Origin of the sequence: Rahnella sp. R3(2024), from assembly GCF_042920125.1 — a bacterium.
In the GTDB taxonomy this organism is placed as follows: domain Bacteria; phylum Pseudomonadota; class Gammaproteobacteria; order Enterobacterales; family Enterobacteriaceae; genus Rahnella; species Rahnella rivi.
The window spans coordinates 287207-402549 of sequence record NZ_JBHGBU010000002.1 but is presented as its reverse complement, the minus strand read 5'-3'; the positions used below and the strand labels follow the sequence as shown (position 1 = coordinate 402549).

102 protein-coding genes and 3 pseudogenes (2 of these 105 running past the window's edge) are annotated in these 115343 nt (G+C 51.7%); 59 read left to right on the top strand and 46 right to left on the bottom strand.

The features are described from left to right. From tssK to ABSH60_RS22060, 37 genes and pseudogenes are all read left to right on the top strand, one after another. A protein-coding gene (gene tssK / locus ABSH60_RS22240) for a type VI secretion system baseplate subunit TssK (protein WP_390976214.1) crosses the window boundary here: on the top strand, positions 1-1304 show its 3' portion. The gene continues 49 nt to the left of window position 1, outside the view; the window shows 1304 of its 1353 coding nt (coding positions 50-1353); its start codon lies off the left edge, out of view; the stop codon is at positions 1302-1304. Further along, the gene (gene tssL / locus ABSH60_RS22235) at positions 1301-1990 is read left to right on the top strand and encodes a type VI secretion system protein TssL, short form (protein WP_390976213.1); all 690 of its coding nucleotides are present in this window, start codon (positions 1301-1303) and stop codon (positions 1988-1990) included. The genes tssK and tssL overlap by 4 nt, the downstream gene beginning before the upstream one ends. Next, complete coding sequence (locus tag ABSH60_RS22230) at positions 1987-3681, top strand: OmpA family protein (RefSeq protein ID WP_217202669.1); 1695 nt, start codon at positions 1987-1989, stop codon at positions 3679-3681. The genes tssL and ABSH60_RS22230 overlap by 4 nt, the downstream gene beginning before the upstream one ends. 32 nt (positions 3682-3713) lie before the next feature. Next, complete coding sequence (gene hcp, locus ABSH60_RS22225) at positions 3714-4205, top strand: type VI secretion system effector Hcp (protein ID WP_101079103.1); 492 nt, start codon at positions 3714-3716, stop codon at positions 4203-4205. A 163-nt stretch (positions 4206-4368) separates the two neighbouring features. After that, positions 4369-7023 (top strand): type VI secretion system ATPase TssH, encoded by a 2655-nt coding sequence (gene tssH / locus ABSH60_RS22220; RefSeq protein WP_217202668.1) that lies wholly within the window; start codon positions 4369-4371, stop codon positions 7021-7023. Then, positions 7020-9545 (top strand): type VI secretion system tip protein VgrG, encoded by a 2526-nt coding sequence (gene vgrG, locus ABSH60_RS22215; protein WP_390976211.1) that lies wholly within the window; start codon positions 7020-7022, stop codon positions 9543-9545. Before tssH ends, vgrG (ABSH60_RS22215) begins: the two co-directional genes overlap by 4 nt. After that, complete coding sequence (locus ABSH60_RS22210; protein WP_217202666.1) at positions 9538-10119, top strand: peptidase M35; 582 nt, start codon at positions 9538-9540, stop codon at positions 10117-10119. The genes vgrG (ABSH60_RS22215) and ABSH60_RS22210 overlap by 8 nt, the downstream gene beginning before the upstream one ends. After that, a complete protein-coding gene (locus tag ABSH60_RS22205; protein WP_217202665.1) occupies positions 10088-11005 on the top strand; it encodes a hypothetical protein in 918 nt (305 codons plus the stop codon). The genes ABSH60_RS22210 and ABSH60_RS22205 overlap by 32 nt, the downstream gene beginning before the upstream one ends. A 74-nt stretch (positions 11006-11079) precedes the next feature. Further along, positions 11080-12208 (top strand): annotated as a pseudogene (locus tag ABSH60_RS22200) (hydroxyethylthiazole kinase); the annotation flags it as partial. Positions 12209-13045: 837 nt separating this feature from the next. Further along, complete coding sequence (locus ABSH60_RS22195; RefSeq protein WP_390976210.1) at positions 13046-13678, top strand: hypothetical protein; 633 nt, start codon at positions 13046-13048, stop codon at positions 13676-13678. 243 nt (positions 13679-13921) lie between these two features. Further along, positions 13922-14524, top strand: a complete 603-nt coding sequence (locus tag ABSH60_RS22190) for a hypothetical protein (protein ID WP_390976208.1) — start codon at positions 13922-13924, stop codon at positions 14522-14524. 510 nt (positions 14525-15034) lie between these two features. Continuing rightward, a complete protein-coding gene (vgrG, locus tag ABSH60_RS22185; RefSeq protein ID WP_390976206.1) occupies positions 15035-17371 on the top strand; it encodes a type VI secretion system tip protein VgrG in 2337 nt (778 codons plus the stop codon). A 15-nt stretch (positions 17372-17386) separates the two neighbouring features. Further along, complete coding sequence (locus tag ABSH60_RS22180) at positions 17387-19687, top strand: M23 family peptidase (RefSeq protein WP_390976205.1); 2301 nt, start codon at positions 17387-17389, stop codon at positions 19685-19687. Next, on the top strand, positions 19674-20426 hold the full coding sequence (locus tag ABSH60_RS22175; protein WP_217202660.1) for a hypothetical protein: 753 nt from the start codon (positions 19674-19676) through the stop codon (positions 20424-20426). The genes ABSH60_RS22180 and ABSH60_RS22175 overlap by 14 nt, the downstream gene beginning before the upstream one ends. A 366-nt stretch (positions 20427-20792) precedes the next feature. Beyond that, a complete protein-coding gene (locus ABSH60_RS22170; protein WP_390976204.1) occupies positions 20793-21293 on the top strand; it encodes a hypothetical protein in 501 nt (166 codons plus the stop codon). 218 nt (positions 21294-21511) lie between these two features. After that, positions 21512-22623, top strand: a pseudogene (locus tag ABSH60_RS22165) (IS3 family transposase). 65 nt (positions 22624-22688) lie between these two features. Beyond that, the gene (locus tag ABSH60_RS22160; protein ID WP_390976203.1) at positions 22689-23438 is read left to right on the top strand and encodes a hypothetical protein; all 750 of its coding nucleotides are present in this window, start codon (positions 22689-22691) and stop codon (positions 23436-23438) included. Between the two features lie 317 nt (positions 23439-23755). Beyond that, positions 23756-23920, top strand: a complete 165-nt coding sequence (locus ABSH60_RS22155; protein WP_390976201.1) for a hypothetical protein — start codon at positions 23756-23758, stop codon at positions 23918-23920. A gap of 688 nt (positions 23921-24608) precedes the next feature. Then, positions 24609-25841: a hypothetical protein gene (locus tag ABSH60_RS22150; RefSeq protein WP_217203054.1), complete on the top strand. Its 1233-nt coding sequence runs from the start codon at positions 24609-24611 to the stop codon at positions 25839-25841. Further along, positions 25838-29263 (top strand): ImcF-related family protein, encoded by a 3426-nt coding sequence (locus ABSH60_RS22145; RefSeq protein WP_217203055.1) that lies wholly within the window; start codon positions 25838-25840, stop codon positions 29261-29263. The genes ABSH60_RS22150 and ABSH60_RS22145 overlap by 4 nt, the downstream gene beginning before the upstream one ends. Continuing rightward, positions 29263-30855: a type VI secretion system protein TssA gene (gene tssA, locus ABSH60_RS22140; RefSeq protein WP_390976199.1), complete on the top strand. Its 1593-nt coding sequence runs from the start codon at positions 29263-29265 to the stop codon at positions 30853-30855. The genes ABSH60_RS22145 and tssA overlap by 1 nt, the downstream gene beginning before the upstream one ends. 22 nt (positions 30856-30877) lie before the next feature. After that, complete coding sequence (locus ABSH60_RS22135) at positions 30878-32137, top strand: PAAR domain-containing protein (protein WP_390976197.1); 1260 nt, start codon at positions 30878-30880, stop codon at positions 32135-32137. 959 nt (positions 32138-33096) lie between these two features. Continuing rightward, entirely contained in the window at positions 33097-33387 is a 291-nt protein-coding gene (locus ABSH60_RS22130) for a DUF1240 domain-containing protein (protein ID WP_183849610.1), read from the top strand. Between the two features lie 369 nt (positions 33388-33756). Further along, positions 33757-34032, top strand: coding sequence for a hypothetical protein (locus ABSH60_RS22125; protein ID WP_390976196.1), 276 nt, complete (start codon positions 33757-33759; stop codon positions 34030-34032). 352 nt (positions 34033-34384) lie between these two features. Then, positions 34385-35647, top strand: a complete 1263-nt coding sequence (locus ABSH60_RS22120) for a PAAR domain-containing protein (RefSeq protein WP_390976194.1) — start codon at positions 34385-34387, stop codon at positions 35645-35647. Positions 35648-35661: 14 nt separating this feature from the next. After that, a complete protein-coding gene (locus tag ABSH60_RS22115) occupies positions 35662-36078 on the top strand; it encodes a hypothetical protein (protein ID WP_390976192.1) in 417 nt (138 codons plus the stop codon). 121 nt (positions 36079-36199) lie between these two features. Then, on the top strand, positions 36200-36634 hold the full coding sequence (locus tag ABSH60_RS22110; protein ID WP_217203061.1) for a DUF1240 domain-containing protein: 435 nt from the start codon (positions 36200-36202) through the stop codon (positions 36632-36634). Positions 36635-36692: 58 nt separating this feature from the next. Beyond that, positions 36693-36869: a hypothetical protein gene (locus tag ABSH60_RS22105; RefSeq protein ID WP_390976191.1), complete on the top strand. Its 177-nt coding sequence runs from the start codon at positions 36693-36695 to the stop codon at positions 36867-36869. Positions 36870-37781: 912 nt separating this feature from the next. Then, the gene (gene tssF, locus ABSH60_RS22100; protein WP_390976189.1) at positions 37782-39545 is read left to right on the top strand and encodes a type VI secretion system baseplate subunit TssF; all 1764 of its coding nucleotides are present in this window, start codon (positions 37782-37784) and stop codon (positions 39543-39545) included. After that, on the top strand, positions 39509-40594 hold the full coding sequence (tssG, locus tag ABSH60_RS22095) for a type VI secretion system baseplate subunit TssG (RefSeq protein ID WP_390976188.1): 1086 nt from the start codon (positions 39509-39511) through the stop codon (positions 40592-40594). Before tssF ends, tssG begins: the two co-directional genes overlap by 37 nt. Further along, positions 40527-41105 (top strand): type VI secretion system lipoprotein TssJ, encoded by a 579-nt coding sequence (gene tssJ, locus ABSH60_RS22090; RefSeq protein ID WP_217203066.1) that lies wholly within the window; start codon positions 40527-40529, stop codon positions 41103-41105. The genes tssG and tssJ overlap by 68 nt, the downstream gene beginning before the upstream one ends. Further along, positions 41105-41542, top strand: a complete 438-nt coding sequence (gene tssE / locus ABSH60_RS22085) for a type VI secretion system baseplate subunit TssE (protein ID WP_217203067.1) — start codon at positions 41105-41107, stop codon at positions 41540-41542. The genes tssJ and tssE overlap by 1 nt, the downstream gene beginning before the upstream one ends. 11 nt (positions 41543-41553) lie before the next feature. Next, positions 41554-42936, top strand: coding sequence for a VasL domain-containing protein (locus ABSH60_RS22080; RefSeq protein ID WP_390976186.1), 1383 nt, complete (start codon positions 41554-41556; stop codon positions 42934-42936). 67 nt (positions 42937-43003) lie between these two features. Beyond that, positions 43004-43474 (top strand): hypothetical protein, encoded by a 471-nt coding sequence (locus ABSH60_RS22075; RefSeq protein ID WP_390976184.1) that lies wholly within the window; start codon positions 43004-43006, stop codon positions 43472-43474. Between the two features lie 548 nt (positions 43475-44022). Next, positions 44023-45447 carry a cytochrome ubiquinol oxidase subunit I gene (locus ABSH60_RS22070; protein ID WP_056780090.1) on the top strand — a complete coding sequence of 475 codons (1425 nt, stop codon included), beginning with the start codon at positions 44023-44025 and terminating at the stop codon, positions 45445-45447. 2 nt (positions 45448-45449) lie between these two features. Continuing rightward, positions 45450-46457: a cytochrome d ubiquinol oxidase subunit II gene (cydB, locus tag ABSH60_RS22065; protein ID WP_122096739.1), complete on the top strand. Its 1008-nt coding sequence runs from the start codon at positions 45450-45452 to the stop codon at positions 46455-46457. 11 nt (positions 46458-46468) lie between these two features. Next, the gene (locus tag ABSH60_RS22060; RefSeq protein WP_082465766.1) at positions 46469-46633 is read left to right on the top strand and encodes a DUF2474 domain-containing protein; all 165 of its coding nucleotides are present in this window, start codon (positions 46469-46471) and stop codon (positions 46631-46633) included. Positions 46634-46691: 58 nt separating this feature from the next. Here ABSH60_RS22060 and ABSH60_RS22055 read toward each other — a convergent pair whose 3' ends face one another. Next, complete coding sequence (locus tag ABSH60_RS22055; RefSeq protein ID WP_390976182.1) at positions 46692-47168, bottom strand: OsmC family protein; 477 nt, start codon at positions 47166-47168, stop codon at positions 46692-46694. A 112-nt stretch (positions 47169-47280) separates the two neighbouring features. Between ABSH60_RS22055 and ABSH60_RS22050 the strand changes: the two genes are divergently transcribed. Next, complete coding sequence (locus tag ABSH60_RS22050) at positions 47281-47937, top strand: FCD domain-containing protein (RefSeq protein WP_390976180.1); 657 nt, start codon at positions 47281-47283, stop codon at positions 47935-47937. 58 nt (positions 47938-47995) lie between these two features. Here the strand turns inward: ABSH60_RS22050 and ABSH60_RS22045 are convergent, their stop codons facing one another. The 7 genes from ABSH60_RS22045 to ABSH60_RS22015 all read right to left on the bottom strand — a co-directional run bounded on the left by ABSH60_RS22045 (position 47996) and on the right by ABSH60_RS22015 (position 55637). Then, positions 47996-48574, bottom strand: a complete 579-nt coding sequence (locus ABSH60_RS22045; protein WP_390976178.1) for a TetR family transcriptional regulator C-terminal domain-containing protein — start codon at positions 48572-48574, stop codon at positions 47996-47998. Between the two features lie 47 nt (positions 48575-48621). Next, a complete protein-coding gene (locus ABSH60_RS22040; protein WP_390976176.1) occupies positions 48622-50118 on the bottom strand; it encodes an MFS transporter in 1497 nt (498 codons plus the stop codon). 221 nt (positions 50119-50339) lie between these two features. After that, positions 50340-51854, bottom strand: coding sequence for an ABC transporter substrate-binding protein (locus ABSH60_RS22035; protein WP_390976174.1), 1515 nt, complete (start codon positions 51852-51854; stop codon positions 50340-50342). Between the two features lies 1 nt (position 51855). After that, a complete protein-coding gene (locus tag ABSH60_RS22030) occupies positions 51856-52884 on the bottom strand; it encodes an oligopeptide/dipeptide ABC transporter ATP-binding protein (protein ID WP_390976172.1) in 1029 nt (342 codons plus the stop codon). Beyond that, positions 52868-53845, bottom strand: a complete 978-nt coding sequence (locus tag ABSH60_RS22025) for an oligopeptide/dipeptide ABC transporter ATP-binding protein (RefSeq protein WP_390976170.1) — start codon at positions 53843-53845, stop codon at positions 52868-52870. The genes ABSH60_RS22030 and ABSH60_RS22025 overlap by 17 nt, the downstream gene beginning before the upstream one ends. Then, the gene (locus ABSH60_RS22020) at positions 53842-54702 is read right to left on the bottom strand and encodes an ABC transporter permease (protein ID WP_122096747.1); all 861 of its coding nucleotides are present in this window, start codon (positions 54700-54702) and stop codon (positions 53842-53844) included. Before ABSH60_RS22020 ends, ABSH60_RS22025 begins: the two co-directional genes overlap by 4 nt. Next, positions 54699-55637, bottom strand: coding sequence for an ABC transporter permease (locus tag ABSH60_RS22015; RefSeq protein WP_056780070.1), 939 nt, complete (start codon positions 55635-55637; stop codon positions 54699-54701). Before ABSH60_RS22015 ends, ABSH60_RS22020 begins: the two co-directional genes overlap by 4 nt. A 315-nt stretch (positions 55638-55952) precedes the next feature. On the opposite strand from ABSH60_RS22015, the gene ABSH60_RS22010 reads away from it, so the two are divergent. Together ABSH60_RS22010 and ABSH60_RS22005 are read left to right on the top strand one after the other, a co-directional pair. Next, positions 55953-56708 (top strand): autoinducer binding domain-containing protein, encoded by a 756-nt coding sequence (locus ABSH60_RS22010; protein ID WP_390976168.1) that lies wholly within the window; start codon positions 55953-55955, stop codon positions 56706-56708. Positions 56709-56797: 89 nt separating this feature from the next. Next, complete coding sequence (locus ABSH60_RS22005) at positions 56798-57691, top strand: proline iminopeptidase-family hydrolase (protein ID WP_390976167.1); 894 nt, start codon at positions 56798-56800, stop codon at positions 57689-57691. A 234-nt stretch (positions 57692-57925) separates the two neighbouring features. On the opposite strand, the gene msrA is transcribed toward ABSH60_RS22005, so the two are convergent. The 4 genes from msrA to ABSH60_RS21985 form a co-directional block, all read right to left on the bottom strand. After that, positions 57926-58666, bottom strand: coding sequence for a peptide-methionine (S)-S-oxide reductase MsrA (gene msrA / locus ABSH60_RS22000; RefSeq protein WP_390976165.1), 741 nt, complete (start codon positions 58664-58666; stop codon positions 57926-57928). Between the two features lie 18 nt (positions 58667-58684). Next, a complete protein-coding gene (gene msrB, locus ABSH60_RS21995; protein WP_390976164.1) occupies positions 58685-59191 on the bottom strand; it encodes a peptide-methionine (R)-S-oxide reductase MsrB in 507 nt (168 codons plus the stop codon). 231 nt (positions 59192-59422) lie between these two features. Then, positions 59423-61462, bottom strand: a complete 2040-nt coding sequence (locus tag ABSH60_RS21990) for a TIM-barrel domain-containing protein (RefSeq protein WP_390976163.1) — start codon at positions 61460-61462, stop codon at positions 59423-59425. Continuing rightward, complete coding sequence (locus tag ABSH60_RS21985) at positions 61459-62838, bottom strand: glycoside-pentoside-hexuronide (GPH):cation symporter (RefSeq protein ID WP_390976161.1); 1380 nt, start codon at positions 62836-62838, stop codon at positions 61459-61461. The genes ABSH60_RS21990 and ABSH60_RS21985 overlap by 4 nt, the downstream gene beginning before the upstream one ends. Positions 62839-63770: 932 nt before the next feature. Here ABSH60_RS21985 and ABSH60_RS21980 point away from each other — a divergent pair. After that, positions 63771-64028 (top strand): biofilm development regulator YmgB/AriR family protein, encoded by a 258-nt coding sequence (locus ABSH60_RS21980; RefSeq protein ID WP_056780009.1) that lies wholly within the window; start codon positions 63771-63773, stop codon positions 64026-64028. Between the two features lie 69 nt (positions 64029-64097). On the opposite strand, the gene ABSH60_RS21975 is transcribed toward ABSH60_RS21980, so the two are convergent. Next, the gene (locus ABSH60_RS21975; protein WP_136375470.1) at positions 64098-64955 is read right to left on the bottom strand and encodes an SDR family oxidoreductase; all 858 of its coding nucleotides are present in this window, start codon (positions 64953-64955) and stop codon (positions 64098-64100) included. Positions 64956-65074: 119 nt separating this feature from the next. On the opposite strand from ABSH60_RS21975, the gene ABSH60_RS21970 reads away from it, so the two are divergent. The 4 genes from ABSH60_RS21970 (at position 65075) to ABSH60_RS21955 (ending at position 68618) form a co-directional block, all read left to right on the top strand. Next, the gene (locus ABSH60_RS21970; RefSeq protein WP_183849540.1) at positions 65075-65491 is read left to right on the top strand and encodes a helix-turn-helix domain-containing protein; all 417 of its coding nucleotides are present in this window, start codon (positions 65075-65077) and stop codon (positions 65489-65491) included. Positions 65492-65604: 113 nt separating this feature from the next. Continuing rightward, positions 65605-66165, top strand: a complete 561-nt coding sequence (locus tag ABSH60_RS21965; protein ID WP_217203108.1) for an antibiotic biosynthesis monooxygenase — start codon at positions 65605-65607, stop codon at positions 66163-66165. A 14-nt stretch (positions 66166-66179) separates the two neighbouring features. Beyond that, positions 66180-68051, top strand: a complete 1872-nt coding sequence (locus ABSH60_RS21960) for an amidohydrolase family protein (RefSeq protein WP_390976158.1) — start codon at positions 66180-66182, stop codon at positions 68049-68051. A gap of 276 nt (positions 68052-68327) precedes the next feature. Next, on the top strand, positions 68328-68618 hold the full coding sequence (locus ABSH60_RS21955) for a DUF1471 domain-containing protein (protein ID WP_056779995.1): 291 nt from the start codon (positions 68328-68330) through the stop codon (positions 68616-68618). A 64-nt stretch (positions 68619-68682) separates the two neighbouring features. Here the strand turns inward: ABSH60_RS21955 and chbG are convergent, their stop codons facing one another. The 6 genes from chbG to ABSH60_RS21925 form a co-directional block, all read right to left on the bottom strand. Beyond that, a complete protein-coding gene (chbG, locus tag ABSH60_RS21950; RefSeq protein WP_390976156.1) occupies positions 68683-69450 on the bottom strand; it encodes a chitin disaccharide deacetylase in 768 nt (255 codons plus the stop codon). A gap of 44 nt (positions 69451-69494) precedes the next feature. After that, positions 69495-70838, bottom strand: a complete 1344-nt coding sequence (locus ABSH60_RS21945) for a 6-phospho-beta-glucosidase (protein WP_390976155.1) — start codon at positions 70836-70838, stop codon at positions 69495-69497. Between the two features lie 63 nt (positions 70839-70901). After that, the gene (gene chbR, locus ABSH60_RS21940; RefSeq protein ID WP_136376121.1) at positions 70902-71738 is read right to left on the bottom strand and encodes a transcriptional regulator ChbR; all 837 of its coding nucleotides are present in this window, start codon (positions 71736-71738) and stop codon (positions 70902-70904) included. 14 nt (positions 71739-71752) lie between these two features. Beyond that, entirely contained in the window at positions 71753-72100 is a 348-nt protein-coding gene (gene chbA, locus ABSH60_RS21935) for a PTS N,N'-diacetylchitobiose transporter subunit IIA (RefSeq protein WP_056779981.1), read from the bottom strand. A gap of 63 nt (positions 72101-72163) precedes the next feature. After that, positions 72164-73522: a PTS N,N'-diacetylchitobiose transporter subunit IIC gene (chbC, locus tag ABSH60_RS21930; RefSeq protein WP_122096784.1), complete on the bottom strand. Its 1359-nt coding sequence runs from the start codon at positions 73520-73522 to the stop codon at positions 72164-72166. 123 nt (positions 73523-73645) lie between these two features. Continuing rightward, complete coding sequence (locus ABSH60_RS21925; protein ID WP_056779975.1) at positions 73646-73969, bottom strand: PTS sugar transporter subunit IIB; 324 nt, start codon at positions 73967-73969, stop codon at positions 73646-73648. 375 nt (positions 73970-74344) lie between these two features. Here ABSH60_RS21925 and ABSH60_RS21920 point away from each other — a divergent pair, with 375 nt between their 5' ends. The 3 genes from ABSH60_RS21920 (at position 74345) to ABSH60_RS21910 (ending at position 76160) form a co-directional block, all read left to right on the top strand. Beyond that, positions 74345-74872, top strand: a complete 528-nt coding sequence (locus ABSH60_RS21920) for a GNAT family N-acetyltransferase (RefSeq protein WP_217203116.1) — start codon at positions 74345-74347, stop codon at positions 74870-74872. A 77-nt stretch (positions 74873-74949) separates the two neighbouring features. Beyond that, positions 74950-75549: a tellurite resistance methyltransferase TehB gene (gene tehB, locus ABSH60_RS21915; RefSeq protein ID WP_056779970.1), complete on the top strand. Its 600-nt coding sequence runs from the start codon at positions 74950-74952 to the stop codon at positions 75547-75549. 248 nt (positions 75550-75797) lie between these two features. Then, positions 75798-76160, top strand: a complete 363-nt coding sequence (locus ABSH60_RS21910; protein ID WP_056779967.1) for a hypothetical protein — start codon at positions 75798-75800, stop codon at positions 76158-76160. 63 nt (positions 76161-76223) lie between these two features. Here ABSH60_RS21910 and ABSH60_RS21905 read toward each other — a convergent pair whose 3' ends face one another. Further along, a complete protein-coding gene (locus ABSH60_RS21905; protein ID WP_390976151.1) occupies positions 76224-77783 on the bottom strand; it encodes a DUF1176 domain-containing protein in 1560 nt (519 codons plus the stop codon). A gap of 498 nt (positions 77784-78281) precedes the next feature. On the opposite strand from ABSH60_RS21905, the gene ABSH60_RS21900 reads away from it, so the two are divergent. The 3 genes and pseudogenes from ABSH60_RS21900 to ABSH60_RS21890 all read left to right on the top strand — a co-directional run bounded on the left by ABSH60_RS21900 (position 78282) and on the right by ABSH60_RS21890 (position 79228). Continuing rightward, on the top strand, positions 78282-78650 hold the full coding sequence (locus ABSH60_RS21900; RefSeq protein WP_390976149.1) for a hypothetical protein: 369 nt from the start codon (positions 78282-78284) through the stop codon (positions 78648-78650). Between the two features lie 35 nt (positions 78651-78685). After that, a pseudogene (locus tag ABSH60_RS21895) lies at positions 78686-78824 on the top strand (DNA polymerase III subunit theta). Positions 78825-78922: 98 nt separating this feature from the next. Further along, entirely contained in the window at positions 78923-79228 is a 306-nt protein-coding gene (locus ABSH60_RS21890) for a hypothetical protein (RefSeq protein ID WP_390976147.1), read from the top strand. Between the two features lie 47 nt (positions 79229-79275). On the opposite strand, the gene ABSH60_RS21885 is transcribed toward ABSH60_RS21890, so the two are convergent. From ABSH60_RS21885 to ABSH60_RS21805, 17 genes are all read right to left on the bottom strand, one after another. Continuing rightward, positions 79276-80694 (bottom strand): aminobutyraldehyde dehydrogenase, encoded by a 1419-nt coding sequence (locus ABSH60_RS21885; protein WP_390976145.1) that lies wholly within the window; start codon positions 80692-80694, stop codon positions 79276-79278. 13 nt (positions 80695-80707) lie between these two features. After that, a complete protein-coding gene (locus ABSH60_RS21880) occupies positions 80708-81514 on the bottom strand; it encodes an ABC transporter permease (RefSeq protein WP_056779951.1) in 807 nt (268 codons plus the stop codon). Beyond that, positions 81504-82436, bottom strand: a complete 933-nt coding sequence (locus tag ABSH60_RS21875) for an ABC transporter permease subunit (RefSeq protein ID WP_390976467.1) — start codon at positions 82434-82436, stop codon at positions 81504-81506. Before ABSH60_RS21875 ends, ABSH60_RS21880 begins: the two co-directional genes overlap by 11 nt. Positions 82437-82451: 15 nt before the next feature. Beyond that, positions 82452-83474 carry an ATP-binding cassette domain-containing protein gene (locus ABSH60_RS21870; protein WP_390976144.1) on the bottom strand — a complete coding sequence of 341 codons (1023 nt, stop codon included), beginning with the start codon at positions 83472-83474 and terminating at the stop codon, positions 82452-82454. A 58-nt stretch (positions 83475-83532) separates the two neighbouring features. Continuing rightward, positions 83533-84708, bottom strand: coding sequence for a putative ABC transporter substrate-binding protein YdcS (ydcS, locus tag ABSH60_RS21865; RefSeq protein WP_390976142.1), 1176 nt, complete (start codon positions 84706-84708; stop codon positions 83533-83535). Positions 84709-84744: 36 nt separating this feature from the next. Continuing rightward, positions 84745-86208 carry an aminobutyraldehyde dehydrogenase gene (locus ABSH60_RS21860; protein ID WP_390976140.1) on the bottom strand — a complete coding sequence of 488 codons (1464 nt, stop codon included), beginning with the start codon at positions 86206-86208 and terminating at the stop codon, positions 84745-84747. 149 nt (positions 86209-86357) lie between these two features. Continuing rightward, the gene (locus ABSH60_RS21855; protein WP_056779938.1) at positions 86358-87263 is read right to left on the bottom strand and encodes a LysR substrate-binding domain-containing protein; all 906 of its coding nucleotides are present in this window, start codon (positions 87261-87263) and stop codon (positions 86358-86360) included. A 198-nt stretch (positions 87264-87461) separates the two neighbouring features. Continuing rightward, positions 87462-87893 carry an OsmC family protein gene (locus ABSH60_RS21850; RefSeq protein WP_122096795.1) on the bottom strand — a complete coding sequence of 144 codons (432 nt, stop codon included), beginning with the start codon at positions 87891-87893 and terminating at the stop codon, positions 87462-87464. 356 nt (positions 87894-88249) lie between these two features. Beyond that, the gene (locus ABSH60_RS21845; protein WP_056779932.1) at positions 88250-88498 is read right to left on the bottom strand and encodes a hypothetical protein; all 249 of its coding nucleotides are present in this window, start codon (positions 88496-88498) and stop codon (positions 88250-88252) included. Positions 88499-88679: 181 nt separating this feature from the next. Continuing rightward, a complete protein-coding gene (locus ABSH60_RS21840; protein WP_390976138.1) occupies positions 88680-89891 on the bottom strand; it encodes an MFS transporter in 1212 nt (403 codons plus the stop codon). A gap of 277 nt (positions 89892-90168) precedes the next feature. Further along, positions 90169-91971 carry a dipeptide ABC transporter ATP-binding protein gene (locus ABSH60_RS21835; protein ID WP_390976465.1) on the bottom strand — a complete coding sequence of 601 codons (1803 nt, stop codon included), beginning with the start codon at positions 91969-91971 and terminating at the stop codon, positions 90169-90171. Between the two features lie 2 nt (positions 91972-91973). After that, positions 91974-92891 carry an ABC transporter permease subunit gene (locus ABSH60_RS21830; protein ID WP_390976136.1) on the bottom strand — a complete coding sequence of 306 codons (918 nt, stop codon included), beginning with the start codon at positions 92889-92891 and terminating at the stop codon, positions 91974-91976. Then, entirely contained in the window at positions 92891-93865 is a 975-nt protein-coding gene (locus ABSH60_RS21825) for an ABC transporter permease (RefSeq protein ID WP_136375031.1), read from the bottom strand. Before ABSH60_RS21825 ends, ABSH60_RS21830 begins: the two co-directional genes overlap by 1 nt. After that, positions 93862-94824, bottom strand: coding sequence for a nucleoside hydrolase (locus ABSH60_RS21820; protein WP_390976135.1), 963 nt, complete (start codon positions 94822-94824; stop codon positions 93862-93864). The genes ABSH60_RS21825 and ABSH60_RS21820 overlap by 4 nt, the downstream gene beginning before the upstream one ends. A 4-nt stretch (positions 94825-94828) precedes the next feature. Further along, positions 94829-95779, bottom strand: coding sequence for a nucleoside hydrolase (locus ABSH60_RS21815; RefSeq protein WP_390976134.1), 951 nt, complete (start codon positions 95777-95779; stop codon positions 94829-94831). Further along, positions 95776-96660, bottom strand: coding sequence for a dihydrodipicolinate synthase family protein (locus ABSH60_RS21810; RefSeq protein WP_390976132.1), 885 nt, complete (start codon positions 96658-96660; stop codon positions 95776-95778). Before ABSH60_RS21810 ends, ABSH60_RS21815 begins: the two co-directional genes overlap by 4 nt. An 80-nt stretch (positions 96661-96740) precedes the next feature. Then, a complete protein-coding gene (locus ABSH60_RS21805; protein ID WP_390976130.1) occupies positions 96741-98306 on the bottom strand; it encodes an ABC transporter substrate-binding protein in 1566 nt (521 codons plus the stop codon). Positions 98307-98447: 141 nt separating this feature from the next. Between ABSH60_RS21805 and ABSH60_RS21800 the strand changes: the two genes are divergently transcribed. The 4 genes from ABSH60_RS21800 to ABSH60_RS21785 all read left to right on the top strand — a co-directional run bounded on the left by ABSH60_RS21800 (position 98448) and on the right by ABSH60_RS21785 (position 104075). After that, positions 98448-99335, top strand: coding sequence for a LysR family transcriptional regulator (locus ABSH60_RS21800; protein ID WP_056779909.1), 888 nt, complete (start codon positions 98448-98450; stop codon positions 99333-99335). Positions 99336-99714: 379 nt separating this feature from the next. Next, the gene (locus ABSH60_RS21795) at positions 99715-102189 is read left to right on the top strand and encodes a membrane-bound PQQ-dependent dehydrogenase, glucose/quinate/shikimate family (protein WP_390976129.1); all 2475 of its coding nucleotides are present in this window, start codon (positions 99715-99717) and stop codon (positions 102187-102189) included. Positions 102190-102379: 190 nt separating this feature from the next. After that, positions 102380-103051 (top strand): HAD family hydrolase, encoded by a 672-nt coding sequence (locus ABSH60_RS21790; protein ID WP_056779902.1) that lies wholly within the window; start codon positions 102380-102382, stop codon positions 103049-103051. Between the two features lie 352 nt (positions 103052-103403). Then, positions 103404-104075 (top strand): oligogalacturonate-specific porin KdgM family protein, encoded by a 672-nt coding sequence (locus ABSH60_RS21785; protein WP_122096802.1) that lies wholly within the window; start codon positions 103404-103406, stop codon positions 104073-104075. A gap of 205 nt (positions 104076-104280) precedes the next feature. On the opposite strand, the gene ABSH60_RS21780 is transcribed toward ABSH60_RS21785, so the two are convergent. The 9 genes from ABSH60_RS21780 to ABSH60_RS21740 all read right to left on the bottom strand — a co-directional run bounded on the left by ABSH60_RS21780 (position 104281) and on the right by ABSH60_RS21740 (position 111248). After that, positions 104281-104817 (bottom strand): GNAT family N-acetyltransferase, encoded by a 537-nt coding sequence (locus ABSH60_RS21780; protein ID WP_056779897.1) that lies wholly within the window; start codon positions 104815-104817, stop codon positions 104281-104283. After that, positions 104798-105109 (bottom strand): DUF1778 domain-containing protein, encoded by a 312-nt coding sequence (locus tag ABSH60_RS21775; protein WP_390976463.1) that lies wholly within the window; start codon positions 105107-105109, stop codon positions 104798-104800. The genes ABSH60_RS21780 and ABSH60_RS21775 overlap by 20 nt, the downstream gene beginning before the upstream one ends. A gap of 162 nt (positions 105110-105271) precedes the next feature. Then, positions 105272-106525, bottom strand: coding sequence for a VWA domain-containing protein (locus ABSH60_RS21770; RefSeq protein WP_390976127.1), 1254 nt, complete (start codon positions 106523-106525; stop codon positions 105272-105274). A gap of 107 nt (positions 106526-106632) precedes the next feature. Beyond that, complete coding sequence (locus tag ABSH60_RS21765; RefSeq protein WP_056779888.1) at positions 106633-107208, bottom strand: TerD family protein; 576 nt, start codon at positions 107206-107208, stop codon at positions 106633-106635. A gap of 80 nt (positions 107209-107288) precedes the next feature. Further along, positions 107289-107867, bottom strand: a complete 579-nt coding sequence (locus ABSH60_RS21760) for a TerD family protein (protein ID WP_056779886.1) — start codon at positions 107865-107867, stop codon at positions 107289-107291. A 50-nt stretch (positions 107868-107917) separates the two neighbouring features. Continuing rightward, on the bottom strand, positions 107918-108961 hold the full coding sequence (locus ABSH60_RS21755) for a TerC/Alx family metal homeostasis membrane protein (RefSeq protein ID WP_056779884.1): 1044 nt from the start codon (positions 108959-108961) through the stop codon (positions 107918-107920). 28 nt (positions 108962-108989) lie between these two features. Beyond that, positions 108990-109445 carry a tellurite resistance TerB family protein gene (locus ABSH60_RS21750; RefSeq protein WP_056779881.1) on the bottom strand — a complete coding sequence of 152 codons (456 nt, stop codon included), beginning with the start codon at positions 109443-109445 and terminating at the stop codon, positions 108990-108992. A gap of 43 nt (positions 109446-109488) precedes the next feature. Continuing rightward, positions 109489-110661, bottom strand: a complete 1173-nt coding sequence (locus ABSH60_RS21745; RefSeq protein WP_136375038.1) for a TerD family protein — start codon at positions 110659-110661, stop codon at positions 109489-109491. Continuing rightward, positions 110661-111248: a TerD family protein gene (locus ABSH60_RS21740; RefSeq protein ID WP_056779874.1), complete on the bottom strand. Its 588-nt coding sequence runs from the start codon at positions 111246-111248 to the stop codon at positions 110661-110663. Before ABSH60_RS21740 ends, ABSH60_RS21745 begins: the two co-directional genes overlap by 1 nt. A 322-nt stretch (positions 111249-111570) precedes the next feature. On the opposite strand from ABSH60_RS21740, the gene ABSH60_RS21735 reads away from it, so the two are divergent. The 4 genes in view from ABSH60_RS21735 to ABSH60_RS21720 are tightly spaced (at most 1 nt apart) and all read left to right on the top strand, a layout consistent with a single transcriptional unit that may run on beyond the window. Beyond that, complete coding sequence (locus ABSH60_RS21735; protein ID WP_056779871.1) at positions 111571-112659, top strand: ATP-grasp domain-containing protein; 1089 nt, start codon at positions 111571-111573, stop codon at positions 112657-112659. Next, on the top strand, positions 112656-113798 hold the full coding sequence (locus ABSH60_RS21730; RefSeq protein ID WP_390976124.1) for a phosphoribosyltransferase domain-containing protein: 1143 nt from the start codon (positions 112656-112658) through the stop codon (positions 113796-113798). The genes ABSH60_RS21735 and ABSH60_RS21730 overlap by 4 nt, the downstream gene beginning before the upstream one ends. Continuing rightward, a complete protein-coding gene (locus ABSH60_RS21725; RefSeq protein ID WP_136375039.1) occupies positions 113791-114564 on the top strand; it encodes a hypothetical protein in 774 nt (257 codons plus the stop codon). The genes ABSH60_RS21730 and ABSH60_RS21725 overlap by 8 nt, the downstream gene beginning before the upstream one ends. 1 nt (position 114565) lies before the next feature. Further along, positions 114566-115343: the 5' portion of a cysteine protease StiP domain-containing protein gene (locus ABSH60_RS21720; RefSeq protein ID WP_390976121.1), read on the top strand. Its footprint extends 302 nt past the window's final position; 778 of the gene's 1080 nt are visible here — the first part of the coding sequence; its start codon is at positions 114566-114568; its stop codon lies off the right edge, out of view.

Genomic DNA, 115343 nt, shown 5'->3' with positions numbered 1-115343 from the left:
AGCAATTTCAACAACAGGCCTCTTTTGAGGCCTGGACAAATGAGTGCATCGCGCAAATGAGTACCCTGCATCCCTGGGGCGTACTCCATGCCAGCTTCGAGCAAGATGCCCTGGCACAAGGGCGTCTGAAGGCAGAGCGGTTACACGTTCGCTTTCAGGAAGGAATGTTGATCGACACCGACTGCGCCGATCAACTCCCGCCTACCCTGACATTGGCGGCCAGTCTGCCGGCAGAAGCAAACGAAGCTGTCGTCATGTTGGCAATGCCACAGGTGTATGCAAACGGTGGAAATTGTCTGCAACCTGATGAGCGAGCCGAACGACCGGTGCGCTACCGGCAGGCCTGGCGTGACGTACAAAACCAGTTTGGGGATGATAAAAAACAGCTCGCCGTCATGACTTACGAACTGACGCTGCGTCTGGATACTCAGGAAAATAGCGACTATCAGGTTTGCCCTGTTGCGCGCCTTTTGCGCGATCCCCAGGGACGCTGGGTGCAAGATATGTTGTTTATCCCCCCTTTGTTGAGTCTTAAGGCCAGCCACTGGTGCGGTGAACAACTTGAGTTGCTGATGGTGCAATTGCGGGCACGCCTGCAACGCCTAATGGGCATGCGCCGTGAAAGCAACGCACGCATGGCTGATTTCGCTGTGGCCGACGTTTCACTCTTTTGGCTGCTTAATGCCCTTAACGGTGCTGAACCGGTACTGGGGAATTTCCAGCGTTATCCGCAGGTACATCCGGAGCGCGTATATCAGGAGCTGGCTCGTCTTGCCGGTAACTTACTTACGTTTTCTCTTGAACATGATGTCACCGCCATTCCTGTGTATCAGCATGACCAACTGACGAAGGTTTTCCCGCCGATTTTTCGGTTGCTGAATATCCTTCTGGAAGCGAGCCTGCCTTCGCGGGTGGTGTCCATCGAGCTGGTGCATGAGCCGCGGATCAATCAGTGGCGTGCTGCATTGCACGATCCTCGCCTTCGTGAAGAGGTGGATTTTTACCTGTCAGTCCGTTCCACGCTCTCTTCCGCTCAACTGCAAACTCAATTTCCGCAGCTGTGTAAAGTCGGTGCGCCGGATGATGTCGGCAACGTGGTCAACGTGGCACTCAGCGGTATTCCGCTCCGCCCTTTAAGTCATGTTCCGGCAGCTATTCCGTTGCGGCTTGAGAATCAATATTTCTCCCTGGACCTTAACCACCCGGCGGCGAAGCAGATGATAGAAGCCGGAACCTGCGTCTTCTATGTGCCGGGCACGTTGGGCGACATTCAGCTTGAACTGTTTGCGGTGTTACGTGCATGAGCGAATCGATGAAAGCACAGACTGAATCTGTTGATACTGATGCCCTGCTTGCCGATACCTGGCTGCAGATCATCAGCCTGCGCCAGGGCATGAGCTGTTCTGAAGGCGAAGGTGAGATCTTCTGGAAGCGCTGCGTGGCCGATATTGAGCACGTGCAACGGGCGCTGAAAGAGGCAGACATCAGTGAGCAAAACTGCCAGCACATCATGTATGCGCAGTGCGCAATATTGGATGAAACGGTCAAAGGGCGCGGTGTGCAGGATGATGCTTATTTTGTCTGGTGTAACTCACCCCTGCAGGCACATTTTTTCAACACCTTAGATGCCGGCAATCAGCTGTATGAACGGATGCGCAACGTGCTGCATGAGCCTGCGCCGGACATCAGCGTGCTGACTTGTTTTCATCGCGTACTGATGCTGGGTTTTCTGGGTGGCTATGCGTCACGGGCAGTTTCAGAACGTGAACAACTCCTCGACCAGTTATCGGCGCGTGTTCCGGCGTTCAACTTTGCTCCCTCCCGTCCGGTATTGGCCGTCGGCTCATCCAGCAACCGTCTTGCGGTGTGGCTGCGCTATTGGCCGGTACGTCTCGGGCTGGCCGCACTAATTGTGGCGTTGCTGTGGTGGGGGCTGGACCACTGGCTGTCTCAGTTACTCCCGATGCTGTTACCGGGGTCAGTGAAATGAGTCCGATGTGGCGACGTGGTTTATGGTTATGGGCAGGAATTCTGGCCGGTATTCTGTGTCTGGTCTTTCTGCCTTTCACACCAGCATCGCGCTGGATTGTCTTTGGACTTGTTTCGTTCATCTGTCTGGCAGGCATGTGGCGGGCGGGCCGGCAACCGGTGTCTGAATTCGTGGCAAATAGTATTTTCGACGGGCTTCCGGCCGAAAATTACCGTCTGCCCGTCGTGCTGGTTTGCGGAGACGGTCTGACATCATTGTTCGGTCAGGATACTGTTTATCAGTCGGCACAAGGCTGCTGGTTAAGGGTGGATGACGCCAGCACTTTACGCCAGTTCGCCCGGCAGGTTCTCTGGCAGCGTCCTGAATGGGCAAAGCAGATGGCCGTTATGCTGTCCGTTAATCCGCAGCAGCACGGTGACGATAAAATGCTGACGACGCAGCTCTATGAGTTGCGCTGGCAACTGGTGCAGCTTCGTCGCGATATCCGTCGCCCGCTTCCTTTGCTCCTGTGCAGTACAATTGCCACCAGCATTGCTGAAGGGCCGGTTTGGTTATCACAACAAAAGGCCGCGCCGGTCACGCTGTGGCCCACCGTCACAATGCCGGAAACCCTGACCAACTGGCTGCACATGGAGGGTAACGTCCGCCATGCTGAGAGGATCAAACAAACCGTTATTTTCAATCAGCAAAATGACTGGCTGAATGCGCATGTATTGCCTGCTTTGCAGGCACGTAACGATGATATTGCCTGTGTCTCTGCGCAGCAGGTGATCCTGCATCAGGTTGACGGACTGAACGCTGTTGTACCCGCATCACTCTGGCAACAGTGGCTGGCCGCCCGTACCTCTTTGACTAACGTGTCGGGCTGGCACCCAGTACCCCATGCAAATAAAGATACCCTCCTCTTTCCGGAATTTATCTTCACAGATCTGCCTTCCGGCAGCGGTGTGTCTTCACGCCGACGGGCATTACGGCATGGCGTCACTTTATTGACCGTTGCGGCTGCCATGGCACTGTGTTGCAGCGCCTGGGAGAACCGTCAGCTTCTTCATCACGTAGCTTTTGATATCCATCATTACTACAGCGTAAAAATGGAGGACTACGAACCTAAGGCTAAAGCGGTTGAAATACTGCGTCAGGATGCCGCACAGCTGGATGACTGGTTCCGCAACGGCGAGCCACTGAGTCTGGGGCTCGGCCTCTATCAGGGTGAGCGCCTGCGCCTGCCATTGCTGGAAGCCATCAGAAGCTACATTCCCCCACCCCCTCCTCCGCCACCCGCCGAGAAACACACGCCTAAAATCGTGCGTCTTGACGCTATGTCGCTGTTTGAAAGTGGCAAATATGCGCTTAAACCGGGCTCACTCAAAATGCTGGTGAGTGCGCTGGTGGATATCAAGGCCAAACCAGGTTGGCTGATTGTGGTCGCCGGGCACTCGGATATTACCGGAGATGCGAAAGCCAACCAGACACTGTCTTTAAAACGTGCTGAATCCCTGCGCGACTGGATGCTTTCTACCAGCGACGTTTCCCCGACCTGCTTTGCAGTTCAGGGCTTCGGAGCCACGCGCCCTATAGCAACAAACGACACCCCGGAAGGCCGCGCGGCCAACCGTCGTGTCGAAATCAGTCTGGTGCCGCAGGCCGATGCCTGCCAGGCAGCAGCAACCCCACATTCATCAAATGATTGATGGATGCTTAACTTAGAAATGGAGAACTACCCATGGCAATTCCTGTTTATCTGTGGCTGAAAGACGACGGCGGTGCGGACATTAAAGGTTCCGTAGACGTAAAAGATCGCGAAGGCAGCATCGAAGTCGTTGCGCAGGAACACAACCTGTACATCCCGACCGATAACAACACCGGCAAATTGACGGGTACCCGTATTCACACCCCGTTCCTGTTTACCAAGGAAATCGACTCCTCCAGCCCGTACCTGTACAAAGCGGTGACCACCGGTCAGACCCTGAAATCCGCTGAGTTCAAATGGTATCGCATCAATGACGCGGGCCAGGAAGTGGAGTATTTCAATACCAAACTGGAAAACGTCAAGCTGGTGAAAGTCGCGCCTAAAATGCACGACATCAAAGATCCGGCCAAAGAAAAACATAACCACCTTGAAGCGATTGAACTGCGTTACGAAAAAATTACCTGGACCTACAAAGACGGCAACATCATTCATTCCGATTCCTGGAACGAACGTACCACCGCGTAAGACCTCACAGCAGACGGTTCGCCGTCTGCTGTTTTTGTTTTCTGAGCCGCCGGTCTGGCGGTTGAGCAAACAAAAACAGAACCGGACATCGACCTTATGGGCCTGGGTTTCCTGCAAAGGAAAAGGCTATGGGCGGTAGCGTACCTCAAAAAAGGAATTCAGCATGGAACAGCAGTCAGCCGTCTTACTTCGTCGCTTAAACCCGTACTGCGCGAAAGCGCTTGAAGCCGCCGCGACCCTGTGTCAGACGCGGGCACATGCGGAAATCACGGTCGAACACTGGCTGCTTAAGCTGCTTGAACTGGGCGAAGGCGACATCACCGTGCTGGCCCGTCGCTACGAGTGGGACATGGACGTGCTGTGGCAAAATCTGCTCGCGCATCTCGATGCCCTGCCGCGTTCCGTGCATGCCCGTCCGCAACTTTCCGATGATTTACAGGCGCTGATAAAAGCCGGATGGCTGGCCGCATCCCTGCAGGACGACAATGAAAATATCCGCAGTGTACATCTGCTGGAAGCCCTGCTTGCTAAGCCGCGCCTGCTGCGCTGCGAGGGTTTGTGGCCGCTGTTCAGCCTGAGCGAAGAGCATATCCGCCGCCTGAAACCGGTGCTGGACGCGCTGTCTGAAGAGCGCCCCGAACTGCAACAGCAGGAAAGCCTGAACCGGACGCCGTCCGACCTTGCCGGTGACGCCACCAGCCCGAAACATGACATCGCCGCTGGCGGTCAGTCACTGAGCGAAGCCCTGCAGGCTGCGCTGGATAAGTTTACGCTGGATGTCACTGCTAAAGCCAAAGCCGGACACATCGACCCGGTGTTTGGTCGCGATAACGAAATTCGTCAGATGGTCGACATCCTGTCACGCCGTCGTAAAAACAACCCGATTTTAGTCGGCGAGCCAGGCGTAGGGAAAACCGCACTGGTCGAAGGTCTGGCGTTACGCATTGCAGAAGGCAACGTGCCGGACAGCCTGAAAACCGTCAGCCTGCGCACCCTGGATTTAGGCTTGCTGCAGGCCGGTGCCGGGGTCAAAGGTGAGTTTGAACAGCGCCTGAAAAACGTCATCGACGCCGTGCAAAAATCACCGACGCCGGTGCTGCTGTTTATAGACGAAGCGCACACCATTATTGGTGCAGGCAATCAGGCCGGTGGCGCGGACGCCGCCAACCTCCTCAAACCCGCCCTCGCCCGCGGTGAGCTGCGAACTATCGCCGCCACCACCTGGTCCGAGTACAAACAATATTTTGAACGCGACGCCGCACTCGAGCGCCGCTTCCAGATTGTCAAAGTCGATGAGCCGGACGACGAGATGGCCTGTCTGATGCTACGCGGCCTGAAATCCCGCTACGCGCAGCATCACGGCTTGCACATCACCGACGAAGCGGTCAAAGCCGCCGTCAGCCTCTCCCGCCGCTACATTACCGGCCGCCAGTTGCCGGACAAAGCCGTCGACCTGCTCGATACCGCCTCCGCCCGCGTGCGCATGAGCCTTGATACGCTGCCGGAAGATCTGACCCGCCTGAAGGCTAAGATCGGCGCACTGGGGATGGAAGAACAGGCGCTGCTGGAAGACATTTCGCTGGGTAGCCAGACCCACGGCGAGCGCCTGACTCAGATTGAACATCAGACCAATGCGCTGACTGATCAGCTCACCGCGCTGGACACTCAGTATCACGCTGAGAAAGCGCTCACTCAGCAACTGCTCGATGTGCGTCAGGACATCAGCCGGCAGGAAGAGATCGCCAGCCTGCAACAGCAACTCAGTGATTTACAGGGGCACGCCCCGCTGCTTTCACTGGACGTTGATATACGTACCGTCGCCACCGTGATTGCAGACTGGACCGGTGTGCCGCTGACCAGCCTGCTGAAAGACGAACAGACTGACCTGTTACAACTGGAAAACCAGCTGAATAAACGCGTCGTCGGCCAGGACCCTGCATTGACCGCCATGGCACAACGTTTGCGCGCCGCCAAAACCGGTCTGACTTCTGAGAATGGTCCGCTGGGCGTGTTCCTTCTGGTCGGTCCGAGCGGCGTGGGTAAAACCGAGACGGCACTTTCCCTCGCCGACTGCCTGTTCGGCGGCGAGAAATCACTGATCACCATCAATCTCAGCGAGTATCAGGAAGCGCATACCGTTTCCCAGCTGAAGGGTTCACCTCCGGGCTACGTTGGTTACGGCCAGGGCGGTATTCTGACCGAGGCTGTGCGTAAACGCCCTTACAGCGTTGTCCTGCTTGATGAAGTTGAAAAAGCGCACCGCGACGTAATCAACCTGTTCTATCAGGTGTTTGACCGTGGCTTTATGCGCGATGGCGAAGGTCGTGAAATTGATTTTCGCAATACCGTCATCCTGATGACCGCCAACCTTGGCAGCGACCACATCATGCAACTGCTGGATGAACAACCGGAAGCCACCGACGGCGACCTACAGGAAATGCTACGCCCGATCCTGCGCGATCATTTCCAGCCGGCCCTGCTCGCCCGTTTCCAGACGCTGATTTATCGTCCGCTGAATGCCGTTGCCCTGCGCACTATCGTTGAGATGAAACTGGCACAAGTCGCCAAACGCCTGAACAAGCATTACGGCCTGAAGTGCACCATCGAAGAAAGCCTCTACGACACGCTGGTCGCCGCCTGCCTGCTGCCGGACACCGGCGCGCGTAACATCGACAGCCTGCTCAACCAGCAGATCTTGCCGGTGCTGAGCCAGCAACTGCTGCAACGCATGGCCGGACAACAGCGCACCACCGCACTGGCGCTGGGCTGGGATGAAGAAGAAGGGATCACGCTGGAGTTTGACGGAGAAGAGAAATGAATACATCCGCATTGCCATTTTTCGATCACAGCCATCATAAATTAGCTGTCCGCGGCAGCAGCGCACAGCCCGACGTTCTGAGCTTTAACAGCCTTGAAGCACTCAGTTCGCCATTCCGTTACGAAATTGAGTTCACCAGCACCGACAAAAATATTGACCCGAAAACCATGCTGCTGCAGGACGCCTCCCTGACCCTGCAGGCGCCGGTGGCTGAAGCCTTTGGCGTTTCCGTGCAACAGCCGCAGCGCGTGATACAGGGCGTCATCACCGCCTTTAAGCGCCTTTCCACCTCGAAGGATGAAAGTCATTACGAAGTCCGCCTGCAGCCGCGCCTGGCCCTGCTTTCACGCAGCCATCAGAATGTCATTTATCAGGACATGTCCGTGCCGCAGATTGTCGAAAAAATCCTGCGCGAACGCCACGCTATGCGCGGTCAGGATTTTGTCTTCACGCTGAGTAAAGAGTACCCGCGGCGCGAGCAGGTCATGCAGTACGGCGAGGACGACCTGACCTTTATCTCCCGTCTGCTGGCCGAAGTCGGTATCTGGTTCCGCTTTACTGCCGACCCCAAACTCAGCATTGACGTCGTCGAGTTTTACGATGGCCAGCAGCATTATTTGCCATCCCTGACCCTGGTCGCCGTGCCCCCTTCCGGCATGCACGATGTCGGCGTCGAGTCCGCCTGGAACCTGGCCAGCCATTATCAGGTAGTGGAGAAAACGGTGTCCACCCGCGATTACAACTACCGCACCGCCACCGCGGAGTTAAGCGGCAGCGCCGACGTCACCCGTGGAGACACCACCACCTACGGCGAAGCCTATCACTACGCCGATAACTACCTGACCCCCGGCGGCCGCGAACCGGAACCGGAAAGCGGCGCGTTCTACGCCCGCCTGCGCCACGAGCGTTACCTGAATAATCAGGCGCGTTTCTCCGGCGTCGCCAACGCAGCCACCCTGGTGCCGGGTCAGGAACTGCATGTTACCGGCAGCGACGCCCCGTCGCAGTTTGCGCAAGGCGTGGTCATCGTCAGCATCGAAAGCGCGGCGAGGCGTGACAAAAGCTTTGAAGTGAAATTCGACGCCATTGCGTATTCCGAAGACTACGGCTTCCGCCCGGAGCCGGCGCCTAAACCGATCATGGCCGGCACCCTGCCCGCCCGCGTCACCAGCACTACCGCCAGCGATACCTACGGCCATATCGATAAAGACGGCCGTTACCGCGTCAACATGATGTTTGACCGGGATGCGTGGGAACAGGGGTACGAAAGCCTGTGGGTCCGTCAGGCGCGCCCGTACGCCGGGGATACCTACGGCATGCATATGCCGCTGCTGGCCGGCACCGAAGTGGCCATTGCCTTTGAAGACGGTAATCCTGACCGCCCGTACATCGCCCACGTGCTGCACGACTCGGCGCACGGCGACCACGTCACCATCCAGAACTATAAGCGCAACGTCCTGCGTACCCCGTCGAACAACAAACTGCGCCTGGACGACGAGCGCGGCAAAGAGCACATCAAGCTCAGCACCGAATACGGCGGCAAAAGCCAGCTAAATCTCGGCCATCTGGTGGACAGCGGCAAACAGCAGCGCGGTGAAGGGTTTGAGCTGCGAACCGACAGCTTCGGGGCAATACGTGCACAGAAAGGGATTTTCATCAGTGCTGACGGTCAGTCGAAGGCTCAAGGGAAAGTGCTGGAGATGGATGCGGTCATGAGTGAGATGAATTCACTGAAGGACAAGGCACAATCTCTCTCTGACGATGCGCAAACAGCTACCGCAAATCCAGCCGATATGGCCGCCCAGATCTCATTGATCAACGACCGTGTAAAAGATCTGACCGCTTCTGTTTTGCTGATGCACGCTCCTAAAGGCGTCGCCCTGAGCAGCGGGGAACATCTCCAGGTCTCAGCAAAGCAAAACCTTATCGCTACGGCAGGAAATAATGCAGATATCAGCGTAACAAAAGATTTTTTCATCGGCGTGGGAAACACCTTAAGCATCTTTGTGAGAAAGCTGGGCATGAAGCTTATCGCCAATCAGGGGCCCATCACGGTTCAGGCACAAAACGATCTGATGGAATTGCTGGCCCGCAAGGCGATCACCATCACCAGCACTGAAGATGAAATTAAAATCACGGCGAAGAAGAAGATCACGCTCAACGCCGGCGGCAGTTATATCACGCTTGACCAGAATAAGATTGAATCGGGCACCGCCGGAGAGTTTCTGACTAAGGCGGGGAATTACGGGCGTTTGACTCAAGCTACAAACAAAGTAAACATGCTGACATTCCCATTAATTAATCGTGACGAATACAATATTCGATTTTTATTTTCTGATGACGAAGGATTACCTTATAGCAATTCAAAATATATAGCCTACCTCCCAGATGGCACAGAAAGAAAAGGAATTACTGATGAAAATGGACACACAGAAAAGTTTGTCAATGAAGATGCTAAGGAAATAAAAATAAAATTAATTAGTGAGTATCTTGATCCAGCTTGGGAGGGTAATCATGGCTGACAAAATAACTACAGGCACACAAACTAAAGATGACAATAACATTGTCACAAACAAAATAACAAACAAATTTAACAAGATGATAATTGAAACCTTAGAAGAACAAAAGAAAATTTTAACAAAACGTAAATTGGATCTTGAAACTTGGGGAGAGAACGAAAAAAAAGAGTTTGAAAAAATTTTTGGCATAAAAGATGAAAAAGCCAGGCAGTGGATATTGCTGGGGGTCAATAGGATGCTAATACTCAATGGTGAATTAAAAGCAACTAACTTTAGACCTGTTGATCAAAATGTCCATGCATCGGTTAATAAAACTCAAGATAAGGATTTCATAATAGACATTGGAAAAAAGTTTGGCAATGATAAAATGAGAGGGCGTGACTCTCGCGTTGCTACTCTATGTCATGAAATGTCACATTACGGCATCATCTTGAATACATCCGACATGACACCTTCTGGCAATGATCCAATGAAAACATCTCCGAAAGATTTTCAAAGTTTTGCCGATAATTTAGTGAAAAAACATGATGCAGGAGTAATGATGAATGCGTATAACATTGAAAGATATTTTGAGTGACAATATATTTAAATGGTTGTTTTTAAGTGTTATTTTTATCACTTCATTTTATGCAAAAGGTGACCAGAACGTACTACTTATACAAAATGGTTACGGCACACTGTATTGGGGTAGTACAGGTGAGCATCATAGTAAACCTGAAATATACTCACTCCTTGATTCCTTCCGTTATAAATCTGATAATGAAATATCAGATGAAATAGATCACACTTATAGTATTAGCTCTATCGAAAGTGATAAAAATGAATCAACATACGATTTCAAAATTCATGTAAACATACAAATAAAAAGCGAGAATATTCTTGCGAAAGTAATATTTTATAACAATAGCAAAGCAGCAAGATTCATAAATAAAAAATATGTACCTTTCGACTTTCAATCAAAAATATCTTTACGACCATGTGATATTATTTTTTTGATAACATCAGGCAATATTAAATTAGATTATCTTGGTTCAATGTGCAATTACGGGTCAATCTTCGACCGGCAGGATTGGCTAGAAATCCCAGCAAAATCAAATTTATCTTTCACAATAAAACTTAATGATATATATGCATTCCTTCCTGGCAAAAATCATTATGACATTGGGACGCGAGAGTATTTACTAGTCGATAAAAAATGGCTTATACAAGGTAATATTAACAAAGTGTTTTTTTCCATATTAAATTGGAGAGAAAATTGCCAAGCAGTTAAAAATAAAGAATCAATATTAACCACATCGAGCGAATGCAATTCTTTACACAATGAAGATAATATTGAAAACTTTCTTACTCAACTTTCTTACTACGGCGAAAGTGGGAGTTCTTTTTTAATTCGCTCCAACAAAACATCAATCATTATTAATGGAGATGAAGTGAAATCTATATATATAAAACACCAGAAATAAGAACCAGATTAACTCATCCTGACATTAGATAGAGATAAATAGAGTATGTAAGAGTTTCAGATAGTTGGCTACGACAATTGAAACATGAGACTGAAATAGGTTCCGGTTAGGACGGGAAGGTTGTTTTTTACTCTTTGTATATGCATCTTAAATATCTGGAAGCAGAGATTAAAACTGACGCTAAAATCTATCGTAAAGCCTCTCTGGGCTCTTCGGGAATGACTGATGGGCAGAATGAATTTCATTTCCAGATTTTTTGTGATGAGACGAATATCAGGAAATTGGTCGGTAGAGCTACTGGCGAGTTAAATATTAATGAAAGTGGCCGGACAGATGTTGTCTACGGCGATGTTCATTTTTATCTTCCTGCAGGAACGAAATTTTATGAGGCGCGACCTTCGGCAAATATAGCTACCACTACGAACCTGAATGAAGTGCATACCAGTACGATTCCGTTGTACGCAAGCATGAGTCTCAGTAAAGGGGCATGCACGATGATTACGCGACAGGCATGCGCGAATGCAGAAGGTGCATTTGAGCCTATTGGCTCACCCATGGTAAATGCCGACGGCGAGGACTATGAATACAACCTTTTTAGAACAGCCACCTCACGCTATCCGCAAAGTCCGAGTGCCGGGTATGAACTGCTGCGCTTTGGGCGCATTATCAACACTGAACATGAAATCCTGGTTCCTGCTGATGCACCCTTATGGATGACTGTAAATTATCCCGGTGGACAAGGTGTTGTGAACCTTGCCGTACCAAATGTTAAAAAATTCAGCGATGCGGATTTCCCTCATTGGGCGGGATGGCAGCTGATTGATGATGATAAAGATACGCATAGTCAGTGCAACTCAGCGGCAATAAGAAAGCTCAGGAAAGAAGACAGGTACGCAGCACAAAGCAGTAAACTTATCTGCTGTATTCCGTTTGAGTGGGAAAAAAGCACCATTGATAACAGGTACAAATGGCTGATGACTGGTCTGCCCTGGGAGCAGTGCACATCGGAAAAAACGGCAACATGGCAAATCCCGGGATCTCAGGAATCGAAGGATCGAATTCTGATGAGCGAAGAAGACTACGGTAGGTTTAAACAGCATGCAGAGGCTCTGTGTTTTGATTCAGGGGTCTTGGGGTCAGGGAAAGTATGGCATTTTGACCCTCGTGGGTTTATTGAACATTTCAGGAAGTGTGGGTGGTTGAGTTTATCTGAGATGATACAAACAGTTCCAAGTAGCGCGTTGAGAAGAACAAGCAGAGACAAATATGCTTGGGAAGCAATTAATAGTCACTTGAAAACACCAGGTTCGGTACTGGTCAATCATATCAATAACTTGAACAACATGATGAGAAAATACTGCATAAATACGCCTTATAGGATCTCATGTTTTTTAGGTAATGCGGTACAAGAAACCCAGTGGCTAAGTACGCTTCATGAAGGTAGTGGGAGTAATTTGTGGTATGCCCCATGGTATGGGCGTGGATTTCTTCAATTAACCAATCCAGAGAACTACCTTAACTACTTTGAATATATCGGGACATCTGTGCAAGCATCTCTAAAACACAGTCTAGTAGATGCATATGCTACGATAGCTGCACAACCCCCAGCTGAAAGGTCTAATGTAACGTTACAAGACCGTCACTTTCCGACACTACCTTCCGAAATTATCGGGTTGAGAGAAGTGGTCAGTGAGAACAATTCATCTAATATATCAGCTGCAGACAGTGCTGGATTTTATTGGGTGAAAAATAAGATGGCAAAATATGCAGATATGGAAAATACTCTTGAAAGAGTTTCAGTTAACACTAATAATGGAACGAAGTATTATTATCGAAGCCCTTCCTTCTGGAAAGCTAGTGCAGCAGTTAATTTACCCGGTAGGATAAACAGCCTTTATAGCTCATCTTTAAATGGATTTGATGCAAGATGCTGTGCCTACGGAGTCGCGCTGGCTATATTAACCGAAGATAAATTTCCGGACCCTTCTGGAAATTTAACAATTTCATTTCCAGAAGGGTATACTCATAGGAAGCATTAGTATGAAATTAGCATGCCTTACTATTTTTTTGAGCTTTAGTACATTTGCTTTAGGTACAGTACCATCGCATCAAGATAAATCACCTTCAGTTATTAGAAACTTATCATCAAATTCCAATGCTGATATTTTTTCATCATCAAGCTTTGATGCTTGCAATATGCACTTCAAAGACTATGTATTTCCCAAGCTAACAGATGATGAATATTACCAAAAAAAATATCCTATTTCAGAATGGAGTTGCCTTTATTCTGGAGATGCATTTGAGGAAGGATATGATACTCAAAAAATCAACAACAATGGTGTAAACGAAAGCAGCACAGAAAATAAAATAGTATATGACTATAAAAATAAAGAATGGAAATCCTCACCAGATAGAAATTACATAGGAAATGGCAAAAAAAATCAATTGGAACTAATAAGAGTTGAGAGTGAAAATTCTAACGGCTACATAGCTATAAATAAAATGAAAAAACTTAAAGACGGTAGTATTGGTGAAGGGTTCTATTTTTGCCTAATACATAATAATAATGCACTTTGTGGGTCTGGTGAGAGCATTAAAAATAATGGCGGATTTATCTCTTCTCAAGATGCATTAAAATTATTAAGTAGTGTTTCGTTTGCGACAACTAAATAACTGCGCTTAATATTAAATCACTGAAGGGAACTCAATCCAGTTTGAGCCTTCTGATCAATCGCCAAAAATCACAAAACATCAACCGGACTAAGTCATGAAGATCATAGCACCGATGCACAGAATATATAGGTGCAGCATGTGGAATTGAAACAGGACCTGGCGCCATAATTACGGGTGCTATTGGGGGAATTATTGGTGGTGTAGCCGGATACTATGGGGCTGACTGGGTGGCGGACCAAATAGATGAAAATTAATTTTTATAAAAAAATACTCAATTTAATTTCAGAAGATAAACCTGATGATCTTACCTCAATCTTTCCTAAAGAAAATTTCCAACAGATTTTGGAAATAGATAAATACCCTAATTTGTCTACATTAGTTAATGATAATATATACGCGTATAGGCTGTTCTTTTGTACTGATATTAATCACACCCAGAAAGTAATAGATGTAATCAATAAAAACTTCAATTCTAACATCGAACTTAATGATGCTAAAGATATTGTAATATCTTCAAGTCAAGAAGCCGTTACTTTCAATTTTTATAATGATTTTTCTGCTGAAGTTTTGCGATTAGTAACAAATTCCGAAAAAACCATCAAAGAAATATGGAATTTAAATATAAGCCCCCCAGCTCCATGGGTTTCATTTCCAGAAATTGATCCTGATGGATTAGGGAGTATGCAAGGCAATCTCTCATTTTGGTGGGATTGGATGTGGTTGCCATTTTGGAATTCTATGAATAAAGATCAAAAAGATAAATATTTAATTGAAAATTCAGCACCAGCCAGTTGGGTAGAGTACTTTGATTTTTATGATGCGCATATTAATGCCAAGAAGACCTAACGGTGAACTGCTTTAGATGTTAAAAAAATACTTATCCCGACTTTTTATTTTTATTTCTCCATTTTTTTATGAAAAGATAAATTTAAAAAATCATGAAGGTATGCGTACAACAAAAGACGTCTGACAGCAAAATTAAGTTTATCAAAATCAACACATAAAAAGTTATCTTCTTTGAAGAATACAAAACTCTAGCAAACACAAGTTTGGTCAACGGTTGGGACAGTAGCGACAAAGGTAAAGTGATACTGAAGGTTTCTACTTTGCAGAAAGAGACAAATCCGAATCAATAAGGTTCGGTAAAGATAACATCTTAGTTGTCGTAAAAATAAAGAAAGTAACGCTGTTAAAGATAAAAAATACATCATCTGCAATAGCAATAAATCTGATGGTGAACGCTCGGGTCATATAGATAAACTACCCTCTAAGACAGGCTATAAAGTTTTCAACCTCAAGTAAGTCGCAAGAAATTTCATATGGTGTGGCTGACAATGCTAATAAGGACATTTGTACATGACGAATTCACTGCCATTTTTCGATCACAGCCATCACAAACTCGCCGTCCGCGGCAGCAGCGCACAGCCCGACGTTCTGAGCTTTAACAGCCTTGAAGCACTCAGCCAGCCGTTCCGTTACGACATTGAGTTCACCAGCACCGACAAAAATATTGACCCGAAAACCATGCTGCTGCAGGACGCCTCCCTGACCCTGCAGGCGCCGGTGGCTGAAGCCTTTGGCGTTTCCGTGCAACAGCCGCAGCGCGTGATACAGGGCGTCATCACCGCCTTTAAGCGCCTTTCCACCTCGAAGGATGAAAGTCATTACGAAGTCCGCCTGCAGCCGCGCCTGGCCCTGCTTTCACGCAGCCATCAGAATGTCATTTATCAGGACATGTCCGTGCCGCAGATTGTCGAAAAAATCCTGCGCGAACGCCACGCTATGCGCGGTCAGGATTTTGTCTTCACGCTGAGTAAAGAGTACCCGCGGCGCGAGCAGGTCATGCAGTACGGCGAGGACGACCTGACCTTTATCTCCCGTCTGCTGGCCGAAGTCGGTATCTGGTTCCGCTTTACTGCCGACCCGAAACTCAGCATTGACGTCGTCGAGTTTTACGATGACCAGCAGCATTATTTGCCACCCCTGCCCCTGACCGCCGTGCCCCCTTCCGGCATGCACGATGCCGGCGTCGAGTCCGCCTGGGACCTGGCCAGCCATTATCAGGTAGTGGAGAAAACGGTGTCCACCCGCGATTACAACTACCGCACCGCCACCGCGGAGTTAAGCGGCAGCGCCGACGTCACCCGTGGAGACACCACCACCTACGGCGAAGCCTATCACTACGCCGATAACTACCTGACCCCCGGCGGCCGCGAACCGGAACCGGAAAGCGGCGCGTTCTACGCCCGCCTGCGCCACGAGCGTTACCTGAATAATCAGGCGCGTTTCTCCGGCGTCGCCAACGCAGCCACCCTGGTGCCGGGTCAGGCACTTCATGTTACCGGCAGCGACGCCCCGTCGCAGTTTGCGCAAGGCGTGGTCATCGTCAGCATCGAAAGCGCGGCGAGGCGTGACAAAAGCTTTGAAGTGAAATTCGACGCCATTGCGTATTCCGAAGACTACGGCTTCCGCCCGGAGCCGGCGCCTAAACCGGTCATGGCCGGCACCCTGCCCGCCCGCGTCACCAGCACCACCGCCAGCGATACCTACGGCCATATCGATAAAGACGGCCGTTACCGCGTCAACATGATGTTTGACCGGGATGCGTGGGAACAGGGGTACGAAAGCCTGTGGGTCCGTCAGGCGCGCCCGTACGCCGGGGATACCTACGGCATGCATATGCCGCTGCTGGCCGGCACCGAAGTGGCCATTGCCTTTGAAGACGGTAATCCTGACCGCCCGTACATCGCCCACGTGCTGCACGACTCGGCGCACGGCGACCACGTCACCATCCAGAACTATAAGCGCAACGTTCTGCGTACCCCGTCGAACAACAAACTGCGCCTGGACGACGAGCGCGGCAAAGAGCACATCAAGCTCAGCACCGAATACGGCGGCAAAAGCCAGCTAAATCTCGGCCATCTGGTGGACAGCGGCAAACAGCAGCGCGGTGAAGGGTTTGAGCTGCGAACCGACAGCTTCGGGGCAATACGTGCACAGAAAGGGATTTTCATCAGTGTTGACGGACAGTCGAAGGCGCAAGGGAAAGTGCTGGAGATGCAACCGGCTATCAGCCTGTTGAAAACCGCGCAGGAGCAAATGCAGAGTATTTCCACTGACGCGCAAACTGCCACAGCGAATCCCTCTGACCTGCAGGTCCAAATCAGTCTGTTGCAGCAAAACCTCACCGAACTGAAGCAAGCCGTCCTGTTACTGAGTGCACCGAAAGGGATCGCACTGAGTAGCGGTGAACATCTGCAAATGAGTGCCAGCGATAATCTGATTGCCACGGCCGGTAAAAATGCTGACGTCAGCATCGCAAAGAACTTCTTTATTGGCGTCGGCAACACGCTAAGTATCTTCGTCAGAAAGCTGGGCATGAAGCTTATCGCCAATCAGGGGCCTATCACGGTTCAGGCTCAAAACGACCTGATGGAATTGCTGGCCCGCAAGGCGATCACCATCACCAGCACCGAAGATGAAATTAAAATCACCGCGAAGAAGAAGATCACGCTTAACGCCGGCGGCAGTTATATCAGAATCGATGAAAACGGTATTGAGTCGGGCACTGCTGGGGAATATCTGACTAAAGCCGGGCATTATGGGCGGTTAGATAAAGCCAATCTCCCCACTGAATTTCCAGCCTTAGCCGCTAAATCTGAAGACCCCATTAAACGTTGGTTATTCTCTTAACAGGACGTTAAAAATATGATTATCAGCCCTTTATTTTTAAAAGATAAGTCCGACTCAGAAGTCGATGCTTCCTGGGCCTCCAGAATGATGCCTGTAGATCCTGAGCGCGGTTTTCCCATAAATAGCCATCGCTCGTGGCACGGAGGTATACATATTCCTCATACTGACAGCGGCGGTACGGCAGAAAAGATCCGAGCTATCGCAGAGGGCATTGTGCACTCTCTCCGCCAGCCAGTCGGTGATAAAAAAGGCATTCCGCCTTATAACTACAATGGCGCTACGGATTGCGGCTACGTTTTGTTGAGACATGAAACTGAGATCGGTTCAGGTGAAAATGCCAAAGTCGTTTATTTCTCACTCTATATGCATTTGGCTTCTATTAATGTCGCGGTAAAAACAGGTGAGAAAGTTTATCGAAAAGATCCGCTGGGCACAGTCGGCCAGGTTGATGGGCGTAATGCAGTCCATTTCCAGATATTTTGTGATGATGCTAATTTGGCAAAATTAGTGGGCCGCACGAAGCCGGAACTGGATTTGACGAAAAATGGTCGAACAGATGCGATTTATGGTGATATGCATTTTTATCTGCCAACAGGCACCAAATTTTACAGCCACGCGCCGACCAACAACGCAACCACAGCCACTGAAGCTGAAGTCTATATCAGTTCCGAACCTCTCTTTGTCAGCATGAGCTTTGACAAGGGTAAGTGCACCATGCTCACGCGTAAGAAAGGCGTGTTCTCTAATGGAAAATACAGCGAAGTAGGTGAGAAACTGGTAAACGCCGATGGTGCAGATTACGAATACAACTTGTATGCGCAGGCTAAGAAGTTATACCCGCAAAGCCAAAGTGCAGGTTATGAGCTGTTAAGGTTTGGGCGGGTCATCAACACCGACTATGAAGCATTGGTCCCTGCCGACGCCCCATTGTGGCGAACCATCAGTTATCCGGGTGGCAAAGGAGTCGTAAACCTCGCCCTTCCTGCAGTAAAAAAGTTTAGTGATGGTGATTTCCCGCACTGGGTCGGCTGGCAACTAGTTGATGACGATAAAGATGAAAACAGCCAATGCAATTCAGAGCAGGTGCTATGCCGTTTTGGTGACGATATGCGGGGCTTAATTTGCCATTTCCCATTGGAATGGGATGCCGCAACAGTAGAAAAACGTCTGTTGTGGCTGAAAACAACCGTGGTGAATGAAAGCCTTGAGAATCAAAAAGCAAACCGTCAGATAGATACCAATTGGAATAATGCTTCAGGGTATGCATTCGATAATATAAATCCTGATATGAGCGTGTTAAATGCACAAGATGCATCTTCTTTTGAACAAGCTGCAAATGATACTGCAATGGCAGAAGCCGACTGGAATGCGCTTATCGAACACGCCAAAGCATTATGTTTTGATATCAGTGGATTACCTACAGGACGAGTATGGCACTTTCACCCTATTTCGTTTATAGCACATTTTAGGAAATGTGGGTGGCTGGACTCGGCAAATTTAAAAAAAATAATGACCTCAGAACTGAATACATCAAGAAATGCAGCAACAATTCAATACAGAGAAATAGCGGTAGATGAGTATTACGTGGCACTAAACCTAGTGATGAGAAAATACAATATTCTTACACCTAATAGGCAAAGTCATTTTTTAGGGCAAGGTGCAGTTGAATCTAGTTCATTAACAGCTATGCAAGAAGTTAGTCAAACACAAAGTGTTGTGAATGGTAGGCAGGTCGGTGGTGGCATAGTAACAAAATCTGCAGAACGCGAAAGTGTTTTAGGGCATTGGTATGGTTCGCAACCTGACGAAATAGATAATTACTTTTCTGGTAGTAAATATAACCGAAATGGTGGGCTCATTGCAGCTTCATACAGCTGGAGTAATGGGAACTGCGGAAATATTGATGCTCAGAAGTTCCGTGGACGCGGCTTTAAAATGTTGACTGGGCGCGACAAATATGCTGACTACTGGGTCTATAGAGGCTGGTTACAAAAGGACTCTTTCGATAACCATTGGTGGGATGATCCGCAATATCGCGAAAAAAATGCTGAAGCAATGAGATTGCGACCAGCAAATATAGAAGAACCACAAAAAATAACAGAGTCTCCATACAATTGTATTGACTCTGGATCTTTTTATATTATTTGTTTTAGAGGGCGAACCATTAGAAGTATTGATCTTGATGAAGCTGAAAATACTATGAATGACAATGCTATAGCCGCAGTCACCCAAGCGATTAATGGTGGCGATAATGGTCTGCAAAGAAGAATAACCATGACAAATAATGCAAAGGGATCTTTGAATGATATTTGCTAAAAAAATGATTTTTATGATTATTTTAACGCCGGTGATATCTCATGCGTCGCTATATTACAATCAAGTGAAAGTTGACAAAAATAATTTTTTTCTCGACAAAATTAATCACGATGTAATGCACATCACTAATAATGATAAAAAACACACTTGTCTGATTGAAAATTGGGAGAGTAAATTTTCACAAGGTGCAGGAGTTATATCGCGGACAACTGATGGGAAAGCTATTGTTTTGGCCAACACGGATTCTTATTTGTACGTTAATGAACTTGTTAATTGTCAAAATAATAAAGTACTTTTACACAAAGTACCTGTTCCCTTCTCTATACCACTTGGTGTAGTTGTTGATATGAATTTTGATAAAAAAATATATCTCCTCATGATATTAGAAGACGTTCAAAGCAGAACATACACAGCTTTAGTGTCGAACTTTAATACGAAGAAAAATATCATTTCAGCTGATGGTTTTTTCAGCGAATCATCATATTCTGAAAATGGATTTAATCTAGAAAATGAATATAGCGGGCGAATATCATTAGATGGGAGATATGTTTACCCTGAAAGCTTAGGGTGCTCAATTGATTCATTTCCAGGTGTGTGGGATATAATAAATAAAGGTAGAGTTATTTTCAGATCTTCAAAAAATAGTGATGAGGATATAAAGTCAAAATGTCAAATATTGTTTAGTGGCAAGGCATCACTGAAGGAGTTAGGAGGAGAACTGTTGCTTGATAAAAAATAATCCCTATTGACTAAGATAGCCTTAACTGAAAAAAACTCCTAATTTGCATGATGAAAATATTAGTTAAATTAATATTTTAAAATAATACTACATCAGAACGCGCACCAATTATTAATAACCCTCAATTACTATCTGTTGACCCGTATAGTTCAATTGATGCAAGTGGTTGGTACTGGAACGGTGGGTCTGCCTCAGCAGGATATCGCTCTATAAACAAAGTAATTATTGAGCGAAATATGACCTTCGAACATTCTAGAGTAGTCACACATGCAATCAATGGCGGATATACTCAAGATAGTGATAGGTGGAAACAAACGCTAAGAATATTTAGTATTTTAGGTGATAACATTAAAATTTGAGGTTATAATGAAAAGGAAATTGACACTAACCATTGCCTTATTCTCATTCATCTTTTTAATTAATGAATGCTATTCATCCCAACAAAAACTAGAGATAACGAGCTTAGCAAATAACAAATTGAACATTACAGATTACAAATCGAGCAATATATATATATTTAATATTTCCATAAATAGCTATGAGGTTAATTGCTCAGGAGAAAAAATGGTTTTGTGGGGGTATCCTGTAAAATTTGTTGACTGTAGCCCAGCTGACAATGAGTATGTGATATTCGATCTAAAAACAAAAAAAACAATAGCAACCAACTTGGTAAGCCACGGTATTTTTGGTGCGATTTTCCTATCTGATAATGTTAATGCATTTTTAGATACAGGTGGAGGTTATATTGTAAATACACAGACTGGAGAGGCTAAAGATATCGATAAAAAAATGCTGGGGGAATTAGATAGCATATCTGAAAAATGCCAAAAACCAAAAAGATGGTCATATAATAAATTCCCCCAATAAGCATATTGACAATATTTATACACATTAATATTTCATATCGATAGTGATATAACATACTTAAGCTAAACTTTAATAACACGAAACCACCTAATGAATCAGATTAAATAATATTGATTTTTTATAAAAGCAAAGTGAATATTGTAATTATCCCGCTTAACCTGCAGATTCACTTTTAGAGATCTTCCGACATACTAATTGTGTCACCTGAGGAGATCGCTATGCGCAAGATCCGATTCACTGAGCACCAGATCATCGCCGTCCTGAAATCAGTCGAGGCTGGCAGGATCGTCAAAGATGTCTGTCGCGAAGCCACTATTTCTGAAGCCAACTACTACAACTGGAAAGCAATATATGGCGGGATGGAAGCCGCTGATATGAAAAAAATCAAAGATCTTGAGGACGAGAATCGTCGTCTGAAGCAGATGTTTGCCGATCTGAGTTTGGAATGCCGGGCGTTGAAAGACGTCATCGAAAAAAAAGCTTTAAAACCAACGATAAAGCGTGAGCTCGTCAGCTATCTGACCACGCAGTTTACGATGAGCATACGCCAGGCATGCAGGATGTTATCGTTGCGCAGGACGGTGATTCGTTATCAACCTGATACGCGACATGATGAACCGGTGATCCAGAGGCTGACTAAGGCAGCTGAACGCTATCCCCGCTAAGGATTTAAGATGCTTTTTCAGGTACTTAGCATGCTGTGGCACGTGTGGAACCACAAACGTGTACACCGGATTTACTGTCTACTAAAACTGAATTTTTGTCGTGAGGGTAAACAACGCCTGACGGTGCGCAATCCGGCTCCGCTGGCAACGCCGGAAGTACTCAACCAAAGCTGGCCGATTGATTTTATGCACGACGCCCTGACATGTGGCCAATGTTTTCGGACCTTCAACCTCGTGGATGATTTTAACCGCGAGGCTCTGGCCATCTAAATTGACCTAAATATCCCGGCGCAGCGCGTTGTGAGGGTGCTGGACAGAATAGTGGCAAACCGAGGATATCCGCTGAAGATGCGAATGGATAACGGGCCGGAACTGATATCGCTGGCTCAGGCACAATGGGCTGAGGACCATGGCATAATGCTGGAATTTATCAAGCCAGGCAAACCGACGCAAAATGCATTTATCGAACGGTTTAACCGAACGTACCGGACCGAAATAATGGTTTTTTATCTGTTCAGAACACTGAATGAAGCACGGAAAATAACGGAATGCTGGCTGAAGGAATACAAAAGTGAGCGGCCCCATGAATCCCTGAATAACCTGACGCCGGAAGAATACCGGCTGATGGCTGAGAAGACGAAAACTCAAAATTTGTGTGGAGCTAAAACGGGTGTGCTTACAGGATGAATTCCTTTTTAGATATTAACAACCCAAGTAATGGGAGTGAGTCATGATCAAGGTACATAATCTTTTTTTTATAATAATTTATATTTCTATGAGTGGAAAGTCTTTGGCGACGAATGATAAAGATGTTACTCACAACTCACTTATAAATGCCGTTAGAAGTAATTATGAAAATTTAAACAATGTGAACTTCTCAGTGCATAAAGCTCTATATTTTAAAGATTATGCGTATTTCTGTGGTGTTCCGCAATATGATAACGGTGATTATTTTGAAATGAATAATTTTGTCACAGTATATGACATGCTGTTGAAGCGGAGTGATGATGATAATTGGAAGGAAATTGCTAATTTTAATTCTTTTTCATCGAAAAACACTAAGGTAACATGTCATCTATCCGGAGAGTTAGAAAGCTTATTGTCTGAGATAAAAAAAACCAATGATATATGTTTACCTGTTGATAAAGGAATTCCTGAAAGAAAAAGCATACTTGATGCTATCCGAGAGGATAAGGATCAGCAGTTCGTCGTTACCAGATTGTGTAAAACATCTTCGATCGCATATTTCTGTGGTACTAGCCTAGATATAAATTCAGGAGTTATTAATGGGACGGGTAATGCAATAGATGTTAATGATGTTATATTGATAAAAGATAATAATGGAAAATGGAATAAAATCGTCGATTTTGGTATTTTCACCATGAAAGTAAATGATATAAAATGTCACTTTGGTAATAGCAGTATTGTTTTACCGCATTTCGTTTTACAAGATGCAGCAAAAAAACTTAAATTGCCATAGGCACTCGCCACAGAATGCTTATTTACTGACCAAAAAATTTCACTTTTCAGACTGATATAGTAATTGTTTTTAAAAAAATTCTGTGTATTTTATTTATTAAAATAATTGTGAGTTAGGTTAAATGCGCTATTAATTTACGCCTCAGTTTAATTTGACCTATGACATTTAATAATCAAATCCTCCAATGCCCGTAAATATAAATACCATACCCGGCCCCATCATTACGCCCGTTACAGCCCAAGCCATTACCCTGGTTTTCTGTACTGTAGAGGCTTATTGCGTTGAGAACATTGCTCATGCTGTTTCTGGGAAAACTAATGAGCGAAACCACCTCATCCATTCAAGGTCACGTTAGGGGCAAAACGTATGAAGAGGTGATGAAATCTGGTGGTGATTTAGTGCCTCAATATAAAAATATAAATGAGCTGAGAAAATTAATTGGTTCAACACCAATATCATCAGATAATGGTAAAACTCGATAAATTTAAGGTAGGAATTTTTGAAAATATTTTTTTGTGTTTAATTTCATTATCTTTAAACGCATTTTCTGCCGATAATATTTGCTTTTCAATGAATGAAATAATTAATTTAAAAAAAGAGTTTATTTCCGGCAAGAGTGATTATGAATATTTAAAAAAACACCTACAACTCAAGATTACGAGGAAATAAAATATAAATCAGTATTAATTAAAAACCCCGGCTTTATAAAAAATGCAACGGAAGTTATTTATACAATGGAGGGATTTGACTGTGAAAATTCACATTCTAAATCAGTTAATCTTTTAGAAAAAATAGTTGCATCCTGAATATTAGATTCGGCCTGCCAGAAAAAATAAGGAAATTATGCGACGATGACGGTGCATATGGCTATTTTTTCATATTCAGAAAAAAACTCCAGAATTGAATTAGAAGAAGTTACCAGCATGGTGACTGATATGGGTGATGGCTCATATGATTGCCAAGAAATATCTAAATGACTTAACAAACAAAAGATTTCATTGCCAATGACCTTAGTCTACTTTTCCACTTTCTAAACTAAAAGTTTTATAGATCAATTTTATTAAAAAACTAATACTTGCTGCATTTGTAAATGATTTAAAATTGCTAGTTAATATGTACGTGTATTCAGACAAACCCCATAATTTGTTTCCATTTTAATCCGAGTCACTCATGCCCGTTAAACTCAATACCGTCCCTGCCGCGTCTGTGCGTCCTGCTCCACCAAAACCTTTACGCTGGTTAAGTGCATTGGTTTGTCTGATTGGAGCAGGAGTATTACTGATGCGCTTTTTTGGAAATCTGGTGGGAAAAACGTCTTTCTGGTGGTTTGCCTTAGGCATTCCTGCGGTTTTCTGGTTTACGCTGATGATTTTTCGTCTGGCTATTTATCTTATGCAACAAATTCAGGCTAATGCCTGGGATAAGAGGCGTGAGCAAGTCATTTTGCACGGAGTTCGCCGTGGGCGTCGGGCGTTGCAGATTTTGGCCGCTGATTGTATTACCGCGCATAGTAATGATGAGCAATTTGTCACAGTGGCGGATGCGTTACTCAATAATGAAAACAAACTCTTTCCTCAGACGTCGTGGGAGGAAGAAACCAGCATCCGCCATAGCCGCCTTCCTGTTTCTGAGGAAATGTCACAAGAAGCGCTGATCTCGAACTCTTTTGATCGTCTCCTCATTAATCTGGCTGAGCAGTTTTCTTCCCTGCCGCCTGAAAACCCTGTGGTCATTTTATTTGAAACTTCCTGCTCATTGCCTAAAGAGCATGTGCAGGAAATTTGGATGCAAGCTTGGCAGGCCAGTGAGATCTGCCAGCCTGTCAGCTTCATGTCAGGCCACGGCCTGAGTGTCATCGATCACTGGTTAGATCATCGCATTAAAAGTTATGAACTGCTGCTGATTATTGCCGTGCAGATTGCGCCAAAGACATCGGCAATGAGTGCAGAATCTGTCGTGAGTCTTTTGCTGGGAAATCGCCTCACCCAGAAAACGGTGTGCCCGCTCGCGCTGTTACACCGTCCGGAGGGCTCTGCACCACAGCAAACACCGTTACAGGCGGGACTTTTGCAATCCGCCGACTGGGTTCCCTTAGTTCCTGATGAAATACAGCACCTCTGGATGGCTGAAATATATCCAGAAACTGATGCATATCTTAGTGCAACTGCCGCTCAGGGAAAGCCGCCGTTGCTCAATATTACTCAAGCTTCATCAGTACATGATTTTAATTCATTTCTGGGTGATCCCGGTATCGCTGGCCCCTGGCTGGCTATCGCCGCTGCCGCTCTGGCCATGAGGAGTCATTCCGCTCCACATATGATCCTCAGTGGCGAACATGGCAGTGACACTGTCTGGAGTACCGTCGTATCCCCTGTCGCTTCTCACAAGGAGAATAAAGCGTGAAGCGTATTGCCCTGCCTGTTAAAAAACCAGAAATTGGGTTCTGGACTGTCATTCTGTTGTTCTTAGTCGCTGGCATGGTTCTCTGCTGGCTGGCCTGGCAGCACCCGGAACATATAGGTTTAGTACAGGGAACGCCTGAGCGCGATCTTTGGCTGACCGGTCTGATAGTCGGAACCTCCATCCTTGCATGTTGTGCGCTGCTGTCGTTTTTTGGCACAAGACTCGCAGGAAAAAAGCATTTTGATGAAATTCTCAAACAAGCCCAGGGAGATGATAATCCTTCGCCTGAAAAAACGATTACACCGGAAGAGAAATCTGTCACTGCGCTAACTCAACTCAAAACCCGCCTGCGCCGCCGTTATGGCCTGTTCTGGCGTTACAAAGTCCGCCTGCTGATGGTCGTCGGTGAACCGGAGCACATTACAGCACTGGCACCTACTCTGGCACTTCAGGGCTGGCTGGAAGGTCAGCGCACCGTACTTATTCACGGTGGCAGTCTGCATGAAGCCGGTGATGACTCTCGTCTGTATGAATGGCGGAAACTGCGTCACAACCGTCCGCTGGATGGCATTGTCTGGGCCGTCACCGGATCGCAAAGCAAAACGCCTCAGTGGATGGATGACGGACTGCGTTCGCTTGAGAAAACTGGCGAAGCTTTACGTTATCAGCCGGCAGTGTATCTGTGGCAGGTTTGTGAAAGCGACTGGCCGCAGGACGAACGTATTGAGCAGCCGGTCGGGGTTATTTTCCCCGCCAATGCCACTTCGCAGGCGGTAGAAAGCCAGCTGAAATCGCTGATCCCCCTTCTTCGCCAGCAGGGGATGCAGCAGATATTCACCCGACAGTCACACGATTTTCTGCTGCGTCTGGCGCAGTCGCTCGGCGAAACCGCTGCTGCCCGCTGGCGTCAGTCCCTGACACCGTGGTTTGCCGACTATGCCGCACGCATTCCCCTGCGCGGCCTGATGTTCAGTCTGCCACAGGCTTTAAACGTTCCGGCAGTCGTACACGAGAAAACCTGGACACCGTCTGCCAGCTGGCAGAGCGTGATGGATGACTGTCGCTCCGCTCGCGGTCGCCGCGTCGGTCTGCCGTGGGAGCAAACGCTCTGCTACGGTGTGCTCGCGCTGATCGTCCTGTGGGGTATTGGCAGCGTGGTGTCGTTTTCTGTGAACCGTCATCAGATGGTCAGTGCAGCGGAACAGGCGCAATACCTCGCCACACCTCACCCTGTGTCCGATGAGCAGCTGATTGCCTTGCAGGCTCTGCGCAATGATATCGGTCGTCTTCAGACTCGCGTGACTCAGGGCGCACCGTGGTATCAGCGTTTTGGTCTGGACCACAACGCGCAACTGCTCACCGCTCTGCTGCCATCGTATGGCAACGCGAATAACCGTCTGATTCGCGATGCCGCGGCTGAAAGTTTGCAGCGTAAGCTCAACGAACTGGCCAGCCTCCCGGCTAACAGCCCGAAACGGGCTGCGCTGGCTAAATCAGGTTATGACCAGTTAAAGGCCTATCTGATGATGGCTCGCCCGGAGAAGTCCGAGGCCGCGTTTTACGCCCAAGTCATGAAAACCGCCGAGCCTCTGCGAACAGGGGTATCCCCTGGGTTATGGCAAAGTCTTGCACCCGACTTATGGCAATTTTATGCCATTAACCTGCCCGCTCAGCCGGGCTGGAAGATTCAGCCGGATAGCTCACTGGTTTCCCAGTCACGGCAGGTTCTGCTCGGGGAGATCGGTCAGCGTAATGCGGAAAGCACGTTATATGAAAACATGCTGCTATCGGTGCGCCGTAACTATGCGGACATGACGCTCGTCGATATGACGGGCGACACTGACGCACAGCGCCTGTTCCAAAGTGATGACGTGGTACCCGGGATGTTTACCCGCAAAGCATGGGATGAACAAATCCAGCAGGCGATCGATAAAGCCGTCACCGCACGTCGCGAGGAAATCGACTGGGTATTAAGCGACAACCGACGGGCAACGTCTGAAGACATTTCTCCTGAAGCGCTAAAAAAACGTCTTACCGAGCGGTATTTCACTGACTTTGCCAGCAGCTGGCTCAACTTCCTCAATGGCCTGCAATGGAACGAAGCGAAAAATCTGTCTGATGTGATTGACCAGCTTACCCTGATGAGTGACGTACGCCAGTCACCGCTCATTGCCCTGATGAATACACTGGCATGGCAAGGTCAGACGGGGCAGAAAAATGAAGCGCTCTCAGACTCGCTGGTGAAATCTGCTAAGGCGTTGATGAACAAAGAAGCTCAACCCGCTATCGATCAGCACGCAAGCGGTCCAGTCGGCCCCCTTGATGAAACATTTGGTCCCCTGCTCGCCATGATGGGCAAAGGCAACGTGCAAAATATGATGTCATCAGACATGTCGCTTAGCCTTCAAACCCTGCTGACCCGTGTCACCCGAGTACGTCTGAAACTCCAGCAGATCGCTAACGCTTCAGATCCACAGGAAATGACGCAGGTGCTGGCACAAACCGTATTCCAGGGCAAAAGCGTAGACCTGACTGATACACAGGAATACGGCAGTCTTATTGCCGCCAGTCTGGGTGAAGAATGGAGCGGATTCGGCCATACCCTGTTTGTTCAGCCACTGACTCAAGCCTGGGAAACGGTGCTTCAGCCCTCCTCTGCCAGTCTGAATGAACAGTGGAAAAACGCCATTGTCGCCAACTGGAAATCGGCGTTTGATGGACGCTACCCGTTTGCAGCCAGTAAAAGCGATGCTTCCTTGCCGATGCTGGCCGAATTTATCCGCAAGGACAGTGGCCGCATCGACAGCTTCCTGACCCGTGAACTCAGCGGGGTTCTGCACAAGGAGGGGACGCGCTGGGTGCCGGATAAAGTCAACAGTCAGGGGCTGACCTTCAACCCTGAATTTCTTAACGCCATCAACCAGCTGAGCCAGATCTCCGACATTTTGTTCACGGACGGCAGCCAGGGAATGCGCTTTGAATTGCTGGCCCGCCCGGTACCCAACGTGGTGGAAACCAACCTCATGATCGATGGACAAAAGCTTCATTACTTCAACCAGATGGAAAGCTGGCAAAGCTTTCGGTGGCCGGGGGATACCTATAAACCGGGCACCATGCTGACCTGGACTTCAACCTCCGCCGGTGCCCGCTTGTACGGGGATTATCAGGGAACCTGGGGCCTTATCCGCTGGCTTGAGCAGGCTAAACAACAAAAGCTGGATGAAGGCCGATATCAGCTGACGTTCAACACCTCAGACAAACAGCAACTGCAGTGGATACTGCGTACCGAACTGGGTAAAGGCCCGCTGGGTCTGCTGCAACTGCGTAACTTCACGTTACCGGCGCAGATTTTCCTGATTCAGGACAATCCCTCCGTTTCTGAACAACCTTTTGATCCCGATGCAATCGCCGAGGAGCCGTAATGGCCACATTAACTACATTGCTTGCCGCCTGCGCGGCAAAGCCTGAATCGCTTTTACCTCAGGCAGAAAAACAGGCTGCCCTTTGGGATAAATGGTTGCAGCCTGTTACGCCGGATCAACCCGCAGGCGAAGATCCGGGTTACGACGACGACTTCCAGCAGATGCGCGAAGAGGTCAATAAACTCTCCGGGGCGGATACGACCCTGACCTGCGAACTGGCAGAAAAACTGCTCGCCAGTCAGTGTAAAGACGTCCGCGTTGCCACGTACTACATCTGGGCGCGCCTTCATCGTGATGGCGAAGCCGGTCTGGCTGACGGACTTTCCCTGCTGGCCGGGCTGATCGCCCGCTTCGGGGAAACGCTGCATCCGCTTCGCGCAAACAGCCGCAAGACATCACTGGAATGGATCGCAGGATCCCGCGTGCTGGACAGCCTGTCGCTCTATCCTGAAGTCGATAAAACGGATTTTGCCCGCATCGTTGGCGCACTGGCGTTAATTGAACAGGGTGTTAGCACCTGGAATGACTCTTCACGGCCAGAACTGGGTGCGCTCTATGCCGCACTGGAAAACCGCCTCGCTCAGTCGGGCGGGATGAACGCCGTCGTCCCGCAAACCAGCGCCTCGTCATCACAGTCAGAAAGTGCGGGATTATCCCCTTCCCTGCGTGCTGTACAGTCAGGACGGGACCTGCTTGATCAGGCAAAAATGCTGGCAAAATACCTGCGGGATCAACCGCAAGGCTGGCTCTCAGGGCACCATCTTATTAAGAGCGTTCGCTGGGACACTGTGCACGAACTGCCGCCGCTGGATGCCAGTGGCCGCACCCGTCTGTTGCCGCCCCGCCCTGAATATCGTGCACAGCTTAAGCGTTTGTATCTGCAACAAAGTTGGGTGGAGTTGCTGGAGCAGGCTGAATCGATGTTTGCTGAAGGCGTTAACCATTTCTGGCTCGACGTGCAGTGGTATTTGCACCAGGCACTCAGCAAAGCCGGCGCACCTTATGAAGGCTGGGCTACCTGCATCACGCAAGATCTGGCGCTGTTCCTCACCCGTTTGCCGGGTCTGGAAAGTTTGTCATGGAGCGACGGCACGCCGTTTGCCGATGAAGTGACGCAGGGCTGGATTAACCAGCAGGTGCTGGGATCCGTCTCTGGCTGGGGAAATGAACCCGCGGCATCCGTCGCGTCCGGTGAGGATGACATCCTGCTGCTGGAACCCGAAGCCCTGGCACAGGCAGACAGCGACGGGGTGGAGTCGGCTCTGACCTGGCTTCAGACCAGACCAGGCATCCACACTGACCGCCACCAATGGCTGTTGCGCTTAGTGATGGCGCGTGTGTCGGAGCAGTACGGTAAAAATGATATGGCGCTGCATCTGCTCAGCACCCTAGACAGTGACAGCCTCTCACTCACGTTGCCGCAGTGGGAGCCGGGGCTGGTATTTGAAGTCAAAGCGCGCCGGCTGAAATTACTGCGTATGAAATCGCAACGAGGCGACGGAGATAAAAACCGCATGCTGAATGACATGGACACCCTGCTCAGCGCACTGATCGCCATCGACCCTGCCCGCGCCGCCGTGTTGTGCGGTTAGAACTCAATAAAGGACTTTCACTATGGCAAAAGGTTATTACTTAGTTTTGGGGGATAAAACCACCTGCGGAGGAAAAATCCTTAGCGGTGAACCTACTCACACCATCATGGGCAACCCCGTTGCCCGGGAACAAGACCCTGTCACTTGCGGCAATCATCCTGGAATTTATAAGATCGTCGGGCATATACCTGGTGATTCAATACTGGGTCGAAAATTTGCTGGTACGTTACACAGCAAAAGCAGTTGCCCCTGTCAGGCTAGATTTGTTCCGTCGATGGTGAATGATGCGTATGACTTCTCAGGTAGTTCATCGGCAGAAACTAAAAATCCTTCCGACACGAAAAAATCAGTGCAGTCCTCTTACGTCACTGGCGAAACCACTAAGTCGGGATTTGTTCCTGATTACCCTGCTACCTCATTGATAAATACGCATACGTTGCCTAATGATCGTGTCCGAGCCATGCTTGAAGCAAGAAATCAGGACGTGATGTTACTTACCGCAACAGAAGGTTATGAAATTTTAGTATATTGGAATGAGTTTAAAGAAGGATGGGTAGATATCACTCAATCAGGACCAGGGCAAATTTTAGTCAACTATGGACTAAATGGAAGAGATGCAATAAATACCTCTTTAGTAATATCAAAATTAGGTAGTTTTGGCCTGCGTGCTACGACTTTTGTCAATGAAAAAGGAACAGAGCTAATAAAAATTTCAGGCTACGCTGGCATTCGAAAAATATTGAATGCTCCCGTGTTTTCGCTAAAAAACCCAAAGGTTGTAGACATTGGCATCGGAAAGTATGGGCTGGCAAAATCAGTAATCGAAGGTGCAAGGCTAACTATATATGTTGCTACTGCATACAGAACGGTTGATTTTATTTTAAATGATCAAACGACTTTAGCGATGTTTATTGGTAGTCTTGCTACCGATGTTGTAAAGGTTGGTATTGTTTCTGCGACTGTATGGGGGGTAGGGGCCCTTATTTCAATGACACCTTTCGTTGTTGGACCCTTAGTTGTTGTAGTTGTTATCGGCTTTGGGACTGCTTGGTTACTCAACTTTATGGATGAGAAGTTCGGTATAACTGATAAAGTAGTTAAATATATCGAATCAGCTCAGCAAGAGTTCGTTTGGAAAGCAAGGCAAATAGAAAAAGGCATTTGGGATTTAGGAACAAAGTATGCCGAAGAAATGCTTGAAGTCGGAGTGGAAGTCATCGAAGAACAAGTAATAAAATATTTGCGCTCAACCATTCACAATGTAAATCCTCAGGTGTATTGATCATGTATGATGCTAAACACAGATTTTTCGCTTTTTTGGGATTGCTTTTTTTCTTATTGCTTACCTCAACGATCTCTTTTTTTGGATTTGAATCGCTCCTGGGATATTTTGATAATTTGCCGACTTTCACTTTTTCCTCATGGAGTGTTTTCGCAGCGCTATCACCTCTCGTCATAATTCCATTTCTACTCATGATAATACCAGTAATTATAAGAGGAAAGCAGATTGAAATTAAGGCAGGTAAAAGGCTATTGATTTTCTCACTAACATCATTAGTTCTAATTATAATTATAATGTTTGCCTTTTCATTTATCTATAAAACTTTTTTAAATAACAAAGGTTATGTAGAATGCATTGAGACTCCAATGGGCTGGACACCAGGAATGGCAACTAAATACTCTATCAAAAAAAGTTATTGTGTAAAGTAACCTACGGACGGGATAACCATGGTAACAGTTGAGATTATTTTTATAATGTTCTTTTACACTAGAAACTGATCGATTATTTTCATTGCTATCTCTTCCGGATTTATTTAACTCATTCCCTTAAAATTACATTGTATATTGTGGCAGCATACAAAATTCTTGATTGTATTTAAATAATTAAAATACACTTTCAACATACATTTATTCTCTTATAGCTGATGTATTAAAATCGCAATAGCACCTACCATTTCATTTATGGTTTGTTGAAAAGCGCGAGAAATGGAAAATGGATTTTGGGACTTGGGAGCCATGTTTGCCGATGAAATACTTATAAAAGGTACAAAAGTCATTGAATAAGAAGTTAGAAATTACCTAAGAGATGCTCTTAGTGGAATAAACCTTAGAAAATATTGAAATAAAAACAAGATCGGCCGCATCATTGTTTATAATATTAAGCACATCTTTATTATCTCTGTATTTATGGGTTCATGAAATAATCGATTATCTAGAGTTTAGGCATGTAATCATTTTTTCATGGATGTCTATTGGTTTAGTATGCATCCCTATTATTTTCTCTTTTCCCATTTATTGGTTTTTTTAGACTGTATCTATGAACGAAAAGTAACAATTGAGAAGATGGAAAGGATAATGCCCTATTTTAAACAGTTATGCATGTTCTCTTTCATTTTAGTCATACTCATTTCATTGGGGTACATCACTATCTTAAAAAACAAAGGGTATGCTTCTTGTCAACAAATCCACTCAGGCTGGATGCCTGGAACTGCTGAAAAATATGCTATTAATAAGGAATTGTGTGGAAAGTGAACTAGTAAGAGAGCGTTAGATTATTTTTTCAATGTATTGCGAAGGAGAAGCGGAAAGAAAACACAAGAAAAGCAAACAAACAAGGATATTAAAGGAAAGGATTGAATAATAAAAATACGATATAACACCGGGGGTTTATTTATTGTATGCAATAATAAAAACTTTCCTTTTTTGAGATTTATACTTTCCTCAGGATTGTTTGCCTCTATTTTTACACTGTGATTTATTTACAATCTTCATTGATGGGTTTAAACTTCTTGAAGAGTCTTAAGGTACAAACTTCAAAATTGAGATTATGAAGTTTGGGCACTTGGTGAGCCTTTATCACCTTAATCTGGTGGAACAGTAGATGAGTATCTTGGGGGGGGTATGAGCTTTAATAAAAATAATAAATACATTATTCGTTGGGGGTTTATTAGCCTTGTTGTTATATGCTATTTTTTTGGTCTAATAGGAGCTTCATTTTCATTATCAGCTTTCATAGAAAATCAAAGCATGCAGATTTCTGGTCCTGTTAGCGTAGGTGAATACTCAGAAACAATAGATTCTTTAATAAAAGCCACCGATAATATATTCTATGTGGCCACCATTGGATTTATTATATGCGTGCCTTTGATCCTATTAATTTTTAAGAGAGTTAGATGATTTAAACGCACTTTTACTAGGGGCATTTTTATGCCGAGCCTATTACCGATTAACGGAAAATAATATTTTACTATTTAAATTCCCCTCCAAAATTTGTTAACGCAAAAGAGCCGTTCTCTATCGTCAAAGAATGTTATTAAGATGACTGATGAAATTTAAAACATTATCCGAATGGGAAAATGTTGACCATAAAGGTCTAAAGATCTGTACCTAACGGTGCGTCAACAAGTAGGAATTACTGGAAGATGACGGATGCTGATCCCAATGAACAACTTACTTAACGCATTAATAGCCATCGACTCTGCCCGCGCCGCCGTGTTGTGCGGTTAGAACTCAATAAAGGACTATCACTATGGCAAAAGGTTATTACTTAGTTTTAGGCGATAAAACCACCTGCGGAGGAAAAATTCTTAGCGGTGAACCTACTCACACGATCATGGGCAACCCCGTTGCAAGGGAACAAGACCCTGTCACTTGTGGCCAACATCCCGGAATTTATAAGATCGTCGGGCATATACCTGGTGATTCAATACTGGGTCGAAAATTTGCTGGTACGTTACACAGCAAAAGTACTTGCCCCTGCCAGGCAAAATTTGTTCCGTCAATGGTAAATGACGCGTATGACTTTTCAGAAAATCCCTCTTCAGCAACGCAATCTTCAGCACAGTTGAAAAATCCGGCCCTGTCTTCATATGTCACTGGAGAAACCACAAATTCTGGGTATGTGCCTGATTATCCTGCGACTGCTTTGATTAATACACATACATTGCCTGACATGAAACTTAGAGGAATGCTACAAGCGAACAATCAAGACATAGCTCTGCTAACCCCTGAAGAATGTATCGAGGTACTAAGCTCATGGGGAACATATAAGAGCGGATGGCTTCAGATAACACAGTCAGCTCCGGGGGCATTTATAGTCAACTATGGTACAAATATGAAAGATGTAGTCACTACTTCTATGATTATTTCACAACTGGGTAGTTTTGGCATTAAAGCAACAAACTTTACTAATGCTAAGGGTACTGCGTTGATTAAAATAAGTGGATATCCGGGTGTTAGGAAGATATTGAACGCTCCTGTTTTTGCTGCTAAAAATCCTAAAATTGTAGATTTAGGAATCGGCAAATTTGGAGCTACAAAATCAATTATAGAAGGAGCCAGAGTTACATTTTATGTGGCTGCAGCTTACAGGATTATTGACTACATTTTAAACGATGAAACTTCACTTTCTACTTTCATAGGCTCTCTGGCTACAGATATCGCAAAAATTGGAATTGTCTCAGCCATTACCTGGGGAACACAATTAGCCGCTGCTTCCCTAACAACTTTTGTGGCAGGGCCGTTAATTGCTGCTGTAGTTGTAGGTTTTATTACAGTCGTTGTCTTGAATGAATTAGATAATAAATTCGGCATTACTGATAAGTTAGTAAAATATATAGAATCAGCCCAACAAGAATTCGTTTTGACGGCAAGGAAATTAGAAGAAGGCATCTGGGACATCGGCGCGATGTATGTAGATCAAATGCTTGAAAAAGGTGTGGTGGTTATAAAATCAGAAATAATGAGGTACTTGCGAGCATCTCTTCAAGAATTAGCTCCCCAAACTTACTAAAAAAATGGAATTGTATGAAAAAAAAATTGATTGCACTTTTAGTTACTTTAATTTTTGTGATTGTTATACCAACAATTTCATATTATCAATTCATTGAATGTGCCCAATACTTTACATATAACACAGAGATCATATACAGTAGATTTAGCATAGTGGTTATTCTTGCTCCAATTATCACGATTCCTTTTTCTATTCTAGGATTTTACATTATTTTCACTGGAGAACTGGCTCCTGAAAAAATACAAAAAAAAATAAATACCTTCGTTATTTATGCATTTATTTTCATTTTTGTATCAACTATCATTGCTTCAATGCTGTACACCCATCACATTGAAAGCAAAGGCTATTACAAATGCAAAAGCACTCCTATTGGATGGTCTGCAGGAACTGCCATTAAATTTGTAATTGATGAGAAACTTTGCTTCCGATAGATAATACATTAAAAAACTCAATGAGTTTAAACGCATGAAAATCATGTTATTTAAATGAAATAGGCATGTTCTTCATTTTCAATAACTCAGACATTCTTACTCGTATAATACAGGTATACTAATGACATATAACATAAAGCAGCGGGTGTTATCATTATGTGGTTTTTTGTTTCTTGTAATAATCTCTATTTCAGTTTTTTATGCTGGAGTTTATTTAATCTCAAAATATAATAATTATTCTCCAACTATCATTTTTACTGAATGGGGGGTTTTTGCAGTATTCTTTCCTCTTTTTTTTATGCCCTACGCCCTTATGTTAACCCCTGTTTTTATTAACGGTAAAAGCATTTCTGAAAAAAAAGCAAAAAAGCTAATAAAAACATCTCTCTGCTTTTTGTTACTCACCGCAATATCAATGGTTTTATTCTCCGCTTACTATAAGGAATCATTAAAACAAAGAGGATATGTTGAATGTCAAGGAACGCCTTCTGGATGGACTCCAGGTATGGCGACCAAGTATACGATTAATAAAAATTATTGTATAAAAATAGATTAACTATTGAGTCTTTGATTCATCACGCTACTCGACTGATTTTCAGCAAAGGAATATTGACATGGCAAAGGGTTATTACTTAGTTTTTGGCGATAAAACTATTTGCGAAGGGAAAATCCTTAGTAACGAACTTACTCACACCATCATGGGCAAACACGTTGCCTGCGACCTGCGACCTGCGACCTGCGGTCAGAATCGCGGAATTTATAATATTATCGTGCATGTTCCGGGAGATTAGATAATTAAAAAATTAATATATTTGTTATTTACTGTCGCGGCGATCTTCACCATTATACAGTATGGGAAACCCAATATTGTTGTAAGAAACGATACGGATAAGGTAATTTCTGTTTATTTCAGCATGGGTAGGCTCGGGGTTGAACCTGATATAAGCGAGGCCAAATCAGCTAATCAACCCCAAAAATTACTCGCTGGCGAGTCTCTTCAGATACCCCTGTCACTTTCCGATTTACTTACAGATAATGAACAGATCTACCTGGGGTGGAAAGTCAACGGGATGATTAATTCGTCAAAAAGAGTTGGTTACAAAATTTTCGATTTCACCCAATCAGAAGGGAGTTGCGCAGCAAAAATATTAGTAGGCAAACATGAAGATACCCTAGAGTATACTCCCCGTTATTTTTGTTTTAAATTCCTTAAATTAACATCGAACTAGTTTTGGTTAACTGAGGGCTTAATGGACGAGATGCAATAAACACCTCTATGAGGGTAAAAGATTCTTAATCTCCGGGACGCCCTGCGTGATTTACACTTAACATAGGATGTCAAATATCTCATTTAGTACTGTTACCATCAGGTTATACTTTTCGTTAATTAAAAAATTAATCAGTTAAACAGCATCGTAGAAACACTCCGGAAACAATGAGTTTATTAATACAAGTCTTTTTTATAACAGACATGTGGCGTAATCATTAACAATGTATAATCCTTGAGAAATTTATTCTATCTTTCTGCGATAGAAAATGAAGCGTGAATGTTTTTGCAATGAAGTTAATTAAATTATTGATTGGTATTATCAAACCAATTTAATATTATTTATTCTAATTCACACTCTCACAATGCAATGCATAACGAAAAAACATGAAACATAAACATCTATATTTGGATAATTAGATTTACTGAGAATCTTATGGAAGACTTAACCCTGCGTTATTTTGACGCCGAAATGCGTTATTTGCGTGAAGCGGGCGAAGAATTTGCCCGTGCGCATCCTGACCGCGCTGCCGGATTGAATCTGGACAAAGCCGGTGCCCGTGATCCTTATGTAGAACGCCTGTTTGAAGGTTTTGCCTTCCTGATGGGACGCCTGCGTGAAAAACTCGACGACGACCTGCCTGAACTGACCGAAGGTTTAGTCAGCCTGCTGTGGCCACATTACCTGCGCACGATCCCTTCCCTTTCTATTGTTGAATTCACCCCTGAATGGCGGGGAATGAAAGAGCGTATGGCGGTGAATAAAGGGTTCGAGGTGCTCTCCCGCCCTATCGGCGAGCGGGCTACGCGTTGCCGCTACACCACGACGCAGGACATCGAACTGTTGCCGCTGTCACTCAGTCGCGCCGTGCTGGATACAGAACCGGATGGCCGCTCGGCGGTGAGATTGCGCTTTAACTGTGGTGAACTGGCCGACTGGAGCAAAATTAACCTGAGCCATCTGCCGCTCTATTTTGATGCCGATGCGCCGCTGGCCTGCGCGTTACATGAAGCGCTGACACTCAACACTGCAAAACTGTGGATCCGCTTGCCGGGTAACACCGACCGGCAGCCGCTGGACGCTTATTTTGCTCCGCAGGGGTTCAGTGAGCAGGATCAATTGTGGCCCAAAGGTGACAGTGCATTCAGCGGCTATCAGCTGCTGCTGGAATATTTCACCTTCCGCGAAAAGTTTATGTTCGTCGCTCTTAAGGGGCTGGAAAACGTTGAATTACCTGCTGAACTCGCCTGGTTCGACATTGATGTGGTGCTGGAAAAACGCTGGGATCACGATTTCTCATTCTCAGAAAAGCACCTGCGCTTGCACTGCGTACCGGTTATCAATCTGTTCCCGCTCGAGTCCGACCCCCTGTCACTCTCATCGCTGCAGACCGAATATTTGCTGCGTCCGATGCGCATTCAGGACGGTTATACCGAAATCTACTCAGTGGATTCGGTGGTGTCGTCTAAACATTCCGGTCATCAGATATACGTACCTTTCACCAGTTTTCGTCATAAAGGGGGAATGCTGCGCCATGATGCGCCGGAATATTATTACCACACCCGCGTCAAGCGCGGTCCTTCTGGCCTGCACGATACCTGGCTGGTGCTCGGCGGCGAAGCCTTTGATAACCACACGGTGCCCGATAACGAAAATCTCTCTCTGAGCCTGACCGGAACCAACGGACAGTTGCCGCGCAAATCATTGCAAAGCACCGTGCTGGACACTGCCGTGAAATCAACCGGCGCCAACGTTCGGGTGCGCAATTTGTCCGTGCCATCAATGCCGTGCTACCCGCCTAACCGTGACCGTTTTCACTGGCGGGTGCTCAGCCATCTTGGCAGCAGCTTCTTATGGATGATGGACAGCGCGGAAGTTCTGCGCGGAACACTTGCCCTGTACGACTGGACCGAAAGCGAAATGAACCGCCGTCGGCTGGAAGCCATTGCTGATGTTAAACACAGCGAGATTGAGAGGTTCGAACGCGGGTATCTGCTGCGTGGCGTACATATAGAAATTACCCTCGATAGCAACGGTTTTGCCGGTACCGGCGATATCTGCCTCTTTGGTGAAATGCTCAGCCGATTTTTTGCGCTTTACACAGATATTCATCTGTTTAACCGCCTGACACTGATACTGCAACCCACAGGAGAACGTCTGGAATGGGAAGAGAATCACAAACCCTGCATTCCTCGTTGAATACCCGGCTTGCAAGGGATATCGCAAAGATTAACTTCTTTCGGTTTTGCCAGTTACTCGAGAAATCCGGCACATCTCCACTCGGCGGCACCGCGAATCCGGCGGACGACCGGGTGCGTTTTCGGCCCCATCCGGGGATGGGGTTCCCGGTCAGCGAACTGAAGTCGCTGGAAACCGATGCAGCACATGTCGATGCACCGCCGACGGTACGCACCACTTTTATGGGGCTGTACGGCGTCGATTCACCTTTACCGACATCCTATATCGATGACATCACCCAGCAGCGCGAAGGACATGAGGCGCTGGAAGGTTTTCTCGATATTTTCAACCATCGCATCATGACGCAGTTTTATCGCATCTGGCGCAAATACTCCTACCCGGCCACGTTTGAAGCAGGCGGCAAGGACAATATCTCGCAAAGCTTGCTGGGGTTGATCGGGATGGGTATCCCCGGTTCCCAGCAGCATTTTGCAACACCTACCTCTCGCTTTCTGGCGTTGCTGGGTGTCATGCGCCAGCCGGGGAGAACGGCTGAAGGCGTACAGGCATTGGTTCGCTTGCTGGCACCTGAAACCCGGGCTTACGTCACGCCGCATTGCCTGCGTACGGTACGCATTGCTTCTCCAATGGCGTTTGCAGATGAAGGTGCGCAATGGATGGAAGGCGACACGGTGATGGGAGACGAAGGGACAGACGCCAACAGCCAGTTGCTGATTTCACTGCACACCTCAGACACCACTGAAGCCGCCGAATGGCTGCCGGATGGCATGATACTGGCTGATTTTATGGTGCTGTTGCGCGTCTATTTGGGCTGGCGTTACAAGGCACGCATACAACTGACAGTTCCCTCTCATCTGCTGCCTGCACCGATTTTAGGTGATTCGCCAATCAGGCTGGGTCTGACCGGCGTGCTTGGGCTCGGCGATGGGCCCCCGTCGGACGATATACCCGAATATTTTACCGTTGAATTGGGCCACTACCATGGAATGGCTCCTTATTTGCATCAGGAAGGAAAGCAACGTGTTATTAAATACCGCGTGGAAAAATAGAATTGTCCTGCCAGCATTCGCCTTAGTTCTGGGCGGCTGCGGGCTGACGCAGACTGTGACTGACGGAACGGTATCTGCGACGAAATCCCTCTTCTATAAACAGATCAAAGTTCTGCATCTGGATTTTACTGCCCGTGAAGCCCTGAATACCGACGCCCAGGAGGCAAACTCAGCGTCAGAGCCGGTATTAGTGCGGATTTATCAATTGCGCGACGATAAAAACTTCCAAAAAACGGTATACCAGCAACTGGCCGTTGACGGTGACGATGCCTTAAAAGATGAACTGCTGGCCAGCCGTAATGTGGTGGTTAAACCCGGCACCGCTGCATCGTTAGATATGCCGATGGAAAAAGACGCTAAATTCGTCGCCGTCGTCGCCCTGTTCCGCCACCCTGATATGGAAAAAAATCACTGGCGTTTGATTCTCGCCCGTGAGGATTTAGATCCAGATAAAGCGCGCATCATTGAATTGGGTGAAAACCACCTGACGCTGCAGGCGGTGAAGGACTGATGCCACTTTCCCGCTCTCCCTCACTCTACGAAATGCTGCTCGGCAACTTTGCCGGTGGCCTCGACCTGCATAATGTCAGCGAAGAGAATCAGGTGATCCTGTCGGTACTCGATAATATGCAGCGCATTCTTAACTGTCGCGCCGGCACCCTCAGCCATCTGCCGGATTACGGCCTGCCGGACATGAGTAAGATCCTGCAAGGGATGCCGGGTACGGCGCATTCATTGCTGAACGTCCTGTCAGAGACGCTGCTTAAGTACGAGCCACGCATCAAAAAACTGCACGTCATTTTACTGCCGCAATCCACACCAGGACATCTGGAATACGCCATCGACGCCGAGCTGAAAGAGCTCGGCTTAGTGCGTTTCGGCACAGAATTTATGCCGGAAGGCCGGGTGCTGATGCGCCACATGAAACAGCAGAATTACGTCAGTTAAGGAAAACAACCATGTCTATTGAACGCCAGCTGCGCACCGGGGGCGACCCGCGTGCGCTGCCTGATTACGCCGTTTTACGCGAAGAGCTCAGCAAATTAACCCATCCGGCGCGCCCTGATGTGAACTGGAAGAGAGTCGAACAGCTGTGTCTGAACCTGTTCCAGCAAAACGGTATCGAGTTGCAAACCGCATCCTGGTATACGCAGGCCAGAACGCAGCTTGTCGGGCTGTCCGGGCTGAATGAAGGACTGGCGATCCTCGAGGCACTGATCTCCCGTCAGTGGCCCGGACTCTGGCCGCAGCCGGTTCACGCGCGTATGGAAATCCTCACGGGTCTGAGCCAGCGCCTGCAGCAGATTTTGCGCAGCATGACGCTGGAATATGGCGATCTGCCGCCGATCTATCAGGCAGAAAAACTGATCACTTCATTATGTGATGCCCTGCAACGCCTTGAACTGAAACATGCCAGCCAGCTTGCTTCGCTGATTACGATTATGCACGGCGCGGCGGTGCGGCTGGAGAACATGCATGCCACTACCGATGCACCGGTGGTCCTTCCGGCAACGGCGAGCCTGACACCTGATGACCGGTCCCACAAGGCATCCGAGCCCTGGGTGTATGTCGCGCAGGCTGAACCCGTCACGCCGCAGGTGGTGATCTCCCCGCCACCGGCACCTCAGCGCCCAATCCAATGGAAAGGATTTATCGCCGGCGTGGTGATCACCGTGCTGGCGGGCAGCGGCGTGAAGGCGGGCATCAACGCCTTTTATTCGCCTTCCACCAGCGAGCAACTGATGGCGACCTTAAAGGGGATGCCGAAACCGTTGAACGCGCCGTCACTCAATGCGCTTAAACACCGCGAGGCTGAGATGCTGCGCCGCGAAGCCCCGCAGATTATTGCCGCAACGCAGCAGCAAACCCGCCAACTGGCATCCCTGTCGCCGGTCTGGGCGCAGGATACCGGTGCGCAGCTGGTACATCAGACACAGGTGCTGTTGCCGGACAATCCGGCGGCAAAACGCCTGGCGCAGGAATGGACGGATAACCTTAACGCCCGTGCCTTCCCGCTGGAAAACCTGACAGGCTGGAACTCGGCCAACACCCAGTTGCAGCAACTGGCAGACAAACTCAACGGCCTCGATGAACAACGCGGCAAATACATGACCGTCTCACAGCTTAAATCCTCCGTGTTTGCTATCCAGCAGGCGCTGAACAGCTCACCGCCGGTCGAAGAATCGCTGCGCAAACTTGCCGAGGCAAAACAGCAAAACAAGGATGCGTCTGCGCAGCTGGTCATGCAGCTGGATAACCAGTTCACGCAGTTGCTGAACCGCTATGCGTTGCTGACGCAAACCCCGCCAGCAGCCGATAAAAAGGGTAACGAGGCTCACTGAAGCACGGGCGCTGTTGCAGTATCAAAACATGTGATCACGATGAGCCATTTTGAATTACAGAGGATGTATGTCAGCAAAAGAGCGGTTTTTAAAGAAGTTGCAAGACAGTCAGCCGCGCAGCGGCTCATTTGCCAATAAAGGTCAGGCAGATATTGCCGAGTTCCGGGAACGGATGAACCTGCTTCAGGAAAACATGGAAGAGTGGCTGACGGGCACCGGCATCCGCGTTGAACGCACCGATGTCTCGCTGGTTGAACTTCTGATGGGAGGCAAAACCTTCAGCGTTCCGGGGATCCGGCTGCAATACGAAGATAAACTGGTGAAATTCACGCCTGTCTTTTTGTACGGGCATGGCGTGACAGGCTGTGTGGAAGCCAGCCTCAGCGATCAGGGCCACATCAGTGTCTTATGCCGGTTGTTTATGCGGGCGGGCGAAGTCAGTCACTGGACCTGGCGCCCGGCAAACGCCCCCACCGGGCCGGGTGGTACATTCGATGAAGATGCTTTTTTCGAAATGATTGCGGGTTCACTACCATGACGCCTTCGGGCGTCATTTTTTTTGCAGCACTCACTGAATCAGCCACGCAAATGTAAAAAGATGCTACAACCGTTACCCCTTTTGATGCCAATATCATCAAAACCGATGACATAAATTTACATTGCATTAAAATCAGAATGCGCTGAGGCCCCTGCCGATTTAACTTTCTTGTTACCAATTTTGCACACAACAAGCCATTACGGGATGCAGGGAAATTACATTTGAAAAACATCAAAACTTTTTGATCCAGATCAATGCAACAACATGACCTCTTCCTTTTTGTGGATAATTCCCCTGCTGCCCGTTTCCCTCTCATTTAGTTTTTCTGCCCCGGCGTTTGAACCGCCGCTAAAGTGTTTCAGCGACTACTTTCCCTGCGAAACCGTCCCTGTTAATGCCTTTGTTCATTGTGGTTAAATCGCCCTCTCGCAAAACCCCGTTGTACTTTCCTTTCATTCAAGACTTCACCTGCGAATGTCAGACATCGCCGGTTCCCGTGCCGGTGCCTGTGTTTGAAAGGAATACCTGACGCACAAAAAGAGGTTGTTATGTTTGGTCTTGATGCGCTTGAACTGGCCCGGATCCAGTTTGCCTTCACCGTCTCTTTTCACATCATTTTTCCCGCAATCACCATCGGGCTGGCCAGTTTTTTGGCGGTTCTCGAAGGGATGTGGCTAAAAACCAAAAAAGAGGCTTATCGCGATCTGTACCATTTCTGGTCAAAGATTTTTGCCGTTAACTTCGGTATGGGCGTGGTGTCCGGCCTGGTGATGGCCTACCAGTTTGGTACCAACTGGAGCATGTTCTCCTCGTTTGCCGGCAGCATTACCGGCCCGCTGCTGACCTACGAAGTGTTAACCGCGTTCTTCCTGGAAGCGGGTTTTCTCGGCGTGATGCTGTTCGGCTGGAACCGCGTCGGCCCCGGCCTGCACTTCTTCTCTACCTGCATGGTGGCGCTCGGCACGCTGATGTCGACGTTCTGGATCCTCGCCTCCAACAGCTGGATGCAGACCCCGCAGGGCTATGAGATTGTTAACAATCTGGTCGTTCCGGTCAGCTGGATGAAGATCATCTTCAACCCGTCGTTCCCGTTCCGCTTAATGCACATGACCACGGCGGCGTTCCTCGCTTCCGCCTTCTTCGTCGGTTCTGCGGCGGCCTGGCATTTACTGCGCGGTCGCGATACCCCGGCAATCCGCACCATGCTGTCGATGGCGATGTGGATGGCGCTGATCGTCTCGCCCATTCAGGCATTTTTGGGCGACGCGCATGGCCTGAATACGCTGAAATATCAGCCGGCTAAAATCGCCGCCATTGAAGGCCACTGGGAAAATAAAGACAACAAACCGACGCCGCTGGTGCTGATTGGTTATCCGGACATGAACCGTGAAGAAACCCGCTACGCGGTTGAAATCCCGTATCTGGGCAGCCTGATCCTGACGCACAGCCTGACGCATCAGATCCCGGCGCTGAAATCTTTCCCGAAAGAAGACCGCCCGAACTCGTCCGTCATCTTCTACACCTTCCGCATCATGGCTGGCCTCGGCATGCTGATGATTTTGCTGGGTGTGCTGAGCCTTATCCTGCGTCGCGGCGGCAAAATGTATACCTCTAAAGCCTTCCTGCGCTTTGCTTTTCTGATGGGGCCTTCCGGTCTGCTGGCGTTACTGGCGGGGTGGATTACCACGGAAATGGGGCGTCAGCCGTGGGTGGTGTATGGCCTGCTGCGCACCAAAGACGCGGTATCCAACCATAACGTGCTGCAAATGAGCGTCAGCCTGATCCTGTTCATCGTTATTTACTGCTCGGTGTTTGGTGTCGGTTACGGCTACATGATGCGTCTGATCCGCAAAGGGCCACAGGCGCATGAAGGCGAAAGCGTTGACCACGGCGGTCCGGGCCAGCACCGCACGCCTGCGCGTCCGCTGTCTGCCATCAAAGAATCACTGACCGACGACACGAAGGGAGCTTGATAATGGGTATCGACTTACCGCTGATCTGGTTTTTGATCATCATCTTCGGCGTGATGATGTATGTGGTGATGGACGGCTTCGACCTGGGTATCGGTCTGCTGTTCCCGCTGGTGAAAAAAGAACACGACCGTGACGTGATGATGAACACCGTTGCGCCAGTCTGGGACGGCAACGAAACCTGGCTGGTGCTCGGCGGCGCGGCGCTGTACGGCGCATTCCCGCTGGCCTACTCGGTGATTCTGGATGCGCTGACCATCCCGCTGACCCTGATGCTGTTCGGCCTGATCTTCCGTGGCGTGGCCTTTGAATTTCGTTTCAAAGCCAGCCCGGCCAAACGCCACGTGTGGGATAAATCCTTTATCGGCGGTTCCGTGCTGGCGACGTTCTGCCAGGGCGTGGTGCTGGGCGCGGTGATCAACGGTATCCCGGTGGTAAACCGCACTTATGCGGGTGGCGCACTGGACTGGCTGACGCCGTTCACGCTGTTCTGTGGTGTTGCGCTGGTGGTGGCTTACGCCCTGCTTGGCTGCACCTGGCTGATTATGAAAACCGAAGGCGAATTGCAGGAAGCGATGCACAAGATCGCCAAACCGCTGCTGGTGGTATTCCTGCTGGTGACGGCGGCGGTCAGCCTGTGGACACCGCTCTCCCACGGCGACATCGCCACCCGCTGGTTCTCGCGCCCTAACCTTTACTGGTTCCTGCCGGTCCCGGTGCTGGTGGTGCTGGTTTCTGCGTGGATGTTCCGCGCCATCAGCAAAAATGCGCACCACGCGCCGTTCCTGCTGACGCTTGCACTGGTGTTCCTGGGCTATACCGGGCTGGGTATCAGCATCTGGCCGAACATCATTCCGCCGTCCATTTCCATCTGGGAAGCGGCTTCACCTCCGCAAAGTCAGGGCTTTATTCTGGTCGGCGCCCTGTTCATCATCCCTATTATTCTGGTGTACACCTTCTGGAGCTACTACGTGTTCCGCGGGAAAGTCACACCGGATCAGGGTTATCACTGAGGAGTAACCTGATGAATCTGATTCAAAAGATGGATGACAACGTCATCACCAAAGCCCCGTTCTGGAAACGCGTCGGCTGGATGGCCGTCATCTGGGGTGGCAGCGTGCTGGCGCTATTTGTTGTGGCAACGGCGTTTCATCTGCTGATGTTTGCAGCGGGAATGAGAAGTCATTGAGTGAACAGAGTCCGGCACTGTGCCGGACTCTGTTTTTAGCATGGCGTTCTGCCGCCCGTTAAGATGCTGAACAATATCTAATCACCGGTTCACACAATACCGGGAAGTTCAGCGAATTCGCGATAAAGCACAGTTCATGTGCGCGGTGATGCAGTTCCTTCGCGAGCTGAATATCATCCCCGTCACGGATCGCAATGTCGGGTTTGAGTGTGATACTCGTGAAACACCCTTTCTCACCTTCTGTCATGACCCCTTCAGCCTTATCGGTATAAGAATCAACACTGATACCCGCCTCGGCGCATAAATGCAGATACCAGAGCTGATGGCAGGCTGAAGCCGAAGCCACCAGCAGGTCTTCAGGGTTCCAGCGCGCGGCATCCCCCAGAAATGCCGGGTCTGATGAACCGGCAATGCTTTGTTTCTTCCCTTCGGAAATTTCATAATCGCGGCTGTAAGTTTTATAGGATTCTGTTCCGCGACCCTTGTTGCCTGTCCATTCAATGTTGACCTGATAATGATGCTCGCGATGTGCCATAGCGGGTGCTCCTGTCGTTGCTAAGTGGGGATACTGAGGGGTGGAGAGGGATAGTTCTCCCTTTGATGCCAAAAATGGTATACCATTATTCCATAATGTACAGGAGAAAATGATGACGCTGAAACCCCAGTCCACCGCCGAAATGCTTGCCGGATCACTCAGGAAGATGATTAACAATGGCTCGCTGCCTGATGGCTCGCGGCTGGTAGAAAGGGATCTGGCCAGCCAGTTTGCTGTCAGCCGTGTTCCGATGCGGGAAGCTATCCGGCTGCTGGAGCAGGAAGGCATGGTGGATATTTTCAGAAACCGCGGGGCGGTGGTCAGAACACTGTCTGTTGAGGATATCGCTGAGATTTATGAACTGCGGGCTTTACTTGAGGGGGAAGCGATATTTAGCAGCGTGCAGAATATGGATGCCGAAACGCTGGCCAGAGCGGAACTCACGCACACACTGCTCGGCAATGCCGAAGACGCCGACAGGCAAGGAGAGCACAACCGTGAGTTTCACGGTCTGCTGTACCGCGGATGTCAAAATAAGCGCCTGCTGGCGATGATCGACGAGTTACGTAATCAGATAGAAAGGTACGAACATTTTCAGCGCAGACTGCTTTCAGACACTCAGGCATTTCAGCACGAACATGAATTGATTCTTAATGCGTGCCGGGAAGGCAATGCAGAGGCGGCACGGCAGGAAACCTTCCGGCATATTGAATCTGCCGGAAGAGTGCTGAAAGATTTCATCAGTAAGGGGATTTCGGCTCAGAAATGAGTGACTGCCCGAAGCCGATGTTCCGGGCTGCTATGTTAAAAGCCGCCTGGAAATGGGGTTATTTCTCCAGCACCAACGCCACAAAATCGAGAATATCGTCCATTGCTTCCTGACGGGCTTCGGCAGAAGGCATGACGATCAGCTGATCGGAATAGCCATTCATGATCGCGGAAAGCTGGCGGGTGACCCGGTCTGCGTTGGCCGACCGGAAAACCCCTGCCTCGATCCCCGCGCGGATAATTTCCGCCAGCAGTTCCAGCCACTTATGCACCATCAGCCGCGCCAGTTCGGCATAAGCCTCGTTATGCGCCGCCAGTTGCCACAGCGAGCCGTAAAGCTGCCAGATATCACCCTGCGTATCCGGCAGATAATTACGCACCAGCGTATGCAGTTTTTCCTGCGGATGCAGCGTCGCAATTTCTGAGGTGAACTCTTTCAGTTCCGCCAGCATCACCACCGATAACGCTTCAATACACAGCGTCTGCCAGTCACGAAAATAGTGATAAATATGGCTGCGTGAAATGCCCACGTGCTCGGTCAGTTCGCGCGTCGTCACTTTCTCAATCCCCTTTTCGATAAAGAGACTGATGGCACCGTCAAGAATTTTAGCCCTTAACGCCTCCTGATTTTCTTTCATCATCAATCCTGTGCTGGCCCTGAGCAACCGCTCTTGCCCGCATTTTATCAGGAAGGCAGACGTGCGCCCAATGACTTACGTAATACGATTTTCACCACAATCACGGTGGCGATCACCAGCAGGGCAGCCGACACCAGCACGGCCATAAAGGCCTGGTCGAACGCAGCGCGGGCGAGGCTGCTGATTAAGGACGCATGTTCCGGGCTGAGATGGCTGGCCAGCGCCAACGCTTCGTCGAGGCTGTCATAGGCGGCATCACCGCTCACCAGCCCTGCCGGCAGTTCCAGGCTGCGGCTGTAAACCGCGGTCATCAGGCCGCCCAGCAAGGTCACGCCCAGCACGCCGCCCATTTCCCACGACACATCTTCGATAGCGGCGACCATCCCGGCTTTGTCTTCCGGTGCGTTAAGCATGATGGACGTCGAGGCTGCCGTTACCGCACCGCCCAGACCAAAACCGAGAATGAACAGGCTGATGAGTTGCAGTAAGGTTCCGGCATCAAACACCAGCGCATGCATCACAATCCCCAGCGCCGACAGCGCAAAACCGCCAACCATTATCCTGCGCACACCCACTCGCGGGATCAGCATACCCGCCAGCGGTGAGGCCAGCGCAGAGGCCACCGGGATCGGCAGAATAAACATGGCGGCCATAAACGGCGACAGCCCGAGTACCAGCTGCAACCGCTGGCTGAGCACCAGTTCGATGCCGATCAGCGCAATCATTGACGTGATCGCAACCCCCACACCACAGGCAAACGCCCGGTTACGGAACAGCGAGAAGTCGATCATCGGCTGCAAGGCCCGCTGCTGCCTTCTGGCAAAGAAGCCGAGGAATATCACCCCTGCGGCAGCGGCGCAGACGATCACCAGCCATGAAGAGTTGATATGGCTCAGCTCTTTGAGCGCGTAAATCACCCCGACCAGCCCCGCCATTACCAGCGCGGAGCCGATAAAATCACAAGGCCGTTGCTTGTTGCCTTTGCCACGCGGGATCAGCGCCAGCGCGAACGGGAAAACGGCCAGCACAACCGGCACGTTAATCAGGAATACCGAACCCCACCAGTAATACTCCAACAATACGCCGCCGATCACCGGGCCGAGCGCAGCGGCACCGGAGGCAACGGCGGACCAGATGCCGATCGCCAGCGCCCTTTCGCGCTCATCGGTAAACACATGGCGCACGATCGCAAGCGTTGCAGGCATCATCATTGCCGCCCCCACCGCCAGGAAAACCCGCGAAGCGATCAGCATGTCAGCGGACGTGGAAAACGCCGCGCACAGCGACGCCACCGCAAACACCGGCAGCCCCCACATAAACAGATTTTTGTGGCCCAGCCGGTCGCTGAGCATTCCCGCGCCGGGTAACAGCCCCGCGACGACCAGCGGATAGGCATTCACTATCCATAATTTTTCCGAGGACGATGCACCCAAAGCCAGCGTGAGGCGCGGCAGTGCGGTGTATAAGACCGTCATATCAATGATGATCAGGAAAAGTGTACTGGTGACAATGGCAAGGATCAGCCAGCGGTTGTGGGAAAACATAGAAGCCTCTGAAGTTTTTGAGCACTTGCTCAAGCGCGAAAGGTACTTGAGCGCCCGCTCAAAAGCAAGCAATGTCAGCCGGTCCGTTGATGAATGATTTACCCTGCGCAGGGTGCACAAAGGCAGATACCTGACACGAAAAAGCCCACTCGAAAGTGGGCTAAGGGGGGGTACAGACTGACTTTTTTAAGTGCTACTTATTTTCCCTGGTGTGGCAAAAATTACTCTTTCACCGTTTCCTCTAACGTGAAACGGCCTAACGGATTCTGATGGAAGTCTTTGATATTTTTACGGGTCACATTGCGGTACGGGCTGTAATAGAGATCAATCCAGTTCACATCGGCTTTCGCCATTTTCTGCAAATCGATATACATCTGTTCACGCTTTTTCGGATCCATTTCTACGCGCGCAGCCGCAACCAGCGCTTTCACTTTTTCGTTGTGGTAGTGCGTCATGTAGTTGTTGTTGGAATCATGCCCCAGCGTAAAGGTGGTTTTCTGATCCGGGTCGAGAATATCGTTGGTCCAGTACATCACCGAAATGTCGTAATCTCCCGCCACCAGCATGTCCCAGCTCTGGCTCGGATCCACCTTTTGCAGACTGGCGGTGATGCCCGCTTTGGCCAGCTGTTGTTGCAGCAGAACCGCGATCTGCTCGTCCACTTCATCACCGGCGTTGACCAGATATTTCAGTGTCAGATTTTTGACACCAGCCGCCGCCAGCAGCTGTCTGGCTTTTTCCGGGTCATACGGGCGTTGCAGGTTAGCGGCGTAGTGATAGAGCGCGCCGTCAGGAATGTAGGAGTTAGCAATTTTGCCGTAGCCGAAGGTCACGGTGTCTATGATAGATTTCTTATCGATTGCGAAATCCAGCGCCTGACGGACTTCCACTTTTGCCAGATCGCCGTGGGCATGGTTGATCAGCAGATGATCTTCGCGGGTTGAGGTGTCCAGCTCCACGCTCAGTTTCGGGTCTTTTTGCAGCGAGGCGATGCGCGAGAACGGAATCGACAGCGCCGCATCCAGCTCGCCGGCCTGCACCTTCAGCATACGGGTGTTATCATCCGGCAACGTCAGCCACTCGACGCCGTCCAGTTTTACCCTGGCGGCGTCCCAGTAATACGGGTTTTTCACCAGCTCGACTTTTTCACCGCGTGTCCACTCTTTCACACTGAAGGCGCCGGAACCCACCGGATGCTCGGCAAAATCATCCGCGCCCTGTTTGGTGAAGGCCTGCTGAGAAATTACCGAGGCATTAGGCAGCGCCAGTTGCGATAAAAAGGCCGCCGACGGGGTTTTCAGGGTGATCACCAGCGTACGGGCGTCGGGCGCGCTGAGGCTTTCAATAATGCTGTAGGAATCTTTCCACATGGAACCGGCATCATCGCGGATACGCGTCAGGCTGAATACCGCATCGGAAGCGGTGACCGGCGTGCCATCAGAGAACTTCGCGTCGCGCAATTTCAGCGTATAGGTTTTGCCGTCCGGCGAAATCGTCCAGCTCTCCGCCAGCCCCGGCAGCAGTTTGGCGCCGGTATTATCGACCCGCACCAGCGGATCGAACACGTTGGAGAACACCCAGTTATCCGCGTTTTGCGCGGACTTGATCGGGTCAAATGTGGTGCTGTCTTCACGACGACCGATGGTTAAAACTCCCGCCGCCTGCGCCATTTCGCTGACCAGGCTCAACGCCAGCAGCACCCCGGCGGCCACAACGTTAAAATGCTTTTGTTTCATGTCACATTCCTTCAGTCATCGGATAGACGCCTTCGCGTTTGTGGCCGTCAAGCACACAGGCGAAAGCATGATCGGCAATATGCCGGGTTTCTGGTGCCGCGCCTTGCCTGCACGCGGCAAGCGCAAAGGCACAGCGAGGATGAAAAGCGCAGCCCGCAGGGAGAGAAACCGGGCCCGGCGGCTCCCCTTGTAACGGATGCTCCGGCAGCGGCCGGTCGGGGTCGATTTCAGGGATCGCCGCCACCAGCGCAGCGGTATAAGGATGGCGCGGCGCAGTAAACACCGTTTGCGTCGGGCCGCTTTCGACAATGCGCCCGAGGTACATCACCGCCACGCGGTCACACAGGCGGCGCACAATCGCCAGATCGTGCGCGATAAACAAGATCGCCAGCCCCATGCTTTCGCGCAGATCCATCAGTAAGTTGATGATTTGCGCCTGGATCGACACATCCAGCGCAGCCACGCATTCATCCGCCACGATCAGACGCGGTTCGATCGCCAGTGCGCGGGCGATACCGGCACGCTGACACTGTCCGCCACTCAGCGCCTGCGGCCGTTTCGCGGCGTGTTCCGGGCTGAGGCCCACGCGCATCAGCAGTTCACTCACCCGCCCCGCGATGTGCGCTTTCGCGACTTTCTGGTGCACCCGCAACACTTCGCTGATGCTTTCACCCAGCGTCTGGCGCGGGTTCAGCGAGGCGTAAGGATCCTGAAAAATCATCGCGGTTTGCTGGCGCAGACGGGCGATATCGGGCCTGACGCCGTCGGTGATCAGTTGCCCGCGAAAACGCACCCGTCCGGCACTGGCCGTTTCCAAATGCAACATCGCCCGGCCCAGCGTGCTTTTGCCGCTGCCTGATTCGCCCACCAGCCCCAGCGTTTCACCCGCATGAATGTGTAAAGACACGCCGTTCACCGCCTGAACGTGGCGCTTTTTCAGACCAAATCCGGAAACCGGAAACGTCACGCACAGATCCTCCACTTCCAGCAGCGGATACGGCTGCGAACTCAGTTCAGATGGCAAATTCATTTTCCCTCCCGTGGGTCAGCGGATGGTGGCAGGCCGTCGCGTGACTGCCCGCCACCATGGCGGGCTGGGTGGCACGGCACTGTGCGGATGCCCGTGCGCAGCGCGGATGAAACCGGCAGCCCGCGGGGAAACGTGCCGCCACCGGCGGCTGGCCGGGCAGCGTGATCATTCGTCCGCTGCCGCCGTCGCTGGCAGGCTGGCAATCAATCAGCCCGCGCGTGTACGGATGCTGCGCCTGTGCCAGCACCTGACGTTTTTCGCCGGTTTCACACAGGCGGCCGCCATACATCACCGCAATGCGGTCACAGGTTTGTGCCACTACGCCAAGATCGTGGGTGATCAGAATAATGGCGATGCCCAGCCTGTCGCGCAGATCGCGCAGCAGCCGCAAAATCTGCATCTGCACGGTGACGTCCAGCGCGGTAGTCGGTTCGTCGGCAATCAGCATTTTGGGTTCGCAGGCCAGCGCCACGGCGATCATGGCGCGCTGGCGCATACCGCCGGAAAACTCATGCGGATAGTTATCTGCGCGGCGCTGCGGATCAGGAATACCGACCTGACGCAGCAGTTCCACCGCCTGCAAATGCGCGTCGCGGCGGCTGGCCCCGAAATGCAGCCGGCGGCTTTCGGCAATCTGCTGGCCGATGCTCATCACCGGATTCAGATGGCTGGCCGGGTTCTGGAAAATCATGCCGATTTCACGCCCGCGAACGGCGGTCATGCGTTTGTCGCTCAGCGTCAGCAGATCTGTGCCATTCAGGCGAATTTCTCCCGCGCGGATGTTCAGCCCTTCGCCAGGCAGCAACCGCATAATGGCGCGGCAGCTCAGGGTTTTTCCGGAGCCACTTTCGCCCACCAGCCCGAGAATGTCTCCCGCGTTCAGCGTCAGCGAGAGCCTGTCCACCAGCGCCACGCCCTGCCGGTCTTCAATGGTTAAATCGGACACCTGCAATAACGTCATGGCCGCTCTCCCAGTTTGTCGCCCAGCCCGTCGGCCAGCAGGCTGAAACTCATCGCCAGCACCACAATGGCCAGGCCGGGAAATGTGGTTATCCACCACGCCGTGGTAATAAAACTCTGGCCTTCGGCAACCATTACGCCCCATTCGGCAACGGGCGGCTGAACGCCAAGGCCGAGATAACTCACCGACGCGCCGCTGAGTAACACCAGCACGCAGTCGGACATCGAGAACACCAGCGAACTGGTCAGTGCGTTGGGCAGCAGGTGTAAAAGTAAAATGCGCGGGTGGCTGTAACCGAGGCTGCGCGCCGCCAGAATGAAATCCCGGTGTTTCAGCGTCAGCACCTGCGACCGCACCAGACGGGCATACGACACCCAACCGACCATTGCCATCGCGATATAAAAACTGCCCAGCCCCGGCCCGAGAATGGCGATGATCGACAGCATCAGCACCAGAAACGGAAACGCCAGCACCACGTCGATCACCCGCATAAAGATTGTGTCCACCGCGCCGCCGAGATACCCGGCAAACGCCCCCGCCAGCGTGCCGAAAGTGAACGGGAAAATGACGCCAATCAGACAAATTTGCAGATCCACCCGCGCGCCCCACATCACGCGGGAAAGGATGTCTCGGCCAAAGTTATCCGTGCCGAACGGATGGGCGAATGAAGGCGGTGACAACGTCACGGATGCATCCTGCGCAACCGGGTCAAATGGCGCGATCCACGGGCTGAGCAGCGCCACTAATATCCACACCAGCAACATCAGAATGCCCAGCCGCAGCGCCTGCTGGCGCGGCAGCCAGCGCAGAGGAAAGTACACCCGCCGCTGCGTGATTAACTTTTCTGTCATGCTCATAACGTCACCCTCGGATCCAGCGCCACGGTCACCAGATCGGCGATCAGATTCACGGCGACCGTCGCCAGCGCAAACACCAGCACCACGCCCTGCACCACCATGTAGTCACGGCTGATGATGGCTTTCACCAGCAACTGCCCCATGCCGGGAATAGCAAATACGCTTTCGATCACCACCGTACTGCCGATCAGCCAGCCGATGTTCACCGCCAGCAGGTTGACCGTGGGCACCAGTGAATTGGGCATCACGTGACGCCAGAAAATGCGGTTTTCGTTCTGACCACGCGCCCTGGCGGCCGTCACGTAATCATTCTGTAATTCCATCAGCAGGCTGGCGCGCAGGTTGCGGGTCAGTACCGCCGACAGCGCCAGCGCGACGGTCAGGCAGGGCAAAAACAGATGACGGAGGCGTTCACCCGCGTCACTGCCGTACCCCGATACCGGAAACCAGCCCAGCGACAGGCTGAACAGCAAAATCATCATGATCGCCAGCCAGAACGCGGGCAGGCCGAGGCCGACGGTGGAAAGCAAACGGATCACCTGATCGGCCAGTTTTCCGCGCTGTCTCGCCGCCGCGGCGGCCAGTGGCACCGCGATCAGCAGCGCCAGCAACACGCTGCCGAGCACCAGATACAGCGTCGGTTCGATACGGGTGGTGACCAGCTTGAGCGTATCGACACGGTAAATCAGCGATTTACCCATTTCACCGTTAAGCAGATTGCGCAGGAAATAGAGGTATTGCTGCCATATCGGCAAATCCAGCCCGAACTGGGCGCGGATACGGGCGATGGCTTCCGGCGAACTGTGCACCCCAAGCAGGATCCTCGCCGGATCGCCGGGGATGGCGCGGACCATAATAAAGGTCAGAATGCTGATCCCCAGCAGCACCGGCAGCAGTTGCAGCGGTCGCCAGAGCAGAAAACGATAACGGTGCATGGCAGTCCCCTTCATGGCGTGTAACGGTGCAAAAACGGACGTGGCGGGCGAAATTCGCACCAGCACGGTGCAGTGTGGCTGCGCGGACCCCGGCGTTTCTCCCCTTTTTTCGGCACGCCTGCGATGGCCTTTTGCCCTGTCGCACTACGTTAGCCGCAGTGGTGCCGCACCGGTAGTTAGCAAAAATACTAGTTTTGCTATCACCGTGATCTGGCACCGCGATTGCATGTTTTTCAGGCACAGGTTGGGCAACGCAGGAACCGTGCCGGAGGGGCAAATGCCGTTTTTACGTTGAAGCATGGCGGAGATGAATTCATGAAACTCGCAGTGACAGAGAGTGCGCAGGGGATGCGGGAAAGTACCGTGGAAGGCGCGTTTGCCCAGCTTTTCGCCCAGACATCGCGCCTGGGATTTGATGCCCTGATTTACGATTTCACGCCGGTTCCCCGTTCGCTGGAAGGGGATCTGATCACGCCTTCCTTGTTGCAGATGTGCAATGTACCGGGAGATATGCAGCGGCTGTGGCTGGAGAGCGGATATTATCAGGTGGACCCGGTGCAGCATTATGCGCTGGAGAGCTGTGCGCCGTTCGTCTGGTCTTATCAGCGGCCAGACAATACCTCGCTGCAAAACCGTCTGAGTGACCTCAATAAACCGGTCACCCATTACATGTGCGATAACAATATGCCCAGTGGCGCGACCGTGCCGCTGCATCTGCCCAACGGCGGATTTGTTACGGTGACCGGGATCCACACCGGCGCCGGGCACGAGCTTGATATTCATGACGTGCTGGGCGATTTCAGCCTGCTGGCGCTGACCTTTCAGGAGTGCGTGTTTCCGCTGTTCGACAGCAGCGTGCTGACCTGTCAGCACGTCAGGTTAAGCAAACGCGAATGTGAATGTCTGGCGTGGGCGGCGGAGGGATTAACCGCCAAAGAGATTGCCCGTAAGCTGAACCGGTCAATCGCCACCGTCACGCTGCATCTCAACACCGCCGGCCGCAAACTGGGGGCCAGCAACCGCGTGCAGGCGGTGGTTCGCGCCATGCATTACCGCCTGCTCGACAGCTGAGCTTTCACGTTTTCTATCTTTTTTACTAGCTGTTCAGCGCCGTCCCGATGTTTACCCTGTGAGGATTATTCACCGACAGGGGAAACAACATGGTCAAGCTCACTGAAGGCTTTGCGCCGTTTCAGGAATACCAGACCTGGTACCGCGTTTGCGGCGATTTGAACAACGGCGTCACGCCGCTGGTGATCGCGCACGGCGGGCCGGGCTGCACCCACGATTACGTGGATGCCTTCCGCGATATTGCCCAAACCGGCCGGGCGGTGATCCATTACGATCAGATCGGTAATGGCCGCTCCACCCACCTTCCTGATAAACCGGCAGATTTCTGGCAACCGTCGCTGTTTCTGGCGGAACTGGACAATCTGCTGCGCCATCTGTGCATCGAAAAAGATTACGCGCTGCTCGGCCAGTCGTGGGGCGGAATGCTCGGTGCCGAACACGCGGTCACCCAACCCGCCGGTTTGAAAGCGCTGATCATCGCCAATTCACCAGCCTCGATGGCGCTCTGGTTGCAGGCTGCCGCAAGGTTGCGCAGCGAACTGCCGCCGGACGTTCAGCAGACCTTGCTCACCCATGAACAGGCCGGAACGATCGACAGTGCCGAATACAAATCCGCGTCGCAGGTATTTTATGCCCGTCACGTCTGCCGCCTCGATCCGTGGCCGGAAGAGGTGAAACGCACGTTCGCCGCCATGGATGCCGATCCGACGGTGTACCTCGCCATGAACGGACCGACCGAGTTTCACGTCATTGGCAGCATGAAAGCGTGGACAGTGATCGACCGTCTCGCGGCCATTAATGTGCCGGTTCTGCTGATATCAGGCCGTTACGACGAAGCCGCACCGGAAGTTGTGCAGCCCTTCGCCGACCACATCAAAGGGGCAGAATGGGTGATTTTCGAACACTCCAGCCATATGCCGCACGTTGAAGAACGGGAAGCGTGCATGGCGTGCGTGGGGAAATTTTTAGCGTCGGTTACGTGACGACGTCACGTCAACAGCACAGCAAACCACGCCACACGTTGCCGTCAGGTGGCCGACGGTGCATATTTAGGTGCCGAGCTGGATTTCTGATTGAAGGGCGTAATACGTAAAACGTCCACGCCATGATCAGACGAGCAGTCATTTTTTACTTCAAAGAATGACTGCTCTTGCCGTGAATACCGTTAACCCCGCCTTCCCCCTTTCTGAATCATGTCAGCCGCCATTCCGGTAGCCTCAATTCTTACTTTCAGGGTTCACCAGCACGGGCTGCTCGCGGTAATTCGCCGGGAACACCTGTTGCAGGTCTTTAATTTTCGGCAGATCGTTCACCACAATGTACGGATAGTCCGGGTTATCGTTTAAGAAATTCTGGTGGTAGGCTTCCGCCGGATAAAAGTGGGCGTTGTTTTCAATTTTTGTCACCATCGGTTCGCTGAAGCTTTTGCTGGCATTGAGTTGTGCGATGTACGCTTTTGCTACTGCGGCCTGCGCGGCATTTAACGGAAACACCGCCGAGCGGTACTGACTGCCGGTGTCCGGCCCCTGACGGTTTAGCTGAGTCGGGTTATGTCCGACCGAAAAAAAGATATGCAGCAACTCGCCGTAGGTCACCTGTGTCGGGTCAAAGGTCACTTTCACTGATTCGGCATGGCCGGTTTCACCGGTGCTGACTTCCTCGTAATTTGCCGTTCCTGCTGCCCCGCCGGCATATCCGGATACCGCGCTGGTGACGCCTTTCACATGCTGGAACACCCCCTGGATCCCCCAGAAACACCCGCCGGCAAACAGCGCGGTTTCGCTGCGCGATGTGGCTGCCGGTTCATCTTTTGCCGGGGCGGCGATCACCACCGCGGGCTCGGCTCCGCCCCAAGACCAGGCGTTATTCTGAAACACAAACGCAGAGGCCAGCACCAGACCGGCGATCAGGCTGTAATTGCGTAACGACTTCACTCTTTTGTCGGTAATTTTCTTCATGATGAACTTCCTGCCTGATTAAACGTTGGGGGTGAACGTCATTGCCAGCCCGTTCATGCAATAACGCAGGCCGGTCGGCTGCGGGCCGTCGTCGAAAACATGACCGAGATGCCCGCCGCAGCGGCGGCAATGGACTTCATCGCGCACCATGCCGAACGAGGTATCCCGGCTGGTGAGCGCCGAATCGGGCAAGGGTTTCCAGAAACTCGGCCAGCCGGTGTGGCTGTCAAATTTGGTCGCTGAGGAGAAAAGAGGAAGATTGCAGCCCGCACAGGCAAATTCCCCCGCCCGGTGCTCGTTGTTCAGCGGGCTGGAATAAGGCCGCTCGGTGCCGGCTTCGCGCAAAATGCGGTACTGATCGTCGTTCAGGCGCTGATGCCACTGAGCATCCGTCAGCATGATGTCGAATTTAGCGGATTTCGCCTGCGCGTCGGCATCGCGGGAAAACAGTGACGGGATCAGCCCCATCACCGCAGCAGCTGATACCGCGCCACTGCCCAGCAAGAAATTACGTCTGTTGATCATTGTTGCCACCGTTGCGGTTGCTGTCGATGGCATCAGAGTACAGGGCGAGGGATTACGGAATCCTCGCGGAGAGTTAACAGTTTTGTGATAAGTCGGGGCAGGAGGCCGCGGCATGGCGCGGCTTTCAGGTACAGATAGTGGAAGGTTTCGGTTTCTTCTCTGCGGTGATCCTCTGGCGTTACGCGCTGAGCGACCACCGCATTTGAGAAACCGAAACGGTTACCGTCCGGTTTACAGGATAGCCAGTGCAGTCGGGTCAGCACCTTCCCGCACAAATACCGGGATCTCACTCATCGGTGCGGCGACACTCACCGCCCTTCCTCCTTCATAGCGTTCGCCATTAAGCGCCACCCAGGTTTCTCCCGCCGGTAACCACACCTCGCGTTCGCGCTGGCCTGCATGCAAAATCGGCGCGACCAGAATGTCTGCACCAAGCAGATACTGATCTTCCACCTGCCAGCTTTCCGGCTGAGCGGGATACTGATAGAACATCGTGCGCATTGCCGGATTGCCGTTTTCGTGGGCTTGTTGCATGACGCGGCTGATGTACGGACGCAGCTTTTCACGCAGGAATAGCCCGCTTTTCATCAGGGCATAATTCTCTTCGCCATAGCTCCAGACTTCATTTGGTGCGCCGCTGTTGCACTGCGCGATGCCCTCACGCCAGGGTTCTAACGGCTGAATTTGCGGTTCGCGGTAGCCGTGCAGGCGCATCACCGGACAGAACACGCCCCACTGGAACCAGCGGATCAGCAACTCCTGAAATGCCGGATCGTTGACGTTGCCGCCCTGAAAACCGCCGATATCGGTCGTCCACCACGGAATACCCGCCAGCCCCATGTTCAGGCCAGCAGCAATCTGATTGCGCAGCGCGTGGAAGGAAGAGTGGATGTCGCCAGACCACGCCAGCACGCCGTAACGCTGGCTGCCCGCCCAGGCGCAGCGCACCAGATTGACGATCTCGTTTTCGCCTTCCTGCTGCAATCCGTCGTAAAAACCCTGGGCGAATTTCTGCGGATAGATATTCCCCACTTCCAGCACCGGACCAAGGTGATAACGATAGTTATCAAAATCATACGCACGGTATTCCGGCTCGGCTTCATCCAGCCAGAAAGTGCGGATGCCCAGATCGAAATAATTTTGTTTCACTTTGTCCCAGACAAACTGTCGTGCGCCGGGATGCGTGGCATCGAAGAACGTACAGTTGCCGAGGAAATCCAGATTCACTGACACACCGCGATCGGTATTCACCAGATAACCTTTGGATTTCATCTCTTTATAGTTATCGGTGCGGCTGTCCACCGTCGGCCACACCGACACCATGGTTTCGATGCCGAGGGACTTAAGCTCTGCCACCATCGCTTTCGGATCCGGCCAGTCCACCGGATCAAAACACCAGGTGCCCTGATTCGGCCAGTGGAAGAAATCGATGACAATCACCGAAATCGGCAGATTACGCCGCTTGTATTCACGCGCCACCTCCAGCACTTCCTGCTGGGTGCGGTAACGCAGTTTGCACTGCCAGAAACCGGTGGCGTATTCCGGCATCTGCGGCGCGGTACCGGTGGCGCGGCCATACTGGTGCAGGATGTCAGCGGGCGTATCACCGGCGGTTATCCAGTAATCCATCTGCTCGGTGACCTGCGCTTCCCAGCGGGTAATGTTTTTGCCAAACGTCGCTTCGCCAATCGCCGGGTTATTCCACAGCAAACCATAACCGAGGCTCGAGAGCATAAACGGCACGCTGGCCTGCGAGTTGCGCTGCGCCAGTTCCAGCGTGCAACCTTTGAGATCCAGACAACTCTGCTGATACTGCCCCATGCCGTAGATTTTCTCGTCCGGACGGGATTCAAAACGTACGGTGAGCTGATGTTTGCCACCGGGAATGGCTTTGAATTCGCGGGCATCCATCTTCAGCGCGCTGATGTATTTATCCTGACTTTTCTCCGTCGCGCCGATCCCCACGGTCGAACGCTGGCGCCAGAACTCTTCGAGGATCAGCTCGCCGCGCTGGTTATAAAACGCCAGTTGCCCTTTGATGTTCACCGTTGCCGTGATGTTGCCGTTGCGCAGCGTGAGGGTTTCGGTGCCGTGGCGGATGTCAGCCTGCGGCTGTGTGGATGGCGGCAACAGCGCCCACAGGTGATCATTCAGCGCCGGGCGGCAGGTGGCGCGCACGCGCAGACTGTTTTCGCCCCAGGGTTCAATCACCAGCGTTTGCTGATCGAAATGCCAGAGGATGCGGTTTTTTTCGGCGATTAATTCGCTCATGCGGACTCCTGTGTATGCAAGATGGCCTGACGTTCAGGCTCGCGTTCCTGAGAAATTTTGGACTGGTTGATCTGTTTCATGGTGGCGTCATTGAGCTTGTACCAGCGCATCGACAGCGCGCTGAACATCGACAACACGCCCGGCACCAGCGAGAACAGCGCAATAATCGACAGCATCGCGGCGGTATTTTGCTGGGCGGCATGCGGCACGTAACCGCTCATGCCGAGCGTCCAGCCGACCACCGCCCCGCTCACCGCCATCCCCATTTTGAGGATCGCCAGCAAGGTCGAGAACACGGTGCCGTCCATGCGTTTGCCCTGTTTGTATTCACCGTAATCCACCACGTCAGACATCATCACCCACATCAGCGTGGTCGTGACCTGATAGAAGGTGGACACCAGCAGCGTCATGCCCACCAGCAGGGAGATCCACGCCGGAACGAAGAAGATCGCCGCGCTCAGGATGCCGGTCACAATGGCGCAAAGTGTGAACGCCGTCAGTTTGCTGCGATTGCGGGTCAGCGGTTTGACCAGCAGGCTGCCGAGGCTTTTACCAATAATGTGCGCGGCCAGCAGCCACATAAAGTAGCTGGCGTTGCCGAGATAATAGGTGACGTAATACATCATCGCGCCGAGACGCACGACGCCGAAGGAGATGTTAAAGAAGATCAGCGCCGCGACCACGCGCCACTGGTCGTTACGCACTAAATCGCGCAGATCGGAGAGGAAATTTTCATGCGTCGGCGGTGCGCTGATACGTTCTTTGGTGTTGAGAAAACACAGCAGGAACATCACCACGGCCACCGAGGCCATGATGGCCATCGCGCCGAAATAGCCGTCAAGCTTATTGCCGCCGCCCAGCATTTCCGCCAGCGGCATCATCAGGAAGGTGGACATCGCACCGCCCAGGGTGGCGAGGAAAAAGCGATAGGATTGCAGGGAGATTCGCTGGGTATTATCCGGCGTAATGATCGCGCCCATCGAGCAATAAGGAATATTGATGGCGGTGTACATCAGCATCATCACGCAGTAGGTCACGCTGGCATACACCATTTTTCCGCCCAGCGTCAGGGATTCCGGCACGGCATACACCAGCAGGCAACTGGCACCAAAAGGCAGCGCCAGCCACAGAATATACGGGCGGAACTTACCAAATCGGGTCTGCGTGCGGTCGGCAATCAGCCCCATCGCGGGGTCAACAATCGCATCCGCGACGCGCGCTACCAGGAACATGGTGCCGACAAACACCGCCGGTAAGCCCACCACGTCGGTGTAGTAAAAGGTTAAGAATATAATGACGTTATCCAGGCCAATATGGCTCGCCATATCCCCCAGACCGTAACTCACTTTCTCTTTGACGGATAATTTTACACTCATAACTCGTTCTGCCTTTTGTCCGGTTAAACAAAAAAGTCAGTCCGTCCGATGGGCTGAAGAACTGTTATAGAGAGGTTAAATGCCGGTCACAATTGCGAGATGTTGTAAATTTCTTACGATATTTAGCTTCTGTGATACCGGTAACATCGTGGGGAGAGGGATAGTTGATCGGGCAGGTTTCGGTTTCTCAGGTGCGGTGATCGCTTAACATTTTGCGTCGAAACCGACCAAAAGAGGCCAGGACGGGCCTCTCTTGGATCTCTCGCGTCTTTAAACTGCGCGCTGTCGCTCGCGGGCTATGTTTCAGGGGCTTTCGCTATTGCCGCAAAATCCCGCCGCTGCGCGGTGCCCTCCGGTCGGGTTACAACCCGCGCACACTGACGCGCGGTTTTCCACCGCTCCTCCGGCGTGATTTTTGAGCGCGGCCAGTGGCAGTATTTCGTTCTCATTCGTGTGGCAGCGCAGTGAGTTAAGTGCTCACCGCATTTAAGAAACCGAGACTCACTCAGTCCCGTGGTGAAAAACACTACTCACCTGATCATTACAAAATGAACTAACTCAATCTGTGAATGTATCGATCGTTAATCACACAGGACTATTCGTGCTGTTTTTGATTGCTAGCAACCGGTTATTAAGATATTTCTCACCCAAAACTGTACAAATCTGCAATCTTTGTATAACTTATTTACACCCCTGCTTTATCATTAGTCCGTCATTTACGGGCATATTCAGCCTGGTTTTTGGAGGAGAATGTGGATTTCCCCTCCTCCAAAAACTTTTTTTTAATGCTGGCCTTTTTCTTTTGCAAAAAAGGCATGGGATGAAACAGGGAAACCAATTGTGAAGCATTGCTAAACAATACTATGTTTTCTCACTCGCAAAAGACACTTCTCATGTCATGATTTACCATGCGAAGTATTAAGGAGGTCTATATGCAACTCGAAGAAGAACAAACAGTTACTGAAATCAGCGAATACTTCAAACCGCAGGAATCCCAGACCTTAAGTGAAGTGGAAATTTTGGGCAGAGTGGTGTCCAGCCTGTTGTGCAGCCGCTTCCCGGTAAGCAATAAAGCCATCATTGAAGGTCTGATCCGCCAGATCGAAATCGATTCCAACATCAGTAATCAGCAGGCATGCCGCAATCTGCTTGAGCTGGTCTTGTTATCCACGCAGGATGATGTGATTTAAATAAAAATACGGCCTGTTAAGCGATGCTAACAGGCCGTAAACTTTATGATAACAAACCGCGGTCGCGCCTCAGAGAGACTTCAGCGTCGCAGCAATCACCTCTTTCGCAGGCGTTGTCGGGCGACCAATCAGTTTGCTCAATGTATGTGAATCATCAAACAGCCCGCCCTGCGCTGCGCCTGCATCAGAATCTGCCAGCATCTCCGCCAGCCAGTCCGGCAAACCTGCACCGGTCAGTGCTTTTGCGAAATCCGCCTGCGTCATGTTGATGTAATCCACTTTTTTACCTGACAGTTGCGCGATGTGCGCGGTAAATTCTGCCAGCGTGTAAGCCTCATCTCCCGCCAGTTCGTATACTTTGCCCGCCTGATTATCCAGGCTCAGCACCGTTGCTGCCGCTTCGGCGTAATCTTCACGCGCTGCCGAGGAGATACGGCCTTCACCCACCGCACCAATAAAGGCATTGTGCGCCAGCGCCGGGGCGATGCTCGCCGCGTAGTTTTCCGTGTACCAGCCATTACGCAACAGCACGAAGGGAACGCCTGATTCACTTAAGGCTTTTTCGGTCGCGCGGTGTTCTACGCCAAGCCCCAGCGGGCTTTTGTCTGCGTGCAGCAGGCTGGTGTAGGCCAGCAGTTTTACGCCTGCGCGTTTTGCCGCATCAATCACTGCGCCGTGCTGCGCTTCACGCTGACCGACTTCACTTGAAGAAATCAGCAGCACTTTTTCAACACCTTTGAACGCGCTGTCCAGCGTCGCTGGCTGGCTGTAATCGGCCTGACGTAACTCCACGCCCAGCTCCGCCAGATCTTTGGCTTTTTCCGGGCTGCGCACGGCGGCAATAATCTGATTCGCCGGGACTTTCTTCAACAATGCAGCGATAACGAGGCGGCCTAACTGGCCGGTGGCACCGGTAATTGCGATCATGTTGTTTCTCCAAAAGTGTAAGACACGAGATTTATGTTCTGAAGGGCGCGAAATGCGTCGCCGTTGAAACATCCTATGCGATATACTTTCTTTTGGTAAGTACGCACTAAAAGGTAAGTATGAAAATAATATCGTCCGATAAGTCGGCTGACGCATTACCGCTCACGGAGCAAATCCGGCGTGGCGAGGTGCTCGATCCTAATTGCCCGTCACGGGAGATCTTGCGTCATATCACCAGCCGCTGGGGATTACTGGTGCTGATCGCCCTGAGCGAGGAGACGCTGCGCTTTAGCGAGCTGCGCCGCAAAGTGGGTGGCGTCAGTGAAAAGATGCTGGCCCAGACCTTACAGGCATTTGAAGAAGATGGCTTTATTGACCGCCGCTCATATCCGGTGGTGCCGCCGCATGTGGAGTACCGGCTGACGCCGCTGGGTATCGAAGTTAAAGACCAGATTGCCGGGCTGGCTAACTGGCTGGAATCAAATCTGCATCGCGTAATGAAGCAGCGCAATCTGCGCGTGGTGGGCGAGGAATGATTCACAAAAAAAATTTGATAAGAACCCCAAAATTCTCGCCTATCATTGCTCCGTTCCGGCAACTAACATCATTTCATTGATTCGTTAAATTCTTTAATTCAATGAGGTGATGTATGCCGCAGTCCCATCAGCAACATGTAACACTCGTCATTACTCACAGGATCGCACCCGCCAGCGAAGCACGCTATGAAGCCTGGTTGAATAAAATTATGCCGCAGGCCGGCAGCTTTACCGGGCATCTGGGCGTGAATGTGATCCGCCCGAGCCGCAGCGGCGATCCTTACACAATTCTGGTGCGCTTCGATACGCTGGAAAATCTCAACGCCTGGCATAATTCCGAGCTGCGTAAAGAGCTGGTAAAAGAAGTCAGCCCGCTGTTACTGCAAAACGACAATACCGAAGTGCGCCCCGGTGCCGAATTCTGGTTCACACCGCCCGCCGCCAACGTCCGCCCCCCTGCCCGCTGGAAACAATATCTGCTGACCCTGCTGGTCATTTACCCGTCGACCCACATTGTGCCCTGGTTCTGGGGGCAGATTTTACCGCACCTCAAAGGCACCGAAGTCGGCCATATCCTGAATGACGCTTCCGTTGTCGGGCTGGTGGTTTTCCTGTGGATGCCCGTTATCACCCGAGTTTTTCATTCATGGCTGACGCGCACTTCCGCGCAATGACAGGAGCTTTCCCAATGAACAGTTTCGCATCCCTGATCCTGATAAATGGACAATTCCACACCGTCGATCGTGAAAAACCACGGGTAAACGCGGTGGCGATAAAAGACGGTAAATTTCTGGCCGTCGGTACTGAAAATGAAGTGATGCAGTTTGCCGATGCGCAGACGGAGGTTGTGGACTTACAGGGGCATACGGCGGTCCCCGGCCTTAATGACTCGCACCTGCACCTGATCCGTGGAGGGCTGAATTACAATCTGGAGCTGCGCTGGGAAGGTGTTCCGTCGCTGGCGGATGCGCTGCGAATGCTGAAAGATCAGGCAATGCGCACACCCAGCCCGCAGTGGGTTCGCGTGGTCGGTGGCTGGACGGAATTTCAGTTCGCCGAACGGCGGATGCCGACGCTGGATGAAATCAATCAGGCCGCGCCCGACACGCCAGTCTTTATTCTGCATTTATATGACCGTGCCCTGCTCAACCGCGCGGCGCTAAAGGTGGTCGGTTACACCAAAGACACGCCCAATCCGCCGGGCGGTGAAATTCAGCGCGACAGCAATGGCAATCCGACCGGGATGCTCATCGCCAAACCGAACGCCATGATTTTGTATTCCACGCTGGCAAAAGGGCCAAAACTGCCGCTGGAGCAACAGGTGAATTCCACCCGACAGTTTATGCGCGAGCTTAACCGCCTCGGGCTGACCAGTGCCATTGATGCGGGCGGCGGCTTCCAGAATTATCCCGAGGATTATCAGATCATTGATGAGCTTCATCAGAAAAAACAGCTGACGATCCGCATCGCCTACAACCTGTTCACCCAGCGCCCGCAGCATGAGCTGGAAGATTTCGAACTGTGGACAGACATGCTGAAACCCGGCCAGGGCACCGACTTTTATCGCCATAACGGCGCGGGCGAAATGCTGGTGTTTTCCGCCGCAGACTTTGAAGATTTCCTGCAACCGCGCCCGGATTTACCACCGGGGACTGAAATTGAACTTGAGCGCGTGGTGCGCCATCTGGTGGAACACCGCTGGCCCTTCCGGCTGCACGCCACTTATGACGAGTCGATCAGCCGGATGCTGGACGTATTTGAAAACGTGAACCACGACATTCCGTTCAACGGTTTGCACTGGTTCTTCGACCATGCGGAAACTATTACTGAACGCAATATTGAACGCGTTAAAGCGCTGGGCGGCGGCATTGCGGTGCAGCATCGCATGGCGTTTCAGGGTGAATATTTTGCAGAGCGCTACGGCGCTGAAGCTACAAAACATACGCCGCCGGTGGCGAAAATGCTTTCTGCCGGATTACCCGTCGGGCTGGGGACGGACGCCACCCGCGTTGCCAGTTACAATCCGTGGACCGCGCTGTACTGGCTGGTGTCCGGCCGCACCGTCGGCGGCATGGCAATGTATGACGACGATGCGCGAATCGACCGCGAAACGGCGCTGATGTTGTGGACGCAGGGGAGCGCCTGGTTCTCCAGCGAACAGGGCAAAAAGGGGCAGATTAAAGCCGGGCAACTGGCCGATCTGGCCGTTTTATCGGAAGATTTCTTCAGTGTCACAGAAGAGCGCATCAAAGGCATTGAATCGGTACTGACCATGGTCGATGGTAAAGTGGTTTACGCGGCAGGCAGTTTCTCGCCGCTCTCGCCACCGGCGATTCCGGTATTGCCGGACTGGTCGCCGGTCACCCGTGTGCCGGGGCATTACCGTTCTGCTCCGCCAGAAGGAGCGGCACGGGTCGGGCAGATCCGGCAGATGCATCAGTGCGTCGGGCCATGCGGTGTGCATAAGCACAGCCATGACCTCGCCCGCGGGGCCGATGTTCCGGTATCCGATGACAATGCCTTCTGGGGCGCACTCGGCTGCTCCTGTTTCTCGTTCTGATCGTTTGTCCGTGATGTAAAAAAGCCCGCAGTTCATTTGAATTGCGGGCTTTGCGGTTCCCCTTTTCCCGGCCTGTCGTTTCTCTCGTCGCAATAAACAGACATACCGGTGCGGGCGCAGGATGTTTTCATACTCATCCTTGTGATCCGTTCTGACGGCAAAAGCCTCCCCGGCTTTGTGCCGTAAAAATCCGTTCATGTTTTGGTGACAGGTGAAAATCCGGTCTAAACTTAATCAGCGTGAAGCAAACTCTTACCTCTAAAAAGGATGATGTAAATGAAAAAAATCATTTTAGCTGCCTCTCTGCTTATCACTGCCTTTTCATTCAGTGCATTAGCAGCTGACCAAGTCTCTAAAGAAGAGGTCACTCACTTCAAACTGGTAAAAATTGGCAACGTCACCGTGTCGCAAAGTGGCGGGCAGGTAGGTTCTCCAAGTGAATTGCACGAAGAGCTTTCCAAGTTAGCGGATGAGAAAGGGGGTAAGTATTACCATATCATTGCAGCAGGGCAGAAAGGCCCAAACTTTGAAGCCATCGCCACTGTCTATAAAGACGCGGATAAATAATCACGCGTGATTAACCCGCAAAAAGGCCGCCGTGAGCAATATGCCCGCGGCGGCCTTTGTGTTTTTACAGGGCTTGTAAATCCTTAAATGATCCCAGCCGGTACCCGCGCTGAGTAATCGCGGATTTCAGCGACGCCGACGTCAATACATCCAGCTCTGCCAGCCTCGGGTAACAATATTTACTGGCCAGAAGCGTGTTATCGATAAACGAAGGGTGTGTCATGATCTCAACGGAACGGTCGCCGCGCCGGGTGGCGTTGTCCAGCGTTTGCAGAAACAGCGCTTCTGAAATCGCCTCTCCGTAAAACGTGCTGTCGAAACCGTCTGTGCACTTCGCGCCGCACAGAGGAATGTCCGCTTTGCGGATTTCGTCGCGGTCAATGCGCAGCGGCACGCCCTTCTGTTTCGCAAACGCCTCCACTATCGGGAAAATCTGCGGGAACATGTGCACATGATGATGGCTGTCGATATGCACCGGCGCTTTGCCAAACACGTCGATAAAGCGCGCGAACTGACATTCCAGTTCATGCGCGATTTCATCAAGCGGCAGCGTGCCAGCCTCCGCCATTTCCCAGATCCATTTGCCCAGCTCACCGTTTCGGACCAGACCTGGCATCGGTGAAAGCGGTTTTCCAAGCGTCAGGACAAAATGCATCCCGACGGCAAGCTGCGGGTGAGATGCGCTTAATACGGCGGCATGTTCCGCCGCCGCCATCGTGACCATCGCTGTGGTCGATCGCACAACGCCGTTGTTGCAGGCCTCGATAATGCCGTAGTTTTGCGCCTTGCAAAGTCCGAAATCATCGGCATTCACAATGAGTAACTTATCCATGATTTTCCCTTTTGCATCGCCTTCCGCACCGGGAAGGCGGCGGGTTATTTCAGTGCGGCAATCGTTTCTGCAAAGTTTGGCAGCAAGGCCTCATGCGCCAGCAACATTTCTCTCGCCAGCACTTCAGCATCTTTATCTGAATGGATCAGCGGGCTGAGGTTCAGTGCCAGCAGCACATCATTAAATTTGCCGCTCAGTGCCGCTTCGCTGGCCGCGATTTCAAAGCCTTTGATGGTGTGGATCAGCCCGAGGACTTTATCGTCGAAATGCGTCAGACGCGGATGCGGTGTCGCGCCGTCGCGCCCGATGGTGCAGGTCATCTCGATTGCCCACTCTGCCGGAATATTATCAATGTGCCCGTTGTGCGGGAAATTGACGTACTGCTCGGTTTGCTTATCGTTATAAATCGCGCTGATCACTTCGCAGGCCGCATCGGAATAGTACGCCCCGCCCCGCAACTCCAGCTCTTTAGGTTTGACGCTCAGCTCAGGATCTTTATAGAGATCGAACAGCTGCTTCTCAACTTTTTGCACCACGGATGCGCGCGCCCCGCCTTTGTAGAATTCACCCATTTCAATCGCCAGCATCTCTTTTTGCTTGAAGTAATACAGCAGGTAAGAGCACGGCAGCAGGTTGAGCGAGCGGATCAGGCCCTCACTGAAAGGTAAATCAAAGATGTTTTTCACCGAGCCGGCGGTAAGCGTGCCGGAGGCTACGCCGTCGAGCAGTTCGGCAAAGCGTGATTCACCGTTAACAATCACATCTTTGATAAACACCATATGGTTGAGGCCGAAAAGATCGATAGACAGCGCGTCCTGCGGAGTCAGTTTCAGCACATCCTGAATGAACATTTTCATGCCGACAGGAATATTGCACACGCCAATGAATTTCTTGAACTGAGTGTGACGGAAGACGGCTTCCGTGACCATTCCCGCCGGGTTGGTGAAGTTAATGACCCAGGCGTTCGGGCAAATCTCTTCAACGTCTTTGATGATGTCGAAAATGACCGGGATGGTGCGAAGGCCTTTGAATAATCCGCCTGCGCCGTTAGTTTCCTGCCCCAGATATCCATGGCTCAGCGGGATACGCTCATCAAGCTCGCGCGCCTTTAACTGACCGACACGCAATTGCGTGGTAACGAAATCAGCATTTTCCAGCGCTTCACGGCGGTTGAGGGTTTTGTGGATCGCAATCGGCACACCGGCGCGTTTCACCATGCGCACACAGAGATCAAAAATAATATCCTGCTTCTCTTTTCCGGCCCCGACATCCACCAGCCATAATTCAGAAACCGGTAATTCGTCGTAACGTTTAATAAAGCCTTCAAGTAATTCCGGGGTATAGCTGCTCCCGCCACCAATGGTGACGACTTTCAGTTTTTTGCTCATAGGGACTCCCGTGCAAGTGATTGCACTGCAAATTTAAACAGAAATATAAAATAAACCTGAGCGTTAATTAATACTGCACAATTTCTTTCGGTAATGATTCGGTGTAAATGATGTCAGCTTTTTAAAGTTCTTGATAAACATACTCGGGCTGCTATATCCGGATTCAAAGGCAATATCCGTGACCGAGTAATTGGTAATTTCAAGTTGCTTTTTCGCGAAATCAATTCGGATTTCATTGATAATCTGCATCGGCGTCATTCCATAATGACGCTGCGTGGCGCGGGTCAGATATTCCTGCGACTTACCGGATAATGCCACCATGTTCGATAAGGCTTTATCACCGAACTGCGTTTTATCATGCATTCTCTCAACCGCCACCTTTAACCAGGCTGGCGCATCCGTTGTGGCTTCTGATTCTCTGTGGTGACGTAACCGGTTCACGATATAAAACGTCACCATCTCCAGAAATTCATTAAATTCCCCGTTGCGGAAATTCAGCGAAGCCACCACCGATTCAATATAAGTCAGAAATTCAGTTTTAATTTTGTACACTTGTGAGGCAATAAAATGTGCCGGTAATAATGAGGCGTAGTGTTGTTCGAAAAAAGCTTTGCTGATCCCGACATTTAATATTCGGGTCGCGCCAAATTCATAAAAGCTCTGATGATTCGAACCCAGCGGAATGAAGACAAAATCGCCGCGCTCTAACAGCACCCGTTTGCCATTCACACTCTGATAATACCGGCCCGTCAATACCACCGTAAATTCGTAGTAATCATGTTCATGCAACCCGGAAATGCTTTCTACTTTGTTGTAGATAAACATATGGAAATTCTGACCGTCGAAGAGTTGATTTTCGCGTGCTGTCTTGATTTCCATGCTCAATACCGGTGGCTGCATTATCACTCCCTACGTTATTTTATTTTCTCGTGAAGCTCAATGAGTTCCGTGATTAACTCGCGTGCCAGCATCGAGGTCATCAGGTGATCCTGCGCGTGAACCAGGATCAGGCTGACTTTCATTTTGCCTTCGCCCATATCGTCTTCAATCAGCTTCGTCTGCACCAGATGCGCTTCATTGAGCGATAAACGTGACTGATCCATTAACGCTTTGGCTTGCTCAAAATCGCCTTCTTTGGCTTTTTTCAGCGCACCGTAAGCCAGGCTACGCGCTTGTCCGGAGTTAATAATTAACCCCATGACCACTTCTTCGAGTTCCTGCATCTCGTCTTGCGTATCCGCGATGCTGTCTAAATCAATCATCTTAATCTCTCCTTGATAGCCAGTGGGCAGAGGGAAGGACGCGCCCGCCCTCTGCGGGTCAGATTAGAATTTCAGTGCGGCAGCGATATCTTCTTCGCTTTCTTCTTCTTCAATAATCTCCTGCGCTTTGTTCGACAGGATAACGAAAGGCATGTAAACCAGCGTGGCGACAGCCAGGTTAAACAAGGCCACTAACAATGCCGCGATGCTGCCATTACTGTTAAAGAAAGCGCCAAGGCCGGTCGGCATGGTCCAGGGCGCCAGGTTGGTCACCGGCGGAATAATGCCCATGGAGTAAGCCGCGAGCGTGATGGCCGCCAGAATGGGTTGCACCAGCACGAACGGAATAAACATGACCGGGTTCATGATGATCGGTAAACCAAACAGGATAGGCTCGTTAATCTGGAAGATGCCTGACGGCAGCGCCAGTTTTGCCACCTGGCGGTGATCCGCACGGCGTGAGGCAATGAAAATGGCGATAATCAGACCTAACGTCGCACCGGAACCGCCCAGCAGGATGTAGGAATCGAGCATCGGTTTCGCCCAGAAGTGGAACGTTTTACCCGCGTCAATGGCAGCACTCACTGAACCGTATTCGGTGTACAGCGCGATATTTTCCAGCGCCCACGGGGTCATGATGCCGTTGTCCAGCGCGGTCAGCGCAAGAGAACCGTGGACACCAAAGAACCACAGCAGGGAGTTGAAGATTACGTATGCCCAGCCCACCACGCTGCCCATAGATGCCAGCGGTTTGGAGATAGAATCCATAATAATCTGGTGGAAGTTGTGGCCGTATAATCCCAGCAGCCATGAAATCACACCGAAAATAAACAGAATGATAAAACCGGGAATTAACGCAGAGAATGAGCGGGCGACAGAGGTCGGCACGCTTTCGGGTAAAGTAATCACCCAATTTCTGCGGATAATAAACGTAAACATTTCGGCGACCACTAATCCGATCACCATACCGGAAATAATGTTCGCACCGCCTAACCAGTTCGCGCCTACCGCATAGGCTTCACCTACGCTGTAAGGTGTGACCGTCATAAAGGCGGCAACGGCTAATAACCCCGCTGACAGGGAATCCACTTTGCGTTCTTCGGCTAAAGCCATGCCGATAAAGAACGGCGCCATCAGCGACATAATACCCAGCGTACCGTTGTAGACATTAATACCGATGGTTTTTAAACCACTGAGGGTTTCAATCGTGGAAGGGTCTAAACGCACGCCTAAAGAATAGAAGAAAGAACCGGCACCAAAATTCAGGAAAACGTTATTAATTAAAACGAACATGGCACCGGCAAGGGTCAGCGGCATTAATTTAATAAAACCATTTTTGATGGCATTAATATGCGGCTGCTTACCAATTTTAACGGCAAAAGGAAGAAGTATCTTCTCCAGGGAATCAATAACTTTACTCATTCGCGTGTTCCTTTAATGCCGCCCTTCGGCGGCCAGGGTGTGAAATTCGCTCTTTGACTGGATTTCTCTTTGACTAAAGTAATTCAATGTAAAAAAGGACAAGGTATCGCTAAAAATTTACGCTTACTGAGTGGCGGCGGCTTTTTTGATGGCAGCAACGGCGGCTTTCAAAACACCTAAACCATCGATTTTGCCGTAAAGCACAGAATCGATCACTTCAACCGGTTTACCCGGTAATACTTTTTGAATCTCAGGCAACATATAAGCAATCTGCGGCCCCAGAAGTACCACATCCGCCGCATGCCCTTTTTCAGCGGCCAGTGTTTCCGGGAATGCTTCAATAATGACCGGCACTTCGTATTTTTCGGCCTGCACTTTCATTTTAGTCACCAGCAATGAAGTGGACATGCCTGCCGAGCAAAACAAATAGATGACTTTCTTTTCCATAATGAAACCCTCATATCCAGTTATGATTGCAGGCCAGACAAGCGTTCCTGCATTGCTGCCAAATGGGCATTTAAACGAAAAAAGATGTAATACGAATTGTCTCTGCTTGAGTCGAGTATACGGCATCACTTTAGCGGGTGATAATTCTGAGAAGTTAAAAATTGTCTCTCCTTGACCATTGCTTATGACTCCCTTCACATTTTGGGCAAATAACTGACGATGAAAAATAACACCGCAGCCCTGAACGCTGCTCACGCGCCAAAGTGTGCGGCAGATCCCTTTGCAGACAGGCGGGGTGATTTTTTCAGCGCCGGATGACGACGCGCCCCGGTGCGGCTAAGCTTGAAGTCATCTCACAGGAGGAAAAACGTCACTATGATCATTGAGACATCGCGGTTATTGCTGCGTCCGGTTGCAGACGCTGACCTGTATTCCCTCTTTGCCATTTACGGCGATCCGCAGACCAATCTGTTCAACCCGCGCGGCCCGCTGCCGGACAGGGCGGCGGCACAGGAAAAACTGAGCGGCTGGTTACGCGAATGGCCGGAGCACGGCTTCGGCCACTGGGCGATTACGCTGAACCATAAACCCGATGAGGTCATCGGGTTTGGCGGGCTGGGAGTCCGTGAAGGTTATGAGAATCACCGGGTGTTTCTCGGCTACCGCTTCGCCACCACGGCGTGGGGAAAAGGGCTGGCGACCGAGTTTGCCAGCGTGGCGCTCAATACGGGTTTTGAGAAACTGGGAATACCGCGGATCTCCGCCACCGTGCGCGAAAACCATCTGGCTTCCCAGCGCGTTCTGGAAAAAATCGGGATGCAAAAAGTCGGTTTTGAGGGCGACCCTCTGCACGGCACGGGCAGTTATCTTTACCGGCAAACCGACCGGCGCACGTTGCGCTGACCATTAAGAGTCATGGCGCGGGGGAGATTTTGGAGGATAATCGCTGGCAATCGATCTCACTTTAAGGAACACAGGGCATGACCCAGCAACCTGCGCCAGAAGATTACTACACCGAAAAATACGGCCTTACCCGCACCCATTCAGAAATCATCCATGCAGCCGGTTATGTTCAGCCGGGCAAAGCGTTGGATCTGGGCTGTGGCAGCGGGCGCAACTCGCTGTATCTCAACCTGAAAGGCTTTGATGTGACGGGATGGGACAATAACGCCATGAGCGTGGCGAAAGTGAATGACATTATTGCGGCGGAATCTCTGCACAATATCGCCATCAGCGAACAGGATCTGAACACGCACCGTTTCAGCGGCGAATACGATTTCATCTTTTCCACCGTGGTCATGATGTTTCTGCAACGCGACAGTATCCCGCACATTCTCGAAGACATGCACGCGGCCACCAAAACCGGCGGCTACAACCTGATTGTCGCCGCGATGGACAGCCCGGATTATCCTTGCCCGCTGCCCTTCCCGTTTACCTTTAAGCCCGATGAATTGCGCCACGCTTATCGTGGCTGGGAAATCGTGAAATACAACGAGGATATTGGCGAATTGCATAAACGTGACGAAAACGGTGACCGGTACAAGCTTCGCTTTGCCACCTTGCTGGCGAAGAAAATGTAAGACGGATAACGCTGGCGCACGCGTCGCCAGCCCTTATTTCCCCGGTGATCCCTGCCAGAATTCTCGCCTGAACATTCTTGCCAGAGTGTTGACGTCCGTGTGATAATACCGCGCGTCAATTCTTTAAATACTCTGTAAAATCATAAATTTAACGTTTAATGACTCTGTTTTTCTCGCGCCCAAAGCGGTTCAGAACAGGGTTTCTTTTTATTATTCGTCGCCAAGCGCGGCAACATTCAGAGATTCGTATGAACTGGGACGTCATGAAGTGGTTGATCGGTATTTATCTGGGCTGTTTTTTAGGTCTTCTTAAGATGGCTTACTCCGACCCTAAGTTTTACCTTGAATATATCGACAAGAAATTCACTTATGTCTGTTACACCTGCTTTATTGTCTGCGGCGCATTATGGTTTGGCCTCTATTCAGCCAGGGGATATGCCATTGACAATATTGATTTAATTTCAGAGCAACTTACATTGATAGACAAAGAATATAATTACGTCACCTCATATCTTCTTTCAATGATAATTGGTTCGGGGATCTCTTTTGCTTCCAGCATTTTGTTTATCGATATTGCCCGCAAAAAGATCGCCTCTGCCACGGCAGAATAACTCTCTCTGATGATGCTTCAGCAGGGAGCGGCCCACTCCCTGCTTCATCAACTCCTTGTTTCCCTACCTGCCGTTATCCCCTTGCACCGCACCACGGGCGCGTTCGATCGCAACGACTTCCCGTTTACCGAAAACTGAAATATCCCCTTTCAACTCCCCATCCTGCTGCGGCGAATAGACATAAAGCATGATGTCTACGCCCTCTTTCGGTGAGTAGTCGCCAAAATGGCTGTACACGCCGCCGACATAACACTGCTCATCGATCCACACCGGAATATCGCCGATAGCCTGTACTTCATAACCCGGTAGAGGCGAACGGCCATAAAACCCGGCCTCATTTTGACTCAGAGACGGCGGCACCGGACAGACCGAAACGGCTGGCGAAGCAGAACTGCCTGCATTGGGCTGATGCGCCTGCAAAGCGGCTAAACTTTTCCCGACGCTGACTTTTTGTTTATCCGATAACGTCAGCCAGGACGTTTCTTTATCCCGCGGATCCGGGGAGGTGACCGACAGCGCATAGCGGTACGTGACCGTTATTTTTGCCACGCTGGCGTTGTGGCTGAAGGGGCGAAGCAGATAAATATTGTCCACGCCGAAATAGCTGACCCGGTAGGCGAGATAAATCTGCTTATTGAGCCTGATCCAGTAGCCCGCCTGATTTGCGCCGCGTGCGTTGGTTGAATACAAATAACCGGGCACCGAAGCATCCGGATCTGCCTTCACGGTGGAATAAAAGGTGCCCTTTCCTCTTTTCAATATCCCGGTATAGGTGAATATGCCGGTGCCCCCGATATAGGCATCAATAATGAGATCCCGTTTGCCATCCCCGTCGAGATCCACCAGCGTATAACTGGCCGTTTGGTTTTCTGTAAAGACGACCACGTTAGATTTCTGAAATGCCTGCCATTCGTCATCTGTGATATCCGCTGAGGGCTTTTTCTTTGGCAGCTTGTTCTTTTCCTCCCCCTCGTAGGTGATATCAAACCGGGTCACCTGCGTTTCCGGGCTGGCGTAACGACTCATCAGCGTTTCGACAGGCATCTGATTGTTCAGGTTTTTTTCCTTTTGCAGCGCGGCGAATAATTCATCCTGCGCTGCACTGTCGTCAGCCGGTTTTGATGTGGCGTCGGCTCTTTGCACGAAGGCGGCTGGCGTATCCAGCAGCCCCTGGAAGTCATCCATTTTAAGCAAGACGGCGTTAACCCCTTCACCTGAGAGATCAGCAGCCTGATCCGGCTGCGCGATCTGAATCTGCTTGTCATGAAGAAGTGCCTGTAACGCACCACTGACCTGTGATGCGGTGAAGGCAAACTGCCCGTTCTCTTCGCGGGTTAAGATACCGGCAGCCTGACCGCCGAGAATCAGCTGCGGGGAATTGTCTGAGGCGTGAGTATCGGAAAAAATCAGGCTGACGCTCGCCTGCCCGGCAGCATCTGTTTTTCGCGTGAGCAAAACGGACGCCGTGTTGCCCCCTTTCATCCTTCCCGTGGCATGACAGAGACGCACATTCTCACACACCAGCGACCAGTCTTTACGGGTAAAACGCAGACCCTCATTATCCTGTGCAAAAAGAGAAACTGAAAAGGCGCTTAAAAATACGATGAGTGCCGTGCGTAACATGGTCGTCCCTGAGGAAAGTTTTTTGTGCGAGTCATACTAGTTGAAAAGTAACGACTTTAGAATCAGCGCCTCCGGCGGGTGATACATTCCCTGTCCGGGCGGCGGCATCACAAACCCAAACCAGTCATCGTATGCCTGACCCAGCCAGAATCATCCGCCGTGCACCTTTAGCCGTTGGAAGAACATGTATGTACCCGGCATGATGTGATTGCGAGTCTGTCCGCGCAACTCAACATCAAATCCCAAATCTTTGCCACCCATAAGCCACCCCACAAAATACTGATTATGCATACAGCATAAGCATGAGTAACATGCAAGGAAAGTCCGGTCGGAGACACTTCTGTTATACCGCTGATCGGCAAGGTCTTTGTATATTAAGCACGGCATCAGGACCGGATCAGCAACCCGATAGCCATTTATTGTCGCAAAGAATCTTAGCCCTTATGGCACGGAAGCCTGATGCTATAATCGATGCATATAAATTTGAAAGGAATCTCAATGCGTATTTCACCGTTAGCTTTAATGCTTATACCCGCCCTGTCTTCCGCCTCTCTCAAAGATTTTGATCTGGAGGCAATGGGTCAACACCTCACCATTCCAGCCTCTTGCATCAAGCAAGTTCAAAATAATGAAAATGAAGAAACGGTCAATAGTGGTGTTTATTTAGAGATTATGTCGCCGTGCTCTCAATCCTTGTCTGAAATCACCACAATGAACATTGGCAAAACAATGACCATTTCTTATGGTGGTCAGGTTGTACAGAAAGCAACCATAGCCTCTCGATTGTCAAATGGATTTATGTTCAACACGAACGGCGGCAACATGATGGTAATTCGTCAAATCATCGCTGATTCTGAGGCAAAGTAATGTCATACAATCTTGCTGACCTGCCCAAAGCCTAAATGGACAAAATCAACGTGGATTTAGCTGCGGGCGGCGTTGCTTTCAAAGAGCGATACAACCAGCCGGTCATCGCTGATGATCATCGAGCGTGAACAGCCTGAGCATCTGCGTGAATACCTCAGGGAACGTTTTGGCTGACATAAACACTCCTTCATTAAGCCTCCGTTATGAGGCAAAAAAGTGTCTACGAAACCCGGGTCTATTCACACCCGGCAATAAATGCGCTGAAAAGCCAGATGCAATTCACACGCATGCGGGAGCAAAAGGAGGGTGTTGTGAACCTAAGGGAGTATGGAAAGCATCGAACTGACATTTGCACATTTGTCTTCAATCAACCCGTGCCCGGGGTTCATCCGACTAAGAGCATTTGCTATGGGCCGGGCTACATTCCGGCGGCATGGAATAATCTGTTAAAGCGAGCTGGCAGTCGGCACACAAATGCGCAGATGGTATTCAGCGTTTATGTAAAATGGATGGCTGAACAAAATGGCGACCAAATCGCCATCCTCAATCAGAATCTCGACTTCAACGCCCCACAATAAACTGGCCGGAATAGAATAGTTAACTATTACAGCCAGTTATCCCCTTCTCAGTGTTTTATCATCACATGCCGGATCGCCGTGTAATCTTCCAGCCCGTACATCGACATATCCTTTCCGTAGCCGGATTGTTTTTGTCCTCCGTGCGGCATCTCGCTGACCAGCATGAAGTGGGTATTAACCCAGGTGCAACCGTATTGCAGACGCGCGCTCAGGCGGTGGGCGCGACCAATGTTTTGCGTCCAGACGGAAGATGCCAGCCCGTAGTTGGATTCATTTGCCCACGTCAGAACCTGCTCTTCCGTATCAAACTCGGTCACGCTGACCACCGGGCCGAACACTTCGCGTTGCACAATTTCATCTTCCTGACGCGCACCCGCCAGCACCGTGGGCTGGAAGTAATACCCCTCGCCGCGCACCCGTTCGCCACCGGTGATGACCTGAATATGCGCGACGTCTTTCGCCCGCTGCACAAAGCCCTCCACCCGCTCTAAATGCGCCGCTGACACCAGCGGGCCCGTTTCGCTGCTTTCATCGGTGCCCAGTTTGAGGGTGGAAACGGCCTCGCCCAGCGCTTTCACCAGCTGCGCATACACCCCTTTTTGCGCGTAGATGCGGCAGGCGGCGGTGCAATCCTGTCCGGCGTTGTAGAACCCGAACGTGCGCACGCCTTCCACCACCTGGTCGATATCGGCGTCATCGAAAACGATCACCGGCGCTTTGCCGCCGAGTTCCATATGCGTGCGTTTGATGCCGGTGGTCGCCTGAGCGACAATTTTCTCGCCGGTAGAAACAGAACCGGTCAGCGAAATCATCCGCACTTTATCGTGATGGGTGAGCGCGCTGCCGACCGATTTACCGTCGCCAAACAGCACGTTCAGCACGCCAGCCGGAAAGATATCCCGCGCCAGTTCGCCGAGTTTCAGTGCGGTCAGCGGGGTGATTTCGGAAGGTTTGATCACCACGCAGTTGCCTGCCGCCAGCGCCGGAGCGATTTTCCACGCGGCCATCATCAGCGGGTAGTTCCAGGGGGCGATGGAGGCCACCACGCCCAGCGGATCGCGGCGGATCATTGACGTATGCCCGGCGAGATATTCGCCGCCGGCTAATCCGCTCAGGCAACGGCTGGCACCGGCAAAGAAGCGGAACACGTCAACCACCGCCGGAATTTCATCATTCAGCGCCAGATGGAAAGGCTTACCGCAGTTCAGCGACTCCAGCTTTGCCAGCGCTTCGGCGTTTTCTTCGATGCGGTCTGCCAGCGCCAGCAGCAGTTCCGCACGGGTTTTCGGCGTGGTCTGGCCCCAGTCGGTAAAAGCACTGTGCGCCAGATCGACCGTCTGACGGGTTTGTTGTTCACTGGCCTGCGCCAGACGGACAATCTCCTGCCCGGTATGCGGGTTGAAAACCGGCAGTGACGTTCCTTCTCCGGCCACCAGCTCACCGTTAATCAGCATGTTCGTTTGCATCAGTTATTCCTTATTATTTGCCGTCACCGGCCACATCTGACCCGTTTCTTGTGAGATACCACGCGCCCAGAATCGGGATCATGGTGAGCACCATCAGGCACAGCGCCACCACGTTGGTCACCGGCACTTCGCGCGGCCTGCCCAGCTGGTTAAGCAGCCAGATGGGCAACGTGCGTTCATGACCGGCGGTAAACGTGGTGACAATGATTTCGTCGAAAGAGAGCGCGAACGCCAGCATGCCGCCCGCCAGCAGCGCGGTGCTGAGGTTTGGCAAAATGATATAGCGGAAGGTTTGCCAGCCGTCTGCGCCTAAATCCATCGAGGCTTCGATCAGGCTGTGCGTGATACGGCGAAAACGGGCGATCACGTTGTTATAAACAATCACCATGCAAAACGTCGCATGGCCGATGACAATCGTCAGCATGCCCGGCTCGATGTGTGCCGCGTGAAAAGCGTTGAGCAGCGCCAGACCGGTGATGATCCCCGGCAGGGCAATCGGCAACATAAACAACAGGGTTATGCTGTTTTTGCCATAAAATTCACGCCGGTACAGCGCCGCGGCAGCCAGCGTGCCGAGCACCATGGCAATCAGCGTGGCGCAACAGGCGATTTGCACCGAAAGCCAGATGGCGTCGAGAATGTCGTGACGCCCTGCCGCGACGGCAAACCAGTGCAGCGTGAAGCCTTTCGGCGGAAAGCTGAACGCCGCATCTTCGGTGTTGAAGGCATACACCGCGATGATCAGCAGCGGGAAGTGCAGAAAGACCAGTCCGCCCCACGCGGAGAGTTTGAGTAACCAGGGTGCGCGTTTAGAGTGCATCGAAAGCTCCCAGTCGTTTGACCATCGATAAATACAACGCAATCAGCACGATAGGCACCAGCGTGAACGCGGCGGCCATGGGCATATTGCCGATCGAACCCTGCTGCGAGTAGACCATGTTGCCGATGTAATACCCCGGCGGGCCCACCAGTTGCGGGATGATGTAATCACCCAGCGTCAGCGAGAACGTGAAGATCGAACCGGCGGCGATACCCGGTACGGCCAGCGGGAAGATCACGTAGCGCAGCGTCTGCCAGGGTTTTGCACCTAAATCTTCTGATGCATGAATCAGCGACGGCGGCAGGCGTTCGAGTGCGGCCTGAATCGGCAAGATCATAAACGGCAGCCAGATATAGACGAACACCCAGAAGCGCCCGATGCCTGAGGTTGACAGCGTATTGCCGCCGATGCCCGGCAGGCTCAGCATGGCCGTCAGCAGCGGTTGCAGCCCGAGGTGTTCGAGGAACCATTGCAGCACGCCGCCTTTAGAGAGCAGCAGGGTCCACGCATAGGCTTTGACGATATAACTGGCCCACATCGGCATCATGATGGCGATGTAAAAGAAAGCTTTCTTTTTGCCGGTGATATAACGCGCCATGTAATAGGCAATCGGAAACGCCAGCACCGCGCTGAAGAAAGACACCAGCAGCGCCATCGTCACCGTGCGGACAATAATGTCGGCATTCACCGGATCAAACAGGGCGCGGATATTGGCCGTCGTCAGCGTCGAGGAGACGGTCATGGTGAAATCGTCAAAGGTATAGAAACCCTGCCACAACAGCGCGAACAGCGAACCTAAATAGATCGCGCCAAACCACAGCAGCGGCGGCACCAGCAGCAGCGCCAGATAAAATCCCGGCCTGTGATGCAGGTAAGTCACCAGTGCGCGGCCACGCCCCACACGCTTTTCATAAGGAGTCATACTGATATCCATCTTTTAGCCCTCAAGCAGCGTGACCATGGCATCTCTGTCCCAACACGCCACCACCGGCTGACCTTGCCGGAAGTGGTGTTGCGCACTGGCCGCCAGGTTGTTGGGCTCACTGACAAACAGACGCTCGCCGCCTTCCAGTGCCAGTTCGTAGCGTGTCGCCGCGCCCTGAAAATGGATGTCTTTGAGGATGGCGTTGACCTGCACCGACTGGCTGTCTGCCAGCGGCTGTGGCGCGAGGCGGATGTGTTCCGGACGAATAGAACGGCTGCCGGAGACACCGGTGATTTTGAAGGAGAGATCGGCGGTCAGGACGTTCGCCGTACCGACAAACTGCGCAACGAACGCGGTACGCGGATTGAGGTACAGCTCACGCGGCGTATCAACCTGTTCGATACGGCCATTGTTGAACACCGCCACGCGGTCAGACATCGACAGCGCTTCGCCCTGGTCGTGGGTGACAAAAATAAAGGTGATGCCCAGTTCGCGTTGCAGCTTTTTCAGCTCACCCTGCATCTGCTCTCGTAATTTTAAATCCAGCGCGCCGAGGGGTTCATCCAGCAGCAGCACGCTGGGCTGATTCACCAGCGCCCTGGCCAGCGCCACGCGCTGACGCTGGCCGCCGGACAAAAACGCCGGTTTGCGCGCCGCGGTAAAGCCAAGCGCCACCCGCTCCAGCGATTCCATCGCACGGATTTGACGTTCCTTTTTCCCCACGCCTTTCACCATCAGGCCATACGCGACATTTTCCAGCACGGTCATGTGCGGGAACAGCGCGTAATCCTGAAACACGGTGTTGACGTCCCGCTCATAGGGGGCGAGCTGCGAGGCTTCTTTGCCGTGAATGCGCACCGAGCCGGAGGTCAGGGTTTCAAAGCCGGCAATCAGACGCAGGCAGGTGGTTTTGCCCGAGCCGGAAGGCCCGAGCATGGAAAAGAATTCACCGTCCTGAATGTCAATTGAGACATTATCGACGGCTTTGGTTTCCCCATATAATCGGGAAGCATTAATAAATTGTACGGCGGCCATAACGGACTCCCGGATTCGGTTTTTAATAGAAGGGCTAAACGCAACCTATGACAGCGGATTACCGGCCGCCCATGATGGCGATATAGTCCTGAGTCCACTTGCTGTACGGCACGTATTTACCGCCTTCGGACTGAGGTGTTTTCCAGAATGAAATCGCGGTGAATTTATTAAAGCCGTTCGTTTCGCAACCTTCCGCCCCTAACAGCGGGCTGGCTTTACACCCGGCCGGTACGCTCGGCACGGAACCAAACCATGCCGCAACGTCGCCCTGCACTTTTGGCTCCAGCGACCAGTTCATCCACTGATAGGCGCAGTTCGGGTGCTCGGCGTCGGCAGCCAGCATGGTGGTATCCGCCCAGCCAGTGACGCCCTCTTTCGGGAAGACGGTGGCGATCGGTTGTTTTTCGCCTTTCAGCGCATTGGCCTGATACGGCCACGAGCTGCTGGCGACCACGCCTTCGTTTTTGAAATCACTCATCTGTACCGATGCATCGTGCCAGTAGCGGTGGATCAGCGGATGCTGACCGCGCAGCAATTTCAGCACGGCCTGGTACTGGGTTTCGTTGAGCTGATACGGATCGTCGATTTTCAGATCAGGCTGGGTGCTTTTCAGGTAAAGCGCGGCATCCGCAATGGCGATCGGGCCGTCATACGCCTGCACGCGTCCCTGATTGGGTTTGCCGTCAGGCAAATTTTGCGGCACGAAAATCACTGACCAGCTGTCAGGCGCAGTGGGGAAGGTTTTGGTGTTGTACATCAACAGGTTCGGCCCCCACTGATAAGGCGTGCCATAGACTTTTCCGGCAACGTTAAACCATTCGCCTTTCAGCAGGCGCGGGTCGAGATTCTTCCAGTTGGCAATCAGCGCCGGGTTGATCGGCTGAACGCGTTTACCGTAAATCAGCCGCAGTGAAGCATCTCCCGAGGCGGTGACCAGATCATAGCCCCCCTTCGCCATCAGGCTGACCATTTCATCTGACGTCGCCGCAGTTTTGACATTAACCTTACAGCTGGTTTGTTTTTCAAACTGCGTCACCCAGTCGTAATTCTTGTCACTTTCGCCGCGTTCAATATATCCCGGCCAGGCGACGATATTTAATTGTCCTTCGCCTTTTCCTACCGCCGTCGGTAAGTCTGCGGCCACCGCCGTATTAAGAAAACTCAGCAGACCTAAACAAACCGCAGATAACTTTTTACTGCCAGATGGTTCTTTATTGAAAATAAGTGTTTTCATTGGATACCCCTGTCCTGTCGTCGTATTTGTCTGTTATTAGAATTGTGGTTTGAACTTCGCCATGATGTGCCTGACTACGCTGTAATCCTGTAACGAATAACTCGAGAGATCGTTGCCATACCCGGAGCGTTTTAATCCGCCGTGGGGCATTTCGCTGACTAAAGAAAAGTGCGTGTTAATCCAGGTGGTGCCGTATTGCAGATGGGAGGAAATTTGCATCGCAAGATCGATATTTTGCGTCCAGACCGAGGATGCCAGCCCGTATTCTGATTCATTCGCCCAGTCCACGACCTGCTGAACGGTGTCGAAGCGGGTGACGCTGACCACCGGGCCAAACACTTCCCGCTGGACGATTTCGTCAGTTTGCAGACATCCCGCCAGCAGCGTGGGCTGGTAATAGAAGCCGGGACCGGAATGGGACGCCGCGCCGGTGATACGCTCGATATGCGGCTGACTCAGCGCCCGTTCGACAAAGCTCGACACGCGATCCCGCTGGCGTGCGCTGATAAGCGGCCCCATAAAGTTTTCGCTGTCATTCTTTCTGGCGAAAGAGAGTTGCGATACCGCCTCGCCCAATTTTTCCACCAGCCGTTCGTAGATCCCGGCCTGCGCATACACGCGGCAGGCGGAAGTACAATCCTGCCCCGCGTTGTAATATCCCCAGCAGCTGACCGCCTGCACCACGTCATCAATGTCGGCATCGTTGCAAACGATCACCGGCGCTTTGCCGCCCAGCTCAAGATGAGTGCGTTTCACCGTTTTCACCGCCGCCTGCAAAATGCGCTGCCCGGTGACGATGTCGCCGGTCAGTGAAATCAGACGGACATGCGGATGACTGACCAGCGCATTACCGACCCCTTCACCGCTGCCGGTAATGACGTTCAGCACACCCGGCGGCAGGATCTCCTGCAACGCGGGCAGCAAGGCCAAAATGGTCAGCGGAGTATGTTCAGAGGGTTTAAACACCACGGTGTTGCCCGCCGCCAGCGCGGGAGCAATTTTCCACGCTGACATCATCAGCGGGTAATTCCAGGGGGCAATCGAGGCCACCACGCCCAGCGGGTCGCGGCGCACCATCGAGGTGTGGCCGGGCAGATATTCGCCGGAAAGTTGCCCCTGCTGGCAACGCACTGCCCCGGCAAAGAAGCGAAAGACATCGACAGCGGCAGGTAAATCGTCTTTCAGCGCCTGATGCAGCGGTTTACCGCAGTTGATGGCTTCGAGCTGTGCCAGCGAATGCGCCTGTTTTTCGATGGCGTCGGCGATACGCAAAAGCACGGAGGCCCGTTCGGCTGGCGTGGTGCGTGACCAGCGGCTGAAAGCGGCATTGGCGGCATTCACCGCCAGAGCGACTTGTGCCAGAGAGGTTTCGGCGACCTCGGCAATCACGTCACCGGTCGCAGGGTTGAAAATGTTTTGCGTCGCGCCTTCACCGTGCAGAAGGTCGCCATTGATTACATGCTTTTCAGAAAAACTGGCAACAAATTCTGCATCCGACATTGCACTGCCCTCAGTTCAGAGAATCATCCTTAATTAACAAAAATGTTATTAGTTAGTAACAAACCTGCTAATTCACAGTAGGTAATTTCTCTGAGGGCAACAAATAGCAATTATTGAAGTCTGCGTTCGGTTAAACCGAATGCTCCTTGTCAGGGTCTGCGCTTGGCGCTGTTTTCACGTGCAATGGTCAGGAATGGCGTAACCAGCTCCGGCCTCGCGCTGCCGCGCCGCCACGCCAGCCCGATATCCAGCGGTTCGATGGAATCCTCCAGTTTGCTGGCTTCAATCATATTGCCTTCCAGCGACCAGGCGCGGTAGGCCATGTCCGGCTGAACCGAAACGCCCAGACCGGCCGCAACCAGGCTGCGTACCGCCTCGGTGGAGGCGGTTTTCATCGCGATATTGGGTTTCAGCCCCGCCCGTGCCCACAGCCGCTGCGCATGTTTCTCCATTTCATCGACGTTGAGCTGGATCAGCGGTTCATTCGCGATATCCGCCAGCGAAATACTTTCGCGCTCCAGCAACGGATGCAGCGGCGGCAGCCACAGGCGGTAGGAGGAATGGGTCAGCACTTCGGTTTGCAGCGCATCGCGATCTTCCAGATTGGAGAGGATCAGCACGCCGATATCGATTTCACCGCTCACCAGCAGATGTTCGATGTACTGACGCTCATCCTCCACCACTTTGACCTCAACATTCGGGTAATACGCATTGAATTGCTTGAGCAAATCCACCAGAAAATAGCCAGCCACCAGGCTGGTCACGCCGAGCGTGATCTGACCGGTGACGCTTTCTGTCCCCATTTGCAGGCTGCGTTTGGCGTTATCGACAGTGGCGAGGATCAGATAAGACTGGCGTAAAAACTGGTGCCCCTGATGGGTCAGCGTCATGCCTTTCGCATGGCGGTCGAACAGCCGCGCTTCGGTTTCCACCTCAAGCTGCTGAATGGCCTGCGTCAGCGATGACTGAGACACAAAGGAGGCCTGCGCCGCAGCGGAAATCGAACCGGTTTCAGCAACGGCAATAAAATGGCGGATCTGGCGTAACGTCAGCATGGGGCGCCTCAACATCTCATTAAAAAACCGAACAGCATCGGGCACCATTCGGTTTAAGGGAATGATTGAGTTAAGGCAGGCAGGGATTTTTTGTCAAATGGCAGGACAGAAGGATGACAGATTTGGGATCAGAAACACAAAAGCCATGCAAAATTCGCATGGCTCATTGTTCTGAGAAAAAGAATCAGAATTTGACGATCAATTTTCCAGCTTGTACGTCAGGGTGATTTCCGCGTTAAGCACTTTGGAAACCGGGCAACCGGCTTTCGCCGCTTTGATAATTTCGTCGAATTTGTCTTTATCAATGCCGGGCAGTTTGACCGTGCTGTCGAGCGCGATCTTAGTAATGGCGAAGCCGCCATCGACTTTATCAAGAGAAACATCTGCCACGGTATCAATGCTTTCAGGGACATGCCCTGCTTCGCCGAGCATCAATGACAGCGCCATTGAGAAACAGGCGGAATGTGCCGCGCCGAGCAATTCTTCCGGGTTAGTCCCCGGTTTACCCTCGAAGCGGGTATTGAATCCGTAAGGCTGGTCTTTCAGAGCACCGCTTTCAGAAGAGATATAACCTTTTCCGTGTTTGATGTCGCCTTCCCAATGCGCCTGTCCTTTCTTATGAATGGTCATGTATTCCTCCGGTTTTTTTAACATTCACCTTAAGTATAGACGCTGATGCTCATCCCGCAACGATGCCGCCCTTTTCAGGCACTGATGGTTTATTACTCAGTAACAAAAAATCTTATTTAAATGCAATCCTGGGATCATATGATCACAGGATTCATGATCCGAAATAGACACAGATTGGGAACAAAGGGTTTATTTAAAGAATATTCTTATTCGACTTTATGTTTGTGGTGGCAGGTCTGTGTATGAAAACAGATGAAGAATTCGCCTTCGGGACAGGGGAGAACAAATAGAAAAAAGGGCCGGTGGATCTGTCCAGGCCCTTTTAACATTCGTGCCAGATTATAACATTCGCCAGATTAATGTATGTCCAGTTCCACAGCCCACTCGGAAACCATGTCACGGGAAATATAATTTACCTCGCAATTACAACCTGTTGAAGAAAAAGTTAAATACCCAATACACGGGAAAGACTCTGGGTGCAATTCGGTCAGTACCTCTTTAATCTCACCATCACTCATTAACGGGGATACCGTTGCCTTTGACAGCTGAAAGTAGTTGTCGAACATCCATGTAATATAGTCCGTCTCGTTTTTCAGCACTTTCATTTAACATCCTCCTGTCCTTTCACTCCGATTATAAAAAAGTAGCAGGCGACTGCAATTGTGGCGAATAATAAATCATTAAAATTGCCAATTGTCTATTTTATATCAAATTTCCCCACCGCAGAGGGCGTGGGGAATAAGGGGAAAGTGCTTATGTGGAGAGATTTCCTGATGACTGACGCGATTATCTCTTCCCACCCTGCACGTTTACCGGCTGCGGACGTGACAGATAAATGGTGATCGCCGCCAGCAAAGTCAGCACTCCACCGAGCAGGAATGCGCTGCTGACACCGGCGTTATCCGCCAGTACGCCGCCAAACAATGCCCCCAGCGCCAGCGATGTCTGGAACACACAAACCAGCAGTGCTGAACCGGTTTCAAACAGCGCGGGCGATGCCTGATACGTCCAGATATTCAGACATACCGGCAATGCGCCGAACGCCAGGCCCCAGAGGATCACCAGCGCACTGGCCAGCGCCAGCGGAACATGAAATGTTGACAGCACCAGCACCGACAGGCTGAGTAACAACATGTTGAGCATAAACGCCCGCTTCACACCGAATTCCCGCACGGTGAATTCCGACGCCAGCGTACCGATAAGCCCCGCAATACCGTATCCCATCAGCAAGAGAGAAATACTGCTGGCGGAGAGGTGCAAATCAAAACGCAGCCAGGGTTCAAGATAGGTATAGGCCGCGAAATGCCCGCCCGCCATAAAGACGCCGATAATCAGCGCGTAGCGGATACCCGGCACTTTGGTCACGCCCAGCATGGCGCGCAGCCCAATCGACTGCTGCGCCGGAAGGGACGGCAGCGCTATCCATTGCAGGACAAAAATCACCAGCGCCATGACCGCATTAAGCGTGAACGCCATTCTCCAGCCGAACAGATCGCCGATAAAGGCGCCGGCGGGCACGCCGGCCACCGTACCGACCGCCACGCCAGCGGTGATCAGCGAAATCGCCCGCGCACCCTGCTCTTCCGGCACCAGACGCCGCCCGGAGGGGATGGCAAAAGACCAGAATCCCCCGACACCGACGCCGAGAATAATGCGTCCGATCAGCAAAACGTTAAACGAGTCCGCCATCACCGCAATGCCGTTGGCGAGGATCACCGTGGCAGACAGCAGAAGCAGGAGTCTGCGACGATCCATACGTTTGGCAAACAGCATAATCAGCGGAGCAGAAATCGCCGCAACCAGCCCCGGCAACATTACCGCCAGCCCGGCATGGCCTTCGGTCACGCCCAGCGAACGGGCGATCGGCGAAAGCAGGCCGATCGGCAGAAATTCAGTGTTAACCAGCACGAATGTGCCGCAGGCGAGAGAAAATACCGCCAGCCATCGGCGGAAAGCAGAAGTCTGTGGCCGGGTGTCCAGCGATGCGCACTCAGTCATTATTATTATCCTTAGCAGGTGAATTAACGGGTGTTCGGCTGCCATAAAACGTGATCACCATCACGCGGTCAAGATTTTTGCTCAGGATCGAAAAGTTATAACCCATAGCGAAATACACTAAGCCAGTCCCCGCCTGCCATGCGGCTTACAGAGGGATCGGAGCTGACACATTTGCAGGGCACATACAGATCCCCCGATCAGGAAATCCCTCCACATAGAAGTATGTTGTAACTAAGTTGGTACGCTAAAGCGTTGAGCGAAAAGACGGGCGAGAAAATCAGGAAATTTGGACGAAATGGCCGTTGCTGACTTCGCGATAATGGCGGGCAAGCGGCTGATACGTGGCCGGGCGTAACGGGCTGGCGAGTTCATCCGGGATCACAGTGCGTTTGCGGTGAACGGTGGGATCAGGAACCGGCACGGCGGCCAGCAATTTGCGGGTGTAAGGATGTTGCGGATTGTCGAAAATATCGGCGCGGGAGCCGATTTCCACGATTTCGCCCAGATACATCACGGCGACACGGTGGCTAATGCGTTCTACCACGGCCATATCGTGGGAAATAAACAGATACGCCAGCCCGAGCTGCTGCTGGAGATCGAGCATCAGATTGATCACCTGCGCTTTGACGGAAACGTCCAGCGCAGAAACGGCTTCGTCGGCAATAATGAGTTTCGGTTCCAGCGCCAGCGCGCGGGCGATGCAGATCCGCTGACGCTGGCCGCCGGAAAACTGATGCGGGAATCGCGTCGCCATGCTGCTTTGCAGGCCGACCTGCTCCAGCAACTGCGCCACGCGGATTTTCGCACCGGCATTATCGTGCAGCCCGAGGCTGACCATCGGTTCGGCAATGGCCTGGCCGATACGCATCCGCGGATTCAGGCTTTCGTAAGGATCCTGAAAAATCATCTGCGCCTGAGTGCGGAAATCCGCAAGCTGGCTGCGATCGGCGCGGCGGATATCCTGCCCGGAGATCAGCACCTCCCCGGACGTCGCTTCGGTCAGTCGTAAAATCGTGCGCCCGGTGGTGGATTTTCCGCAGCCGGATTCCCCCACCAGCGACAGCGTTTCACCCGGTTGCAGGCTGAAAGAGAGATCTTCAACCGCATGAACGCGCGAGGAAACCCGGCGCAAAAAACCGGATTTCACATCAAAGCGCGTCACGAGGTTTTTGACCTCGAGCACCGGCTGGCCGGCACGCAGCGTATTGACGGAATCTGCTACCGGCTGCGGTTCGCCGGTGTGCAGGTCGCGCAGCGGAAAACGCTGCGGCAAGGCAATGCCGGTCATCGCGCCGAGACGCGGCACCGCTGCCAGCAGCGCCTGGGTATAGGCATGGCGCGGACGGTGAAAAATCTCCCGCGTGGTCGCCTGCTCAACCGCTTCGCCCCGGTGCATCACCAGCGTGCGGTCGGCCACTTCGGCCACCACGCCCATATCGTGAGTGATGAACAGCACCGACATCCCCTCTTCTTCCTGCAAAGATTTGATGAGCGCCAGGATCTGCGCCTGAATGGTGACATCCAGCGCGGTGGTCGGTTCGTCGGCAATCAGTAAACGTGGATTACACGCCAGCGCAATGGCGATCACCACACGCTGGCGCATACCGCCGGAGAAACTCAGCGGATATTCATTCAGCCGCGACGCGGCGGCGGGAATGCGAACTTTTTCCAGCAGGCGAACCGCCTCGGCGCGGGCGGTGGCGTCGTCCATCCCACGGTGGCGTTTCAGCACTTCGGTGATTTGCACACCAATTTTGAGCACCGGATTCAGGCTGGTCATCGGCTCCTGAAAGATCATGCCGATACGGTTGCCGCGAATGCTCTGCATCTGCCGCGGGTTCAGGGTCAGTAAATCCTGGCCGTCGAACAGGACGCTGCCCGAATAGCGGGTGTGCCTCGGGTCCAGCAGTTGCATGATCGACATGGCGGTGACGCTTTTACCGGAGCCGGATTCGCCCACCAGCGCCAGCGTTTCTTTTGCGCCAAGCGTGAACGACAGGTCACGCACCACATTCAGCCATTCGCCTTCCACAGAAAACGCGGTATTGAGTTTTTCGACCTGTAACACCGGATCGCGCATCATCAATCCTTATTCCTGGGGTTGAGGATGTCACGCAGCGCGTCACCGACTAAGTTGATTGCGACAATCAGCACCAGCAATGTGACGCCGGGAAAGACGCTTATCCAGTAGTCGCCGGACATCAGGTAATCGAAACCGTTGGCGATCAGTAACCCCAGCGACGGTTCGGTCACCGGCAACCCGATGCCGAGAAACGACAGCGTGGCCTCGAGCATGATGGCGTAGGCGATACGCATGGTGGCGACCACAATCAGCGGCGGCAGGCAGTTGGGGAAAATGTGGCGCAGAAGAATGCGCGGAGTTGACAACGCCATGCTGCGCGCGGCGTCCACGTAGCTGCGGCGGCGTTCAAGCAGCGCCGAACCGCGCACCGTGCGGGCGTAGTACGCCCATTGCGTGACCACCAGCGCCAGGATGATTTTATCCACGCCCTGCCCGAGCACGGCCAGCAGGATAAGCGCGATCAGGATCGGTGGAAAACTCAGCTGGATATCCACAATACGCATGATCAGCGCGTCTGTTTTGCCACCCGCCCAGGCGCTGGTCATGCCGAGGATTGCGCCAATGGTCAGCGCAATCACCGCGCTGCATACGCCCACCAGCAGGCTGGTGCGCATGCCGTAAAGAATGGCGCTGAATAAATCACGACCCTGATCGTCGGTGCCCAGCCAGTAAACCAGGCCACTCAGGCTGGCCGAACCCGGCTTAAGGCGGCCATCCATGATGTCGAGCTGCGATAAATCGTACGGATTTTGCGGGGAAATCCAGGGTGCCAGCACAGAGAGCAGCACCGCGATGCCCAGAATAATCAGGCCGCACAGCGAGAATTTGTTACGCAGCAGCGCGGTGAGCGTGTTGTAAAACGCCGTGTGCGGTGTCTGCGCGGCGGCAGTGCGGGAGTGAACGGAATCCGGTGGCATCACGCCTCTCCTCCCAGCCGCACGCGCGGATCGACCAGCACATACAGCACGTCGACCAGCAGATTGATCAGGCTGAACATCACCACGGTAATCATCAGATACGCCAGGATCACCGGGCGATCCAGCACGGCGATGGAATCAATGATCAGCTTGCCCATGCCCGGCCAGGCGTAAATAGTTTCGGTGACGACCGCAAAGGCGATAAGCGAACCGAGCTCAAGGCCGATCACCGTAATCAGCGGGATCAGGGTATTTTTCAGAACGTGAACCAGCACGATGCGGCTTTCAGATAACCCTTTGGCGCGGGCAAACCGGATGAAATCTTGTTGCAGGCATTCGAGCACACCGGCGCGGGTCAGCCGGATAATCAGCGAGATTTTAAACAGCGCCAGATTGAAGGCCGGAAGGATCAGATGCGCCAGTCCGTCAGCGGTGAAAAGACTGACGGGGACGCCGAAAACGTCCACCGTTTCGCCACGCCCGGAGGCAGGCAGCACGCCGAGTTTGACACTGAACAGCATGATCATCATCAGCCCGATCCAAAACGTCGGCAGGCTGAAGCCAAAAATGGAGACGGTCATGATTGTTTTCGACAGCCAGCCCTCGGGGCGTAAACCGGCGTAAACGCCAAGCGGAATGCCGATCACCAGCGCCAGCACGAAGGCCACCAGCGCCAGTTCGAGCGTGGCGGGCATGCGCTGGAAAATCAGGTGTAACGCGGGCTGGTTGTAAATAAAGGAATTGCCCATATCGCCGTGCAGGGCGTTCACCACGAACAGGCCGTATTGTTCCCACACCGGTTTATCCAGGCCGAAAGACTGGATCACGTCAAGGCGTTCGGCCGGCGTCGCACTGGTGCTGAGCAACAGATCCACCGGATTGCCCACCAGATACACGCCACCAAATACCAGCAGCGACATCACGAACAGCGTCAGCAGCGTTTGTCCGAAACGTCCCAGCAGGTACCGGCTCATGCGCGCGCATCGTCTTGCTGTGCGCCGTAGCGGGAAAAGACGCGCCGCAGCAGGCTGAAGAAGCCGTATTCATCGACGTTCTGCATCACCATTGCGTTCGGCGGCGTCGCCAGTTTGTGCCAGAAATCGGCGAAGGTGTAACCGGCGGTCTTGCCGGACACCGCCACGCCGACGCGGGCATTCTGGCCGGAGAATAGCCCCGGTTGCAGCAGCCAGGCGATGGTGGTCGCATCATGCACCGGGCCGCCTTCGCGACCAAAACGGCTGAGATCGCTGCGGTCGAAGGCGCCCAGCAGTGCCGCGACAGAGGCTCCCGGCAGACCGCCGTCCTGACGAATTGCCTCGATGTCATCCGCACCGATCAGCGCCTGAAAGGTCATATCCAGCGGCATGATCACCAGCGGAACGCCGCTGTTAAACACTTTTTCCGCCGCATGGGGATCGGCGTACACATTGAATTCGGCCCAGGGCACGCGGTGCCCCAATGCCGTAAAGGCACAACTCATGGTGACGATGTGCCTGATGCCACGCGCCACGTCCGGATGCATTCCCAGCGCCAGCGCCAGATTGGTCATCGGCCCGATGGCGCATACCGTGACAGGGTCGTTATCCTGCGCCGCCTGTCTGAGGGTGCGCACCAGAAAATCCACCGCATGTTCTTTCTGCGGTTGCAGTTCGCTGTCCGGCACCAGCTCGTCGCTGAAGGCACCGATATGCGCGTATTTTCCGTAAACCTGCTCGCGCACCAGCGGACCGGGCGCACCGGCAAAGACCGGCGTGTCGGTTTTACCCGACAGTGCGACGATTTTACAGGCGTTGCGCATGGTGTCTTTCAGCGCCACGTTGCCCGCCACCACGGTGATGCCCAGCACGTCCAGCTCCGGTGACGCCAGCGCCAGCCACAATGCAATGGCGTCATCCACGCCGGGATCGGTATCAATAATGATGCGCTGGCTCATAAGATCAGTTCCCGGCATAGCGTGATAACAGTTCATAAAACAGGGTGAAGACTTTTGCAGTGTCCACACGCGTGACGATATCGACATTGGCAGTCTGTCCGGATTTGCCGTACCAGTCGGCCACGGTTTGCCCCAGACAAAGTTCGCTGTCGTACTCAACAAACACCCGCGCTTTCTCGGTGCCAAACAACTCCGGCGCCAGCACGTAAGCGATCACCAGCGGATCGTGCAATGGCCCGCCACGCGAGCCGTAACGGCGTACGTCATTGCGATCCCAGAACGCCATCAGCTCACCCAGCGGCGCGGAAATCCGCCCTGAGACTTTGATGAATTTCGCCACATGTTCCGGCGTGAGGATCACCTGATGGGTGGCATCGAGCGGCAGCACCGTGATGCGAAGATCGCTGGAAAACACGATGTGCGCGGCATGGGGATCGGCCAGCATGTTGAATTCAGACGTCATGGTGCGGTTACCGGCTTCACGGTACGCGCCGCCCATCAGCACCACCCGGCCAATACCGGCAGCAATGTCGGGTTTCATGCGCAGCGCCGTTGCCAGATTGGTCAGCGGCCCCAGCACGCACAGCGTCAGCGGCTGATTATCGTCGATCGCCTGCTGGCAACGGTTTATCAGGAAGTTAACGGCGTGAAGTTTTTCGGGCGTTTTTTGCGGCGCGGGAAACGCGGTGTTGCCCAGACCGTTTTCGCCATGGAACTGGCCGTGGATCGGCTCGCGGAACATCGGCTGATGGCAACCGGCAAACACCGGGATGTCGGTACGCTGACCAAGTTCGCTGATTTGCAGCGCATTACGCAATGTATTGGCTAAAGGCTGATTACCGCACACGGCGCAGATGCCGAGAATATTCAGCTGTGGCGCGACAAACGCGCTGAGCAGCGCAATGGCGTCGTCGATACCAGGATCGCAATCAATAATGACAGGCAGCGTTTTCACAGGGCACCTACGGAACGTAAAACTTCAGCGATTTCCTGACGCGCAGCGGCATCGAGCGGAATCTGTGGCGGCAGCGGATCGCCCACGGCAAATCCCTGCAACTGCAACGCCGCCTTGATGCATCCGGCGATGGAGTATTTGGCGAAGATTTCATTGATGCGCCACAAAGGGCGCTGTAACGCCATGGCCTGAGCCCAGTCGCCCTGCTTTGCCGCTTCATACAGCGCCAGGCTTTGCTTGGGCACGATGCAGGCCGGACCGGCCATCCAGCCGACGCCACCAATCATCATCACGCACACCGGGATGTGTGCCGACGCAGCAAACACCTGCATCCGCCCCTGCGTGCGTTCGATGATCGACAGCAACCGGCCAGTATTGGTCGAGGCATCTTTAATATAGTTGATATTCTCCACGTGACTCAGGCGCTCAATGACCGGCAGGCTGAGGTCGGCGCGCTGAAACTGTGGATTGGTGTACAGCACGACCGGCAGTTGACCTGCGGCAGCCGCGATGGCACGGAAATAGTCCTCGACGCCCTGATCGGGCACCGGGAAATAGGCTTCAAGAATAGCCAGAATACCGTCGACACCCAGAGCGACATAACGAGCGGTTTGCGCTATGGCGTCCTGAATGGTGGTGGCTGCGACACCGGCAATCACCGGAACGCGGCCTCGAGCGGCGTGGACAACCGTTTCGACCACTGCGGTGCGCTGTTCTGCACTGAGATAGGCGAATTCACCTGTACTGCCCAGCGGCGTCAGACCCTGCACGCCACTGGCAATCAGGTGTTCAACCAGTGCGGTTAACACCGGTTTGTCTATCTGGCCACCGTCAGTAACGGGGGAAACCAGATAGGGAAATACACCGCTAAAAGAAGTCATAGCTTCTCTCTCTTTTCTTAGAACAACCCTGGTGATGGCGCTCTATTCCCGCGTGGGTTCGGTATGTACTTTGCGCTTACTTACTGTTTCTCATGCACAAAGTACGGCAACGTGTAGCCGTCGGAACGGCCCACGTAGGTATAAGGTGTTTTCATCGCCCAGGTGTAGGAGAGGAACAGCAGCGGGATGGTGCCCTGATCCTTCATCGCTATCTCTGTGGCGTGTTGTAACAGTGTTTCGCGTTTGGCGTCGTCGAGGGTCGAACGCGCCTGCGCCAGCGTTTTATCAAATTCAGGGTTCGAATAACGCCCGCGATTGCCCTGCCCGCCATTCGGCCCGAAGGTTTCCAGCAACGGTCCCAGCACACCGGAGGCTTCACCGGTTTCAATCGCCGCGCCGCCCATGATCAGGCTGAAATCGCGTTTAGAAGCCCGTGAGAAATAAACGCTGCCGGGCATGGTCACCACGTCGGTTTTTATGCCAACGCGGGTGAACATCTGGCCGAGGGCCTGAGCAATTTTCGAATCGTTAGGATAACGGTCGTTCGACGCATGGAAGGTCAGCGTAAAACCGTTCGGATAACCGGCCTGCGCCAGCAACTGTTTGGCTTTGGCCGGATCGTATTCCGGTGCGCCAATCGACGGCGTGTAGCCGAAGTAACCTTTTGGCACCAGCTGCGAAGCCGGAACGCCCTGGCCGTCCATGATCCTGTCCACGATCGCCTGACGGTTTATCGCCAGCGACATCGCCTCACGCACTTCACGCTTTTTCAGCGGATTGCTGCCATCCGGGCCTTTGGCGAACGGCGAATCGTCACGATCCTGATCCGGGTGTAAATAGAGAATACGGTTACCCGCGACGGATTCCATGTGCAGACCGGCCTGTTTCGCCAGGTTGCTGCCATCTGCCGTCGGGACACTTTCAATCACATCGACGTCGCCGGAACGAATCGCCGCAACGCGCGCGCTGGGGTTTTTAAACACACGCAGGGTCACGTTGTCCCACTGCGCTTTTCCGCCCCAATACTGGTCATTACGCGCCAATACCACGTTGTCATCCGGCGTCCAGCTGACAAATTTGAAAGGTCCGGTGCCGATCACCTCTTTCCCTTCGTTAAGGGTTTGTGGCGGAACGTTTTCAAGCCGTGCCGGTAAAATAGCCACACGGCTTAAATTGTTGAGTAACAGAGGCGTTGGCGCTTTGGTGATAATTCTCACCGTTAGCGGGTTCACTTCAACGACATCAGCGATGTCATTGACGTAAGGCGTGTAGGCGCTCGGGCTGTTTTTCGAAGCCAGCGGCACACGTTTGATGCTGGCGATCACGTCTTTCGCGGTGAAATCGCTGCCGTCGTGGAATTTCACACCGGGACGCAGGGCAAATTCCCAGGTGGTGTCGTTAATGACTTTCCACGAGACCGCCAGCGCAGGCGTAATATGTTGTTTTTCGTCCTGATTGACCAGCCCGTCGAAAATGTTACGCGCCATGGCGCTGTTCGCACCGCCCACGTAAAACTGCGGATCCATTGAGGTCGTTGAAGCGGCAAGACCGATTTTAAGATCGGCAGCCTGTACAAAAGAGGCGTGTAATACAAAAGGCGTGGCCAGTGCTGAGGAAAGCACTCCTGCCAGAACGGACTTCTTCATTCATTTAACCCTTAATTATTTTAGATTTTCAGGCAATGTGTGTCAGATCGTAAACCGGAGTCTAGGGGGTGGACATCTGAATTGAAAATTGTATTTTGTGTTACATCCATAAACAAATGTTATGGATCATGAGGACATATTATGAAAATTAATCCCAGACAGGTAGAAGCTTTTCACAAAGTGATCCTCACCGGCAGCATTACGGCAGCAGCAAACATGATGAACATTACTCAGCCGGCGGTCAGCAGGCTGATACGTGATTTCGAATATGCGGTGGATTTGAAGCTTTTCGATCGCGACGGACGCGGGCTGATCCCGCGCGACGACGCCATTAAGCTGTACCGTGAAGTGGAGCGTTTGTATCTTGGCCTTGAACATATTTCACGTATTGCCGATGAAATCCGCCATTCCAAAGGCAGCGTTCTGCGCATCGGCACGGTGGCGGCGTTATCTGCGCTGTGCGTCGAGCATATTTTGCCGCCGCTCATTGAAACCATTGACGATATCTCGCTGTTTCTGGATATCGAAAGCACCACGCACATTATGGATGTGGTCACCAGCAATCAGTACGACGTCGGCTTTGTTTTTGGCAAACCCGATGTAAAAGGGCTGGAAGCGGAGATGCTGGCGCGGGCGAATGCCGTCGCCGTGATGTCGCCGCGCCATCCGCTGGCAAAGCAGGATGTGGTGACCGCGAAGGATCTGACGCTGTACCGCCCCATTATTCCGGGCCGTAAAACGCCGCTGCGGGAACAGCTGGATCAGGTGATGAGCCGTCAGGATTTATATATGAACAATCCTATCGAAACGTCGCTGAACAATTGCTGCATCATGGCGGGAAATAATCTGGGTGTCGGCGTGGTGGATTTCATCACAGCCCGCAGCCACAGGTGCAATCTGGTGATCAAACCTTTCACTCCGGACATCAGCATCGCCTACCTGGCCGTGTTCCCGCCGCAAATTCCGAAAAGCCGTCTGATAGAACAGATCACCAAAGAAATGAAGACGTTAATCGAAGGCTATTTGTAAAACGCCCCATCAGGTTCGCTCGTTTCGTACCAGCGAGTTCAAAATAGTCTGTTTCAGTTTTATGACCCTAAATAATTGGACACTTGGTGCGATCGGTTAGATGAAAAATGTATATTAATCTCAATAAACATTTAAATAATGAATAACACACTTTATTTTATTCTTTAAAATCAACGCGTAAAATTTCCCTGCATAAATAATAATCTCTTCTATAATAATTTACCTAATTTCAAACTCTTCGTTACACATTCACAACCCGGATGGGAAGTATTACTATTTGCGCGAAATTGTTCTATTTGGTTCATTTAATAACGGGTGCTCACCACGTGTTACCCGCTTTTCATCAACAGTTTTCTAAAACCATGCAGTGAGATAAATCATGCCAACAACAAATAGCAAGTGGACCTGGCTCCTCTGGCTGCTGAGTGCGCTGATGCTGGTCATCGGCCTGACACTCGGCATCGGTGGCGCGTATCTGGCCACATTGGGAGGAAGCGTTTACTTCCTGCTGATGGGTCTGGCGCTCATCGTTTCCGCCGTTTTGATTTTCAAAGGTAAGCCTTCAGGTGCCTGGCTTTATGCCGTGGCCTTTGTGCTTTCTGTTATCTGGGCAGTCTGGGACGCGGGCTTCACGTTCTGGCCACTGTTCTCCCGCCTGTTCACCTTCGGCGTTCTGGCCTTCCTGGTCGCACTGGCCTACCCGCTGCTGAAAGCACGCGCGGGTCTGGTGGCGCGTAAAGGGCCAAGCTTCTCGCTGGCAGGTGTGGTAGCCGTTGCGCTGATTGCCGCTTTCGCCAACACCTTCGTCCCGACGCCAATCATCAGCGCCGAAAACGACCAGGCACCGGTAAAACCGGTGGCTCCGGGTGCTGAACAGAAAAACTGGGAAAGCTGGGGTAACACGACTGCCGGTGACCGTTTCGCTGCATTGGATCAGATCAACAAGACCAACGTAGACAAGCTTCAGGTCGCGTGGATTGCCCACACCGGCGATATTCCGCAGAGCAATGGCTCCGGCGCGGAAGATCAGAACACTCCGTTGCAGATCGGCGACAAACTGTTTGTCTGTACCGCCTACAGCAAAGTGATTGCCCTGAACGTGGACGACGGTAAAAAGCTGTGGTCTTACGATTCCAACTCCACCGCGCCTAACTGGCAGCGTTGTCGTGGCCTGGGTTATTACGAGAATGCTTCTGCACCGGCGGCACCTGCGGCACAACCCGTCGCGGAGTCAACGGCGACAGCGAGCACCTCAACGGCTGCCGAAGCCACTCCCTCTGCCAGCTCTGCACCTCACTCACCGGCTGCAACCGGCGGTACGGTCAGCGGCACCTGCGAACGTCGTCTGTTCCTGCCAACCATCGATGCGCGTCTGATCGCCATCAACGCTGACACCGGCAAGCCTTGTGCTGATTTCGGTGACAACGGCGTGGTGGATTTGAAAGTCGGTATGGGTGAAGTCAAACCGGGTTACTACCAGCAAACCTCAACTCCGCTGGTTGCGGGGAACGTGGTGGTGGTCGGTGGTCGCGTGGCGGATAACTTCTCCACCGGCGAGCCTCCGGGCGTCGTGCGTGCATTCGATGTTCATACCGGCGCACTGGCATGGGCATGGGATCCGGGTAATCCGAACATCACCAAACTGCCACCGGAAGGTCAGACTTACACCCGTGGTACACCGAACGTCTGGTCGGCCATGTCATACGATCCGAAACTGGGTCTGATTTACATGCCAACCGGTAACGCCACGCCAGACTTCTTTGGCGGCACACGTACCGCGCTTGACGACAAATTCAGTTCTTCGGTGGTCGCGGTTGACGTTGCTACCGGTAAAGTTCGCTGGACCTTCCAGACCACGCATCATGATCTGTGGGACTTTGACCTGCCGTCTCAGCCGTTGCTGTATGACCTGCCGGACGACAAAGGTGGCAGCACGCCAGTTCTGGTGCAGACCTCCAAACAAGGCATGATCTTCATGCTGAACCGCGAAACCGGTGAGCCGGTCGCGAAAGTCGAAAACCGCGAAGTCCCGCAGGGCAACGTCCCTGGCGAACGCTACTCCAAAACACAGCCTTTCTCTGTCGGGATGCCAAACATCGGCAACCAGACGCTGAAAGAGTCTGATATGTGGGGCGCCACGCCGATGGACCAGTTGCTGTGCCGCATCGAATTTAAAGGCATGCGTCACGAAGGTGTGTACACGCCTCCGGGCCTCGATCGTTCCCTGCAATTCCCAGGCTCTCTGGGCGGCATGAACTGGGGCAGCGTATCGGTTGATCCGAACAACGCCATCATGTTTGTGAATGATATGCGTCTGGGTCTGGCGAACTACATGGTTCCGCGTGCCAAAGTGCCAACCGGCGCAAGCGGGATTGAGATGGGTATGGTGCCGATGGACGGTACGCCGTTCGGCGCGGTGCGTGAGCGTTTCCTGTCTCCGCTGGGCATTCCTTGCCAGAAACCTCCGTTTGGTACCATGTCCGCGGTTAACCTGAAAACCGGTAAAATCGTCTGGCAGGTGCCGGTCGGTACGGTGAAAGACACCGGCCCGCTGGGCATCAAAATGCGCATGCCAATGGAAGTGGGTATGCCAACGCTGGGCGCCAGCCTGTCAACGCAATCCGGCCTGCTGTTCTTCGCCGGTACGCAGGATTTCTATCTGCGTGCGTTCGATACCGCGAACGGTAAAGAGATCTGGAAATCTCGTCTGCCGGTCGGCAGCCAGTCTGGCCCGATGAGCTATGTTTCACCGAAAACCGGTAAACAATACATCATCATCAGCGCCGGTGGCGCACGTCAGTCCGCCGAACGTGGCGACTACGTGATTGCCTATGCATTGCCTGATGCGAAGTAAATTTTAAGTTCAGGTCAGCACTAAAAAGACCCCGCCCGCCGATGTAAACCGGCGGGCTTTTTTTCGTCTGCGACTTAACAAAGCAGCAGACAACAATGATCAACAGGCCTAAACCGATTACACTAATGCCAGAGATGATTGATGTTGTCCCCCTGATCCCGGCGGGCACAACCGAAGGAGCAATTGAACAATGGTTAGCGATGTAATTAATGTTGGCGATTCCCTGTCTGTGTTTGATTTTGACGGCACGCTGACAAAGCACGACAGTTTCGTGCCCTTCCTGCGCTTTGCCTTTGGTAAACGCGTTTTCGCCCGTCGCCTGGTACGCCTGGTATTGCCTACCCTGAAATGCATGGGCCGCAGGCTGACACGCGATGAACTGAAGGAAGTGCTGATCCACACATTTATGACCGGCGTTGAGGCTAAATGGGTCGAAGAGAAGGCAGAAGAATTTTGTGAGCGTTACTGGAAGCGTCTGATGCGCCCTTCCGGTCTGATTGCGGTGGCTACTCAGGTAAATTCCGGTGCCATCGTGACGATTTGCTCGGCCTCACCGGCGATGGTGCTTAAACCGTTCGCAGAGCGTCTGGGCATTCGCCTGATCGGCACGAATTTAGAAGTGAAAGACGGCGTACTGACGGGACGCATCAGCGGCCACAACTGCCGCTGCGGCCAGAAGGTCGAGCGACTTGAAGCGGAGTACGGCCCGCTTTCCTCATACCATCTGCGCGCCTGGGGCGACACGCGCGGCGACTATGAAATGCTGGCTGCCGCGCAGGAACCTTACTGGCGACATTTCCACGGTTCATGGGCGAAACGCAATCCGCCCATTGCGCGGATCAAACAACTGCGCAGTAAGTAAGTTGAGTTAACGGGAAGGTGTGCCAGCTCTGCCGCCTTCTCGTTGATATTTTCATTTCCGGCCAGTCTGTTTTCCCGCTTGCCATTCCTGTTTCATTGCCTTGATGATAATGACAAAAAATTTCATCAAGTGGCAGCCAAATCAAGAACACCCCTTTTTATTTCACACTTCCGATATATTTATCACCGCCTGAATGTAATCCAAAAATCCCGCCAATTTGAATACTTGTGATGAATATTCAATTTTATTAAAAAACCAATTTAAAATATTGAAACAGCTTTTCATTAAGCATAACTTCGTGTTCAGCCTTAAGCACCCCTCTTAGTTAATTATTATTAAAAATGGGTTTAACATGAAAAAATACCTTTTGCTTTCATTCTCTCTGGCCGTCACCAATGCACATGCCGTCTATATGGATGTACGTCATGAATATCTTGATGACAGTAAAGCCAACTATGATCGTGTATATATCTCTAACCGGTTTAGTAATGGCTTTGGATTTGCAGTTGAAGCCATTTCAAAATCCGGAGGAGATGACACGAACAAAGCGTTTAACGATCTCGAAGTACAGGGCAACGAATATACGGTGAACTACCAGTTCAGCAGTGGCCCTGTCGCCTGGCAGCCCGGTTTTGTACTGGAAACAGGCAGCGGCTATTCCACCTATAAACCCTATTTACGCTCAACCTGGACGATTAATGAATCATGGTGGCTGGGTGCCCGATATCGTTTCGAGTATACGCGACGCTCATCCGACTCCCGTGAAGACGATACGGTAAATCGTATGGATGTCTGGGCGGGATATAAATGGAATAACTTTGACTGGACGCTGGAGGGTATTTATAAAAAAGCCGATAAGTATGACCTCTATAATAACAGCAAATACAACTATGAATACAATTTCAGAACCGCTTATATTATTGGCGCATGGTCCCCATTTGTTGAAGTCGGGAATGTTTCAGTTCGAAGCAACAGTGATGAAAGACAAACCCGCTTTCGTGTAGGGTTGGGTTATACGTTTTAAATCGTTGTGAATAATTTATCGAACTTTCTGTATATTCCTGAAAATAAATACGTGGAAAATGAGAAACTCCGCACTGATATTTTTTAATTGAAACTGCGAAAGCGCTGAGGAGATTAAAAGACTCAGCGCTAATAAGACAGTGATCTGCCTGGGCTGGCTCTGGCAAAAAGGTCAAAAAAGATATCCGATACCCTTACCGTTAAAATTACGCTGCGAGGATGTGCTGAATTCCCAGAAACATGGGTATTGCGCCAAAGGCATTTGGGGGTGCAGTAAGTTCGGCAAAACCTAATCGCGTGTAGAAATTGACGGCGCCAGGATCGGCATCCAGATAAACGCCTTTGATCGGCAAGGCTTCATGAATAATTTTAATATGCTGGAAGAATTCGTAGAGCAAATCCTGCCCGTAACCTTTGTTTTGTTCTTTTTTGGCGATGCCAAGCATATTAAGCCGTACAACCCCGATGTCATTAGGCAGTGATCCCGCAACGGCTCCGGCCAATTTCGCCCGCTCAAGAGAGTATGCAGAAAACGTACACACCCCAAGCAACTCACCTGTCTGGGTATCTATCAGTGCTTTTGCTGCGCAGTTTCCGTCTCTGACGCTTTTCTTGAGTGAATTGCGAACGTATGCATTCAGTACAATATTGCCGCAGTCAAAATGCTTGTTACCTGGATAGGAAATATCAGACTGGTAGCTGCAAACCATAAGGCCATCATGTTCATTCTTTAGGTTTGCCATCTTTCTTTCTCCGCATTAATGCCTGTAGTGCCAACGTTGGTGCTGCAGGTTCAGCGAGAAGCTCATTGAGCTGCTGCCAACCCTGCGTTGTCAGTTCCCTTCGACGCTGATTATCCAATACGCTCTCAGCACGTTCTATGGCTGCATTTAGGATAAATGCACTTAAATCCAGCCCTGCGGCGGCAGCGGCTTCACGCAGCATATCTTTGAGATCCGGGCTGGTTTTTAATTCAACTCTGGCGGTTTTGATGTTTCGACCCTCTGCAGGGAATGTCGCGACTTTGGACATAATGACCTCTTTTCATGGTACGGCTGATAGCCGTATGCTGATAATCTATCCGCATCCACTGCACGCGTCAATCGGATACGGTTCACAGCCGTATCCTATAAAGAGGTTTAACGGGGGCTGAGGATATCGTTTCTGTGCAACAGCCCCGCCCTCAGGACACCGCATTTACCGCATAATCCGCTCTTTTCGTGCGGCTACGGTCCAGTCCTTAAACTCTTCAAGTAACAGGTCATAGAGACGTTCATCACTCATAGTGGCGAAATCGTCGATCGCGAAAAAATGCGTGTTGTCGATACGACGGTCTGTGAAGGTGTCCAGTTGCTCGAGGATGCCATAGCCGCTGCCACCAAGACCCAAAAACTTCCAGAAAATCGGGTAGTTCGCTGAGCGGCGAATGGCTTCTTTAATTGCTCTGGTTTTACTGATGCCACCATCCGTAATGAAAACAACGTACACGGGCAAATCACTGTGCTTAAAAGTATCGATAATCTCTTCAAGCACGGGTGGCTCATTATTGATACCGCCCAATCCTGGTAAATTCTCCCACCGCCCGCGCCTTGCTGAGTTCTGGATATAAGCGACATAGCCATCAAGATTATCCAGTGTTACATCTTTGTATTTGCGGTGTTTTTCGGCAAATCCCCACATATCCATGTCGCCATCATCATCAAACTGGACAGCGAGAACCGCGATGCGATCCAGCACAGCCTGAACGTTACCTTTTTTGAACTCGCCGGTCATAGAACCGGAGGCATCCAGCACGAAAGCCACTTTAGCTTTCACTGACTGGAGGTTATGTTTGGCCAGACTGACCGTGACGGTTTTTGCCAGACTGATAAGGCGCGGCGCTTTTTCCTGTATCCGTTTTTCAAGACTGACTGTCGTTGACGTCGGTGCTGGTGCTGGCGCCGGGGATGGCGAGGTCACATCCACGCCGAAATGAACTGCCAGCGGTTCCAGCCCCCCGTTGAACCCCTGCCCTGACGCCCTGAGTTTCCAGTTACCGTTGTGCCGATAGACTTCGGTCACAATAAGCGCTTTTTCACTCCGCCCGGCGAGAGGAATGTCGAACGTCGCCACACCTTCCGCATTCATCTGGATCCGTTGCAGACCTGAGACGGAATCCGGGCCGTCAATCACCAGTGTGAGAGCAATTTTGACGATGTCAGCATCAACCTTTCTCAGATCCAGCGAAAACTGGCTGCTTCCAGCAGAAGAAGTGAGGCTCAGGCTGCCATTTGGCGCAGAGGGCTGATTGAAAAAAATGAAATCTGCATCTCCTCTGACCTTATTTTGCGCCGACAACATAAAGGCTGAAGCATCGATTTCACTGCGAAAGGCGGCTGTTACGGGGTATGAAAGAGTGATACGGAGGAGAGGCTGGTTTAACGCGATGTTCTGTCCGGATTGCAATTCCATTTTGGCTATCCTGTTTAAGGGGAAACACCGGCTCTTCAGGCCGCGTTTCCTGCAGATACAAAAAAGCCCCGATGGAAACCAACGGGGCTGTCAGAATTATGCGTGATTTAGATGTTCACGCCATGCTGAGAGGCCAGTGCAGACAGGCCGCCTGCGAAGCCCTGACCGACGGCTTTAAATTTCCACTCAACGTTGTGACGGTAAAGTTCGCCGAACACCATTGCCGTTTCGGTGGACGCATCTTCAGACAGGTCGAAACGGGCGATTTCAGTGCCGTTATCGTTGTTGAATACGCGCATGAAGCTGTTGCTGACCATACCGAAGTTCTGTTTACGCGCTTCTGCGTCATAAATAGTCACGGCAAATACCAGCTTTTTCACTTCGGCCGGGATTTTAGACAGGTCGATTTTAACCTGCTCGTCATCGCCTTCGCCTTCGCCAGTACGGTTGTCGCCCATGTGAGTCACGGAACCACAGGTGCTGGTTTTGTTGTTGAAGAAGATGAAGCTCGCATCGGAAATAACTTTACCGTCATCACCGACCATGAACACAGAAGCGTCGAGGTCAAACTCAGCGCCATCAGTTACGCGTGCATCCCAGCCGAGGCCGACCATAGCCACATTCATGGTTGGGGCTTCTTTAGTTAAGGATACGTTGCCGCCTTTAATCAGAGAAACTGCCATTTAAAACTCCTGTAATAAGTCATGTTCATTACAGCAGGCAACAGTATGTCGCCTGCCGGGTTTCAAAAAACTGTGTGAAATTACGATGCGTTGATGCCGTACTGTGCGCATACGGAGCTCAGGCCGCCTGCATAACCCTGACCCACCGCGCGGAATTTCCACTCGGTGTTATGGCGATACAGTTCCCCGAACAGCATGGCCGTTTCGGTTGACGCATCTTCTGTCAGGTCGTAACGCGCGACTTCCTGTTGGTTGTCGTCATTCACTAAACGAATGAATGCGCCAGACACCTGACCGAAGCTTTGACGACGTGTAGTGGCGTCATGGATGGTCACCACAAAGACGATTTTATCAACGTCAGCCGGGATCTGATCCAGTTTGATTTTCAGGGCTTCATCATCGCCATCGCCTTCACCAGTACGGTTGTCGCCGGTATGCAGCACAGAACCGTCGGTGGATTTCAGGTTGTTGTAGAAAATGAAGTCGGTATCGCCGCGCACTTTGCCGGCGCTGGTCAGCAGGAACGCTGAGGCATCAAGGTCGAAATCCTGGCCGTCGGTTGAGCGGGCATCCCAACCCAAACCGATCAGCACATTTTTCATTGTCGGTGCTTCTTTGCTTAAAGAAACATTGCCGCCTTTAGAGAGAGAAACGCCCATAATTATATCCTCAATTGTTAACGTTTATTTTCAAGGGGGAAGGCAAGGGCTTAGCCCTGCTTGCCTTCCTCAGCATCCGATTTGCCCGGGAACAGTACGCTGACGATGATACCCACAGCCAGTACACCCAGAACAACAAACAGACTTGCGTTAGCAGAAATATTGTAACCGTGATGCCACAGGTGGTCGGTGGCGTTCAGACCCAGTTTCACACCGATGAAGAACAGCAGCACGATAACCGCTTTCTCAAGGTGTGCCAGGTACTGTTTCATGGCTTCCAGCACGAAGTACATGGTACGCAGGCCGAGGATCGCAAACATCATGGCGCTGTAAACAATCAGCGGTTCACGGCTCACTGCGATAACCGCAGGCACGGAGTCAAACGCGAACATTACGTCGGACAATTCCACCACGGCCAGACACAGCATCAGCGGCGTGGCATAAAGTGCAGCTTTACCTACACGGCCCACTTTGATGTCTTTGTTTTCAGGTTTCGCCAGTTCAGCGTCCACTTCTTTCTGGCTTAACAGGAAGGAATGTCCTTTCAGTTTCGGCCAAATCGGGAAGAAGCGTTTTACCATACGGTAAGCAATGTGCTGAGAATAGTCTTCGATCTCGTCATCATCACCGCCGCTTTTGAGCATCATGACGGCCGTCCACAACACCACCAGTGCAAAGACGATTTCGACCCAAGGCCCCAGCGTTAACAGGCTCGACCCGATGGCAACGAAGATGCCGCGGAAAACAATCGCCCCGATAACGCCCCAATAGAGGACGCGGTGACGCAGATTATCCGGTACGGCAAACCACGAGAAGATAGCCATCATGACAAACAGGTTATCAACTGACAGGACTTTCTCCAGCGCATAACCGGTAATAAACAGGCTCGCCACTTCAGAACCGTGATGAATGTAGAGGAAACCGGCAAAAGCCATCGCCACAACGATCCAGAAGACCGTCCAGAGCGAAGCACTTTTCAGCGAAATCGGCTTGTCATGACGATGCATGAACAGGTCGACAGCAATCGCCCCAATAGCCAGAACAACAAATACCGTGACGGTTTCAGCCGGGAAACCGATATGCGTGGATACCATAAATAGCCCTTAAGCCAGAGTGTTGAAATTAAAGACCGAATTCGGCCGGGGTGAAGCCCAGTGCCAGCGCAATTTCGCGTACGGCGGTTTGCTCGTCCTGATCGAAATCACCGTCGCTTTTTGCTACGGCAATACCGACGCGAACGGCCAGTTGTGCCGCTTCTGGTTGGCTTTTCAGCGCCAGAATGTATTTCATGGTTTCGCCTTTACCGATTTCGTAGTCGAAACTGAAGCTGGTCACCAGTTCATTAAAGAACGCAATGACTTCTTTCGTTTCAAACACTTTCAGTTCAGGAGAAGCCTGAAGGAAGCCGATCATCTTTTGCTTTTCTTCAGAGCTCACGCCATTGCTTGAGACGGCGATGCGTGCACAAACAGCAACGGTGCCCTGCATGAATTTTTTGTTTTTGAAACGGCCAACCTGTTTGGTCAGCTCGTCACGGCCGCTGTTAAAGGCGCCTTTCACTTTGTCGAAGAAACTCATTTTCTCTGCCCTCAGATAATTAAAATTATGTGGTGAATCACTGTCACTTAGAGCCAGCAGACCAGCGAAAGCCCCAGCCGAGCGCGTTATCCATATCTTTGTGACCGCTGAAGAACTGGTTCAGACGTTCCACCTTGATCGCACCGTTGTCATTGACCAGACGGGCGATCGCACACATGTTGTGGCGGTTCGACCCTTCGGTTAAGCGCGTTTCGATCGGCGGTTGTTCAGGAATGTGCATCGTGACCACCCCGTCCGTTTTATCCCAGCTTGCTGCGCCTTCATAGATGAACGCGTAGATCAGCACTTCGCGGATTTTCTTCCACTCGCGGCCATTAATGTGCAGCCACTCGCCGTCACGCACCTGACCGGTGCGGTCATCGCCTTGCAACTGAACATAGGGTTCTGCATTCAGACGACCAAAGGTATTCCCCAGTGCCTGAATCACGCCTTTAGTGCCGTCCTGCAATTCGACAAATGCCCCCAAATCCAGATCGATACCTTTGGATTTGTTAAACATACCGCCGAACATCCCGCCGCCGGAACCGGTGCTGCTTTGCTGATTCCAGTTAAGGTTAATTTTGATTTCGCCAAAGTTATCCCGCTTCGCCAGGCTGATCGTCGGTTTTTCTTTGGTCAGCGACACTTTGCTCAGGCTAATTTTAGCAGGTTCAGGGGTCGGTGCCGGTGCTGGGGCAGGCGTTGGAGCAGGTGCCGGAGCATCCGAAATATCTACCCCGAAGTGCTCTGCCAGCGGTTTCAGGCCGCCGTTAAAGCCCTGAGCAATGAAGCGGAATTTCCACTCCGCATTGCGGCGGTAAATTTCGCCCAAAATCAGCGCGGCTTCCTGACGGCCTGTAACATCAACGTCACCGGTCAGCAGGACATTGCCGTTTTGCTCCACCTGAATGGTCAGGCGCTTCAGGCCTGAAAGCGTCATATTGCCGTCGCAGGTGGCGGTAAAGGCCAGCTTCTGCACTTCAGGCCGCAGGCGGTTGATATCCACGGTAAAGGCGGTGTCCGTGCCTGCGCCGCTCAGCTTTACAGACGCATCGTCATTGACGGGTTGGCCGTAAAACACCATGTCAGGATCGCCCTGCACCTTGCCTGAAGCGTAGAGACGAAACGATGAGGCATCGACCGCGACGCCAGAGAGTACGCGTACCGTCAATACCTGTGAAGGAATGGAGGCGTTGCCCCCCGGCGTCATCGTCATTAGCGCACCACCGTTGCCACGATATCTGCGTGCATATCGTCAATTGTGCGGCCGGTGGAGGCTTTACCGTGTGCGGTGAAGTCCCATTCGCCGTTGTTACGGGACAATGAGGCAATAATGATACCGGTGTGAGAACCCTGCTCCGTCAGCTGATAACGGGCCAGTTCCTTACGGGACTGATCGACGACGCGGCAAAATGCGTTATCGACTTCATTAAATGTCTGACCACGGAAGCTGTTCACCGTGAAGGCCAGATACTCTACCTGAGAAGGCAGGCGGGTCAGGTCAACGGTGATCACTTCGTCGTCGCCATCGCCTTCACCGGTCAGGTTGTCACCCAAATGGACAACGGAACCACAGCTTGACTTCAGCTTGCGGAACCAGATGGTGTCGATGGTCTGGCCAGTGCGGTCTAACAGAACGCATCCCGCGTCTAAATCAATTGAATCGCTGCCGCCGCCTAAAAGACCACCCAGGAACCCTTTTTTCTTTTTCAAAGGATCCCAACCCAAACCGAATTGGAGTTGATTCAACGAAGACGTTTGTTTGCTGAGTGAAACAGTTTGGTTCTTGCTTAATGAAACCATTAGTTATTCCTTCAGAGATAGGTTAAATCATTATTTTTTCGAATCAGAAATCCATGTGCTGAAAAATCATATCATGACGAAGTAGTTGCACAAGCTACATTTTGACACTAATTTCCTTAACAAAAGTTAATTCTTTGATATTAAATATTTATTTTTTGATAATTTACGTTTTTTGACGAAAACAGACGTTGCCAAACGTATGATAAAAGACAAATTGATAACATCCAGATATGAATCATGTTATGATTGACATGGTTAAAATCCCTGCTTAGACTCTCAAATAATTCTTTTTCCCCTCTTCATTTCTGGAATATATACGCCGATGAGTCACGTAATTTGGTTAATGGAAGGTCTGTCGTCACAGCGCGACATTATTTTGGGCATCAAAGACTTTTTTAAATCTTCAAATCAAGATGTCACCGTCATTGCCTCCCATCGCCATCACAGAAATGAAATTCTTTCTCTGGCGGACATCGCGCTCATCGAACCGGCAGAAGATGAAGAACGCCTGGCCTTTATCACCGCAACCGTGGCGCAGTACGGTGTCAATGCCATCCACACTGGCCGTAATTGCCAGTGGTTTGAAACCCACCGGGCGGACATTGTTGCGTCGGGCGTCACGCTGACCACCGGCGCTGTCAGCAACGCCATGTTTGAACTGGCCGACGATAAAGTGGATTTCGCCCTCGCCATGCAACAACACGGACTGCCGGTTGTGCCGTCGATCCGCATTGAATCGGCAGAAGAATTACGCGGGCATCTGGCTGACAATACCAGCGCCGAATCCTGGTCCGGTGCGACCATGCTGTGCGTGAAACCCGTTGTCGGTATTTATGGCATGGGATTCTGGCGTTTTGATGACAATGTGGGCCATATGGCCGCTTTCACCCATCCTGACAGCCGCAAAGTGCGTCCGGATATGTATCTGCACGCCCTGGAACAGCAGGAAATCTTCGAGCCGCTGGTGTTAATGCCTTACCTGCCCGGCCCCGAATATTCGGTCGATATGCTGGTGGAGCGCGGTAAAGTCATCGCGGCCGTTGCGCGCCGCAAAGAAGGCGCGCTGCAATATCTAGAGCAATCGGGGGCAGCCTATGAACTGGGCAAGCGTTGCGCTGAAGTCATGCAGGCCGACGGTCTGGTGAATGTTCAGACCCGCAACAACGATCACGGCGAGCCAGTTTTGCTGGAAATTAATATGCGCCCCTCCGGCGGTATCGGTTATACCCGCCACAGCGGCGTCAATCTGCCCGGCCTGTTCGCCGCCCGCAAACTGGGTTTGCTCAACGAAACGCAGGCCATGAACGCGGCAACGGAGAGCTTCTCTCCTGCGGTTGTGCGTTCTATGACGGATGTCATCCCTTACACCACTTCGCTCGACAACCTGTCTTCAGGCCAAGGAAACGCATGAGTATGTCCCACGCCACTTCTGTTTATCGCCGTGAGCTTTCCGGCGGTACGCTGACCGTGACCCCGACCGGCGGCACACATTCGCTGGATGCATTATTTGATATCGCTGAACGCCGCAATCCGAAGCGCGCATTTTTGTTCGTCAGCAAAGTGCTCGGACGTCATATTCCGATTGCCCCTTCGGTTATGCGATCCGCTTACCGCCAGCTGGCCGTGCAAATCCCCACCGATTTGCCAGAGCCGGTGCTGTTTATCGGCATGGCCGAGACGGCCGTAGGGCTGGGCGCGGGGGTTTATGATGAGGCGTCAGGCCGCTATGCGAATTCAGTGTATCTGACATCAACACGTCATCCGGTTGAGGGCGATCTGCTGTGTGAATTCAAAGAAAATCACAGCCATGCCACAGACCACCTGATCTACCATCCGGCAGACCCGGTGTTGCGCGACCGCGTACGGGATGCCCGCAGTCTGGTGCTGATCGATGACGAAGCGACCACCGGCAACACCTTTATTAATCTGCTGGAAGCGCTGCGCGCGGATGCCGGGCTGTCACAACTCGAACGTGTGGTCACGGTCACACTGACAGACTGGAGCGGTAACGCGATTGAAGCCAATTGCCCGCTGCCGGTCACGCCCGTGTCGCTGGTTCAGGGCGACTGGCACTGGGAAATGAAACCCGATGCGCCAGTACCGGTAATGCCAGCGGTGAACGTAACCGCCACCGGCAGCGTCGCCATCACCGGCAAACAGAGCTGGGGGCGTCTGGGCATGGCGATCCCGGCGCGCGACCTGGGTAAGCACCTCACGGCAGCCGTGGGCGAAAAAGTGCTGGTGTTAGGTTCGGGGGAATTTGTCTGGGAACCTCTTCTGCTGGCGGAACGTCTGGAGAAAACCGGGGCAGACGTGAAATTCAGCTGCACCACCCGCTCACCGATTTCTACCGGTTACGCCATCAAATCCGCCATTGCATTCACCGACAACTACGGTCTGGGCATTCCGAATTTCGTTTACAACGTCGCGCATCAGCATTTTGATCGCATTCTGCTGTGTATTGAAACCCCTGCCGACAGCGTTGATCCTTCCCTGCTCGATGCCCTGAAAAACGTGGCGAATACTGTTGAGGTTGTTGTGTATGAATAAGCCGGTCATTCTTTCCGATCTGGACGATACTCTGTTTCAGACGCGCCGTAAGATGGTCGATGAACTGGACCTCGAGCCTTTCCGTCCGGGGGCCTTAGACCGCTCGATGTCTGCGCGCAGCTTTATGACCGAAGAACAATCTATGCTGGTGGACTGGCTGCTTGAAAACGCTGACTTTATTCCGGTCACCGCCCGCGGTACCGAAGAGATAAGCCGCGTGACCATTCCTTTCAACTCCTGGGCGATCGCCACTCACGGCGCGGTCATTCTGACGCCCCAGGGCGAACCGGACGCAGAGTGGAAAGCCCATATTCTCGACAGTCTGGCACCTTTTCGTGAGCGTTTGCTGAACATGCAGCAGGGCATCACGGCGCTGATGGCGGAGCGCAAGATCAACGGCTGGGCGCGTATTAATTATGAATACGGCGACACCCCGATCTATCTGGTGATGAAGCACACCGACAGCACCCGCCTCGACGAACTCTATACCCTCGGCGAAGAGATCGAAGCCCTGTTCCCTGCCGAAGGTTTTTATATTCATCGCAACAGCAACAACATTGCCTGGCTGCCGCTGCCGGTTGAAAAAGGCCTGGCCACGCAATACTTACTGAAGAAATTGCGGGCGGAGCGCGGCGTGTTCCCGGTCATCGGTCTGGGCGACAGCCTGAGCGATCACCGTTTTATGAAACTGTGTAACTGGTTTGGCATGCCACAGCAGAGTCAGTTTGCTGAACACATCAACCAGCACATTTTCGGAGAGAAATAACATGCAGCCTTTTATCCCTTTTTCAGGCTCATACCTGCCAGAGGACGTGCACTTTCTGTTAAAGCCGGTGGAAATGGAAATGACGCCGGTCGAGCAAAAAGAACAGCTGATCCAGTCCGGTGAAAAGCATTATTCCGAGATGCTGAGTCAGGAACCTGAACCGACCGCCTGGCATCTGGACTTATTTGCCCGTGCACTGGAACAAGGCGCAGAACGTCTGGCGAAAGAAGTGGTGATGCTGGCGAAGGCGCTGGCCGACCGCTTTGGCGAGACGCCGGTCATCCTCGTCAGCCTGGTGCGCGCCGGTGTGCCATTGGGCGTGATGCTGCATCAGGCGTTGCGGGAGATGGGTAAAACATCTCACCACTACGGCGTGAGTATCATCCGTGACCGTGGCATTGACGACACGGCAATGGACTGGATTGAAGCGCAACACGGCACCGAAGGCATCGTGTTTGTCGATGGCTGGACCGGAAAAGGCGCGATCACCGGTCAGCTGAGACGTTCGCTGGAAAATCGTGCGGGCTATCCACAGGATCCGCGTCTCGTGGTGCTGGCCGACCCGTGCGGCGTTTCCTGGCTGGCTGCCAGCGACGACGACTGGCTGATCCCGTTTGGCATCATGGGTGCGCCGGTTTCAGGTCTGATTTCACGTTCGATCTGGTCTGCAGAAGGTTTGCACGGCTGTGTGAAGTGCGATCACCTGAGCGAATTTGAGTGCAGCCGCCTGCTGGTGGATACCGTGGCCGGGTGTCGCCGCTCGCTGGATCTCACGGCCA

Bases quoted from the DNA above. Each gene is read 5' to 3' on its own strand.
- tssL (WP_390976213.1), top strand. From the start codon at position 1,301: ATGAGCGAATCGATGAAAGCACAGACTGAATCTGTTGATACTGATGCC.
- ABSH60_RS22230 (WP_217202669.1), top strand. From the start codon at position 1,987: ATGAGTCCGATGTGGCGACGTGGTTTATGGTTATGGGCAGGAATTCTG.
- hcp (WP_101079103.1), top strand. From the start codon at position 3,714: ATGGCAATTCCTGTTTATCTGTGGCTGAAAGACGACGGCGGTGCGGAC.
- tssH (WP_217202668.1), top strand. From the start codon at position 4,369: ATGGAACAGCAGTCAGCCGTCTTACTTCGTCGCTTAAACCCGTACTGC.
- vgrG (WP_390976211.1), top strand. From the start codon at position 7,020: ATGAATACATCCGCATTGCCATTTTTCGATCACAGCCATCATAAATTA.
- ABSH60_RS22210 (WP_217202666.1), top strand. From the start codon at position 9,538: ATGGCTGACAAAATAACTACAGGCACACAAACTAAAGATGACAATAAC.
- ABSH60_RS22205 (WP_217202665.1), top strand. From the start codon at position 10,088: ATGCGTATAACATTGAAAGATATTTTGAGTGACAATATATTTAAATGG.
- ABSH60_RS22195 (WP_390976210.1), top strand. From the start codon at position 13,046: ATGAAATTAGCATGCCTTACTATTTTTTTGAGCTTTAGTACATTTGCT.
- ABSH60_RS22190 (WP_390976208.1), top strand. From the start codon at position 13,922: ATGAAAATTAATTTTTATAAAAAAATACTCAATTTAATTTCAGAAGAT.
- vgrG (WP_390976206.1), top strand. From the start codon at position 15,035: ATGACGAATTCACTGCCATTTTTCGATCACAGCCATCACAAACTCGCC.
- ABSH60_RS22180 (WP_390976205.1), top strand. From the start codon at position 17,387: ATGATTATCAGCCCTTTATTTTTAAAAGATAAGTCCGACTCAGAAGTC.
- ABSH60_RS22175 (WP_217202660.1), top strand. From the start codon at position 19,674: ATGATATTTGCTAAAAAAATGATTTTTATGATTATTTTAACGCCGGTG.
- ABSH60_RS22170 (WP_390976204.1), top strand. From the start codon at position 20,793: ATGAAAAGGAAATTGACACTAACCATTGCCTTATTCTCATTCATCTTT.
- ABSH60_RS22160 (WP_390976203.1), top strand. From the start codon at position 22,689: ATGATCAAGGTACATAATCTTTTTTTTATAATAATTTATATTTCTATG.
- ABSH60_RS22155 (WP_390976201.1), top strand. From the start codon at position 23,756: ATGAGCGAAACCACCTCATCCATTCAAGGTCACGTTAGGGGCAAAACG.
- ABSH60_RS22150 (WP_217203054.1), top strand. From the start codon at position 24,609: ATGCCCGTTAAACTCAATACCGTCCCTGCCGCGTCTGTGCGTCCTGCT.
- tssA (WP_390976199.1), top strand. From the start codon at position 29,263: ATGGCCACATTAACTACATTGCTTGCCGCCTGCGCGGCAAAGCCTGAA.
- ABSH60_RS22135 (WP_390976197.1), top strand. From the start codon at position 30,878: ATGGCAAAAGGTTATTACTTAGTTTTGGGGGATAAAACCACCTGCGGA.
- ABSH60_RS22130 (WP_183849610.1), top strand. From the start codon at position 33,097: ATGGATGTCTATTGGTTTAGTATGCATCCCTATTATTTTCTCTTTTCC.
- ABSH60_RS22125 (WP_390976196.1), top strand. From the start codon at position 33,757: ATGAGCTTTAATAAAAATAATAAATACATTATTCGTTGGGGGTTTATT.
- ABSH60_RS22120 (WP_390976194.1), top strand. From the start codon at position 34,385: ATGGCAAAAGGTTATTACTTAGTTTTAGGCGATAAAACCACCTGCGGA.
- ABSH60_RS22115 (WP_390976192.1), top strand. From the start codon at position 35,662: ATGAAAAAAAAATTGATTGCACTTTTAGTTACTTTAATTTTTGTGATT.
- ABSH60_RS22110 (WP_217203061.1), top strand. From the start codon at position 36,200: ATGACATATAACATAAAGCAGCGGGTGTTATCATTATGTGGTTTTTTG.
- ABSH60_RS22105 (WP_390976191.1), top strand. From the start codon at position 36,693: ATGGCAAAGGGTTATTACTTAGTTTTTGGCGATAAAACTATTTGCGAA.
- tssF (WP_390976189.1), top strand. From the start codon at position 37,782: ATGGAAGACTTAACCCTGCGTTATTTTGACGCCGAAATGCGTTATTTG.
- tssG (WP_390976188.1), top strand. From the start codon at position 39,509: ATGGGAAGAGAATCACAAACCCTGCATTCCTCGTTGAATACCCGGCTT.
- tssJ (WP_217203066.1), top strand. From the start codon at position 40,527: ATGGAATGGCTCCTTATTTGCATCAGGAAGGAAAGCAACGTGTTATTA.
- tssE (WP_217203067.1), top strand. From the start codon at position 41,105: ATGCCACTTTCCCGCTCTCCCTCACTCTACGAAATGCTGCTCGGCAAC.
- ABSH60_RS22080 (WP_390976186.1), top strand. From the start codon at position 41,554: ATGTCTATTGAACGCCAGCTGCGCACCGGGGGCGACCCGCGTGCGCTG.
- ABSH60_RS22075 (WP_390976184.1), top strand. From the start codon at position 43,004: ATGTCAGCAAAAGAGCGGTTTTTAAAGAAGTTGCAAGACAGTCAGCCG.
- ABSH60_RS22070 (WP_056780090.1), top strand. From the start codon at position 44,023: ATGTTTGGTCTTGATGCGCTTGAACTGGCCCGGATCCAGTTTGCCTTC.
- cydB (WP_122096739.1), top strand. From the start codon at position 45,450: ATGGGTATCGACTTACCGCTGATCTGGTTTTTGATCATCATCTTCGGC.
- ABSH60_RS22060 (WP_082465766.1), top strand. From the start codon at position 46,469: ATGAATCTGATTCAAAAGATGGATGACAACGTCATCACCAAAGCCCCG.
- ABSH60_RS22055 (WP_390976182.1), bottom strand. From the start codon at position 47,168: ATGGCACATCGCGAGCATCATTATCAGGTCAACATTGAATGGACAGGC.
- ABSH60_RS22050 (WP_390976180.1), top strand. From the start codon at position 47,281: ATGACGCTGAAACCCCAGTCCACCGCCGAAATGCTTGCCGGATCACTC.
- ABSH60_RS22045 (WP_390976178.1), bottom strand. From the start codon at position 48,574: ATGAAAGAAAATCAGGAGGCGTTAAGGGCTAAAATTCTTGACGGTGCC.
- ABSH60_RS22040 (WP_390976176.1), bottom strand. From the start codon at position 50,118: ATGTTTTCCCACAACCGCTGGCTGATCCTTGCCATTGTCACCAGTACA.
- ABSH60_RS22035 (WP_390976174.1), bottom strand. From the start codon at position 51,854: ATGAAACAAAAGCATTTTAACGTTGTGGCCGCCGGGGTGCTGCTGGCG.
- ABSH60_RS22030 (WP_390976172.1), bottom strand. From the start codon at position 52,884: ATGAATTTGCCATCTGAACTGAGTTCGCAGCCGTATCCGCTGCTGGAA.
- ABSH60_RS22025 (WP_390976170.1), bottom strand. From the start codon at position 53,845: ATGACGTTATTGCAGGTGTCCGATTTAACCATTGAAGACCGGCAGGGC.
- ABSH60_RS22020 (WP_122096747.1), bottom strand. From the start codon at position 54,702: ATGAGCATGACAGAAAAGTTAATCACGCAGCGGCGGGTGTACTTTCCT.
- ABSH60_RS22015 (WP_056780070.1), bottom strand. From the start codon at position 55,637: ATGCACCGTTATCGTTTTCTGCTCTGGCGACCGCTGCAACTGCTGCCG.
- ABSH60_RS22010 (WP_390976168.1), top strand. From the start codon at position 55,953: ATGAAACTCGCAGTGACAGAGAGTGCGCAGGGGATGCGGGAAAGTACC.
- ABSH60_RS22005 (WP_390976167.1), top strand. From the start codon at position 56,798: ATGGTCAAGCTCACTGAAGGCTTTGCGCCGTTTCAGGAATACCAGACC.
- msrA (WP_390976165.1), bottom strand. From the start codon at position 58,666: ATGAAGAAAATTACCGACAAAAGAGTGAAGTCGTTACGCAATTACAGC.
- msrB (WP_390976164.1), bottom strand. From the start codon at position 59,191: ATGATCAACAGACGTAATTTCTTGCTGGGCAGTGGCGCGGTATCAGCT.
- ABSH60_RS21990 (WP_390976163.1), bottom strand. From the start codon at position 61,462: ATGAGCGAATTAATCGCCGAAAAAAACCGCATCCTCTGGCATTTCGAT.
- ABSH60_RS21985 (WP_390976161.1), bottom strand. From the start codon at position 62,838: ATGAGTGTAAAATTATCCGTCAAAGAGAAAGTGAGTTACGGTCTGGGG.
- ABSH60_RS21980 (WP_056780009.1), top strand. From the start codon at position 63,771: ATGCAACTCGAAGAAGAACAAACAGTTACTGAAATCAGCGAATACTTC.
- ABSH60_RS21975 (WP_136375470.1), bottom strand. From the start codon at position 64,955: ATGATCGCAATTACCGGTGCCACCGGCCAGTTAGGCCGCCTCGTTATC.
- ABSH60_RS21970 (WP_183849540.1), top strand. From the start codon at position 65,075: ATGAAAATAATATCGTCCGATAAGTCGGCTGACGCATTACCGCTCACG.
- ABSH60_RS21965 (WP_217203108.1), top strand. From the start codon at position 65,605: ATGCCGCAGTCCCATCAGCAACATGTAACACTCGTCATTACTCACAGG.
- ABSH60_RS21960 (WP_390976158.1), top strand. From the start codon at position 66,180: ATGAACAGTTTCGCATCCCTGATCCTGATAAATGGACAATTCCACACC.
- ABSH60_RS21955 (WP_056779995.1), top strand. From the start codon at position 68,328: ATGAAAAAAATCATTTTAGCTGCCTCTCTGCTTATCACTGCCTTTTCA.
- chbG (WP_390976156.1), bottom strand. From the start codon at position 69,450: ATGGATAAGTTACTCATTGTGAATGCCGATGATTTCGGACTTTGCAAG.
- ABSH60_RS21945 (WP_390976155.1), bottom strand. From the start codon at position 70,838: ATGAGCAAAAAACTGAAAGTCGTCACCATTGGTGGCGGGAGCAGCTAT.
- chbR (WP_136376121.1), bottom strand. From the start codon at position 71,738: ATGCAGCCACCGGTATTGAGCATGGAAATCAAGACAGCACGCGAAAAT.
- chbA (WP_056779981.1), bottom strand. From the start codon at position 72,100: ATGATTGATTTAGACAGCATCGCGGATACGCAAGACGAGATGCAGGAA.
- chbC (WP_122096784.1), bottom strand. From the start codon at position 73,522: ATGAGTAAAGTTATTGATTCCCTGGAGAAGATACTTCTTCCTTTTGCC.
- ABSH60_RS21925 (WP_056779975.1), bottom strand. From the start codon at position 73,969: ATGGAAAAGAAAGTCATCTATTTGTTTTGCTCGGCAGGCATGTCCACT.
- ABSH60_RS21920 (WP_217203116.1), top strand. From the start codon at position 74,345: ATGATCATTGAGACATCGCGGTTATTGCTGCGTCCGGTTGCAGACGCT.
- tehB (WP_056779970.1), top strand. From the start codon at position 74,950: ATGACCCAGCAACCTGCGCCAGAAGATTACTACACCGAAAAATACGGC.
- ABSH60_RS21910 (WP_056779967.1), top strand. From the start codon at position 75,798: ATGAACTGGGACGTCATGAAGTGGTTGATCGGTATTTATCTGGGCTGT.
- ABSH60_RS21905 (WP_390976151.1), bottom strand. From the start codon at position 77,783: ATGTTACGCACGGCACTCATCGTATTTTTAAGCGCCTTTTCAGTTTCT.
- ABSH60_RS21900 (WP_390976149.1), top strand. From the start codon at position 78,282: ATGCGTATTTCACCGTTAGCTTTAATGCTTATACCCGCCCTGTCTTCC.
- ABSH60_RS21890 (WP_390976147.1), top strand. From the start codon at position 78,923: ATGCAATTCACACGCATGCGGGAGCAAAAGGAGGGTGTTGTGAACCTA.
- ABSH60_RS21885 (WP_390976145.1), bottom strand. From the start codon at position 80,694: ATGCAAACGAACATGCTGATTAACGGTGAGCTGGTGGCCGGAGAAGGA.
- ABSH60_RS21880 (WP_056779951.1), bottom strand. From the start codon at position 81,514: ATGCACTCTAAACGCGCACCCTGGTTACTCAAACTCTCCGCGTGGGGC.
- ABSH60_RS21875 (WP_390976467.1), bottom strand. From the start codon at position 82,436: ATGACTCCTTATGAAAAGCGTGTGGGGCGTGGCCGCGCACTGGTGACT.
- ABSH60_RS21870 (WP_390976144.1), bottom strand. From the start codon at position 83,474: ATGGCCGCCGTACAATTTATTAATGCTTCCCGATTATATGGGGAAACC.
- ydcS (WP_390976142.1), bottom strand. From the start codon at position 84,708: ATGAAAACACTTATTTTCAATAAAGAACCATCTGGCAGTAAAAAGTTA.
- ABSH60_RS21860 (WP_390976140.1), bottom strand. From the start codon at position 86,208: ATGTCGGATGCAGAATTTGTTGCCAGTTTTTCTGAAAAGCATGTAATC.
- ABSH60_RS21855 (WP_056779938.1), bottom strand. From the start codon at position 87,263: ATGCTGACGTTACGCCAGATCCGCCATTTTATTGCCGTTGCTGAAACC.
- ABSH60_RS21850 (WP_122096795.1), bottom strand. From the start codon at position 87,893: ATGACCATTCATAAGAAAGGACAGGCGCATTGGGAAGGCGACATCAAA.
- ABSH60_RS21845 (WP_056779932.1), bottom strand. From the start codon at position 88,498: ATGAAAGTGCTGAAAAACGAGACGGACTATATTACATGGATGTTCGAC.
- ABSH60_RS21840 (WP_390976138.1), bottom strand. From the start codon at position 89,891: ATGACTGAGTGCGCATCGCTGGACACCCGGCCACAGACTTCTGCTTTC.
- ABSH60_RS21835 (WP_390976465.1), bottom strand. From the start codon at position 91,971: ATGCGCGATCCGGTGTTACAGGTCGAAAAACTCAATACCGCGTTTTCT.
- ABSH60_RS21830 (WP_390976136.1), bottom strand. From the start codon at position 92,891: ATGCCACCGGATTCCGTTCACTCCCGCACTGCCGCCGCGCAGACACCG.
- ABSH60_RS21825 (WP_136375031.1), bottom strand. From the start codon at position 93,865: ATGAGCCGGTACCTGCTGGGACGTTTCGGACAAACGCTGCTGACGCTG.
- ABSH60_RS21820 (WP_390976135.1), bottom strand. From the start codon at position 94,824: ATGAGCCAGCGCATCATTATTGATACCGATCCCGGCGTGGATGACGCC.
- ABSH60_RS21810 (WP_390976132.1), bottom strand. From the start codon at position 96,660: ATGACTTCTTTTAGCGGTGTATTTCCCTATCTGGTTTCCCCCGTTACT.
- ABSH60_RS21805 (WP_390976130.1), bottom strand. From the start codon at position 98,306: ATGAAGAAGTCCGTTCTGGCAGGAGTGCTTTCCTCAGCACTGGCCACG.
- ABSH60_RS21800 (WP_056779909.1), top strand. From the start codon at position 98,448: ATGAAAATTAATCCCAGACAGGTAGAAGCTTTTCACAAAGTGATCCTC.
- ABSH60_RS21795 (WP_390976129.1), top strand. From the start codon at position 99,715: ATGCCAACAACAAATAGCAAGTGGACCTGGCTCCTCTGGCTGCTGAGT.
- ABSH60_RS21790 (WP_056779902.1), top strand. From the start codon at position 102,380: ATGGTTAGCGATGTAATTAATGTTGGCGATTCCCTGTCTGTGTTTGAT.
- ABSH60_RS21785 (WP_122096802.1), top strand. From the start codon at position 103,404: ATGAAAAAATACCTTTTGCTTTCATTCTCTCTGGCCGTCACCAATGCA.
- ABSH60_RS21780 (WP_056779897.1), bottom strand. From the start codon at position 104,817: ATGGCAAACCTAAAGAATGAACATGATGGCCTTATGGTTTGCAGCTAC.
- ABSH60_RS21770 (WP_390976127.1), bottom strand. From the start codon at position 106,525: ATGGAATTGCAATCCGGACAGAACATCGCGTTAAACCAGCCTCTCCTC.
- ABSH60_RS21765 (WP_056779888.1), bottom strand. From the start codon at position 107,208: ATGGCAGTTTCTCTGATTAAAGGCGGCAACGTATCCTTAACTAAAGAA.
- ABSH60_RS21760 (WP_056779886.1), bottom strand. From the start codon at position 107,867: ATGGGCGTTTCTCTCTCTAAAGGCGGCAATGTTTCTTTAAGCAAAGAA.
- ABSH60_RS21755 (WP_056779884.1), bottom strand. From the start codon at position 108,961: ATGGTATCCACGCATATCGGTTTCCCGGCTGAAACCGTCACGGTATTT.
- ABSH60_RS21750 (WP_056779881.1), bottom strand. From the start codon at position 109,445: ATGAGTTTCTTCGACAAAGTGAAAGGCGCCTTTAACAGCGGCCGTGAC.
- ABSH60_RS21745 (WP_136375038.1), bottom strand. From the start codon at position 110,661: ATGACGATGACGCCGGGGGGCAACGCCTCCATTCCTTCACAGGTATTG.
- ABSH60_RS21740 (WP_056779874.1), bottom strand. From the start codon at position 111,248: ATGGTTTCATTAAGCAAGAACCAAACTGTTTCACTCAGCAAACAAACG.
- ABSH60_RS21735 (WP_056779871.1), top strand. From the start codon at position 111,571: ATGAGTCACGTAATTTGGTTAATGGAAGGTCTGTCGTCACAGCGCGAC.
- ABSH60_RS21730 (WP_390976124.1), top strand. From the start codon at position 112,656: ATGAGTATGTCCCACGCCACTTCTGTTTATCGCCGTGAGCTTTCCGGC.
- ABSH60_RS21725 (WP_136375039.1), top strand. From the start codon at position 113,791: ATGAATAAGCCGGTCATTCTTTCCGATCTGGACGATACTCTGTTTCAG.